Below are 115,343 nucleotides of genomic sequence, written 5' to 3' on the forward strand. Positions count from 1 at the left end.
CGACACTCCTGCGAATTATTGTTTTGCATCCTGCGCCACTCATTGCGTGCCAGCTCAATACGGTGCTCCTCGAACTTCTTCGGCGTATCAATCAGGCCGAAAATCTTGGCATACACCTCTTTACTCGCCTGCAGCTTACGCAGCATTTTCGGGCCCCATTCGTGCGGCACGTGGCAATCTGGACAGGTGGCACGCACGCCGCTGCGGTTGTTGTAGTGCACCGTCTGCATATATTCCTGATAGACGTTGTTGCGCATTTCATGGCAGCCAATACAGAACTGCTCGCGGTTGGTCATCTCCATTGCGGTATTGAAACCGCCCCAGAAAATAATCCCGCCGGCAAAACCCGCAATCAGCAGCGTGCCCAGCGCCAGACGGCTGGGACGTCGCCACCAGCGCCAAATGCGCAGAAGTTTCTCTTTCATTTATTCCTCACTTACCGAAGCCGTCAGCCGGTTTGAAGGTGTTTTCTACCACCGGTTTGGCATCGGTTTGCGGCACGTGACACTGCAGGCAGAAATAGCGACGCGGCGAGACGGTGCTGCTGACCTGGCCATCGCGATCGGTGAAGTGCGTAGGACTGACGCGCGGCGCACCGGTGGTGAGATAGCTCTGCGTACCGTGGCACTGCAGGCAGCGGTTAACGTTTTTCGTCACCTGATAGCCATCCACGCTATGCGGGATCACCGGCGGCTGGTTCACGTAGTTGAGGGGTTTACGGCTCTGCTCTTTGGGCTGATGAATGGTGCCCTGCTGCGTGGCCGTCACTTCCGGTGACTGATTAAGATCGACGCCGTTATTAGCGTAAACCGTGCCGCCCAGCATCAGGGCGGCCAACGTAACGAATGTGATTAAGGGTTTCATTGCATCCTGCCTTAAATTTTAACCAGCTTGACGGCGCATTTTTTGTAATCGGTCTGCTTCGACAGCGGATCGGTAGCGTCCAGCGTGACGTTATTTGCCAGTACGCCGGCATCGAAGAACGGCATAAACACCAGTCCTTTTGGCGGCTGATTACGACCACGCGTCTCGACGGTAGCAAGGGTTTCACCACGACGTGACATTACGCGCACTTTTTCACCGCGACGGAAATCGCGGTCTTTAGCATCCAGCGGATGCATGTAAAGCAACGCCTGCGGCACCGCACGATGCAGCTCCGGCACGCGGCGCGTCATGGTGCCGGTGTGCCAATGCTCCAACACGCGACCGGTACAGAACCACAGATCGTACTCATCGTCCGGTGATTCCGCCGGGGCTTCATATGGCAGAGCGAAAATGGTCGCTTTGCCATCCGGCTTACCGTAGAAACGCACGCCTTCGCCAGCTTTAACATAGCTGTCATAGCCTTCGCGATAGCGCCAGCGCGTCTCTTTGCCATCCACTACCGGCCAGCGCAGACCGCGCGCCTGATGGTAAGCATCGAACGGCGCGAGATCGTGGCCGTGGCCGCGACCAAAGCTGGCATACTCTTCGAACAAACCTTTCTGGATATAGAAACCGAACTCGCGCGCTTCATCATTCAGCTGGTCATCCGCCACTTCGCTCAGCGGGAACTGATTGACTTGGCCGTTGGCGTACAGCACGTCAAACAGCGTTTTATCATGCAGTTCTGGATTCTGCGCGATCAGCGCTTGCGGCCAGACTTCAGCAACCTTGAAACGTTTGGAGAAATTCACCAGCTGCCATAGGTCGGATTTCGCCTCGCCCGGCGCTTTCACCTGCTGATGCCAGAATTGCGTACGACGCTCGGCGTTGCCGTAGGCGCCCTCTTTCTCCACCCACATGGCGGTTGGCAGAATCAGATCGGCTGACAGCGCGCTCACGGTTGGATAAGGATCGGAGACCACGATAAAGTTGCGCTCATCACGCCAGCCTGGCATACGCTCCTGCGTCAGGTTTGGCCCGGCCTGCATATTATTGTTACACATCACCCAATAAGCGTTGAGCTTGCCATCTTTTAGCGCGCGATCCTGCGCTACCGCATGCAAACCGATTTTGGCCGGTACGGTGCCCTGCGGCAGCTTCCACAATTTCTCTGCCGTGGCGCGGTGTTTGTCATTGTTGACCACCATGTCAGCCGGTAAACGGTGTGAGAAGGTGCCCACCTCACGTGCCGTACCGCACGCCGACGGCTGACCGGTGAGCGAGAATGGACCGGTGCCCGGACGCGAGATTTTGCCGGTTAGCAAGTGCAGGTTGTAACACAGGTTGTTCGCCCACACGCCGCGCGTATGCTGGTTGAAGCCCATGGTCCAGTACGACACCACGTTAACTTTCGGATCGGCGTACAGCTCAGCCAGCGCGATCAGCTGATCCTGCTCAACGCCGCTCATGGCACTGGCTTTTTCTACCGCATACTCCGAGACGAATTTGGCAAACTCATCAAAGCTCATCGGCGTCGATTCGCCGCTGTCGGGATTTTTCGCCGAGGCCTGACGCGGATCGGTTGGACGTAAACCGTAACCGATATCGGTGACGCCTTTACGCAGCGTGACGTGATTCTGCAGGAAGGTCTTATCGACCTTGTTGTTCTGAATAATGTAGTTGGCAATGAAGTTGAGGATCGCCAGATCGCTCTGCGGCGTGAATACCATACCGTTATCAGCCAGCTCGAAGCTGCGATGACGATATGTCGACAAGACCGCGACTTTGACATTGTCACTGCTGAGACGGCGTGCGGTGATGCGCGACCAGAGAATCGGGTGCATCTCCGCCATGTTGGAGCCCCACAGCACGAAAGCATCGGCCTGCTCAATGTCGTCATAGCACCCCATCGGCTCGTCCATGCCGAAGGTGCGCATAAAACCCACCACCGCCGACGCCATGCAGTGACGCGCATTCGGATCGAGGTTGTTGGTGCGGAAACCGGCTTTCATCAGCTTGGACGCCGCATAGCCTTCCCATACCGTCCACTGGCCAGACCCGAACATGCCGACCGAATCTGGCCCGTTGGCTTTCAGCGCCGCTTTGAACTTCTCTTCCATAATATCGAAGGCTTGATCCCAGCTCACAGGGGTGAATTCGCCGTCTTTAGCAAATTTACCGTCGGTCATGCGCAGTAGCGGCTGAGTCAGACGATCTTTTCCGTACATGATCTTCGGCAGAAAATAGCCTTTGATGCAGTTTAATCCACGATTCACTTCTGCCTGCGGGTCGCCCTGTGAGGCCACCACACGGCCATCCTGGGTGCCAACCAGCACGCCACAGCCGGTACCGCAGAAGCGGCACGGTGCTTTTTCCCAGCGAATCGGCGATACCAGCGAGGTCGCGGCTTTAGTGACGGTGGGAATAGTGAGTCCTGCAGCCGTTGCAGCTGCAGCCGCAGCATTGGCCTTCATAAAATCACGACGACTTATGCTCATGATGCTTCCTTACAAGGTTCTTCAATTTCGTCTTGCTGGTGATAAACCAGCGATACCGCCAACACATCAGGAATGTTGCGGCTCTCTTCAATATTGCGTAGCAGGGCGGCGCTATCCGCTGCGCCCAGCGTGACAGCCAGCGTGCCGCGAGCCGCATCTTCAGCGGCAATGTCGCTATCGGCAAACGCCAGCAGCGCGTCTTTTACGGCAGGTATGGACGCAGGCCGCGCCTGAATTACCAGGCCGCAGACGTGCCAACTTTTTTCATGGTTCATGGTGTAATCCTGTGGCTGAAACCGGGCAAGGCGCAATGCAGGCGCCACAGCCGGTGCAATGCTGCGGCAGGGTTTCAGGCTGTGCGACACCGTTGGGCATCAGGTGGAAACGAATCGCTTGCTGTTCGCAGCTCTCCTGGCAACTGCGGCAGTTGACGCCAAGAAAAGTGATGCAGCGGTTATCAATGCGAATGCGCTGTGAAAAGGGCTCCGTTTCACGGGCATGGAACAGCGGCTGTGGGCAGGCTTCGGCGCAGGCGCCGCAAAAAGTACATTCGCCCTGTCGAAAATCGAGCTGGGGTATTTCTCCGCGGCTAAGCCGGACGATCTGCGTTTCGCAGGCCGTAACGCATTTGCCACAGCCATCACAACCGCGCTCTCCCCGCCACCAGGGTAAAGGGATGCCGTCAGCAGGCGCTACGCGCTGCCCGGTAAAAAGTTCGCGTCGCGACAACGCCATCGGTTCACCTTAAACGGGGAGAAAGAGATGGTGCGTAAAATAGCCTGACATTAATGAGGGCTATATCACCCGAAAGGTGTAAATCCCGACGTCGGATCAAGTGAAGAGGAATTGAAATAAAAACGGGGGCCAAAAGGCCCCCGGAGATGAGAATCGCTAACGTTAACGCGCGTTATCGTCCGCCAGCTTATGCGTTGCATCATCCTGATCGTCAGCATGATGTTCATGCTCTTTCATGGCTTCGGCATTGACGCGTTTACGCACGCCAAACCAGCCAAGGATCAGCACCACGGCAATCAGTGGAATCGAGGCAATGGTGTACGTGCCGTTGGGATAATCGAACGCCATCAGCACTAATACGCTCACAAGAAACAGCAGCGTCAGCCACGAGGTGAACGGCGCCCAGGGCAGCTTGAAGCTGACGTCCTCCGCTTTGCCCTCTTTAATCGCTTTGCGCAGACGCATCTGGCACACCACGATGAAGCCCCACGACGAGATGATGCCGAGTGATGCCACGTTCAGAACGATTTCAAATACCTGTGAAGGGACGTAATAGTTCAGCACCACGCCGATGACGTAGACGGCGATGGTCACCAGGATGCCGGCGAACGGTACCTGCTGCTTACTCATCTTCGACATAAACTGTGGCGCAGAACCGCCCATCGACATGGAGCGCAGAATACGTCCGGTGGAATAGAGGCCCGAGTTCAGGCTCGACAGTGCGGCGCTCAGCACCACAATGTTCATCACGCTTCCGATATAAGGCACACCCAGCTTGGAGAAGAACGTTACAAACGGACTTTGCCCCGCCTGGTAGGCATTCCACGGCAGCAGCAGCACCAGCAGCACGACTGAACCGACGTAGAACAGGCCGATACGCCAGATCACGCTGTTGATGGCTTTCGGCAGCATGGTTTTCGGGTCTTTACACTCTCCCGCCGCGGTCCCCACCAGCTCAATTGAGGCGAAAGCGAATACCACGCCCTGCACCAGCACCAGCGCAGGCAGCAAGCCGTGCGGGAAGAAGCCGCCGTTATCGGTGATCAAATGGAAACCGGTGGTGTTGCCATCCAGCGGTTTTCCACTGCCAAGGAACACCACGCCGACCACCAGGAAAATGACGATCGCCAGCACTTTCACCAGAGCAAACCAGAACTCCATCTCGGCAAACCACTTCACGCCGATCATGTTCATGGTACCGACAATCGCCAATGCGCCAAGGGCAAATACCCACTGCGGCACATCGCCAAACGCGCCCCAATAGTGCATATACAGCGCGACCGCGGTGATATCGACGATACCGGTCATTGCCCAGTTTACGAAGTACATCCAGCCTGCCACGTAAGACGCTTTTTCCCCAAGGAATTCACGCGCATAAGAGACAAAACTGCCGCTGGAAGGACGATGCAATACCAACTCGCCCAACGCACGGAGGATAAAGAAGGAGAAGATACCGCACACCAGATAAACCAATGCCAGTGCTGGACCAGCCATTTGCAGGCGCGCGCCAGCACCGAGGAACAGACCGGTACCGATGGCACCGCCGATGGCGATCATCTGTACCTGACGGTTACCCATTGCTTTGTGGTAACCGCTGTCGTGGGAGTTGAGCCAGCGTCTTTTCGCAGCGCGTTGTTCGGCTGCGGTTTTTTTAATTGATTTCATAGCTATCCTGTTTGTCCTGACCATCAATCACCGCCTAACCAAACGATTGCGTATGGCGGTGCGAAATGGGGTAAAACCCGGTGCCACAGCGGCGGAACGATGTCACGTGGCGGGGCGGGAATTTACGGCGATGAATCCTACCCGTTCTGCAAGAACGAAGCAAAAAATACCGCCAGGCTGCACGAGTTGAATTGTAATAATCCGTCGCGGTGCACAAAAAAACCGGCCAGAGGGCTGACCGGTAAAGGGATGGCTACAGGGATAACTACTAGAGGGAATTAACGGTAAATCTCTGCGGTACCGCTCCACAGGCTTGAATCACCTGGGGTTTGCAGGCCAATAACGCGATAGCTGCTGGCACCCTGCTCTTGCGCTTTTTGCGACAGATGGCGCGTTGCATCATCCAGCGAACCGCGCACACCGCTTATAGAAACGGTGCCTGCGCTTTGCAGGTTTTGCGCTTGCGCGGCACTTAACGGCTCAGCCGCCAGCGTCGAGAAACTGGCGGTGGCCAGCAGTGCGGCGGTCAGAATGGCATAACGTGTCTTCATGAGATGCTCCGGTTGTCTTCCATTGGTTAAGCGTTACGAAACTCATTATCACGCAGGGAATGAAAACCAGGTTGAGCATGGGGTAAAGGCGTTTAATAATTCGCCAGCTAAGCGCGGATTATCCAGGGAAAGGTAAAGAGAAATGGTTTTCTCTGCTAAAAGTAACCTGATGTGTCGAAATCAACCTCGCCGTCACTGCGCTGCTGCCCTATAATCCCCCGCTCTGAAAAGGGTTATTATTGTGATTGTGAAACGTCCCGTTACTCGCACTATTGCCCGCGCATTGGGCATGATTGTGCTGCTGTCGCTGTTGACCTCCGGACTGGCGCTGATGACGCTCTCCAGCAGCCTGCGCGATGCTGAAGCCGTAAATGTTGCCGGTTCGCTGCGTATGCAGATTTATCGTCTCGCATGGGATAGCGCGCGCGATCCGCAACAATTGGCACATCACATGGCGCTCTACCAGCAAACGCTGGAATCCCCGGCATTACAACATCTGGAACGCCCGTGGGTACCGCTGGAAGTCAGCAGTCGCTATCGTTATCTGCGGGATAGCTGGCCGATGTTGCAACAAACGCTGCAGCCTGAACGTGCACAAGTTTATCAGCAGCATGTCGCTGGCTATGTCAGCGAAATCGACCGTTTTGTGCTGGCGGTGCAGCATTACGCCGAACTGAAAATGCACCTGGTGGCGGCCAGTAGTTTGTTTGGCTTTTTAGCTATTGTCGCGCTGGCGCTATGGACGATTCGTTTTATTCGCCGCAATGTGGTGCGTCCTCTCAATACGCTAGTGACCGCCAGCCACTCTGTCGAGCAGGCGAATTTCACCTTTCCCGCCCTGCCGGTGGAACAGCCAAATGAACTTGGCGTACTGGCGCAGGCATTTACTACCATGGCGGAACGCCTGCATTCCCACTATCGCCTGCTGGAGTGCGCGGTGCGGGAGAAAACCGAAGATCTCACTCAGGCCAACCGCACGCTGTCACTGTTATATGAAAGCTCACAAATCCTCACCAGTAGCCCACCCAATCCAGAACTGTTTCAGGGGTTGCTACGGCTGGTGCAGCGCCGTGAAGCGCTGACGGTGCTGCAAATTACCAGCGAAGGTATTGAGTTTCAGGCGGGTGTGGCGGCGGACGACCTCAGCTGGCAGCGTCTCGCCTTAATGCAGGAAGATCAGACCTTAGGTGAGTTGCGCTGGCAAACTCGCCGCGCCCCCCCGGCCGACGAGTTAATGCAGAGCCTGGCGAATATGCTGGCTCGTGCGCTGTGGATCTGGCAGACGCAAAAACAGTATCAACAGATGCTATTAATAGAAGAACGCGCCACCATCGCGCGCGAATTACACGACTCGCTGGCCCAATCGCTCTCCTTCCTGCGCATCCAGCTGGCGTTGCTGCGACGTAATGTTGATGACACTCAGCCCCAGGCGCAGGCGATTATTGCCGATTTTGATCGCGCGTTGTCAGAAGCTTATCAGCAACTGCGCGAGCTGCTCACCACCTTCCGTCTGACTATTGAACAAGCGGATTTGGTTCAGGCGATGCAGGCGATGATCGCACCGCTGCAAGAGCAGTCGCAGGCGGTAATCGAGTTCGATTATCAACCCGGTCTGCAAATGCTCGATGCCCAGCAGCAGGTGCATGTGCTGCAGATTGCACGCGAAGCGCTGCTGAATGCTATTCGCCACGCACAGGCGCAGAATATTCATATTCGCTACCAGCGTGTCGCTGATGAGGACCACCTGCTGACTATTGATGACGATGGCTGCGGCATTCCTGGCCTTGAAGAGCCGCCGGGACATTACGGCCTGACCATCATGGCAGAACGCGCCGCACGGCTTTCCGGTACGCTATCGATCACCCCGCAGACGCAAGGTACGCGCGTCACGCTGCGTTTTCCGCCGCGTCCAGCGCACCGGCTGAGTTAACAATGAGCATGAGATCGCCATGCATGGCGACCCTACAAAATTTGATACTGGAGACATTATGGCCAACCCTTCCCTGACAATTATGATCGTTGACGATCATCCGCTGATGCGCCGCGGTATCCGCCAGCTTCTGGCGCTGGAGCCTCGCCTGGAAGTGGTGGCCGAGGCGAATAATGGCACCGAAGCGCTGGCAGAAGCGCGTCGGCTATCACCCGATGTCATCCTGCTGGACCTCAATATGAAAGGCATGTCCGGGCTGGATACGCTGAAAGCCCTGCGTAACGAAGGCATTGCCGCACGCATTTTGATATTAACGGTTTCCGATGCGCGCAATGATATTTACGCCATGGTGGATGCCGGCGCCGACGGTTATCTGCTGAAAGACAGTGAACCTGAGCTGTTGCTGGCGCAGATCATGCGGGGAGCCAAAGGTGAGAATGTATTTAGCGAAACGGTCGCCGACTACCTCACCACGCGCCAGCCAACCTCGAATCCGTTTAAGCAGCTCACCGAACGCGAGCTGGATGTGCTGCAGGAAGTGGCGCGCGGCTTGTCGAACAAAGAGATCGCAACAACCCTGCATATCTCCGAAGAGACGGTAAAAGTGCATATTCGCAATCTGCTGCGCAAGCTGGACGTGCGCTCGCGCGTGGCCGCCACGGTATTGTGGCTGGAGAGCCGTAATGTGTAGCAGCGCACAGAAAGCCGCGACCACATTTACACTTTCTCCTTAATTTATCCACGATTCTCTAATTTGTGCCGCGTAGAGTAGCAGCAGCAGGAGTTTTCTGAGAGAGCACTTTGCACTCCGCCAGCGTGAAGCCATCCTTACTTCGCGCTCAACATAATAAAAGTAAAAAATACGCAGCTGAGGAGTGTCGGTTCCATGTCGAATTTTTTTATCGACCGCCCCATTTTTGCCTGGGTTCTGTCTATTTTGCTCTGCCTGTGCGGCACGCTAGCGATCATCTCGCTGCCGATTGAGCAGTATCCCGATCTCGCGCCGCCTAACGTGCGTATCACCGCGAACTATCCCGGGGCATCGGCGGAGACGCTGGAAAATACCGTCACGCAGGTTATCGAACAGAACATGACCGGTATCGATAACCTGATGTACATGTCCTCGAACAGCAGCAATACCGGCCAGGCTCAAATCACTCTCACCTTTACGGCCGGTACCAATCCCGACGAAGCGCGTCAGCAGGTACAGAACCAGCTGCAAAGTGCGCTGCGCAAACTACCCGCGGCGGTACAATCACAGGGCGTGACGGTAAATAAAACCGGTGATAGCAACATCCTGATGATTGCCTTTGTCTCGACCGACGGCAGTATGGACAAGCAGGATATTTCAGATTATGTCGCCAGTAACATTCAGGATCCGCTGAGCCGCATTGACGGTGTGGGCCAGGTGGATGCCTACGGTTCGCAATATGCGATGCGTATCTGGCTCGATCCTAACAAGCTGATTGCCTATGCGCTGACGACCGAAGACGTGGTCAGCGCCATTGAATCACAGAACACTCAGGTAGCGGTGGGTCAGGTGGGCGGGTTGCCATCGGTGGACAAGCAGGCGCTTAACGCCACGGTAAATGCGCAATCGATGCTGCAAACGCCCGAGCAGTTCAAAGCGGTGACGCTGAAAACCAACAGCGATGGCTCAGTGGTAACGCTGGGCGACGTGGCGAACGTGGCGATGGGCGCGGAGAAATATGACTTCCTTAGCCGCTACAATGGCCAGGCGGCTTCCGGGCTTGGTATCAAGCTGGCATCTGGCGCCAACGAGATGAACACCGACAAGCTGGTCCGCGCGCGCATCGCGGAGCTATCACACTACTTCCCGCACGGGCTGGAAGCTAAAGTCGCCTATGAAACCACGCCGTTCGTTAAAGCCTCAATTACGGACGTGGTAAAAACCCTGCTGGAAGCCATCCTGCTGGTGTTCCTGGTGATGTATCTGTTCCTGCAAAATTTCCGCGCTACGCTGATTCCTACCATTGCGGTGCCGGTGGTGCTGCTTGGCACCTTTGCGGTGCTCTACGCCTTTGGCTACAGCATCAATACGCTCACCATGTTCGCCATGGTACTCGCCATCGGCTTGCTGGTGGATGATGCCATCGTGGTGGTGGAAAACGTTGAGCGCATCATGAGCGAAGAAGGCCTTTCACCGCGCGCGGCGACGCGCAAATCGATGGGACAGATTCAGGGTGCGCTGGTGGGCATTGCGCTGGTGCTGTCGGCGGTATTTGTACCGATGGCGTTCTTTGGCGGCACGGTGGGCGCGATCTATCGTCAATTCTCAATCACCATTGTTTCGGCAATGGTGCTGTCAGTATTGGTGGCGATGATTCTCACGCCCGCGCTCTGTTCGACGCTGCTGAAACCGCTGGCGCAGGGCCATCATCATGGCCGCAGCGGCTTCTTCGGCTGGTTCAACCGTACATTCAACGCCAGCGCGGAGCGCTATGAGCGCGGCGTGGCAAAAATTCTACTGAAAGGCGGGCGCTGGCTGTTGCTCTATCTCGCCATTATCGGCGTGATGGCGTTTCTGTTTATTCGCCTGCCAACCTCCTTCCTGCCGCTGGAAGACCGCGGCGTGTTTCTGACGCAGGTGCAATTACCCGCCGGTGCCACTCTGGAGCAAACCTCAGACGTGGTGGCAAAAGTCGAAAATTACTACATGACCAGCGAGAAAGATAACGTGCTCTCGGTGTTCTCAACCATCGGTGCCGGTCCTGGCGGCAACGGACAGAACGTAGCGCGCCTGTTTGTGCGGTTGAAAGATTGGGAAGCACGTCCAGGCAGCGATCGCACCTCTTTCGCGATCATCGAACGGGCAACGAAAGCTTTCCACAAGATTAAAGAAGCGCGCGTGATTGCCAGCAGTCCACCAGCGATTACCGGCATGGGTAGCTCATCGGGCTTCGACATGGAACTGCAGGATCACGGCGGCATCGGGCATACCCAGCTAATGGCGATGCGCGATAAATTGCTGGAGCTGGCGGACAGCAATCCGTCGCTGTCGCGCGTGCGTCACAACGGCCTTGATGACAGTCCACAGTTACAGATCGATGTCGATCAGCGTAAAGCGCAGGCGCTCGGCGTATCGCTGGACACCATCAACGACACTTTAACCACCGCGTGGGGTTCAACCTACGTTAATGACTTCCTCGATCGCGGACGCGTTAAGAAGGTTTATGTACAGGCCGCGGCAGAGTTCCGTATGCTGCCGGAAGATGTGAATAAGTGGTATGTGCGCAACAACAGCGGCGGCATGGTGCCCTTCTCGGCCTTCGCCACCAGCCATTGGGAAACCGGTTCGCCGCGTCTGGAACGTTACAACGGATACTCTTCACTGGAGATTGTTGGCGAGGCGGCAAACGGTGTCAGCAGCGGCACCGCGATGGACGTCATGGAAAAACTGGTCGGGCAGTTACCGCTGGGCGTAGGCTTCCAGTGGACTGGCGCATCCTATCAGGAACGCTTGTCCGGCTCACAGGCGCCGGCGCTCTATGCCATTTCGCTGCTGGTAGTGTTCCTGTGTCTGGCGGCCTTATATGAGAGCTGGTCGATTCCTTTCTCGGTAATGCTGGTGGTGCCGCTCGGCGTCGTGGGCGCACTGGTGGCGACATGGCTGCGCGGACTGGAGAACGACGTTTATTTTCAGGTGGGATTGCTCACCGTTATCGGCCTTTCGGCAAAGAATGCCATTCTTATTGTGGAATTTGCCAATGAGATCAACAGCAAAGGCAGGGAACTGCTGGAATCGACGCTGGAAGCCTCACGTCAACGTCTGCGCCCGATTTTGATGACCTCGCTGGCGTTTATCTTTGGCGTATTGCCGATGGCGATCAGCAGTGGCGCAGGTTCCGGCAGCCAGCACGCGGTGGGTACCGGTGTAATGGGGGGGATGATCTCGGCCACCGTATTGGCCATCTTCTTCGTGCCGCTGTTCTTCGTGGTGGTCCGCCGAAGATTCCCGCTGAAAGAGAAGCCGCACGATTAAGTTTATTAGGTCGTCATAAATGACGCCCCTACGTTCGTGCATACCCCAACCGTAGGATCGCCATTTATGGCGACCGTTTTAAAGGCCCGTGACGACGCAATAAAAAAGCCGCCATTGCATACATGGCGGCTTTATTGTTGTGTGTGGTAAGAATTACAGCAAGTTGGGAAGTGCCCTGCTTTTCTCTTCACGTGTTACTTACGTAACATCGCTTCGATAAATTCTTTCCAGTTTCCCATTTCAGTGTCGACCATAAAACCCTCTCTTATTGTAGTGGCGATTCTACGCCGATTTTTTCTACAGGTGAATACGCTTCCACCTGTTATCACTATCGGCAAAAGTAAACAAAAGCTGCAATTTTCTGAAATTGCGTACTGACGCACATTTCAGCAACCCGCTAATGCAGCTAGAAAAAAGTGAGTTTTGCATTGAGTAGCACACATTTACGCTTAAGATAATCCTTAGTGGCCTGATGATGCTGCAGGTGATTATTGAAGGCGTGAATGAAAGCGCTTACTGGATCTAAGTAATAAAATTTATCACCGTAAAATTGTCATGAAAAATCCAGCAATAAAGCGTACAGCCGCCGTCAACGCTCACGGCACTTAGAGCGCTGTGGTAAACTCGCGCTTTATTTTTATCAAAATGGGAATAAGCGATGACAGCGCAGTGGGTGATGTACGGAATTAAAAATTGCGACACGATAAAAAAAGCACGCAACTCTTTAGCATCATCCGGCATCGACTATCGTTTTCATGATTATCGCGTTGATGGCCTTGATGATGCGCTGCTGCAATCTTTTATTGATCAGTTAGGTTATGAAGCGCTACTCAACACGCGGGGCACCACCTGGCGTAAGCTGCCAGAAGCCGAGCGCGCGGCCGTTAACGATGCAGACAGCGCCAAAGCCGTGATGCTCGCCCAGCCGGCCATCATCAAGCGCCCGGTATTGGCGTCGCCGCAGGGCGATCTGCTGGTCGGCTTCAACGATTCCCTTTACCACGCGTTTATCCAGGAGAAGTCATAACATGTTTTGTCCGGTCATTGAGCTGGCTCAGCAGCTTATCCGTCGCCCCTCTCTCAGCCCGGATGATGCCGGTTGCCAGGCGTTGCTGATTGCGCGTCTGGAGGCTATCGGCTTTCGCGTTGAGCCGATGCACATTGGCGATACGCTAAACTTTTGGGCAACGCGCGGTCAGGGCGAAACGCTGGCATTTGCGGGTCATACCGATGTGGTGCCGCCAGGCGATGCCAATCGCTGGATCAGCCCGCCGTTCGAACCCAGCATCCGCGACGGCATGCTGTTTGGCCGCGGTGCAGCTGACATGAAGGGCTCACTGGCGGCGATGGTGGTGGCAGCAGAACGCTTTGTCGCCGCTCATCCTCAGCATAAAGGGCGTCTGGCTTTCCTGATTACCTCGGATGAAGAAGCCAGCGCGGTTAACGGTACGGTAAAAGTGGTTGAGCGTTTAATGGCGCGCAACGAACGCATGGATTACTGCCTGGTCGGCGAGCCGTCAAGCACCGAGATTGTTGGCGACGTGGTGAAAAACGGTCGTCGCGGATCCATGACGGCAAATCTAACCCTTCACGGCGTGCAGGGCCATGTGGCGTATCCGCATCTGGCGGATAATCCGGTACATCGCGCCATGCCCGCGTTGAATGAGTTGGTGGCGACGGTGTGGGATGAAGGTAACGAATTCTTCCCGCCCACCAGCATGCAAATTGCCAATGTACAGGCGGGTACCGGCAGCAATAACGTGATCCCCGGTGAATGCTTTGTGCAGTTTAACTTCCGCTTCAGCACGCAGCTCACCGATCAAATGATTAAAGATCGCGTGGCAGCGTTGCTGGATCGTCACCAGTTACGCTATACGCTGGAGTGGAATGTTTCCGGTCAGCCGTTCCTGACTTCACGCGGTAAGCTGGTTGATGCCGTAGTGAATGCTGTCACGCACTATAATGAGATTAAGCCGCAGTTGCTCACCACCGGCGGCACCTCCGATGGGCGCTTCATCGCCCGCATGGGAGCGCAAGTGGTAGAGCTGGGCCCGGTGAATGCCACCATTCATAAGATTAATGAGTGCGTGAAGGCGTCAGATTTGCAGATGTTGAGCCGTATGTACCAGCGCATCATGGAACAGCTGATCGCCTAAGCGCGCAGAAGGAGATAAGGGATGGAATTCTTTAAAGAGTACTGGTGGATCCTGGTGATCCTGCTAATGGTCGGTATTTTGATGAACGTTTACAAAGACCTAAAACGTATTGACCATAAAAAATTCATGGAAAACAAGCCGGATTTGCCGCCGCATCGTGATTTTAACGATAAATGGGATGATGAGGACGACTGGCCGAAAAAGAAATAACTATCGTTAAATCAGCCTCTTTACCCGTAGCGGCGCGATTTATCGCGCGTGTTTAGCAGCAGTTTCGCTGTAACAATGCGCGATAAATCGCGCCGCTACGAAGTGCGCAGATAGAAATTTAGATCATCATCACCACATCATCATCGCCAGGCTTAGCACCGCTCAACGCTTCATCGAAGTAACGACGCGGCACGGTATAGCGCAGGTGATTGAGCGCCAGTTCCATGCTGCGGTCGTCAATCGCGTGTGGCAAGTCTTCAACAATATCCAGCGTCACATCGCCGCCTAATAAAATGAGCCGCTGCTTTGCCGCCTCCGCATGCTGTAGCGGAATCTGATCGTCTTCATCGCCATGAATCAAATGGATGGTGTTGCGCGTGGTTGCACGCTGCGGCAGCGTGGCGTAGCGTCCGCTAAACACAATGGCTCGCCCTGCCAGATCCGGCTGCGCTTTTATGCCTTCCAGCACCATCATTCCACCTTGCGAAAATCCTACCAGTGCAGTGGCTTCAGCACGAACGCCGCTCTCCTGCTGCCAGTGACGCACCGAGGCGATGAATTCAGGCATTATCGCATCCACGCCCTGCTGCTCCGAACGATCGTGCGGCGGAATTTCGACAAACCATTGCCGACCCTGCGGCGCACTGCCGGCATAGGGCGCACCAACGGAAACCACCAGCGCCTGCGGAAACGCTTTGGCGAACCAGCTGCCAATCTGCGCCATCGAATCAGGGTTATCGTTTACGCCGTGATACAGCAGAAACAGCTGTGCTGCACTGCTCGGCTGCTGAACAATTACATATCGTAGTGCCATAAGATCCTCCTGCAATCACTATACGCCGCTGCTCGCACAGAGATATCGGGAAAATTTGAACGAGATAATGGATTTATTGCAACGAGCGGAGCCGCTGCTGCCAGCGATCTGCGGCTTGTGCATCGTGTTGGATCAGCACCTGCGCAACCTCGCCGCGCAGCTTATGCATCAATGCTTTACGCCCGTTAAGACCGACATGTTGCGCGACATCGTGTAGCGTTTGTTTTTGCAGCAGGATGGCATTCAATAGCGGTGAAGGAGAGTGGCGTACCAAACGCTGCAGCGCGGCATAGCTGGCTTCAAACGGTCGCAGTGCCCAGGCAAACCCTGCCAGCAGCCACTCATCATCCTCATTCAGTTGCTGATTGGCATCGCTAGCAATCACCAACGGCAGATCGATAAGATCTTGTAGCCACGGCCAATCACGGGCGAGCCGCTGTGCAGCCTGCTGCTGTAAGGCGCTTCCCGCCGGCGTGATCGCCAACATCGCCATGGCGGCATAACAACCGCTGCTGGCTTCGCGCTGCGAACCAATACGTACCAGCGTAAATCCACAGGCGCGCCAGAACTGCCACAGCGCCTCAGTGTAGCCAAAGCTCACGGAAAGGTAGTCATAATCCTGTGCCTTTTGCCGTGCGGTAGCCACCAGGGTTTTGCCGATTCCGCGCTGGCGCTTGGCCGCCTGGACCGCAATTCGGCTAATACGCAGTGAGCGCAATGTTGCTGCCGCAGCGAACCCGGCATGTGCCGCTAGCGACTGTGCCACCAGATTACCGCGCGGCCGACGGTAACCCGCCCATACTGCATCGGCAAGCGGCTGCGCTAAACCGCCCTCCTCCACCAGCCACAGCGCGCCGGTGATGTGTTCAGCTTCGCCGGCTAACCAAAAGCGCATGCCGGGCGCATCCAGCATCCGACGCAAATCCAGCGGTGAAGTACGATAGTGCGCGCTGGCAAGCAGGCGATAACCCGCTTCCAGCGCCGGTAAATTGCGTTGTGGCGTGGCTGGATAAATCGCGATTTCAGCGTTTACGCGGTTTTCCTGCGCATCTTCAAACAGCAGCGCCTGGCTGAGCCACTGCTCCAGCGGATCGTTGGGCGACCAGCGCAACGGCTCGTCGAGCTGGAAGTAGCGCACATCGGGCAACGTGGCGCAGAAACGCAGCATAAAACCGCGCCCGGTGCCTTCATAACCTTGCACGGTGGTGGTGAGCAGTACGCGTGGAAAGCGTTGCACCAGCTGCTGCAACAGCGGCGCAGGGATCGCGGCCGCTTCATCAACAATCAGCCATTGCGCCGGTGGAGGCGATTCCAGTGCGAGGATGGCATCCGGCGCCATAAAACGGAAATGCTCACCGGCAAACGCGGCTAGCACGTCGGTTGAAACTTTGGCTGGCGCGGTAACTAAGGCGTGCTGATTGTGCAGCGCCAGCATGCCGGCTAGCGCTGATTTACCACGACCGCGCGCGGCGGTAATCACCGCAACGCCTTTGGGTATTGCTGCAAGCTGTTGCAGCATCTGTGCCTGCTGCTGCGGTGCCTGACAGCGCCACGCCGGCCAATCTATCCCGGCGGCCTGGCGCACGGCCTGATGTTGACGCAGTAACATCACCTGCGGATCGCGCAGCATAAGCGATTGCAGATGCTGGATGAAATGCGGTGTGGCGATGGGCTCTGCGACATCAGCCCAGCGCAGGCTGTCAGCATCAGGTTGATTCGGCCAGCTTTCCCACGCGGGCGTCAGCAGCAACAGCCAGCTGCCCGCACGCAAGGTGCCCGCCAGCGCCGCAAAGGCTTCGGCATGGAAACCGTCACGCGCATCAAAGATTGCATGCTGGAATTCACGCCCTAACAAAGTACGCAGTGCGGTGGGCGCAACGGCGTCTGGAAACTCATGGCTGTCGCTGAGCGTGAGCCAGTCACCGGGTAGCTCTGCGCGCCAGCGGGCGGCTTGCTGCCATACCCAATCGGCATCGCCGCCGATCGCGCACAGGCGACGAATGCCCGCACGCTGCATTGCCGCCGTCACGTCAACTAAAGACATCAGTTGCTAGCGAAGGTGTTGCACTGGCCCGGATCGCCACTATCGAAACCGCGCTTCAGCCAGGTGTAACGCTGCTGCGAGGTGCCATGAGTGAAGCTATCCGGCACGACGCGGCCCTGCCCTTTCTGCTGCAGGCGATCGTCGCCAATCGCTTCAGCGGCATTCAGCGCTTCCTGCAAATCGCCCACTTCTAAGATGTTCTGCTGCTGCATGTAATGGCCCCAGACGCCGGCGAAGCAGTCAGCCTGCAACTCCATTTTCACCGACAGCTGATTTGCCTGCACCTGGCTCGCGCCCTGCTGCATCTGGCGAACTTTAGGCTCAATGCCCAACAGTTTTTGTACGTGATGGCCGACTTCATGAGCAATGACATAGCCCTGAGCAAAATCGCCGCCGGCACCCAGTTTGGTTTTCATATCATCGTAAAACGACAAGTCGATATAGACGGTTTGGTCGGCTGGACAGTAAAACGGTCCCATCGCCGATTGGCCGGTACCACAATTAGTACGCGTCGCACCGCGGTACATCACCAGCTTCGGCGGCACGTACTGTTTATTCATCTGCTGGAACAGCTTGCTCCAGGTATCCTCAGTCGTCGCCAGAATCACCGAGGTGAATTTGGCATCTTCATTACTTTGCGCCGAGTTCACCTGACGCTGCTGCGATGTGGGTGCGACACTGCCACCGCCCTCCAGCAACGCGGTAAGATCGTAACCGTAATAGCCCGCCACGGCGACTACCACCAGTAAAATCAGGCCGCCTTTGCCGCGTGGAATGCGGATTTGCCGCCCACCGCCGCTGCCAAAGCCGGGTGAGTCATTGCGTCGATCTTCTACGTTGTCGCTCTCACGACGCCCTTGCCAGCGCATGGTCTAACTCCTTTAAACATGTTTGGCATGATTTTAGTTGGCGTCAGCGGGAAGCACCAGTGTTGTAGTCACATAACACCGTAGGGTCGTCATTAATGACGACCTGTATTGCGGACATAAAAAAGGTCGTCATAAATGACGACCTTACAAGCTTGATGGATGGACTTAATCCAGCTTCACACCCAAACGCTGGGCGACTTCTTCGTAGGCTTCAACCAGCCCACCGAGGCTCTGGCGGAAACGGTCTTTATCCATTTTGTCCAGGGTGTTTTTATCCCACAGACGCGCGCCGTCTGGCGAGAACTCATCGCCGAGCACCACTTCGCCGTTGAACAGGCCAAATTCCAGCTTGAAGTCGACCAGGATTAAGCCCGCGTCATCAAACAGCTTGCTCAGCACATCGTTGGCTTTAAAGGTCAGCTCTTGCATTCGCGCCAGGTTGGCTTTGCTGACCCAGCCGAAGGTTTCGCAATAGGATTCGTTGACCATCGGGTCGTGTTTAGCGTCATCTTTCAGGAAGAGATCAAACAGCGGTGGATTGAGCACAATGCCCTCCTCCACGCCCAGACGTTTTACCAGCGATCCTGCCGCACGGTTGCGTACCACGCACTCGACCGGCACCATCTCTAGCTTTTTCACCAGCGCTTCGTTATCTGACAGCAGCGCTTCCATCTGGGTAGGAATGCCCGCTTCCTGCAATTTGGTCATGATGAAATGGTTAAACTTGTTATTGACCATTCCTTTGCGATCAAACTGCTCGATTCGTGCACCGTCTCCTGCTGACGTATCGTTGCGGAATTCAAGTACCAGCAGATCCGGATTATCGGTGCTGTATACGGTTTTCGCTTTACCGCGATACAACTCAGCTCGCTTTTGCATCTTGTTAACTCCAAACATGAAAGAACCCGTGTTCAGCGGTGCTTCACCGCGCGCCGACTGCGTGACGCAATCGTTTACTTCGCCGGGCGCTATTATACACAAAATAATTCGAGATGCAGGAAGGCGGCAAACGAATGACAAATCCAAAACAAAAAGGCCGGAGAATCTCCGGCCCTTTGGCAATTTATTTCAACGCGCCTTGAATCACTTGCACCAGCGCATCATTCTGCGTCTGGGTTAGCACATGACCTTTTGGATCGATGAACTGCAGACTGCTGCGGTTATCCAGATCGCCAACTTGCAATTTGTAATCGCCGTTCGGTAATTCCGGATCTTTGGCGCCAATTTCATCCCACACACCGCTGCCCGGCTGCTTGTAGGTGACTTTCAGGCTACCTTGCGAACGGTTGTCGTCAGTGACTTCCATCCCCACGCGTTTTAGCGCTGCAGGCAAACGCTGCCAGGTGACGTTAAACGGTGCACGCAGAATCAGCAGCGGTAAACCGGTGTCATCCGCACCGCTCTGGACATCAATCTGTCCGGTCGCGCGGTTTGCGGCCGCATCCTGGCTGGCAGAATCCACTTTATCCAGGCCGGTGCTGATGTCGTTCAACATCTGGCCGGTATAGCGTTGGATTTGCGCCGGAGACGTTACGGCCTGTCCTGACTGCTGCAGCTCAAGCAGACGTACCGTCAGCACTTGCTGGTAGCTTTGATTCTGTACGCTGATCTGGTAGCGACCGCGATACTGGTTATCTTCGTCTGCACGGTTCCACTGCACCCAATCGGTGGTCAGCTGCTGTGAAGCATCATCACGCTGGGCAATCGGGAATTTGTAAGACTGAATAACGCCAACAACCTGTGACCAGATAGAACCCCGGCTGCTTTCGATAGCCAGCACGCCGGTGTTACCGGTGAACTGCGCACGCGTACCGTTCAGCAGCGCCAGCGGCTGAGCAGGTGGACGAATATCGAGCTCTTTACCTACCGCGCCTTTTGCCACGCTATGCGGAACATCGTAATCACCATTCTGCAGCGGCAGAATCATGCCCGCCGGGGCTTTTAAATCATGCAGTTCCGGCGCCTGCAGGTAAGATTCATCACCACTGACCTGGCGCTTATAACGCTGATCGTTGGAACACGCTGTTAGCAGCATCAGGGTGGAAAGGCCCACAACCGTTGCCAGCGTCGAGCGCTTAACTGAATAACTCATTGATTCTCCCTAAATTATCGCAGACCCGCTTTAATCAGCGCTTGAGCCGTTTTTGTCTGACCGGCATCGGTCAGAGGCGTCATTGGCAAGCGCAGCGTGTCATCCGCGATTAATCCTAGCTGTTTTGCTGCCCATTTCACCGGGATTGGATTGGGTTCACAGAAAAGCGTCTGGTGCAGATGCATCAGACGCTGATTCAGGCGACGCGCTTCGGCGAATTTGCCCTGTTGCGCCAAGGCACAGAGTTCTACCATTTCACGCGCTGCAATGTTAGCCGTGACCGAAATTACGCCTTTGCCGCCCAGTTGCATTGAGTCCAGCGCCGTGGCGTCATCGCCACTGACGATGATGAACTCATCATTAACCAGCTCTTGGATCTGTGAGATACGTGATAAGTTCCCGGTGGCCTCTTTGATTCCGATAATATTTTTTATTTCGGCCAAACGCGCGACGGTTTCCGGCAGCATGTCGCAACCGGTACGCGAAGGAACGTTATACAGCATCTGCGGCAGATCGGTACTTTCGGCAATGGCTTTAAAGTGCTGGAACAGCCCTTCCTGAGTGGGACGGTTGTAGTAAGGCGTTACTGTCAAACAGCCCACCACACCGCTGCCGGTAAAGCGTTTTGTCAGAGAGATGCCTTCGGCTGTGGCATTAGCGCCGGTGCCTGCGATAACCGGAATACGGCCATCAGCCAGTTCCAGCGTTTGCATAACAACATCACCATGCTCTTCATGGCTCAGCGTGGCAGATTCGCCGGTAGTGCCAACAGAAACAATCGCCGCGGTGCCGCTGGCAACATGATAATCAATCAGTTTTTTTAGACTTTCGCGGCAGACATTACCTTTTTCATTCATTGGCGTAATGAGCGCAACAATACTTCCGGTGAACATGGGCTATCCCCTCGACAAACAAGTGCCTCATGTTACGTTTTACATTGAAAGAAAAGCAAGTGAGCCACGCCATTCCTGCCCTTGTCAGCAGTTTTTTTTATGTTTACCTTATGGTTATTAGCGAACGTACAGGAAATGCCATTTTGCCGCAGTCACAGCCTCACCATCTGGTGATCACCGCGTTGGGCGTTGATCGTCCAGGTATCGTCAATACCATCACCCGCCACGTCAGCAGCTGCGGCTGTAATATTGAAGACAGCCGCCTGGCAATGCTGGGTGATGAGTTCACCTTTATTATGCTGTTATCCGGTAGCTGGAATGCGATAACCCTGATTGAATCAACGCTGCCGATGAAAGGTGCCGAACTGGAGCTGCTGATTGTGATGAAACGCACCAATGCGCGCGCCACGCCACCGATGCCGGCAACAGTTTGGGTGCAGGTTGAAGTGCCCGATTCACCGCATATTATTGAGCGTTTCACCGATTTGTTCGATAAACACCAGATGAATATCGCCGAACTGGTTTCGCGGATTAAACCGGCACAGGACGACGTGGCGCCTACGCTCTATATTCAGATGACGGCGCACAGCCCGGCAAATCCCGTCAGCGCGCCAATTGAGCAGGCGTTTAATCAGCTGTGTGAAGAACTGCATGCACAAGGCTCAATTCGTCTTTATAGTGTCACCGACGATGCAGACAGCAGCGTTTAATCAGGCTCCGGGTTATTTCGCCACACACTCTGCCGTCATACGCAAACCGTGTAGTGAAATAACCCTGACGGTAAACCCCATCTGGCACTTTCGCTCTTGATGGTGTATTACCCACAGCATGTCGAAAAAATGGAGAGTTGTGATGAATCCACTGAAAGCCGGTGATACTGCACCGAAATTTAGCTTGCCCGATCAGGACGGCGAACAAGTAAATTTGGCCGACTTCCAGGGACAGCGTGTTCTGGTCTATTTCTATCCGAAAGCCATGACGCCGGGTTGCACCGTGCAGGCCTGCGGTCTGCGCGACAACATGGATGAGTTGAAAACGGAGGGTGTCACGGTACTGGGCATCAGCACCGATAAAGCCGAGAAACTGTCGCGCTTTGCCGATAAAGAGATGCTGAATTTCACGCTGCTATCCGATGAAGATCATCAGGTGTGCGAGCAGTTTGGCGTGTGGGGTGAGAAAACCTTTATGGGTAAAACCTATGACGGCATTCACCGCATCAGCTTCCTGATCGATGGCGAAGGCAAGGTCGAGAAAGTGTTCGACGATTTCAAAACCGCTAACCACCACGATATCGTGCTGGATTATTTGAAATCAGCCTAAAGAAAACGGGTGCGACTATCGCACCCGTTTTCTGTCATTCCGCGTGTGGCGCGTCCAGCGCTGGCGTTTCAGGCCACGCACGCACCACGGCCTTCACCAGCGTTGCCAACGGAATCGCAAAGAACACGCCCCAGAATCCCCACATTCCGCCAAAAATCACCACGGACAGAATGATCACCAGCGGATGCAAATTAACCGCTTCAGAGAATAGAATCGGCACCAGAATATTGCCATCCAGCGCCTGAATCACCAGATAGATGGCGATCATCGTCCAGAAATCGCTGCCTAATCCCCACTGGAACAAGCCGACGCCGATCACGGGAAGGGTGACGACCATCGCGCCAATATAAGGAATCAACACCGAAACGCCTACCAGCACCGCCAGCAACAGGGAATAGTTGAGTCCTAGCATCAGGAAGGCCAGCCAGGTGACAAACCCCACCGCCACCATTTCCAGAACTTTGCCGCGGATGTAGTTGGTGATTTGCTGATTCATCTCTTGCCATACCACGCCCGCCAGACCGCGATTGCGCGGCAGCACGCGACGTACCGCGTTCAGCATCTGCTCTTTATCTTTCAGCAGGAAGAACACCATTAGCGGTACCAGCACCAGATAGATCATCAGCGTCATCAATCCCACCAGCGACGCCAGCGAATACTTCACCAGCGAATCGCCCAGCCCCGTTAAACGGCTGCGCAGGTTTTCAACGATAATATCAATGATGCCGGCATCAACCAGCGCCGGATAGCGCTTCGGCAAGCCGGCAGCAAATACGTAGAGTTTATTCAGCATATTAGGTAAATCACGCGTGAGATTAATACCCTGCTGCCAGGCCACGGGGGCGACAATCAACACCATGACCAACAAAATGCCCGCAAATATCACTAACACCACGCTGGTTGCCCAGGTGCGGCTACAGCCTACCCGCTGTAAACGTACCGTTGGCCACTCAAGCAGATACGCCAGTACTAATGCCACCAGCAGCGGTGCCAGCAAGCCGCTGAAGAAGAACAAAATACAAAACGCCGCCAGCAGAATCACTAGCAGGCCAATGGCTTGCGGATCGCTGAAGCGGCGTTTGTACCATTGATAAAGCAGAACGAGCATGCAAAACATCCTTGAAAACAGAAGAGTGCACATTCTGAAGCGGCGCGATAGATCACGCAATAAATTGCGCCGCTGCACAATGTGCATGAAAGGGAGGGTTAATGGGTAATGCTACTGACCAACGCATCCTGACCGGAGATCATCACGCAGTTTCGTCCGGCGTTTTTTGCTTGATAGAGCGCGGCATCGGCCTGCTTCAGGCTCTGCTCCTGCGTTCCCTCATCAGGCTGCCAATCGGCAATGCCCACCGACAGCGTGACATTGCCCACATCGTCAATCCAGTTTTCCGCGATACTGGTGCGCACACGTTCGGCCAGTATACGTGCATCCTCCACTGATGTGGCCGGCAGCAGCATCAGGAATTCCTCCCCGCCGTTGCGACACACCACATCGGTTTGACGGGCACTGTTACGCAGAGTTCGCGCGACATGCTTGATGACCTCATCACCGACATCATGGCCAAAGGTATCGTTAACCCGCTTGAAGTGATCGATATCCAGCGCCAGCACCGAAAAAGGCTGGCGCATGGTGGCGAAGTAGTCGAGTACCGCGCTCAGGCCACGTCGATTAAGCAGATTAGTCATGGGATCGGTTTGCACTTCGGATTTCAGTCGGCCAATCTTGTCCTGCACTAAGCCAATGCCGGTGAGCAGCGCGCGTTTCACCTGCGCCGCTTCAAAATACCAGGCGCGAATGCCACGAATCTCGCTCGATACGCCCTGTGAATCCATTTGGCTGGCTTTCCGCGCCAATTGCCAAAGCGGCAGCGCAATCAATCGCGCCAGAATCACCGCCACCAACAGGGTCAGCAGCGCAAATGGCACCGAGTTTTTCAATACTTTCAATAACAAACCCGAGAGCGGCGCCAGCGTAACATGGGTCGGCTTCAATGCCACCACCATCCAACCGGTCGTGGGGACGATGGCGTAGCCGGCAAGTTTGGGCACATCCCCTTCGGTCAGCTGCACTTCCCCGTTGGTGTGCTCCTGACGCTGGCGATCGCTAATGATGCCAGGCACACTTTTGCCAATCAGCTGGCTATTCTGGTGATAGAGCACCTGATTATTGCGATCCAACACGTAAACATGGGTGCCATCACGATAGTACTGCTCGCCGAGCAGCGCGTTCAGAATGCTTTTCTTTTTCAGATAAATGGTGCCACCAACATAGCCTCGATAGCGGCCGTCTTTGCTGATGATCGGCCAGGAGACAAAGACAATTAGGTTATTGGCGGCAGAGATGCTGGGCTTACTTACCATCGGCTGACGCTTTGCCAGCGCTTCATGCGATGACTGGCTGGTCAATTGCATGCCTTTCAGCATCAGTGATTCCGGCGAAATCGCTTTCACAATCCCATTACTGTCCACTACCGCAACCGAGTTAAAGCTGTTGGTTTGCTCACGCAGGCGGTTCACTTCCTGCTGCGCCAGATCGGCATTATCAAAATCATTGCCCAACTGCGTCGCGCTGTAGTGCAGCTGCGACTGAGCCAGCTGAAAGAAGACTTCGGTCGTGGCTGCCAGTTTAGCGGCGTAAGCGCGATTGGCTTCCAAAGTACTTTCGATTAGGACCATACGCTGCACGCGCCAGGTGGCGTACAAGGTGTTGGCCAGCGTGATCACGATGCTGGTAATCGCTAAGAGCGCGATCAGGGTTCGCAGGTCTGTTTTTGGCCGGAGACGCGCTAACATAACGCCCCCGCTCTAATGAGTAGATTCATAAATTCGAGTGCCTGACAGTCTTGTTATTGTTGGAATACTTTGTCCTGGTGAAGGAACGGACAATTGTACACCGACAAGCCAGATTGAGCACGACGCATCCTGGCAGACCCACGCAATTCTTTCTCTAGGCTGGAACTAATCAATCAGGCCATTCGCATCGTAAAACGGCCATGGTCCCGGATAATCCCCAATGGCACACAGATGCGTACTCATGCCCTGCGTTGCATGCCAGCGATGTAACAAGAATCCGGGCGGCTCCAGCACAAAGTTTGCCGGGCCATTTTCCGCGAGATCAAATGCCACCTGATGCGATACGCCAGGCGCAACGCACGCCAGCGTCCCGGCAAAACGCGCCTGTACCGAACGATGCAAATGGCCGCTGAGCACGCGCTCCACCTGTGGATGGCGTTGGATAATCGCCGCCAGTGCATCGGGATTGCGCAGCGGCTGTTTATCCATATGCTCAATACCACAGGCAAAGGGCGGATGATGCAACAGCACCAGCGTCGGCAGCTGCGGCGCACGCTGCAGCTGCTCATCCAGCCACTGCAGCTGCGTTTCATCGACATAGCCCCACGGCTGCTGCGGCACGCTGGAATCCAGCGCCAGCAGCTGCACGCCTTTTACTTGCCCTTGCCAGTTCAGCGTTTCACCGCGTTGCAGATAGTGATGATCGGGAAACGCCGCCCGCAGGCCCTGGCGATCGTCGTGATTGCCGGGCATCAACCGATACGGCAACCGCAGCTGCCCCAGCGCCAGACGCAGGGTTTGATACTCTTCCGCCGTGCCAAAATCGACCAAATCACCGGTAATCACCACCATATCAGGGCGCGGCGCCAGGCGATTCAGTGTCTCAATCACGCGCAGCAGCGCGGCCTGGGTATCCACTTTTTTGTACGACAGGCGACCGTTCGCCTTAATGTGTAAATCGCTGATTTGCGCGATCAACGTCATGGCTTCAGACACAACTCTTTTCCTCTGGATATGTAAGCGCCTGTTGGTCGCCATTAATGGCGTAATGCCGCTCACTTAAGAAAAAAAATGCCTGTTTATGCAGGTGCGCATGAATGCGCACCCTACGAAAACCCGGCGATATCCACGTAGGGTCACCATTCATGGTGACCGATTCACGCTTAACTGACGAGCATTACGCCATTAATGGCGATCCTACAAAACCGCATCCGTTCACGGTGGGATGCGCATTTATGCGCATCGGGCAGCTGAAAACCTGTCAAGCAAATTGCAGCGCGGCGTCCTGCGCCAGCATCCAGCTCACCGGCTGTCCGGCATGCCAGGCTTCACGCGCGTGGCGATCCACCTGAATCGGTGTCGCCAGCCCAATGTCGATCATCAACCGCTGCGAGGCACCTAAAAAGGTACTGGCCAGGATAAATCCCTGTCGCCTATAGCGATTGTCGCTGGCCAGCAGCACATCTTCAGGACGGCAGAAACGCAGCGGATTGCCGCGCGCATCCACATCCACGCAGTTAATTGCCCCAACGAAATCGGCGACAAACTTCGAAGCCGGCTGCTGGTAGATATTCTGCGGCGTATCGATTTGCACCAAACGGCCCCGCTCCATCACCGCAATACGATCGCCGAGCGCCATCGCCTCCTGCTGATCGTGAGTGACGTAAACGGCGGTGATCGCCAGTTTTTTCAACAGTGCGCCAATTTCCAGCCGCAGACGATCGCGCAGGCGCGCATCCAGCGCTGCCAGCGGCTCATCAAACAGCAGCACTTTGGGTCGTGCGGCTAACGCACGCGCCAGCGCCACACGCTGCTTTTGCCCGCCGGAAAGTTTGTCGATACTGCGCTGTGCAAGCGCGCTGAGATCCACCAGTTCAAGCATCTCCTGCACGCGCGCTTCCCGTTCGGCGCGCGCCACGCCTTGCACTTTCAGCCCATATGCCACGTTCTCCGCCACATTCAGATTTGGAAACAAGGCGTAGTTCTGGAACACCATGCCGACGTTGCGTTTTTCAATCGGCAAGGCGGTGACGTTGCGATCGTCAAACCACACTTCCCCCCCTGCATCGCAGCTCTCCAGTCCGCTGATAATGCGCAGCGTGGTGGTTTTGCCACAGCCGGAAGGCCCCAGCAGCACCAGCGTTTCGCCGGGATGGACGGTGAGATCGAGCGGTTGCAGAGCCTGATGGTGGTGAAAATGACGCGCGCAGCGGCGCAGCGTTACGGTAACGGCCAAAGGATTCATGCCGCCTCCTTGTATTGGCGCGAGACCGCGCGGTTAAGCCAGTGATTCACGGCATTGAGCATCAGCAGCAGCGGCAGAATCATCAGAATAAAAATTAACGTGTAGGCAGATCCCACTTCCAGCCGCATCGAGGCGTAGCTGTCGGCAAGGCCAACCGGCAAGGTTTTGGTCAGCGGCGTGTGCAGCATCCAGGTAATGTTGAATTCGCCCACCGAGAGCGTAATCACCATAAAAGCCCCGGCGAGAATACCGTTGCGGCAGTTCGGCACCACCACGGTAAAGAAGCGCTGCCACAGCGTGGCGCCAAGACTGGCCGAGGCCTCCTCCAGCCGCGGCATATCCACCGCCTGCATGACTGCCAATACCGGCCGCATCATAAACGGCAAGGTGAACAGCACGTGACCAATCAGGATGAACAGCCAGCTATCACGCAGGCCGGAAAACTGGCCGTAGAGCAGAATAATACCCAGCGCAGTGGCCAACCCCGGCAGCGCCACCGGCAGCATCAAACACGCTTCAATGCGTGCCGCCCAGCGTCCCGGCGCTTTCAGCAAGCCCCACGCCGCCGGCACGCCAATCACTAAGGTCACCAGCAGGCAGAACAGCGCGATGAGCAGCGAGAGCCAGAAGGTATCAGCGTACATTTGCCACACCTGCTCAACCCACTTCAGCGTCAGGCCGCTGCGCAGGCCGATAAAATAGTTATTGGTCACGCCTGCCAGCATCGACAGCACCACCGGCACGATCATAAACAGCGCGGTAAAGGTGGTAATTAGCAGTTGCAGACTAAACATGCCGCGACGTCTCATTGCGCCCCCTTAGCCTGCGCCAGACGACGCGCCAGCATCAGCGCCAGCCAGGCGAATCCGCCCATCACCACCGATAGCGCGGCAGCCGTCGCAAAGTTGGCATAGTTGGTGAATTCGCCGTAGATAGTTAGCGGCAGCACCGCCAAATCGGTGCCGAGAGTAAAAGCCGTGCCAAACGCGCCCATGCTGGTGGCAAAACAGAGTGCGCCGGTCGAGAGCAGCGCGGGCTGCAGGCCGGGAACAATCACATCCCAGGTGATATTCCACTGGCTGGCACCGAGCGAACGTGCCGCCTCTTCCAGCGAGCGATCGAGTTTTTCACTGGCTGCCACCAGCGTGACGATGGCGCGCGGCAGCGAGAAATAGAGATAGCCGATAAACAGACCGGCCAGCGAATAGGCCAGCGTCCAGCGTTCATGCACCAGGTGCAGGCTAATTTGCGCTAGCAATCCCTGACGTCCAGCGAGCATCACCACCAGAAAGCCCACCACCACGCCGGGAAACGCCAGCGGAAACGTCAGCAGTGCCAGCAAGATACCGCGTCCAGCAAAACGCTGGCGCGCGAGGAAGCAGCCAACGATGGCGGCAATCATTAACGTCACCAGCGTCACCGCCAGCGACAGCAGTACCGTGTTTAGCAAACTCACCAGGTAATGCGGCTGGCTGAGTACCGTCCAGTAACCGCTGTGTTGGGTGCTGCGGTCTTCTTGCATCCCCATTTGCAGCAACCGGGCAAACGGCAACAGCCAGAAGGCGCAGAAGAATAACAGCGCGGGCAGCGTCAGCCACAGCCAGCGGCTGCCCGGCTGTGTGCGAATCTGGCGACGCGTGGTCGCCAGGGTGTCAGACATCGACATTAACGAATCTCACTCAGGTATTTTGCCGAGAAGGCTTTCTGCGCATCCGCCATCTGCTGGTAGTCCACGGTTTGCGCACGTGCATAATCGCTATCTGGCAGGAAGAATTTCTTCGCGTCGGCCGACATCGCTGAAGGACGCACCGGACGCAGGAAGGCATTGGCCCAAATTGCCTGACCTTTATCCGACAGCACGTAGTCGATCACTTTTTTGCCGTTGGCTGGGTGCGGTGCGTTCTTCACCAGGCTGATGACGTACGGCACCGTTACCGTGCCCTCTTTGGGAATAACAAAGGCCACGTTGGCGTGATCTTTATATTTGGCGCGATAGGCGTTGAAGTCGTAATCGAGCAGGATGGGGATCTCACCGGAAATCAGGCGCGCATAGGCAGTCTGCTTCGGTACGATCGGCTGGTTGGCCTGCAATTTTTTGAACCAGTTGAGCGCAGGCGTGAAGTCCTGCATGTTGCCGCCCTTCGCCTGATTCACCGCCACCGCCGCCACATAGCCCACAAAGGCGCTGGCCGGATCGAGGTAGCCGATCATGCCTTTATATTCTGGCTTCAGCAGGTCGTCCCAGGATTGCGGTACCGGTGCGCCGCCAAGGGCATCAACGTTAACCATAAAGCCCATGGTGCCAGAGTGCAGCGCCACCCATTTGCCGTCCGGATCTTTCATGCCGGCTGGGATCTCGTCCCAATGGGCGGGCTGGTAACCGGTGATAACGCCGGCGCTGTCGGCCTGGATGCCAAAACTGACGCCGTAATAAACCACATCTGCCACCGGATTACCTTTCTCCGCCACCATCTGCGCCAGCGCCTGACCGGAGTTTTTGTTGTCCTGCGGCACCTGAATACCGGTGTCTTTGGCGATAGCTTTAAGCTGGGTTCCCCAGTCAGCCCATTCGGGCGGACAGTTGTAGCAAATCGCGGTATCGGCGGCGTGAGAGGTCATGCTGAACAGCGAACCGGCACTGATTACAAGCGCACCGGCAACGATTTTTACTTTTTTATGCAGCGTCATGATGGTTCCCTGGAGTTAGCGATCAAAGATAAAGCGGGGGCGGCGATGCTGGCGCCGAGCCGTATTTGATGTGGCAGCACGCGCGTACCGCGGCTGGCCTGTTGTAACAACATGTCGATAGCGCCAGCGCCAAGCAGATCGACTGGCTGTGTGACACTCGCCAGCGAGGGCGCCATGTGCTCGCCAATATCAATGCCATCAAAGCCCATTACCGACAGCTGCTTTGGAATGCGCACGCCAGCGCGTGCCGCGGCACCAATCAGGCTGATGGCGAGCAAATCATTGGTACAAATTACGGCGCTGAGCGGCGTATCGCCTTGCAGCTGAGGCTGCAACCGCGCGAAATCAGATTGCGTGTGGCTGGCCATTTCGATCACCGGCAGCGGAAGCAATCCCGCCCGCTGCATCGCATCGCCATAGCCTTGATAGCGCAGACGCGCGCGGTCCGATTGCAGCATTGGCCCTGCCACCATGCCGATGTGGCGATGCCCAAGCGCCAGCAGATGGTCAGTGGCTTCCTGCATCGCCTGACGGTTATCGACGCAAATCGCTGGCCAATGACTCTCCTGAGGCACGTTATGCGTCAGCACAAACGGCATTTCCGCCTGCTGTAAGGTTTGCAGCACCGCGCTGTGGTCGGCATCGGCCACGGTCAGAACCAAACCGGCGACGCGCTGGCGCAGCATGTGTTCAACAATGGCCGCTTCACGCTCGGGCTGATAATCGCTGGTCGCCACCAGCAAGCCATAACCGGCCACGCGTGCCTGGCGCTCCATCGCCTGCAGCTGGCGGGCGAAGATGGGATTGAGCAGTGACGGCAGCAGCACGCCGAGCGTGGTGGAGTGCTGGGTACGCAGCTGGCGGGCAATATGATTGGGGCGAAAGCCGAGCTGTTCGGATGCCATCAACACCTTCTGCAAGGTGTCAGTGCGCAACAGATGCGGATCGGAAAAAGCGCGTGCGGCGGTGGCGCGAGAAACGCCAGCCAGTTTGGCCACACTGATCAAATCGGACATATTCGCCTCGTAAAGTACCAATGAGATCGATCTCATTGGCGCTTAAACTAGCGGCGAACTGTGACAGCAACATCGCGGAAAAATGACGGGAAGATGACAGCAGCGCCAACTGCTGTCAGTCAGAAATTACAACATCAGGAAGGCATAACCTTCGTTTTGCAGCGAGGCGACGGTGGTACCACTCGACAACGTATGCGTGACGCGGGTATCAATCCAGTTACGTTCCAGCTGATGGAAAGCCACCGACTGATCGCAAATAGTCACTTTCACGCCCGCCTTTTTAAGCTCATCAATCAGCTTAAGGTTTGGGTTATCGGTGCCATACGCTTTGCGGAACTGGTCGTTATTCAGCGCCGCTGGCACCGCATCGCTGTTAATCGATACCACAAACTTCAGCTGATCCAGCGGTACGCCCGCCGCGTAATAGAGGTTTGTCACACGCGCCACACGCTCCAGCCCAAGGTTGGGCTGACGAATATCGCCTTCGCTGCGGTTAATCTGGAAGACAACTTTATTGCTCAAACCCGGCGTGGCGGCGGGATTGTAGTCTGGTACGCTGACAAAGTGGATCTTGCCATAACCCGCGATGGCAGGTGTGCTCCAGAAATCGGCGGGTTCACTTTTCTTGTCCGCAAACTTGCCGCTGACTTTATCTACCCATTCCGGAAGCTGTAACACATTACCGCCGACAAAACCTGCCAGTGCGGCGATGACAATATAGGATGCTGGACGCATTTCACTTCTCCTGTAGCTGAAATTTACATCTGTAAAAGGGCATAACCCTGATTTTCCAGCGTCGACACGGTGGTCGGACTGGAGAGAGCATGAATCACGGAAGCGTCGATCCACGCTTTGGGGAAGTGATGGAACGCCACGGACTGATCGCACACCGACACCTTCACACCCAACTTATTCAGTGCGCCAATCAGCGCTAAGTTCGGGTTATCGGCTTTGTAAAACTGCTGAAAATGCGCGTTATCCAGCATCGCGGGTGTGGCATCACCGGTTACCGAAACGACAAAATGCAGATCCTCGGCTGGTACGCCTGAAGCGATATAGAGATTGACCACGCGCGCCACGCGCTCCAGTCCAAGATTTGGCCGCTTCATATCCCCTTCGCTTTTGGTGATCTGAAACACCACTTTGTTGCTCAGGCCCACAACCGGCTTAAATGCCGCGTCAGCTTCATAATGGATTTTGCCGTAGCCATCGACGGCGGGAGTGCTCCAGAAACCATCCGGATCGGTCGGTTCGGAGGAAAAATGACTTACCACGCGCTGATACAGGTCATCACCTTTACTCACGGTGGCGCCCACAAAACCACCCACAATGGCAATCAGGGCATATGAAACAACAGAACGCATAAAGATTCTCCGGCATGCACTGCGCGTCAATTCACAGTCCGTTTGAATAAAGTGCCTTATCTATACCACAGCGCACGCTGGGCAAAAGTCCTGTACTGACGGGGTGTCCGGTATATTCATTGCGCGAAAAATAATTAGCAGGGTTAATTGAAAAAGCCTTTCGATTGTTACGGCGGGGAAAGCGCAGAAATGGCTGGCCGTGAAATGGTGAGCACAATCCAGAGGAAATAAGTTTACGTGCGTTTAAAATCTATCCGTTAATAACTGTATAGCGCGTAACGCGCGTCTCAATCACGATTAAATTAATTGATGGATAAAATGGGCCAATACCTCAGATTGTCCACTGCTTTTCAGAGTAAACCTGGAAAAGTTCATGCCAAATTCAGTAATTTTGAGCAACTTTACTTAACTTTAAGTTTTGATGTTAAGCAACGCCTATTTATAAGCGCACAGCTATTCAATTTTTTGCTGCAATTTTTCATTATCACAACCATTTTTTCATTTCACCTTCATTTAGCGACACGCTTTGCTTGTCGCGGCAGGCTGGTTAAGATAGAGCGCGCTGCACAAATGGATGAGAGCGCAGAACATTTGAACCTCTTACCTGTCCAAAATCAGGTGACTTTTACAGGATCAAGGCATGTTTAACCGGTTGAAAAAATCAGTGCTGGCAGCCCTTATTCCTACGCTGCTGCTTACGCCCGCACTCAGTGCGCGTGCCGACCTGAGTGATACGCTGCCTGATATGGGCACCACGGCAGGTTCAACGCTGTCGATTAATCAGGAATTGCAGATGGGCGACTTCTACGTGCGCCAGCTGCGTGCCAGTGCGCCACTGATTAACGATCCGCTACTAAATCAATACATTAATGAACTTGGCCAGCGTCTGGTGGCGCACGCCAATTCGGTACGCACGCCGTTTCACTTCTTTCTGATTCAAAACGATGAGCTTAACGCTTTTGCCTTCTTTGGCGGCAATGTAGTGCTGCACTCCTCGCTGTTCCGCTACACCGATAATGAAAGCCAGCTCGCCTCGGTCATGGCGCATGAAATCTCGCACGTGACTCAGCGCCATTTGGCGCGCGCCATGGAAGAGCAGAAACGTAACGCGCCCCTTACCTGGGTGGGTGCGTTGGGTTCCATTCTGCTGGCGATGGCCAGTCCACAAGCAGGCATGGCAGCGTTGACCGGTACGCTGGCGGGCACGCAGCAAGGCATCATCAGCTTTACGCAAGGCAATGAACAGGAAGCGGACCGCATCGGCATCCAGGTGCTGCAACGGGCCGGCTTCGATCCGCAAGCGATGCCAAATTTCCTGCAAAAGCTGGCCGATCAAAGCCGCTTCTCCTCCAAGCCGCCGGAAATTTTGCTAACGCATCCGTTGCCCGACAGCCGCCTGGCCGATGCGCGCAACCGTGCCAACCAGATGCGTCCAGTGGTGGTGCAATCCTCACAGGATTTTTATATGGCTAAGGTGCGCTCGCTGGGCATGTATTCTACTGGCCGTAATCAGCTGACCGATGATTTGTTAAATGAGTACAGCAAAGGCAACGTGCGTGAACAGCAAGCGGCGCAGTACGGTAAAGCAGTGCAGTTCCTGCAGGCGAAAAGCTTTGATAGCGCGAAGCGTGTGATTGCGCCGCTGCTGGCGAAGCAGCCGGACAACGTTTGGTTTCTCGATATCATGACCGATATCGACATCGGACTGAACCAGCCACAGCAGGCAATCACCATGCTGAGTAGCGCCAAAGGCAGCAGCACCAATCCGGTGCTGCAACTGAACCTCGCCAACGCCTATGTTGAAGCGAAACAGCCGGCGAACGCCAGCCGCATTCTCAACCGCTACACTTTCGCGCATCCGGACGATCTCAACGCCTGGGATCTGCTGGCGCAGGCTTCGGCCGCACAGGGCTTGCGTGATGAAGAACTCTCGGCGCGTGCCGAAGGTTTAGCGCTAAATGGGCAACTCGATCAGGCCATAAGCACCTTGAGCAGCGCCAGTGCGCAGGTACCGCTCGGCAGCCTGAAGCAGGCGCGCTATGACGCGCGCATCGATCAGTTCCGTGAACTGCAAAAGCGCTTCAAGGTGTATCAGAAGGGATAATGTCCAGGTGCGCATAAATGCGCACCCTACGTAAACCGCGCACGTAGGGTCGCCATTCATGGCTTAATGCCGATCGCTTAAGCGTGAATAAATCATCGCACGTTCCGTAGCGGCGCGATTTATCGCGCAATGAATTGCGCCGCTACGGCATGTGGCGCGGTTAATTCAGCTTAAAGCCATTCGTTACAATGCGTTAAAGATCCAGCGCTTCCTTAACAAAGGGAATGGTGAGTTTACGCTGCGCGCTAATGGAGGCGCGATCGAGGCGATCCAGCGTATCAAACAGCGTGCGCATTTCGCGATCGAGTCGTTTCAGCAGGAAGCGCCCAACATCTTCCGGCAGCTCAAAGCCACGTAATCCCGCACGCAACTGCATCGCCTGCAATTTGTCTTCATCCGACAGCGGCTGCAAACGGTAGATCTGCCCCCAATCAAGACGCGAAGCCAGATCCGGTAAGCCGAGATTCAGCTGGCGCGGCGGTCGATCGCCCGTAATCAGTAAACGCGTTTTACCGATTTCCAGGATGCGATTGTAGAGATCGAAGATCGCCATTTCCCATTCGGGATCGCCCGCAATACATTCGATATTATCGATGCATACCAGCGCCAGATTCTCCATGCCTTCCAGCACTTCCGGTACGAACCACGTACGTTTATCCAGCGGCACATAACCCACCGCTTCGCCGCGCGCCGAGAGTTCGGCGCAGGCTGCGTGCAGCAAATGACTGCGGCCGCCGCCTTCGCGTGACCAGAAATAGAGATAGCTGCCGTGTTGCTGTGAAAGTGCGCCTTGCAGCGCCGCCAGCAGAGACGTGTTTTCCCCCGGCCAGAAACTGGCGAAGGTTTCATCATCGGGTAAATAGAGTGGCAGTGAGAGCTGTGCCGGCGTGTTCAGAAGTACCTCAACGGATGAGCGGGCAGAAAACCGCGCAAGTTTATCACGATCTTTGTCGGAGATGAACCGGGCTTCCCTGCCCGGCTTGCAGCCTTAGCTTTCGCGCTTCTCTTCCGCATCCAGCACCACTTCTTCAGGACGTAACAGGCTGATTAAACGGAAAATCAGTGCCAGGCCCACGCCAACAATCGTCGCCAGCGCCATGCCTTTTAACTCGGCGGCGCCAATGTGCACTTTGGCACCGCTCACGCCGATAATCAGGATCACCGACGTCAGGATCAGGTTCTGCGCCTTGTTGTAATCCACTTTGGATTCGATCAGCACACGAATACCCGATGCGCCGATCACGCCGTACAGCAGCAGCGATACGCCGCCCATGACCGGCACCGGAATCGCTTGGATTGCCGCCGCCAGCTTGCCAACGCAAGAGAGCAGGATAGCGAAGATTGCCGCGCCACCGATCACCCAAGTGCTGTAAACGCGGGTAATCGCCATTACCCCGATGTTCTCGCCGTAAGTGGTGTTTGGCGTTGAGCCGAAGAAGCCGGAGATCATGGTGGATAAACCGTTGGCAAACATGGAGCGATGCAGCCCAGGATCGCGAATCAGATCTTTCTTCACGATGTTGGCCGTCACCACTAAGTGGCCGACATGCTCGGCAATCACCACCAGCGCGGCAGGCAGAATGGTCAGCATAGCCACCCACTCAAAGCGTGGCGTGTAGAAGGTTGGCAGCGCAAACCAGGGCGCATTCTCTACCGTGCTCCAGTCAACAATGCCCATCGCAGACGAGAGCGCATAACCCACCAGTACGCCGATCAGGATCGGGATGATGGCGAGGAAGCCGCGGAACAGCACCGAACCAAATACGGTGACCGCTAGCGTCACCATCGAGATGATCACGGTTTTGCTGTCTGGCGAGGTACCGTCAGCCGGCAACAAACCAGCCATATTCGCCGCCACACCCGCCAGTTCCAGGCCGATAACCGCCACAATCGCGCCCATCGCCGCCGGCGGGAACATCACATCAAGCCAGCCGGTACCGGCTTTCTTCACGATCAATGCCACCACACAGAACAAGAAACCACAGAGGATAAAGCCACCAAGCGCCACTTCATAACCGAGCGGCAACAGCAGCAGCACCGGCGAAATAAAGGCAAAGCTTGAGCCGAGATAGGCCGGAATTTTGCCTTTACAGATAAACAGATAGAGCAGCGTACCGACGCCATTGAACAGCAACACCGTCGCCGGGTTGATGTGGAACAGAATTGGCACCAGCACGGTTGCGCCAAACATGGCGAACAGATGCTGCAGGCTGAGTGGAATGGTTTGCAGTAGCGGTGGGCGTTCGCTAACGCCAATAGCGCGACGAGTCATTATTATCCCCTATCCTCTGCGTTCTTCACGCTATGGCTGCGTTGCCCTGGCGTGAATAACTCAAGGATGACATTGTTGTGTTTTTAGACAAAAAAAAGCCGACTCTCTGGCCGGCTGGTTGCTTTATTTGGTTCCGAAAATCTTGTCCCCGGCATCGCCGAGTCCCGGGATGATGTATCCCTTTTCGTTCAATCCCTGATCGACAGATGCGGTGTACAGCTCCACATCCGGATGCGCTTTTTCTAAAGCCGCAATGCCTTCCGGCGCGGCCACTAGCACCAGCACTTTAATGCTGGTACAACCGGCTTTCTTCAGCAGGTCGATAGTCGCAATCATGGAACCACCGGTTGCCAGCATCGGATCGACCACCAGCGCCAGGCGCTCTTCAATATTCGATACCAGCTTCTGGAAGTACGGTACTGGCTCCAGCGTCTCTTCATCACGATAGACGCCAACCACGCTGATACGCGCGCTCGGTACGTGCTCGAGCACCCCTTCCATCATGCCCAGGCCCGCACGCAGAATCGGAACGACGGTGATTTTTTTACCTTTGATCTGATCGATTTCGACCGGACCGTTCCAGCCTTCGATAGTTACGCGCTCGGTTTCCAGATCGGCAGTAGCTTCATAGGTCAGCAGGCTGCCCACTTCCGAGGCCAGCTCGCGGAAACGCTTGGTGCTGATATCATGCTCACGCATCAGGCCCAGTTTATGTTTGACCAGCGGGTGTTTGACTTCCACGATCTTCATGATTGTTCTCCCGGAATTGAGTTGAGCTAAAAAAAATCGCCGGATTATACCGCCTTTTCGCCGCCGCGCCACTTGTCATCGGTCAATGGCTTGCCTTAATCAGCTCAAGAGTAAGGATTGGCGAAAATCTGACGCTGTGCAAAGGCAGCGTGAGATGGGACTCGCAAACGTTTGCCTGCGCTGTTAGAATTGCCGCGCTTAATTTTTGCCACCAACCGCAACTCGCGTGGGGATTCCGCAGTGACCGACAAAACCTCTCTCAGCTACAAAGACGCCGGTGTCGATATCGATGCTGGTAACGATCTGGTTGACCGTATTAAAGGCGTAGTGAAAAAAACCCGCCGCCCGGAAGTGATGGGTGGATTGGGCGGATTCGGTGCGCTCTGTGCGCTGCCGCAAAAGTACCGCGAGCCGGTGCTGGTCTCCGGAACTGATGGCGTCGGCACCAAGCTGCGTCTGGCGATGGATCTCAAACGCCACGATAGCATCGGCATCGATCTGGTTGCGATGTGTGTCAACGACCTGATCGTGCAAGGTGCAGAGCCGCTGTTCTTCCTCGATTATTACGCGACCGGCAAGCTGGATGTAGAAACCGCGTCATCGGTCATCACCGGCATCGCCGAAGGCTGCTTGCAGTCGGGCTGTGCGCTGGTGGGCGGCGAAACCGCTGAAATGCCAGGCATGTATCACGGCGAAGATTACGACGTGGCCGGTTTCTGCGTTGGCGTGGTGGAAAAATCAGAAATCATTGACGGTTCGAAAGTGCAGGACGGCGACGTGCTGATTGCGCTGGGTTCCAGCGGCCCGCATTCGAACGGTTACTCGCTGGTGCGCAAAATTCTGGAAGTCAGCCAGACCGATCCAGAAACCAAGCAGCTGGACGGCAAATCACTGGCCGATCACCTGCTGGCACCTACCCGCATTTACGTGAAAAACATCCTTAGCCTGATTGAACAGGTTGATGTGCATGCGATTTCACATCTGACCGGCGGCGGCTTCTGGGAAAATATCCCACGCGTGTTGCCAGACAACACCCAAGCCGTGCTGGAAGAGAGCAGCTGGCAGTGGCCGTCAGTATTTACCTGGATGCAGCAGGCCGGCAACGTCAGCCGTCACGAAATGTACCGCACCTTTAACTGCGGCGTGGGCATGGTGATTGCGCTGAGCCCAGCGGATGCGGATAAAGCGGTACAGCTAATGACCGACGCTGGCGAAAAAGCGTGGAAAATTGGTGTGATTAAAGCCTCTGATGCTGAAGAGCGTGTGGTTATTAACCCATGAAAAAACTGGTTGTGCTGATCTCCGGCAACGGAAGCAATCTTCAGTCCATCCTCGATGCCTGCGCAAGCGGGCGGATTAACGGCAGCGTTGCTGCCGTTTTCAGTAATAAAGCCAGCGCCTATGGTTTGACGCGCGCGCGGGAAGCCCATGTTCCCGGCCACGCGTTAGCCGCCAGCGAGTTTGCCGACCGTGATGCTTTTGATCGCCAGCTGATGCAGGAGATTGATGCTTACGCGCCCGATCTGGTGGTGCTCGCCGGCTATATGCGTATCCTCAGTCCGGCGTTCGTCTCGCACTATCACGATCGTTTGGTGAATATCCATCCGTCGCTATTGCCGAAGTATCCGGGTTTGCATACTCATCGTCAGGCGCTGGAAAACGGCGACGAGGAGCATGGCACCTCAGTGCATTTTGTGACTGACGAGCTGGATGGCGGACCGATCGTTTTGCAGGCGCGCGTGCCGGTGTTTGCGGGCGATAGCGAAGATGACATCAGCGCGCGCGTGCAGCATCAGGAACACGCAATTTATCCACTGGTCATCAGCTGGTTTGTTGATGGGCGTTTGCAGATGCGTGCGGGTAAAGCGTGGTTGGATGGTGAACCATTGCCGCCGCAGGGTTACGCCCACGACTGATTTCTCTGGTGCGCATAAATGCGCACCCTACGATGTAGGGTCGCCATTCATGGCGACCGTCATTAACCAAACCTTCCCGTAATGTAATCTTCGGTGCGTCGCGCTTTTGGCGAGGTAAAGATGCGATCGGTTTCATCAAATTCCACCAGCTGACCGTTATGCATAAACGCGGTGTAATCCGACACCCGCGCCGCCTGCTGCATGTTGTGCGTCACCAGCACCAGCGTGAAATGCTGCTTCAGCGTGGTCATCAGCTCTTCGATCACCAGAGTTGAAATCGGATCGAGCGCCGACGTCGGCTCATCCAGCAGCAACACCTCGGGTTCAATCGCAATGGCGCGCGCAATCACTAAACGCTGCTGCTGACCGGTCGAGAGCGTTAACGCATTCTGCCCCAGCTGATCCTTCACTTCGCCCCACAGCGCCGCGGCACGCAGCGCACGTTCGCAGGCTTCATTCAGCACGCGTCGATCGCGCACGCCCTGCAAGCGCAGGCCGTACACCACGTTTTCGTAGATCGATTTCGGGAACGGATTCGGTCGCTGAAACACCATGCCTACGCGGCGACGCAGGGCGGGAAGATCCTGATTCGCCTGCATCACGGCGTAACGATCGAGTAAAATTTCGCCCTCAATGCGACAGCGATCAATCACATCATTCATACGATTAAAACAGCGCAGCAGCGTGGATTTGCCACAGCCGGAAGGACCAATCAGCGCCGTGATACGGTTTTTGGGGATCTGCAGATCAATATTATTTAACGCCTGGCGCTCGCCGTACCACAGCGATAGCTGATTAACGGTAAGAGCAATGTCGTGATCGCGCGTCATCAGAAAACCTTTTTAGTGCGTCATGAGCCGGTAACGCTCACGCAGCCGATGACGCAGCGCCATGGCCAGCAGATTGAGCGACAGAATGATCACCACCAGCAGCAATGCAGTGGCGTAAACCAGCGGTCGATCAGCGTCAATATTTGGGCTTTGGAACGCCAAATCGTAGATCTGAAAACCGAGGTGCATGAATTTGCGATCGAGGTGCAGATAGGGGAATACCGCATCCACCGGCAGCTCTGGCACCATTTTCACCACGCCCACCAGCATCAGCGGCGCGGTTTCTCCGGCTGCGCGCGCCACGGCCAGAATCAGGCCAGTCAGCATTGCCGGTACCGCCAGCGGCAGCACCACGCGCCACAGCGTTTCCGCCTGGGTTGCGCCCAGCGCCAGCGATCCCTGACGCAGATTATCCGGGATACGCGACAATCCTTCTTCGGTCGCGACGATAACCACTGGCAGCGTCAGCAGCGCCAGCGTTAGCGCGGCCCACAGTAAACCTGGCGTGCCAAAGGTGGGATTAGGTAACGCGCTGGCGAAGAACAGCTGATCAATCGTGCCGCCGATTAGCCAGACAAAGAAGCCGAGACCAAACACGCCGTAAACAATGGATGGCACGCCCGCCAGGTTAACCACCGCGATGCGCACCAGGCGCGTCAATGCGTTGCGCCCGGCATACTCATGCAACCAAAGCGCGGCAATAACGCCTAGCGGCATCACAATTATCGACATCAGCAGCACCATCAGCACGGTACCGAAGATCGCCGGAAACGCGCCACTTTCGCCGCCGCCGGAGATCGGTGAATCGCTGACAAATTGCCAAATCTGACTGAAAAAGTGCAGCATTTTGTTGGTTAATGTCATGGCATTCGGGTACCACGCATCAACAACCTGCGCCAGCGGAAGGGTATGATCAACGCCCTGCACATCACGCAGCACCAGCGTATCGCGCTGACTTTCCTGCTGCAGATGCGTTAACTGCTGCGCCAGCGCGTTAAAGCGGCGCTGTAACGCCGTGCGATTAGCATCAAACTCGGACTGCACTTCGAGGTTGAAAGTGCCGTTGCGCTGCTGCTCATCGGCCTGCTGTTGCAGGCTCTCCAGCTGCGCGTTAAGACGCGCCATATCAATGCGGCGAATTTGGCTCGCCTGGCGCAGTTGCTCATGCACCTGCTGCAAACGCTGATGCAGCAAGGCATCGCGGCTGCGTGCGGTCATCACTTCATTATCCTGACGCAGCTCCACCAGCCAGCCGTACGCATTGCCGCCATTACGGCGCTGCAGCACTATCACATCAGCAGGTCGACGGGTTTTCGCTGCGCCCTGGCTATACAGCACGCGAAAATCCGGCGCAGCAAAATCGCGGTTGCCGGTTTTCACCACGTAACGCCACTGCGCGCCCTGCTGCTGTTTTTGCAGCGTTTCACCCAGCACCATCACCGCGCTGCCTTCCGGCGGCTGGAACTGATATTGATCGACTGGTTGTGGCCAGAAGGCGCGTACGCCCTGCCAACCCAGGAGACCAATCAGCAAGGTAAACGCCAGTAGACACACCGCGACAGCCCCGGCCGTCAGCCAGCGCCAGCGATCGTTCTGTTGCATCGCTTTCATCCCTGGCCCTCATGCTGGCTGTAACGTTGGCGCAGGCGCTGACGAATCAATTCGGCAATGGTGTTGATCACTAAAGTGAAGATCAGCAGAAGCAAGGCACTGAGGAAAAGAATGCGGTAATGCGCGCTGCCGGCCGCCGCTTCGGGCATTTCAATGGCGATATTGGCGGAGAGCGCACGCAGGCCAGTAAACAGGCCACCTTCGCTCACTGGCGTATTACCGGTGGCCATCAGCACAATCATCGTCTCGCCGACGGCTCGGCCAAAACCAATCATTAAGGCGGCAAAGATACCCGCGGAGGCGCCCGGCAGCACGACGCGCGTCAGGGTTTGCCACGGCGTGGCGCCCAGCGCCAGCGAACCCTGCCCCAGCGCACCCGGTACGCTGAATAACGCATCTTCAGATAAGGTGAATATTAGCGGCACCAGCGCAAAACCCATCGCCAGCGCGGCTACCAGCAGGTTGCGCTGTTCGTAATGCGCTAAGCGTTCACCCATTTCCGGCCAAAACAGCGTTGGCAGCCACAGCGTGAGTAACGTCATGACGAACAGCACCGGCAGCAGCAGAATCACTTCAAAACCCGGACGTCGCCAACTTGCAGGCAAACGCGGACTGAGCACGCCGCATAATAATAACGTGGCGGCGAGTACCAGCGGCAGCAGCAAAACGCCGACCAGCGCGGTGCTGATATGCGGCGCCAGCCAGACGCCGGCGATTAAACCAATCACCACGCTCGGCAGCGCCCCCATCATTTCAATGCCAGGTTTCACCCAACGGCGTAAAGCGGGCGACATGAACCACGCGGTATACATTGCCGCAGCCAACGCCAGCGGCGTAGCAAACAGCAGCGCCAGGCTGGCGGCTTTCAGCGTGCCCAGCACCAGCGGCATCAGGCTGAACTTGGCCTGATAGCTATCTCCCGCCGCCGTGGATTGCCATACCCAGTCGGGCTGCGGATAGTTTTCATACCAGATTTTTTGCCATAGGTTGCGCCAGGTGAAGTCTGGCCACGGATTATCCAGCGCAAACTGTTGCCATTGCCCGGCTCGCTCAATGATTAAGCCATCACCACGCGGCGAGAACGCCAGCGCCTGAATGCCCGGTGCCAGCTGACGCGTTAATATCGCGCCCAGCTGCTTGCTGGCGAACAGCTGAATGTTGCCCTGTGCGTCATAAGTGGCAAAGACACGACGCTGCGCTTCAGGCGCAACGCCGAGCGCATTCTGGCTGCCGTTGAAAGTATGAATCGCCTGCAGGCGCGGCCCTTTATCACCCGCAATCGCAAACCATTGTTGCACGCCACGCGCATCCTGAATCAGCAAGCTACGACCGCCCGCCAGCATATGCAGGCTCTGCGGCGGCAGATTGAGGGTTTGGGTTTCGCGCAGCTGCGCAGCCTGCGCGGTGATTTGCCAAACGCGCAGCAAACGTCCGCTGCTGGCGTACAGCAGCGTGCCATCTGGCGATAGCAGCAGATGCTCAGCCTGCTGCTGCGGCAAAAGAATCTGTTGTACTGGTTTTTGATTTTCCAGCGTTAACAGAGTGATGCCCGCGGCGGTTTGCGCGGCAATAAGCCAGCGATCATCGCTGAGCGACGTCAACGCCATGTTGCTGACCGGCCCCTGAGGGAGATGCAGCGGCCGATCGCCAAGTGGGAAACGCCATTCGCCGCTGTCATTGTTGATAACCGGTTGCATTAACAGCAGTTCGCCCTGCATATTGAGCAGCACGCTGCGGTTATCGCTGCTGGTGACCGCCGCATTAGGCGTGCCATTAAGTGCCAGCGCCGGTCCGGCCGGCTGGCCATCGAGCGGAATAAAACGTGCTTCGTTGCGGCTAATGCGCCAGCCCAGATGGCCATCGCTGCCCATCGCCAGCGTCGGGGCTTTATCCCAGAGCTGGATGTTGGTGGTGGCGTGCATGCCCGGCGCGCTGAACAACGGCACTACCACCCAGATCAACCAAAAGAATAGCAGCAGCATCAGCAGCAAAATTCCCACGCCACAGGCAGTGACTACGCGGCGCACAAAAGTATCAGTGGCGCGTCGACGACGGTCGCTAAAGTGGACAGGAATACGATTTATGCTCATGCAGGCCAGGTTACCGGTGGAAACAAGTCGCTATGTTGCCCGTAGCTGATTGATAAGACAACCTTTGACGTTGGACAAGCCTGCCATACTCTCGCCATAATGGTGACGGACACTGAGCGGTACCGCATTTTTGCGCTTTTTCCGCCGGACATTCCGTCCAGCATCAGCATCTCGGAGTCAGAATGGGTCAGGATAAGCTGTATATAGAAAAAGAATTAAGCTGGTTAAGCTTTAATGAACGCGTATTGCAGGAAGCCTCGGACAAAAGTAATCCGCTGATTGAGCGGATGCGCTTCCTGGGAATCTATTCCAATAACCTTGAAGAGTTCTACAAAGTTCGCTTTGCCGATCTCAAGCGGCGAATTTTGATCAGTGAAGAGCAAGGCAAGCCCACTTCCCTGCGTCATTTATTAAAAAAAATTCAGCTGCGCGTGCAGAAATCGGATCAAGAGTTTGATGCACTCTATAACGATTTGCTACTGGAGATGGCGCGTAATCAGATCTTCCTGATCAACGAACGCCAGCTGTCACCGAATCAGCAAGAGTGGCTGCGCTACTACTTCAAACATCAATTACGCCAGCACGTTACGCCAATTCTGATCAACCATGACACCGACCTGATCGAATTCCTGAAAGACGATTACACTTATCTGGCGGTCGAGATCATTCGCGGCGACGATGTGCGTTATGCGCTGCTGGAGATCCCGTCGGATAAAGTGCCGCGCTTTATTAACTTGCCGGCTGAATCGCCACGCCGTCGCAAACCGATGATTCTGCTGGATAACATTCTGCGCTATTGCCTGGATGAAATTTTTAAAGGCTTCTTCGATTACGATACGCTGAATGCCTATTCAATGAAGATGACGCGCGATGCCGAGTACGATCTGGTGACGGAGATGGAATCAAGCCTGCTGGAGCTGATGTCATCGAGCCTGAAGCAGCGTCTTAATGCCGAGCCAGTGCGCTTCGTTTATCAGCGCGATATGCCGGATGCGATGGTAGAAATGCTGCGCCATAAGCTGTCGATTTCAAACTATGATTCGATTGTGCCCGGCGGCCGTTATCATAACTTCAAAGATTTCATCGGCTTCCCGAACGTCGGTAAAAGTAATCTGGAAAACCGCCCGCTGCCGCAGATTCGTCACATTGGCTTTGATGGCTTCCGCAACGGCTTCGATGCCATCCGCAATCGCGATGTGCTGCTCTATTATCCGTATCACACCTTTGAGCACGTGCTGGAGCTGCTGCGCCAGGCTTCGTTCGATCCGAACGTGCTGGCCATTAAGATCAACATTTACCGCGTGGCGAAGAACTCGCGCATCATGGATGCGATGATTCACGCCGCCTACAACGGCAAGAAAGTGACAGTGGTGGTTGAACTGCAGGCGCGCTTCGATGAAGAAGCCAATATTCGCTGGGCAAAACGCCTCACCGAAGCCGGCGTGCACGTCATTTTCTCTGCGCCGGGTCTGAAAATTCACGCCAAGCTGTTCCTGATATCGCGCCGCGAAGGGGAAGAGGTGGTGCGTTACGCGCATATCGGCACCGGGAATTTCAACGAAAAGACCGCACGCATTTATACTGACTATTCATTGCTGACCGCCGATGCGCGCATTACCAATGAAGTACGTCGCGTATTTAACTTTATTGAAAACCCGTATCGCCCGGTCACCTTCGAGCACCTGCTGGTGTCGCCGCAGAACTCGCGTGACGTGCTGTATAAGCTGATTGACGCGGAAATCGCCAATGCGCAGCAGGGGAATCCTTCGGGCATTACGCTGAAAATCAATAACCTGGTAGATAATGGTTTGGTTGATCGGCTATATGCAGCATCATCAGCGGGTGTAAAAGTGAATCTGCTGGTGCGCGGCATGTGTTCCCTGATTCCGGATTTACCGGGCATCAGTGAAAATATTCGTATTACCAGTATTGTTGACCGCTATCTCGAGCACGACCGCGTCTATATTTTTGAGAATGGCGGCGAGAAAAAGGTGTTCCTCTCTTCCGCAGACTGGATGACGCGTAACATTGATCACCGCATTGAAGTGGCTGTGGCGATTCTTGATCCACGCGTGAAGCAGCGCATACTGGACATCATTGCCATTCTGTTTAGCGATACGGTGAAAGCCCGCATCGTCGATAAAGAGCTGAGTAACCGTTATGTGCCGCGTGGCAACCGTAAAAAAGTCCGCTCGCAGCTGGCCATTTACGACTACATCAAGAAACTGGAACAACCCGAATAACGCCTATGCCAATCTCACATAAAAGTACGCCGAAACCTCAGGAGTTCGCGGCAATCGACCTCGGCTCGAACAGCTTCCACATGGTCATTGCCCGCGTGGTGGATGGCGCTTTGCAAGTGCTGGGCCGCCTGAAACAGCGCGTACATCTGGCCGATGGGCTGGATGCACAAAATCGCCTAAGCGAAGAGGCGATTGAACGCGGGCTGAGCTGTCTGGCGTTGTTCGCTGAACGTTTGCAGGGCTTCAGCCCGGCCAACGTCACCATCGTCGGCACGCACACGCTACGTATCGCCAGCAACGCAGAAGAGTTCTTGCAGCGCGCTGCCGAAGTGATCCCCTACCCTATCGAGGTCATTTCCGGCAATGAAGAAGCACGTTTGATTTTCATGGGCGTGGAGCATACGCAGCCGGAAAAAGGCCGCAAGCTGGTGATTGATATCGGCGGCGGCTCAACGGAACTGGTCATTGGTGAAGATTTTGAGCCACAGCTGGTGGAAAGCCGCCGCATGGGCTGCGTCAGCTTCGCCAATCTCTATTTTCCAAAAGGAGAAATCTCAGCGGAGAACTTCCGCCGTGCGCGCCTGTCCGCTGCGCAGAAGCTGGAAACCATGGCGTGGCAATATCGTCTGCATGGCTGGCAATACGCGCTGGGCGCGTCGGGCTCGATTAAAGCCGCCTGTGAAGTGCTGCTGGCGATGGGCGAAAAAGAGAAGCTGATTACCCCGGAAACGCTGGAGCTGCTCACCAGCGAAGTGCTGAAGCATAAATCTTTTAACGCCCTGAGCCTGCCGGGATTATCGGAAGAGCGTAAAGCGGTGTTCGTGCCGGGTTTAGCAATTTTGTGTGGCGTGTTTGATGCGTTAGCGATTCGCGAGCTGCGTCTCTCCGATGGCGCGTTGCGCGAAGGCGTGCTGTATGAGATGGAAGGACGTTTCCGCCATCAGGATATTCGTAGTCGCACTGCGCAGAGCCTGGCAAATCACTATGCGATTGATAGCGACCAGGCGCGTCGCGTGCTGGAAACCACCGAACAGCTCTATCTGCAGTGGCAGGAACAGAATCCTAAGCATGCTAATCCGCAGCTGTCAGCGCTGCTGAAATGGGCGGCGCTGCTGCACGAAGTGGGATTGACCATCAATCACAGCGGCATGCAGCGCCATTCGGCCTATATCCTGCAAAACTCAAATATGCCGGGTTTTAATCAGGATCAACAGATGCTGCTGGCCACGCTGGTACGCTTCCATCGCAAAGCGGTGAAGCAGGATGAGATGCCACGCTTCACCTTGTTTAAAAAGAAACAGTTTCTACCGATGGTCTTCCTGCTGCGCCTCGGCACGCTGCTGAATAACCAGCGCCAGGCGACCACCAAACCGGATTCGCTCAAATTGAGCACGGACGATGGTCATTGGACGCTCACCTTCCCGGCGGGCTTCATGAGCCAGAACACGCTGGTGCAGCTGGATCTGGAGCGTGAGCAAGCCTACTGGAATGATGTCACCGGTTGGAAACTGATGCTGGAAGAGGAGTAAAACGGGCTGCTGGCCCGTCGTATCACTATGACAACACGCCCCGATAACTATTTCGCTGAAAAGTACGGTCTGACGCCGACGCATTCTGAAGTCCTGGCGGCCCTTCCCCACCTTGAGGTGGGGAAAGCGCTGGATTTAGGCTGTGGCCAGGGCCGAAATAGCCTTTTCCTCAATCAGCATGGCTTTGAAGTCACAGCCTGGGACAGCAATCCGACGAGCCTGGATCGCCTGAACAGCATCATCGCTGAAGAGAATCTGCAGAATATTCACACCGAATTGTGCGACCTCAATAGCGTACGCTTTAACGGTGACTATCAGTTTGTACTTTCGACTGTGGTGATGATGTTCCTGCAGCCGTCCACCATCCCACAGCTGATTGCCGATATGCAGGCCAGCACGCGCAAGTACGGCTACAACCTGATTGTGGCGGCGATGAACACCGATGATTATCCTAATACGCAGAACTTTCCGTTCGCCTTTAAATCCGGCGAGCTGAGCCATTACTACCGTAACTGGCACATCGTGAAGTACAACGAAGATGTTGGTGAACTGCATCGGCGTGATGAAAACGGTAATCGCATTAAAACCCGTTTTGCCACCTTGCTGGCGCAGAAAGCCAGCTACTGATACAACGGCCGCCGCGCGCGGCCGTTTTTTGTCTGACTTCGATCAACACTTTGCCCCTTTCTTGCTCATTTTTCACACAGCGATTGATTTAGCGATGAAGGTATGACTAAATGTTGCCTCCGCCCTGATGGGTAATTACAGGAACCACCCCGCGTGAATAGCGCTATATCTCCACGAAGACGTCCCAAAACCAGCACCATGAGCCGCATTATTTTGCTGATCAGCTTCTTTATTTTGATTGGCCGCCTGCTTTTCATCATTCCCGGTGCCATTGAGCATCATCAGCAAAAGAAAGCCATTCCTGAGCCGGCCACGCTAAGCACCAGCGATTCCCGTTAAATTCGCTGCGGGTGCCGATCGCTTCTCGACATTGTTCTTTGAGACAATGCTGCTTTTTACGCTCTGTTACCCGCAACGCGCTACACTGTGAGCTGACTTTACAGACACAAGGAACGCGTTATGTCTGCTGTGCATTCGCAAAAATTAGCTGAAACCCGCCACCATATTCTTACTCTGCTGCTTAATGAGCATGATCTAGTCGATGTGCTGCTGGATAAATCCGTCGATCTTAATGCTGCCGAGCTGCGCAACATCACCGATTGGCGCCAGCAGCTAGAAGATGAACTTCAGCAGCTGCACGCTGCGGATTTAGCAGATATCCTTGAAGCCTTACCTGAAGAGGAACGTCAGGCGCTATGGCGCTTAGTTCCCACAGAACAGCGCGGCCGCGTGCTGGTTGAAGCTTCGGAAACCGTTTGGGCCAGCCTGACGGAAGAAATGTCTGATCGCGATATTCTGCATGCCATTGAGCCGCTGGATATCGACGATCAGGTATATCTGGCGCGCTATTTGCCACGTGATTTAACCGGCCGTCTGCTTACTACGCTGGAACCGAGTTTGCGTGCGCGTCTGCTGAGCGTGATAGAGCTGGATCGCGATCGCGTTGGCCAGATCATGGATTTCAACATCCTGACGGTGCGATCGGACGTCACTCTGGCCACGGTGCAGCGCTATCTGCGTAAAGGCAAAAAGATGCCGGACGGCACAGATAAGATCTTCATTACTGATGAAAAAAACCAACTGCTGGGTGAGTTAACCCTCACCGATATTCTCCTGAACAAACCAAAGATGTTAGTTGCCGAGGTGATGAACTCACATCCCACTACCTTCCAGCTCAATGATAAAGCCGAAGACGCTGCCAGTGCGTTCGAACGTTATAACCTGATCTCCGCCGCCGTTACCGATGCGCAAGGCAAGCTTATTGGTCGTATCACCATCGAAGACGTGGTTGATTTGGTCAATGAAGAGAATGAAAGCAACATTCGTAAAATGGGCGGTATCAGCCAGGGCGAAGATGTGTTTGCGCCGGTGCGTAAAGCGGTTGGTAAACGGTGGGCCTGGCTGGCGGTAAACCTGTGCACCGCGTTTGTTGCGTCCCGCGTGATTGGCCTGTTTGAAGCGACGATTTCACAGCTGGTGGCCTTGGCCGCACTGATGCCGATTGTTGCGGGCATCGGCGGCAATACCGGCAATCAAACCATCACCATGATTGTGCGTGCGCTAGCGCTGCACCAGGTGGAACCGGGTAACTTCTCGTTTCTGATTATGCGTGAACTCGGCGTGGCGCTAATTAATGGCCTGTTCTGGGGCGGTATTATGGGCGGCGTCACCTGGCTGATGTACGACAATCTGCAATTGGGCGGCGTGATGATGCTGGCGATGGTGCTCAATCTGCTGCTGGCCGCGCTGATGGGCGTGCTGATTCCGTTAATCATGACTAAGATGAAACGCGATCCTGCCGTTGGCTCCAGCGTACTGATTACGGCAATCACCGACACCGGCGGGTTCTTTATTTTCCTCGGTCTGGCGACGGTGTTTTTGCTGCATCACTAAGGCACAAAATCAAGCGCACAGCCAGTGAAGTACATATAAACTCTGTAAATATCACTGACCTGATGGAGAAAAAGCATGTTTAAGGTAGATGATTTTGTACAGTCGAAGACCGGTGGCCCAAAGATGCAGGTGCTGCGCGTGGAAGGCGATATGCTGTGGTGCGCACGCGTTGACGATCACATTAAGCGAGAAATTGAACTCAAAGCCGATACCGTGAATCTGTATCACGAAGACGGCGATTTCGGCGTCTGCTAAAAAATGGCCCCATTTCGGGGCCATTTTTACGGATTGTCGCGCTGAACATTATTCTGCCCGATACCGCCGATAAACGGCAGACGCAGCCTGAATGGGGTGAAATCCAGTCCCATATTCAGACCCAGCACATTCACCTCTAATCCCTCTTCCGCTCCCACCGTTACGCCAAGCACACCGAGTACAGAGAGCTGTACGCCGCGTCCTGAAGGCGGTAACCCCACCGGATTCAACAGTGAGCGATAATCCTTGCCGAGCGCATTGGCTGGCAGATCTAGTTTCAGCGCGGGCACTTCACGGCCAATATGCGCCATGAAGGTATTGCTGTTGGGCCCCGGCCAGGCGTGATAGGTAGTTGGCCATGGATACGATTTAATCGCCGCTTCGATCTGCGGAATCATCGCCTGTGCCGCGCTGCCGCGATGATCTACCAGCAGACGTGGCTTGGCACCGTACCAATAGCCATCCGGCAGATTACTGTTACGCCGCACTTTATCGCCGCTGCCCCAGCTGATGACTTCATAGCGATTGTAGTGGGTCTCCCCGGCGCGCTTGAAGATAATCCACGGATGCACCGCCACTGCGCCTTTCCAGCCATACGTTGGCGCGGCATAGACCTGTACGATAGCTTCGGATGCGTAACGCTGGGGATCGGGTGCGATACCGGCAGAATCGCGTCGGGCGGACGCCCAGCCGCCGCGTTCCGACGTTAACTCACCACCACGCGTTGCCTGCGCCAGGCTGGCGCCTAATGAGAGCAAGATGATGCATAGAAAAGAGATCAATACGGCTTTGAAAGGCAACATCGACGGCATCCTGATGAGTAATAATCACGCGCTATAGTGCAACGAAAGGGGCGAGTTTGTATTCACGAACTATGCGATTGAACTTTATTGAATGAACGCCCTATTACTAACCAAAATACAAATATAAAAAAGCCCGCAATTAAGCGGGCTTCGTTTTTACGCATGCCTCAAAGCAGGATTTATTCCCACTCAATCGTCGCAGGTGGTTTACCCGAAATATCATAAACCACGCGGGAGATGCCGTTCACTTCGTTGATGATGCGGTTGGAGACGCGGCCGAGGAAATCGTACGGCAGGTGCGCCCAGTGCGCGGTCATGAAGTCGATGGTCTCCACTGCGCGCAGGGATACCACCCAATCATATTTACGACCGTCGCCCATCACGCCCACAGAACGTACCGGCAGGAATACGGTGAAGGCCTGGCTGACCTTGTTGTACAGATCGGCTTTGTGCAGCTCTTCAATGAAGATAGCATCGGCACGGCGCAGCAGGTCGCAATACTCTTTCTTCACTTCACCCAACACGCGTACGCCTAAACCTGGGCCCGGGAACGGGTGGCGATACAGCATGTCGTACGGCAGGCCGAGTTCCAGACCAATTTTGCGCACTTCGTCTTTGAACAGCTCTTTCAGCGGCTCAACCAGCCCCATCTTCATCTCTTTCGGCAGACCGCCCACGTTGTGGTGCGACTTGATCACGTGCGCTTTGCCGGTCGCTGAAGCGGCAGATTCAATCACGTCAGGATAGATGGTGCCCTGCGCCAGCCACTTCACGTCTTCCAGACGCAGTGCTTGCTCGTCGAAAACTTCAACGAAGACACGGCCGATGATTTTACGTTTGGCTTCCGGATCGTTCTCGCCAGCCAGCGCATCAAGGAAACGCGCCTCAGCCGCAACGTGTACGATGTTCAAACCAAAGTGGTCGCCAAACATCTCCAGAACCTGCTCAGCTTCATTCAGACGCAGCAGACCGTTGTCCACGAACACGCAGGTCAGACGATCGCCGATGGCGCGGTGCAGCAGCATCGCGGTCACCGAAGAGTCAACGCCGCCAGATAGGCCAAGGATTACTTTATCGTTACCCACCTGCTGACGAATACGCTCAACCGCATCTTCGATGATTTTGGCAGGCGTCCACAGCGCTTCACAGCCGCAGATGTCACGAATGAAACGCTCCAGCATACGCAAGCCCTGACGCGTGTGCGTCACTTCCGGGTGGAACTGCACGCCGTAGAATTTCTTTTCTTCATTCGCCATGATGGCGAACGGACAAGTTTCGGTGCTGGCAACGGTTTCGAAACCGGCGGGAATAGCGGTAACTTTATCGCCATGGCTCATCCACACGTCCAGCAGCGGTTTACCTGCCGCGCTAATCGCATCTTCGATGTCACGCACCAGCGCGCTCTGGGTCAGCACTTCTACCTGCGCATAACCAAATTCACGCTCGTTGGAGCCTTCAACCTTGCCGCCCAACTGCATCGCCATGGTCTGCATGCCATAGCAAACCCCCAGCACTGGAACGCCAGCGTTGAACACATATTCCGGCGCACGCGGGCTATTCTGCTCGGTGGTGCTTTCCGGACCGCCAGAAAGAATGATGCCGTTTGGGTTGAACTGGCGAATTTGCTCTTCGGTGACATCCCACGCCCAGAGCTCGCAGTAGACGCCCAGCTCGCGCACGCGGCGCGCAACCAGTTGCGTGTACTGAGAACCAAAATCGAGGATCAAAATACGATGTTTATGAATATTTTCAGTCGTCATTGAGGCGTTTCCATTGGGATGGACTTAATAATAAAAGCGCCCGGCTGGTGCCGGGCGCTAAATTTTACGGGATTATGAACCCATGCGGTAGTTTGGTGACTCTTTGGTGATGGTCACGTCATGCACGTGGCTTTCGTTGATGCCCGCGCCGCTGATACGCACGAACTCTGCCTTGGTGCGCAGGTCGTCAATGGTGCCGCAGCCGGTCAGACCCATGCAAGAGCGCAGGCCGCCCATTTGCTGGTGCACGATCTCTTTCAGGCGGCCTTTGTAGGCAACGCGCCCTTCGATACCTTCTGGTACCAGTTTGTCTGCCGCGTTATCGCTCTGGAAGTAACGATCTGAGGAACCTTTTGACATTGCGCCCAGTGAACCCATGCCGCGATAAGATTTGAACGAGCGGCCTTGATAAAGCTCGATTTCGCCCGGGGATTCTTCGGTACCGGCCAGCATTGAGCCCACCATAACGGCTGCTGCACCGGCTGCGATCGCTTTAGCGATATCGCCAGAGAAGCGGATACCGCCATCTGCAATCACCGGAATACCGGTGCCTTCCAGCGCGGCAACCGCGTCAGAAACGGCTGTGATTTGTGGCACGCCAACGCCAGTGACGATACGCGTGGTACAGATTGAGCCCGGGCCGATACCCACTTTTACCGCGCTCACGCCGGCTTCCGCCAGCGCCAATGCGCCTGCGCCGGTCGCTACGTTGCCGCCGATAATTTCGAGGTTTGGATATTTTGCGCGGGTTTCACGAATACGCTGCAATACGCCTTCTGAGTGGCCGTGTGAAGAGTCAATCAGCAGCACGTCAACACCGGCAGCCACCAGCGCATCAACACGCTCTTCGTTGCCCGCGCCTGCGCCAACCGCTGCACCGACGCGCAGACGGCCTTCCGCATCTTTACAGGCGTTAGGTTTACGTTCGGCTTTCTGGAAATCTTTAACGGTAATCATACCCAGCAGGTGGAAGCTGTCATCAACAACCAGCGCCTTCTCAACACGCTTTTCGTGCATTTTGTGCAACACGACTTCACGTGCTTCACCCTCTTTCACCGTCACTAAGCGCTCTTTCGGCGTCATCACTGCAGAAACCGGCAAGGTCAGGTCAGTCACAAAACGCACGTCACGACCGGTGATGATGCCCACCAGTTCGTTGTCGGTGTTCACCACGGGATAACCGGCAAAACCGTTACGCTCGGTCAGCTCTTTAACCGCCGCCAGCGCGGTGGTCGGCAATACGGTTTGTGGATCGGTTACCACGCCGCTTTCGTGTTTTTTCACCTTGCGAACTTCATCCGCCTGGCGCTCAATTGACATATTTTTGTGGATAAAGCCCAATCCCCCTTCCTGCGCCAGCGCAATAGCCAGACCCGCTTCAGTTACGGTGTCCATTGCCGCCGAGAGCATTGGGATGTTCAGACGAATGTTTTTTGTCAGTTGCGTGCTGAGATCAGCGGTGTTGGGTAAAACAGTGGAGTGAGCGGGAACGAGCAGAACGTCGTCAAATGTGAGGGCTTCTTTCGCGATTCTTAACATTGCAATATCTCCACCTGGGGGCGATTAAAACAGATAAAATATTGCCGCGGCATTATACAGGCCGAAACCGATTGCCTCCAGTGTTTTTTCAGAAAAAGTCTTGATCCTCAGGGTGAGCAATGTAGTATCAGTTGATTAACCCTCTGATTTAAAATTTGATCTACATCACATGTCGCTACCGCCAACCGCCAATATTTTTACTGTCAGCCGCCTGAACACCACGGTGCGTCAACTGCTGGAAAATGAGATGGGTCTGGTGTGGCTCAGCGCTGAGATTTCAAATTTTACCCAGCCCGCTTCCGGCCACTGGTACTTCACATTGAAGGATGATGGTGCGCAAGTGCGCTGCGCGATGTTCCGCAACAGCAATCGTCGCGTCACTTTCCGTCCTCAACACGGCCAGCAAGTTTTAGTGCGTGCCAGCATTACGCTGTATGAACCGCGTGGTGACTATCAGCTGATTATCGAAAGCATGCATCCGGCAGGCGAAGGCTTGCTGCAACAGCAGTTCGAACAGCTGAAGGCGCGTTTGGCGGCAGAAGGTTTATTTGATCAACAGTTCAAACAGCCGCTGCCGGATCCAGCCCGTCAGGTGGGCGTGATTACCTCCGCCACCGGTGCGGCGCTGCACGATGTGCTGCGCGTGCTGCATCGTCGCGATCCCTCCTTGCCCGTCATCATCTATCCCACGGCGGTGCAAGGCGTGGATGCGCCGGCCGGGATTGTGCGCGCCATTGAGCTGGCCAACCAGCGTGATGAGTGTGATGTGCTGATTGTGGGACGTGGCGGCGGTTCACTGGAAGATTTGTGGAGCTTCAATGACGAACGCGTGGCGCGGGCGATTTTTGCCAGTCGCCTGCCCATCGTCAGCGCCGTCGGGCACGAAACCGATGTCACCATCGCCGACTTCGTTGCAGATTTACGCGCGCCAACGCCTTCTGCGGCGGCAGAACTGGTGAGCCGGAACCAGCTGGAGCTCTTACGCCGTTTGCAATCGCAGCAGCAGCGTATGGAGATGGCGATGGATTTCTATCTGGCACAGCAGCAGCGCCGCTTCACCCGTATCCAGCATCGTTTACAGCAGCAGCATCCGCAGCTGCGTCTGGCTCGCCAGCAAACCGCGCTGTTTCAGCTGCAGCGCCGTCTGGGCGAAGCAATGGACCAGCGCATGCGTGTGGCGAATCGTCAGCAGGACCGCCTGCTGCAACGCCTGAACGCACAGCAGCCGCAGGGACGTATTCTGCGCGCTCAGCAGCAGCTGCAGCAGTGGCACTATCGTTTACAGCAGGGCATGGAAAAGCAGCTCAATCATAATCGTCAGCGCTTTGGCAACCTGGCCGCGCAGCTGGAAGGTGTGAGCCCTTTGGCGACGCTGGCGCGTGGCTTCAGCGTCACCACTGACACGCAAGGTCAGGTGGTGAAGAAAACCCAGCAGCTGAGTAAAGGCGATCTCCTACGCACCCGGCTGGATGATGGCTGGGTGGAAAGCCAGGTTACCGCGCTGGAACCGCAGAAATCCCGCAGCCGTAAAGCGCGTTGATAGGTTAAAAACTATACTTTTGACATATTCATTTATGATCAGGAGTTAGTATGCCTTTTAGCGTTATTCCTCCCTACATGCTGCGCAATATCATTGATAACTGCACCGGTGCGCAGCAAGACTACGCGCGCCGCACTCTAACGCACGTGCAACAACTGATGGGTGAACATAACCATCAAGCCCCCAGCGTCGCCACTGCCAAACCAGGCATCGTACAGCGCGCGATTTACGACGCCGAAGGCACGCAAAATCTACCGGGTACGTTAATCCGCGCAGAGGGTCAGCCGGAAAACGGTGATGTCGCTGTCCAGGAAGCCTGGGATTATCTTGGCATTACCTACGATTTCTTCTGGCAAACCTACCAACGCAATTCACTGGACAATAAAGGCCTGAAGCTTGATGGCACCGTGCATTACGGTAAGGAGTACCAGAACGCCTTTTGGAACGGTCAACAGATGGTATTTGGCGACGGTGATGGCCAGATATTTAATCGCTTCACCATCGCACTGGATGTGGTGGCCCACGAGCTTACGCACGGCGTAACGGAAACCGAAGCCGGACTGATTTACTTCCAGCAGGCTGGCGCCCTGAATGAATCAATGTCGGATGTGTTTGGCTCGCTGGTGAAGCAGTTCCATCTCAAGCAGAGCGCCGATCAAGCTGACTGGATTATCGGCGAAGGATTGCTGGCACAGGGCGTTAATGGTCGCGGGCTACGCTCGATGTCATCACCTGGCACCGCTTATGACGACCCGGTGTTAGGCAAAGATCCGCAGCCGGCCGATATGCAACACTACATCGAAACGCGCGACGACAACGGTGGCGTGCATTTGAATTCCGGTATTCCCAATCGGGCATTTTATCTGGCGGCAAAAGCGCTGGGTGGCTTTGCGTGGGAAATCGCCGGGCAGGCCTGGTACGACACGTTGTGCGATAAAACCCTGCCGCAGGATGCTGATTTCAGCACCTTTGCGCGCTTTACCGTGCAGCACGCCAATCAACAGTTTAATCAATCAGTGGCGGAAAAAATTCAATCCGCCTGGCAGCAGGTGGGCGTAACGTGGACATCCAACTGACCGACGACGCCATCATCGAGCTGGCACGTGAAGGCGGTATCGCCTTTATTCCCAAGCTGCGCGGTGAGCGGCGCTTTGCGTTGTCAGAATTGCCTGAACCGCAAAAGCAGCGCGTCTGCCAGGTATTGGAACAGGCCATGCCGCTCGGCGAACCAGAGGATCAGGCTGCCAATCTGGGGCACGGAGACCAGCGTTACTATCGCATTCAAATCACCTATGCCACCCACCGTGAGGCCAGAACATTAGTGATGTTAATTCCCGAGCAGCTGGCGCCACCCGAGCTGCAATCGCTGTGGCGCGACGGCGAATAAGTTATAAGATATCTCTCAAGGAAAGACATAACTTATTGACTATACTCATTATGTGGCTAGCTAGTCCACGTCGAAGAAAACACCCTTAGATGAGGTCTCTGCTATGACACAAAAAAAGCAACGAGGTGGTGCCGGGAACTTTGCAGAGGACCCGGAGCGCGCCAGGGAAGCAGGTAGCGCTGGCGGCAAAGTCAGCGGGGGTAATTTCAGAAACGATCCTGAAAGAGCCAGGGAAGCTGGAAGAAAAGGAGGTCAAAAAAGCCGCCGCCCTTCTAAGCAGCAGTGAATAAGGTACCTTGAGGGATAAAGTGCGCTAAGGATGGTAAAAAAAAGGCCGGCATCATGATGTCGGCCTTTCTCATAGTAGAACTTATTTGCTGTCTGGCAGCGCGTAAGCAATCACGTAATCACCACGATCTGGCGATTGACGTGCGCCACCTGCGGAGATCAGGATGTACTGTTTGCCGGTTTTTGGCGAAACATAGCTGATTGGACCGCCCTGGCTGCCCACTGGCAGACGTGCTTTCCACACTTCTTTACCGGTTGAGCTATCGAAAGCGCGCAGATAGTAATCCTGTGTACCGGCGATAAATATCAGGCCGCCCTGCGTGGCCAGCGTGCCGCCTAAGGTCGGCATACCAATTGGCATTTTCGCGCGCATTTTGATGCCGAACGGACCGGTATCTTCTACGGTACCAACTGGCACCTGCCAAACGATTTGGCGCGTTTTCATGTCAATCGCCGACAGCGTACCGAACGGCGGTGCTTGGCAAGGAATACCCAGCGGAGACATAAAGCGGTTTTTATTCACCGCGTAAGGCGTGCCTTTCAGCGGAACCGCACCCATACCGGTGTTGATCGCTTCACCACCGTTGCTGGCAGCCGTTTTGCTGGTGTCCTGCGGGATCATCTGTACCCACAGGCCCAAACGCATATCGTTGACGAACATGTACTGATTGTTCGGATCAAACGAAATACCGCCCCAGTTCATACCGCCCAGGGAACCAGGGAAGCTGAGGGATTTATCGGTATCCGGCACGGTGAACAGCCCATCGTAACGCATGCCTTTAAAAGCAATACGGCACACCAGCTGGTCGAACGGCGTTGCGCCCCACATGTCAGACTCGGTCAGCTTCTGGTTACCAATGCCCGGCATCTCCACTGAGTGCGGCTGGGTTTTGGTGTACTGCTCGTTCGGGATATGGCCCTGCGGCATCGGTTGCTCTTCAACTTTCGTTAAAGGCTTGCCGGTCAGGCGATCCAGCACCCAAATCATGCCGGTTTTGGCGCCGATGACCACGGCTGGCTTATTGGTGCCATCCTTCATCGGGAAGTCGACCAGGCTCGGCTGCATTGGCAGATCGAAATCCCACAGATCGTTATGTACGGTCTGATAAACCCACTTCTGCTTACCGGTGGTTGCATCCAGCGCCAGGATGGATGCGCCGTAAGTGTGATCCAGTTTGGTACGGTTCGCACCCCACAGATCCACTGACGAACTACCCATCGGCAGGAACACGGTGTTCATCGCCGGATCGTAAGACATCGGCGCCCACGAGTTTGGTGTGCTGCGGGTGTAATCTTTGCCCGGCATCAGGACCGCATTAGGATCGTCGTTGCCTGGGTCAAATGCCCAACGCATCTGGCCAGTAATCACGTCAAAACCACGCAGCACGCCGCCAGGCATGTCGGTTTGGACATTATCCGCGACGCGACCACCCACTACTACCGTGGTTCCGGCCATCGCAGGAGGCGACGTCAGCTGATATTGCGGATCGGGCGCGTTGCCCAGACCGATTTTCAAATCAACCACACCGTGCGTACCAAAGCTGTCACACAGCTCACCGTTGTCGGCGTTGATAGCAATCAGGCGCGCATCAATGGTATTCATCAGAATACGACGCTGGCAGGTATCGCCTGCGGGCAGCACGGCGGCCGTGACCGGCGTTGAACCCGGCTGGCTTGGCTGCTGCAAGGGTTTAGTCGCATCGAAGTAGGCTAAACCACGGCAGCGGTTCCACACTTCAGCCTGCGCGTTGATTTCACGTTTCCAAATTTGCTTACCGCTATCAGCGGCTACCGCAATCACGTTGTTATGTGGAGTGCAAAGATACAGCGTGTTGCCAATCTGCAGCGGAGTTTGCTGATCTTCCGCACCGTTGCCCGTTGGGCTGATCGGCGTATCGCCCGTATGGAACGTCCAGGCAACCTGCAGATCTTTCACATTATCGCGGGTAATCTGATCGATGGCTGCGAAACGGTCGCCACCCGGCGTACGGCCGTAGCTGCTCCAGTCCTGTTGCGGTTTTGATTTATCCACCGGAATCAGCGGCAGCTCTTTGCCATCAAACGCCACGGTAGGATGCGGCTGGAACATCTGCACGAAAGTCACCACCATGCCAACCGCGATAACCGCGGACAGTACATAGGAGACTTTCGCCAGAGAGTTTTTGCCTTCACGCTTACGCAGGGCTGGCCAGGTGATGAATGCCAGCAGCATCAAGCCAGCCGGAACCATCAGACGTGATACCAGCGGCCAGAAATGCCAACCAGCATCAAACAGTGACCAAATCAACGTACCGGCAAACACCAGAATAAACAGCGTGACGGCGGATGATTTGCGACGGAAGAACTGGACGGCCGACAGCAGCATCACAATACCGGCGATGAGGAAGTACCAGCTGCCGCCCAGCGCCACCAACTTGCCACCGCCGATAGCGAAGAACAAGCCGATTGCAACCAGGACCAGGCCTAACAGTACAGACCAGATGCTCAGCCCTTTGCCGGGACGAGCGGAATTTTCTGCCATAACAAAAACTCTCCTGAAAAAATAACGCGCTGGTGCCGGTAAGCCTGTGGCAGCCGGTATTGGCTCCTGCCGAGGCGGGAGACAAGAACATACCTTTACGCTTTATTTTATATCTATTGGTACGGGAGCAAGGCCCGTGATTCGTCGCTTGTGAGCGAGGACACAACGCAGATGAGAGTGATTCTCGCCCCAAGGCGGCAGGATTGTACCACCTGGTACATTAAAAAGTGAACATCCATAACGCGGTAGTTACTGGTTAATAGCATTTTTGCTACAAACCGGGTCGTAACCTATTAATAAATAGACCGGCGTTGAAAGACATTTCTCAGGAGGCAGGCAGATCAGGCACAAACTCCACGCGTTTTTTCGAGATTAAACCGTCGCCATGCTGACAAAAATAGTCCACGGCGCCGCAGGCTTTCAGCACCTGTAAGGGTTGATGGCAATCAGGACATAAGGCGATGTGTTCGAAATGACGTTCACAGCTGGAGCAGTTAAATCCGGTTTCATCGTGAGTCAGCGGCTGCTGGCAGATTGGGCATGGAGAATTCATAGATCATCCTCTGTATTTGGCGGTTGGTCACCATAAATGGCGCCCTACGTTTAAAGCACTCGGTTTTCGTAGGGTTCGCATTCATGCGCACCTGCATAAAAAAAGGGCCCTGCTGGGCCCTTCTCATTTTAACGCTTGTTTTTCTTCAGATGCGACATCAAACGCTGACGTTTACGCTGCTGCGTTGGCGTCAACAGGTTGCGTTTGCCCGCGTACGGGTTATCGCCTTCTTTGAACTGAATGCGAATTGGCGTGCCCATCACGTTGAGTGAACGACGGAAGTAGTTCATCAGGTAACGCTTATAAGAATCCGCGAGATCCTTCACCTGGTTACCGTGGATCACCACGATTGGCGGGTTATAACCCCCGGCGTGCGCATATTTCAGCTTCACGCGGCGGCCTCGCACCAGCGGTGGCTGATGATCGTCGGCTGCCATGGTCATGATGCGCGTCAACATTGCCGTGCCCACACGCTTGGTGGAGCAGTCGTAGGCTTCGGTCACGGATTCGAACAGGTTACCCACGCCGCTGCCGTGGAGAGCTGAAATAAAGTGGATGCGCGCAAAATCGATAAAGCCCAGACGGAAGTCCAGCTGCTCTTTGACTTCATCTCGCGCTTCCTGCGTCATGCCGTCCCACTTGTTGACCACAATCACCAGTGAGCGCCCACTATTCAGGATGAAGCCAAGCAGCGACAGATCCTGATCGGAAATTCCGGCACGCGCATCAATTACCAGCATCACCACGTTAGCATCTTCAATTGCTTGCAGCGTTTTGATCACAGAGAATTTTTCTACCGTCTCGGTAATCTTACCGCGCTTACGGACGCCAGCCGTATCAATCAGAACATACTCGCGCTCGTCACGTTCCATCGGAATGTAGATGCTGTCGCGCGTGGTGCCCGGCATGTCGTAGACCACAACGCGATCCTCACCAAGAATACGGTTGGTGAGCGTTGACTTACCTACGTTTGGACGACCAACGATAGCCAGTTTGATCGGCAGTGTAGTTGGGTCGAAATCTTCTTCTTCCTCTTCCTCCAGCGCCTTCTCGCCATCTTCTTCTAATGCGGCCCAATAGGCGGCGTTCTCTTCTTCTTCCGTGAGTTCCACTTCTGGAACGATTTCGTCCATCCACGGCAGCAAGGCGGTTTCCAGCAGGCTATTCACGCCGCGGCCATGCGACGCTGCAATCGGGTGAATTTCACCTAAGCCCAGCGCATAGAAATCCAGCACTGCCGCTTCAGGATCAATTCCATCCGTTTTGTTGGCGACGACAAAGGTCGCTTTCTCGCGTGCACGCAGATGATTGGCGATTTGCTGATCCGCCGGCATGACGCCCGCGCGCGCATCAACCATAAACAGCACCACATCGGCTTCTTCAATCGCCAGCAGCGACTGTTCCGCCATGCGGTTTTCAACGCCTTCCTCGGTGCCATCAATACCGCCGGTATCAATAACAATGAATTCGCGCCCTTCCACTTCGGCGCGACCATATTTGCGATCGCGAGTCAGTCCAGGAAAATCCGCTACCAGCGCATCACGTGTGCGTGTTAAACGGTTAAATAGCGTAGATTTTCCCACATTGGGACGCCCAACCAGCGCGACCACAGGTACCATAAGACTTGCCTCAGTTTTTTAAATAATTCGCCCGAATGGCGTGATTATAACGATATTTGACGCCAGACGTCAGGCTGAAGGCGCAAAGAATACCATGCCTGACTAAAAACGAAACGGCCCCTGACGAATCAGGAGCCGTTTAAGCGAGCGGAAAATGGATTCCCGCAGAGCCAAATCCTTAACGGGTAATGGCGTAAACCTCACCGCCTTTCGCCTGGATTAGCAGCTTGTCACCGGCAACAACCGGTTCAGTCTGGAAGCCATCGCTATCCAGTTTCTGCTGCGCCACGAAGCGTCCGTCAAGCGTGTTGATCCAGTGCAGATAACCTTCGCTGTCACCCACCACCAGATAACCGTTGAACAGCACGGGCGAAGTCAGGTTGCGATGCAACAGGTCGCTTTGACGCCAGATAGCCACGCCACCGTCAGCATTAAGCGCAATCACACGGTCATCTTGATCGACCAGATAGATACGTCCCGCATCGACCACCATGTCTTTCACACCACCAATCTCACGTTTCCACAAGATCTGACCGGAACGCAGTTCCAGCGCGGTAAGGTTGCCATTATAGGCCAGCGCATATACCACACCGTTAACCACGACAGGTGTGGTATCGACATCACTCAGACGATCGATTTCAGTGGCGCCACTTGGCTGAGAAATACGTTGCTGCCAGATCAGTTGGCCCTGATTGAGAATGACTGCACTCACACGGCCGTTATCACCGCCAACGATCGCGCCGCCGAAGGCAACAGTAGGTGCAGATTCACCGCGCAGCGACAGCGCAGGCATATCGAGGTTTACGCTCCACTTGATCGCGCCAGTGCTCTGATCAAGTCCCTGCAACATACCGTTGCTGGTGTGAATCAGAATCAGACCATCGCTCACAACCGGACGCGACAATGCTTCACCGGCCACTTTGGTCTGCCAGGCAATACCACCGTCGCTGGTATTCAGCGCAAATACCTGACCACGTTCGCTACCGATATAGATGCGGTCGCCGTTGGCGGTTACGCCACCCGAGAGCAGTGCAGAGATGTTTTTAGAGAAGAAGCCGGTTTTCTCAGAGAGATTAACCTTCCATTTCTCTTTGCCATTGCTGGCATCAAGCGCTTTAACCACGCCAAAACGATCCGCGGCATACACGGTGCCATCTAGCCAGGCTGGATGCAGATTGGAATAGAAATCACCCACGCCATCGCCAACAGACGTGCTCCACGCCGTTTGCGGCGTAAACTGGTTTTCTACCTTTGGCAGCGGGGCCATTTTCACTACATCTTCTTCGCCGCTGAACAGCGAGCAACCGCTGAGCAGAGTGACTGAAATCAGCCCTGGCAGCAGGTATTTACGTAATTCCATGTGCGCTCTCTTGACTGGCTTAACTTAAGTTATTCATCTTCATCTGCAGCATTTGCTTCAGCGCAGGAGAGGCCTGCGATTCAGCACCTTTGCTCCAGGCATCACGTGCGCCCTGCTTATCGCCTTTGCTCAGCAGTGCTTCTCCGCGAATATCCGCCACAATGGCTGTCCAGCCATCACCCTTGACATTGTTAAGGGTAGAAAGGGCGGCATCGGCCTGACTTTGCTGCAATTGAATGCGTGCCAGACGCAGGTTAATTACCGCCTGCAGGTTGGCATCTTTGGTATCTTTCAGCCCACTCTGTAACAGAGCGATTGCTTTGTCTAACTGATTGGCTTCAACGTACTGCTTAGCCAGATCCAGCGATGCCAGCGCACCATAGGTGTTGTTATTTTCGCTGGCGAATTTGGCTACCGCGTCCAGCGTTTGCGGCTTGTCAGCCTGCATCGCGCTGGTCAACTGCTGGTACTCTGCTGATGCCGCTTTATCGGTTCCTTCCTGATGGCTGGACCAAAAACGCCAGCCACCCAGCGCAGCGATACCGATGATCACGCCAACGGCCAGGAATTTGCCATTGTTGGCAAAGAACTGACGCAGCGCGTCAACTTGTTCGTTTTCGTTGCTGTAAACTTCCACGCAATCCCTCTCTTTAAAATGGCTGTTGCAGTGCTGCGGTTACTGCAGCAGCGTGCGCAACGTCGCAGCGGCGTCGCTCTGAGCCAGCGTCTGTTGATCGCCGGTACGCAAGTCTTTAACTACCACCTGGCCCGCTTTCACTTCATCTTCGCCCAGCACCAGTGCAATGCGTGCGCCCCACTTGTCTGCACGGGCAAACTGCTTCTTGAAGTTACCGCCACCAAAGTTGGTCATCAACTTCAGCGCCGGCTCGGCATCACGCAGTTTTTCCGCCAGTTGCATCGCGGCGGACTGAACGCCCTGCCCCGAAGCGATAACATAGACATCAACAATGCGCGTCGGTTCAAATTCTGGATTAACCGCCTGCACCAACAACACCAAACGTTCCAGGCCCATGGCAAATCCGACGGCTGGCGTGGCTCGGCCACCCAACTGTTCGACCAGGCCATCATAACGTCCACCAGCGCATACGGTACCTTGCGAGCCAAGACTGCTGGTGACCCACTCGAATACCGTACGGTTGTAGTAATCGAGGCCGCGCACTAAACGCTGATTGACGCGATATTTGATGCCGGCGTCGTCCAGCAGCGCGCACAGGCCGCTGAAGTGCTCACGTGAGTCTTGATCAAGGAATTCACCGAGCGTCGGTGCATCGTTGAGCAGTGTCTGAATATCAGGATTCTTACTGTCGAGTACGCGCAGCGGATTGGTATACATGCGGCGCTTACAATCTTCGTCCAGTGCTTCTTTATGCTGCTCAAGGAACGCTACCAGCGCATTACGGTAGTCAGCGCGCGCCTCCAGCGAACCGATAGAGTTCAGTTCCAGCTCAACGTGATCGGCTATTCCCAGCGCTTTCCACCAGCGAGCGGTCATCATGATCAGTTCGGCATCGATATCCGGGCCCTGCAGACCAAAAACTTCCGCACCAATTTGATGGAACTGGCGATAGCGACCTTTCTGCGGGCGTTCATAGCGGAACATAGGGCCAACGTACCACAGGCGTTGTTCCTGATTGTACAGCAGACCGTGCTCGATACCGGCGCGCACGCAACCTGCGGTGCCTTCCGGACGCAGCGTCAGGCTTTCACCGTTGCGGTCTTCAAAGGTGTACATCTCTTTCTCAACCACGTCGGTGACTTCACCGATTGCACGGCTGAACAACGGGGTGTGCTCAACGATTGGCAGACGGATTTCACTGAAACCATAGCTGGCCAGCACCTGCTTCAGGGTGCCTTCAATACGCTGCCAAATCGCGGTATCCGCCGGCAGGTAATCGTTCATCCCGCGAATCGCTTGAATATTCTTCGCCACGTTAGAATCTCTTTAAGACAAAAAAACCTGAGCGGCATCATACCTTATGAGGATGAAACCGCACAGGTTCAATCACAAACTGGTACGCGATGCGCGCGTACCTTGGTTATTTTTCCAGCTGCTGTACGTTGATACGACGGCTTTCATCCAGCATGGAAGCTTTAGCACGAATACGCGCTTCCAGCTGATCGATCATGTCATCGTTATCGAGGCGATCGCGCTGTCGCACGCCATCTTCGTAGAAGCCACTTTTCTTGGCTCCGCCGGTTACGCCGAGGGTAGAAACCGTGGCTTCGCCCGGACCATTCACCACACAACCGATGATCGAAATATCCATTGGCGTGATGATGTCCTCCAAACGTTCTTCCAGCGCATTCACTGTGCCAATAACATCAAACTCCTGACGTGAACAGGTTGGGCAGGCGATAAAGTTGATGCCGCGCGAGCGGATACGCAGGGATTTGAGGATGTCATAGCCCACTTTTACTTCTTCAACTGGATCGGCTGCCAGTGATATACGCAGCGTATCACCGATGCCTTCGGCCAGCAGTAGGCCTAAGCCAATCGCCGACTTCACCGAACCGGCGCGTGCGCCACCCGCTTCGGTAATACCGAGGTGCAGCGGCTGATCGATGGCTTTCGCCAGCAGGCGGTAGGATTCAACGGCGAGGAAGACGTCCGAGGCTTTGACGCTCACTTTAAACTGATCAAAGTTGAGGCGATCGAGATGATCCACATGGCGCATAGCGGATTCGAGCAGCGCCTGCGGCGTTGGCTCACCGTACTTTTCCTGCAGATCTTTTTCCAGCGAACCGGCATTAACGCCGATACGAATGGGGATGTTGTAATGCCGCGCACAATCCACCACCTGGCGGATACGCTCATTGTTACCAATGTTGCCCGGGTTGATACGCAGGCAATCCACGCCATACTCGGCGACTTTAAGCGCAATGCGATAGTCAAAGTGAATGTCCGCTACCAGCGGCACGTTGACCTGTTGCTTAATCAGTTTGAAGGCTTCAGCCGCATCCATGGTCGGAACGGAAACGCGGACAATATCCACCCCGACGCGCTCAAGCTGGCGAATCTGGTTGACGGTCGCGTCCACATCGGTGGTGCGGGTGTTGGTCATTGACTGAACGGCGATGGGCGCACCATCGCCAACTGGCACCTTGCCGACGTAAATCCGTGTTGATTTGCGACGGATAATGGGTGCTTCGTTATGCATATTCTCTCTCCACAATTCCCCGGAAAGCGCGCTGCGCGTTATTGCGCACCCAGCGTCAGACGGGCAACCTGGTTATTACGGATAAAACGACTTAAATCAACGGGCTGATTCTGATATTGCACGTCAACCGCACTCGGTGCGCCAATTTTCAGACGATACGGAGCCGTACCAGACAAACTCAGTTTACCGCCGCTACGTTGTAAACCGCTGAACAATTTCTTGCCGGTTGCATCGCTCACTTCCAGCCAGCAATCTGCCTTGAAGTTCATCACTACGGTATTTGGATCGCCTGCCGGCTGGCTGACTGCCGCGTTAGCGGTAGGCATTTGGCCGGCCGGAACGCTGTTAGCAGGAGCCGGAGACGTGGCCGCTGGCGGCGCATTATCAATCGGTGCCTGGCTTGGTGAAACCACGGCGTTATCGCTACCGTTGGTTTGCGCAGTATTGCTCGCAGCAGGCGCGCTGCTCGCGGTGTTGCTTTCAGGCGTTGCGACGGCACCCGCACCGTTATCGACTGGCGTACCGGCTGCATTTGTATCCGCATCGGTATTGCTGTCGGTGCTGTTATCACCCAGTGGAATGGATTGGCTATTGTCACCGCTACCGTTTTGGTCGGCCATCGACACCAGATCCGCCTGTGACGCTTTATGGTTCTGCCACCACCACGCACCGGTTAAACCCACTACGACAAAAATCACCAACCAGGTGAAGATCATCAGCCAGCCATCGCGCTTTTTACGACGCTTACCCAATGAGAAGCTCTGCATCGGCTCGATCTTAGCGGCACGCACCGGAGCCTGTTTTGCCATCATCGGCAGCAGGTCATCTTCCGGCACATGCACCAATCGGGCATAGGAGCGAATGTAGCCGCGCAGGAAGGTAGAAGCTAAATCAGCGGGTGATTTATCCTCTTCAATATCACGCACGGTAGTAAGTTTCAGGCACAGGCGTTCAGCGACGTTTTGCTGGGTCAGCCCCATCTGCTCACGGGCCAGACGCAGGCGTTCACCTGTGGAATGTACTGCAGAATTCTCTTGAGTGGCTTCAGTATTCATTAGCTAAATAACGCTGGTACTGTATCGATTGTGGAAAACTTCGCGCCAACCGGTCGCCATAACGTGTAACGTCAGCAGCGTTTCCCTGTTGCGCGGCGAAACGTATCTGTAACCATGTGCTCTCTGCCGTTGCAGGCAAATGCTGATGGTACACTTCTAAAAGCAGCGGAACCGACGTATGTTCCGGCTGTTCAAGCCGCCTTTCCACTTCCCTTAGCAGTTGATTGCCCTGCTCCGGTGCGGCATCCAGCGCGTAACCTAACTGCTCGCGCGCTGCGGCACTCTCATCAGCTTGCAGGAAACAATAGCCCGAAAACAGAAAAGCATCCTGACGAGCGTCGATCTCCTGCGCGGTAATCGCCAGCTTAAACTGTTGATGCGCTTCGTCATACTGCCTTAAACCGCAGAGAAACGCACCGTAATTGTTAGCCACATAACCATTCAGCGGCGCTAATTGCTGCGCCCGTTGATAGTGCCAACGTGTTTGCGCGCTATTCTGCTGCGCCTGCGCCACGCGAGCCAGGGCCAGCGAGACACGATAATCATCCGGTGCTGCCTGCTGAGCACGCAATAAATTGCGCTGTGCTGCGGCATAATCCTTCACCGCCAGGTAGTGCAATCCGAGCTGCAGGCGGATATCCGCTGCACTCTGCTGTACAGGATGATTGACACAACCGGTTACAACAAAACCAGCCAGAATCGCTGCGGGTAATCCGTTACGCATTTCAGTCTCTCCCTAAAAAGTGTGCGGAGAGACTGACACGAGTTACGCCCGGTGAGTATCACCAGGCGCTGGCTTTCAGAGCGCCTTCACAGAGATGGCTTCACCCGCCATTTTCTTACGCAATGTCCGCTTGGTGCGGTCAATCACATCGCCCGCCAGCTGACCGCAGGCGGCATCGATATCATCACCACGGGTTTTACGCACGATAGTGGTGAAACCGTAATCCATCAGCACTTTAGAGAAGCGATCGATACGGCTGTTAGAGCTGCGGCCATAGGGCGCGCCTGGGAACGGGTTCCAGGGAATCAGGTTGATTTTGCACGGCGTCTCTTTCAATAACGCTGCCAGCTCATGGGCATTGTCGGTGCTGTCGTTAACGTGATCCAACATCACATACTCGATCGTCACACGGCCCTGATTGGCGTTAGACTTGCCGATGTAGCGTTTTACCGCCGCGAGGAAAGTCTCGATGTTGTACTTTTTGTTGATCGGCACGATTTCATCACGAATGGCATCATTCGGCGCGTGCAGTGAGATTGCCAGCGCTACGTCGATCATATCGCCCAGCTTATCCAGCGCCGGCACCACGCCTGACGTTGACAGCGTCACGCGACGTTTTGACAAACCGAAACCGAAGTCATCCAGCATGATATCCATCGCCGGTACCACGTTGTTCAGATTGAGCAGCGGTTCGCCCATGCCCATCATTACCACGTTGGTAATGGGGCGCTGACCGGTGATTTTCGCCGCACCGATAATTTTGGCGGCGCGCCACACCTGGCCGATAATCTCAGACACGCGCAGATTGCGGTTAAAGCCCTGCTGCGCCGTCGAACAGAATTTGCACTCTAGCGCACATCCCACCTGCGAGGAGACGCACAAAGTGGCGCGGTCAGCTTCCGGGATATACACGGTTTCCACCAGCTGATCGCCTACGCGAATCGCCCATTTAATGGTGCCATCGCTGGAACGCATCTCTTCCGCCACTTCCGGCGCACGAATTTCAGCGCGCTGCATCAGTTTGCCACGCAGCACTTTGTTGATGTCGGTCATCTGCTCGAAATCATCGCAGCAGTAGTGGTACATCCACTTCATAACCTGATCGGCACGGAATGGCTTTTCGCCCATTTCAAGAAAGAATTCGCGCATCTGCTGACGGTTAAGATCCAGCAGGTTAATTTTTTCGTTTTTTGGGGAAACTACCACGGGGGAAGCGGACGACGGCGTCACAATCTGTTCGGACATAATGTTCTCTGGCCTCGTTGTTACACGTTACGGCTCTGGTTAATAGTAGGAAAAAAACAGCGCCCTCGCTGAGTCGGACTCAACAAGGGCGCATAATTGTACTACATCTGCTGCATGATGCCAGGGGAACCGTTTCACAGATGTTGAACAGCTGTAAACACGCGTGTCCGCTTAGGCATCAACGCGACTTAGCGAGTGCGTGGGCAGACTTCGTTTTCTGCGAAGAAGTACGCGATTTCGCGTGCTGCAGATTCAGCAGAGTCAGAACCGTGGGTTGCGTTCTCGGTGAAGCTGTCTGCGTAGTCAGCACGCAGAGTGCCTGCCAGCGCGTTGTCTGGGTTAGTTGCACCCATCAGATCGCGGTGACGCTGAACGGCGTTTTCGCCTTCCAGCACAGAAACCACAACTGGACCAGAAGTCATAAATTCAACCAGACCATCAAAGAATGGACGACCTTTGTGCTCAGCGTAGAAGCCTTCAGCCTGCTCTTTGGTCAGGTGCAGCATTTTTGCGCCAACGATTTTGAAGCCCGCGCTTTCAAAACGGTTATAAATTGCACCAATCACGTTCTTAGCGACGGCGTTTGGTTTCACGATTGAGAAAGTACGTTCGATTGCCATGTTGACCTCTAGTTAGCATCCTGAAGAATCCGGGAGTCCGCTCCCGGTAAGAAAACGCGCCGATTATAGGGATATCGTTGGGCGTTGCCTATTGGCGATTGGTGGAATTATTGAAAATAATTGATTTTTGTCGGGGCGCGCAGGCAAAAAATATGCCATATCGCTCTACTTAACCGCGAGTGAATACCACTGATGACAGCTGCCCGGCTTCATCCATCACCACTAATTGATAGTTGCCCGGTTGGTCCAGCACTAACCCCGCACTATTTTTCCCGGCATCCCGCTCCAGCGGCTCTCCATTCAAAAACCACCAGCGCTCGGTACCTTGCCCGCCCTGAACGGCGACCGGCATTACCAGCACTACTTTGCCCGGCAGCGGCTGCACGCGCTGGCCGCTGATGACACCAGTGATCACCAGCGGCGGCGCATTGCCCTGATTGAGCGGCGGACAGGCGGGATCGATGGGCGGTAAACGCTGCGTTCGCCGCTCTGCAATCGGCAGCCATGGCTCAAGCGGCAATGGCCACATCACACGTTCGCGGCTTTGCGCGTCAGGACAATCGGCCGCCACCCGCAAACCGTGGCTATTCTGCCAGTAGCGCTGGCGCAAGCCATTGACGCTTTCCTGGCCCGGCGCCAGCAGCGTCGGCGGCACGGTTTGATTCAGTACCCAACTTTGACGGCGCTGACGGCAATTTTCGTCGCCTAATGGCAACGGCTGTCCGCCGGGCCAGCAAATGCTCATTGCGCTGACAGAAGCTGGACGAGGATCGCGTGGCACGCTCACCGCCCCGTGTCCGGCCAGCAGATGATTGACCTGATTCATCACTGGCACTGCCGAAGCAAATCCAAACTGTCCGGCGACCGGCGTGGCATCCGGCCGTCCCACCCACACGCCAATCAAATAGCGCGGCGTGATACCTATGGTCCACGCATCGCGATAGCCGTAACTGGTGCCGGTTTTCCACGCCAGCGGCGCAACATCGGCGACTGCGCCACTGGCCGGCGGTTGCGCTGCACCTGCCAGAATTCGCCGTACAATCCATGCGGCACCTGGCGACAACAGCCGCCTTTCTTGCAACGGCTGTGTCGTCAGCCAGCGAAGCTGCGCCGCGTTACCGTGTCGGGCAAAAGCGCTGTAGGCCGCCACAATGTCATCCATCCGCGCACCGGTACCGCCAAGGATCAGCGACAGATTAGGTTCTGCTCCCGCCGGGAAGCGTAGGTTTAGCCCCACATTACGCAGTCGTGCAGCGACCGTTTTCGGCCCCAGGGCATCCAAAAGCTGCACCGCTGGCAGATTCAGCGATCGCTCCAGCGCTTCACTGGCGCTTACTGGCCCATGGAAGCCCGAATCAAAGTTGCCAGGACGATAGTCGCCAAAGCGGCGCGGTACATCCTGCAACAGTGATTCGCCATGAATCAGCCCCTCATCCAGCGCCATGCCATAAACAAAGGGTTTTAGCACCGAGCCCGGCGATCGCACGCTGGCTATCATGTCCACATGACCAAAGCGGCTGTCGTCAGTGAAATCCGCCGATCCCACATAGCCCCGCACCTTCATGCTCTGGTGATCCACCACCAGCAGCGCCAGCGAGGTGCGCGACGGCAGGTTGCTTTTTAGCGACGCCGCCAGATTTTCCAGCTCGCGCTGGAGCGACAGATCAATTGTGGAGGTAATTTTGTTGTCGGGTGATAGCGACAATAAGCGCCGGGCCAGCAGCGGCGCACGTTGTGGCATCTGGCGCGGCGCTAGCCAAACGGCTTCTTGTTTGATTTCGGCGACATCTTGCAGCGACCAGACGTGATACTCAGCCAATCGATCCAGCACTTTATTGCGTGCCGCTGCGGCGCGCTGCGGCCAGCGGTCCGGACGTAAGCGGCTCGGCGCCTGTGGCAGCACCGCAAGCAGCGCGGCTTCACCTTTGGTGAGCTGTGACGGCGGCTTTCCCAGCCAAATCCAGCTCGCCGCGCCAACGCCTTCCACCGTGCCGCCAAAAGGCGCGCGATTAAGATAGAGCGTGAGAATATCGCGTTTGGAGAGATGATATTCCAGCTGCAGCGCACGCCACGCCTGCACCACTTTACCGCGCACGGTGCGCGGCTGTGGATCGATAAGTCGTGCTACCTGCATGGTGATGGTGCTGCCACCGGAAACCACCCCGCGATGCAACACGTTTTGCCCAACGGCGCGAACAATCGCCAGTGGGTTAATGCCGGGATGGCGCCAGAACCAGCGATCTTCGTAGGTGAGCAGCGCCTCGATATAGGCGGGTGACACCTCATCAAGAGTGACCGGGTAGCGCCATATGCCTTGCGGGTCTGCAAAGCGCCACAGCGGCGTGCCATCTTCTGCCACCACCACGCGCGCCGGTTGTACTTCACGCAGCGGCAATGGCATGAGGCGATCCAGCAGCCACAGCGCAGCCACCAGCAGCAGTAAACAAAGCGGCAGCCAGCGCCACCGCTTTGAGCGGTTCCTCCTACCCATCAACACTTATCGCACATTGATTTTTTCAGGCGTCGTACCAATCGCGCGCCACTCAGGCACATACATCGATTCCACCTGCGGCGGCGGCAGGCGATAGCTGCCCGGCGTGACCGCACGCGCCAGATACAGCAGCGTGCCCGGCGTGTAGCCGTCGAGCGCCAGCGCGGCGACAAAGCGATCGTCACGGAACTCAATATGTTTAATATTGGCCTGCTGCATATCCATCATGCTCTCTTTCAGCGCATCGGCGCTGTCGCCCAAGCTGGCGCTGCTGTCGCTCAGGTTCTGGTTTTCCAGCTCGAGTCCGGCAGGCAGCAGATCCACCACCAGCGCATCGCTGACCCGCTCGCTGGCCGCAATCTTCAATCGTACCACCAGCAGTTCGCCACTTTTCAGGTTGGTGAGGTCGGCGGGCTTACCGTCCAGTGAAAAGTATTCCCGGCTGATCTTCAGCACATTACTCATTGGCGCCGGTGCGTTGCGCGGATAGCCCACCACATTCAGCGTGCCATAAAGTGGCGACGCGTTGTCGCTTTTTACCGACACGCCTTGTCGCAGCTGATCTTCAGTCATGCCGATATTCAGTGGCTGATTGCTACTCAGCGGCTGCGCGTTGCCTTGCAGTGTCGCCTGCCAGTTTTCACCTTTGTGCTGCTGCAAGGTGCGAGCGGCAAGGAACAACGCATTGTTTTCCTGGGTGGAGAACCAACGTTGCCCATGAACAGCTTTCGCTAGCTCGATCAGCAGCGGACCTTGCATCTCCGGCAGCAGTTGGTTTTCGGTGAGTAGCGACAGAATCAGCGCGCGATCGCGCACCGGGCTGCCGTAATCGCCAAGCCAGCTGTTCGGCTTACGTTCAAGACCAATACCTTGCGCCAGCGCCAGCTGTGCGCGTTGCTGATCGCCCATCATTTTCAACGCCACGCCAAGCTGCACCATTGCCAGCCCGGATTTGGCCTGCTCACGCTTTTCATACAGTGCGCGCAATGCGCCAAGTGGAGCCTGTTGCTGGCGGGCCAGCACCAATCCAGCATAGGCCTGCACGCTGAAACGTAAACCATCGGCATCGCTGCTCCAGCTGGTTTCGATCTGCGCCGGGTCCTGCAGGTAGCGCAGCAAGCGTTCATCGGCGCGGCTGATCACGCCATCCGGCACGCTGTAGCCCGCTTCGCTGGCGCGCAATAAGAAATCGGTGACGTAAGCGGTGAGCCAAAACTCTTCCTGACTCTCTTTGCTCCACAGGCCAAAGCTCCCGTTGCCACGCTGCATGCCAGCCAGACGCGCGATGCCGGTATCAATTGACGCGCGGCGCGCCTCATCGCTACTGGTTTTAATGCCCATCGCCGTCAGCTGCGCATGATTGGTGAACACCGAGGGCCAAATGCCGCTGGCGGTCTGCTCCAGACAGCCGTAGGGATAGGCATACAGCGAGCTGATGAAGCTGGCGATATTCAGCGGTGGACGGTTGCTGAGTGACAGTTGTCCACTCAGGGTATCCTGCTGTAGTCCATTGAAAGCACTCGCCATCACCTGCCAGTTCTGGCCGGTTTGCATCACGTTATCGAAGCTCAGCGTTTGCGCCGGATAAGCCGGGCGTACGCCAATTTTCCAACTGCGCTCACTCGCTGCCAGGGTTTCGCCCGGCAAACTCATGCCGGATACGTTGACCTGCATATTGCCTTCGCCAAAGCCGCCCTGCGCTTTCACCGGGATCTGCAGCGTGGTGCGTGCGCCTTTCGCTAGCTGCACGCTGGCGGGGATCTGGCCGTTAAGTGCAATCAGGCCGCTGGCGCTGACGTTAATTTTTAGCGTTTGCGCTTGATCGGTGAGATTGGTGAGATCCAGTGCCAGCGTGGATTGATCGCCGCTGGCAAGGAAGCGCGGCGTCGCCAGTTCGCTGATCAACGGTGCGGCAACCACCAGCTTGCGATCGGCAGCGCCAAAGCTATCGTCGCTCCAGGCCTGTGCCATTAAACGCAGCTCACCATTAAAAGCCGGGATCGGCAGTTCCAGCGTGCCTTCACCGTTGGCATCCAGCGTCACCGGCTGCAGCTGTTGTGCGATGATCTGCACGTCGGTAACCGGCTTTTTACCGCCGCGCGAAAGCGCATCCGCCTCGTCGCCGTCACCGCCAAAGCGCAGCGCGGCCAGCTTGCCGCCGCCTTCAATTAGCTGACCAAATACATCGTATTGATCGGCGTTATAGCGCTTACGACCAAAGAAGGCGTCCCATGGATTGGGGGTTTTGTAATCGGTGATGTTAAGCACGCCGCTATCTACAGCAGACAGCAATACCTGAACCTGCTTCGGCAATGCGCCACCTTCACGGCTGGCTTTTACCTTCACTTTTAAGGTCTGCTCAGGGCGGATTTTATCCGGCGCGTCTAACGCTAAGCTGAGGCGGCGCGCTTCAGTGGCCATCGGCAGATGCAACAAGCCGACCGCGCGTTTCGGCGTAACGCCGCTAGCTTTGTCGCCGTCACGTACTACGATGGCGCTGAGATAGAGATCGTGTCGCTGCCAGCTGTCGCTAATCGGCACATCAATGGTTGCGCCGCCCGCCGGAACATCCAACGGTTGCCACCACAGCGTGCCGCTGCTGGATTCCACCATCAGATAGCCTTTACCGGCGGCGGGTGATTCAACCTGCACATGCGCGGTGTCGCCCCCTTGATAGGCGGTTTTATCAATCTTCAGTTTGACCTGATCCGGACGCAGCGCGCCGGTGCCGTTGGTGTTGTCCTGCCAGCCATATCCGGCCTGGAACCGTACGCTGCTGATGATGTTGTCACCGGCATGTACCTCCAGACGATAGCTGCCCCACTCCACCGGGAAACTCACTTTCTGACTGCCGCCAGCGGGAAGAGTGATGCGCTGCTGCTCTTCCTGCAGATCTTTTTGATCGTAGCGCGATTGCCAACCTTCGCTGTCGGAAAAGCTCCAGTAATAGTCGCGGCGTTCGTGGATCAAGCGTACATCCAGATCCTGCGCCGCCAGTTTTTCACCCTGCGCATTTGCGTATACCACATCGAACTCGGCGAGGCTGTTTTCCGCCACCGTGGGCTCATCGTGATAGCGATCGGTACGATAGTCATATACCGATTCACTGTTAAACAGCGGACGAATCCCCGGCAGCGCAGGCGCGGGCCAGATTGCCTGGGTAGCGCGACGCGTCACCGGACGGCCGCCGGTTTCCAGCAGGCTGGCTTGCAGAATCAGGTTGAGCGGCGAATGGCTCTCCTTCCAGCTGCTCTCAACCTTAAGCTGCAGCTTTCCGCTCTCATCCAACTTCTCGTCTACGTCATCCAGCGTACGTTTCACATCTTCGGTGATGTCACCAAACTGATAACCCGGCAGCGCCGCAACCGCGTCACGCGCTAGGCGCAGGAACAGTTGCCCTTGTAATTCATTGCCAGCAGCAGGCGCACCGTATAGATAGCGCCCGTCCACATCAAAGGTAACGTCTGCAGCCGGATTGAGCGGCTGTGCGTTGTTACTCAGCGCCAGCGCCATGCGCTCGGGTAGGAAATCTTCGACGTGGAACGGCCAGCTACGCGGCTGGTTGTCACCGCTGTTAATGCGCAGTGTCCATTCACCGGTCATGGCTGAGGGAGGTAACGCGAAGCGATGTTGATAAACGCCGTTGTCCGCTTGCCAGACGAAGGTTTGCGATACTTCACCATTCGGCTGCACCACTTCGGCTTTCACCGGCTGCGGCGGCAAAGGTTTACCATCAGCATCACGCAGTAGCGCATTGACGATCACCGTTTCACCGGGACGATAGAGATCGCGCGGGCCAAAGATGAAGAACTGTTTGTCATAGCCTTGCGGGCCATCAATCGGGAACTCCGCCAGATCCAGCGCGGGTCGAGCGAGATCGATCAGCGAAGTTTGGCCTTTTTGTGTTGCCAGTAGCAACTTGCCTTTGGCATGCGCGGGTAAACGCAAATGGCCGTTACGGTCGCTGGTACCGCTCGCCAGCTGCTTGCCCTTTTCATCCAGCAACTGCACGCTGACGTCATCAAGCGGTGCGCCATTGACCAGACTTTGGGCAAACAGCTCCAACTGATCAGGGAATTGGTGCAGCGACAGGCCGATGTCGCTCAGGGTAAACAGTGTAGCCGGTTGCGTGTAGCTGTAAGTTCCAGCCTGTTTCATCACCGCCAGATACACGCCCGGCTGTTTTAGCGCCTCGACATCGCCCAACGGCAGCTGCATTTTTTCGCGCGTGTTACGCGCCGGATTAAGATCGAAACGCCCGCTGTAGACCAGATCGGCGTTTTTGAGCAGATCGCGTGATTCCCAGTACGAGATATTATTGCCGTAATTCCACTGAGCGAGGAAATCCGCCAGCGTGGCCTTCTTCACGCGGAAGAAATCCACGTCGACGTTGTTCACATTCAGCGCCAGCACCGGTAATCCCTGTGTCAGGCGCAGCGGCAGCAGCGAACCGCGGCTGGCAAAACCCACCATCGGCTGGATATCACGCGTGGTCAGGGTCTGGCTAAAGGGCGCAGATAACGTGCTGCCATCGATCGCTTTGAGGCCAGCATCGACATTGACGGTCAATTTGCGAGAGGGTTCAGGATGGCGAAAACGTAGCACTTTACCGTTTTGCGCCAGCTCCCAGCCGCCATCAACTTTGCCACTTTTGTCATCGATAATTTGCACGCGTGCCGCGAAATCCTGCTGGCTATCGAGCGGCGCGTTAAAGGTCAACACCAGCGCTGCGGCACCGTCGAGTTGCAGTTCGGAGAGATCGATAACGGAGAGTGATTTCTGCGTTGCTGTTGCGGCTGCAGTTTCCGCCGCGTAGAGCGTCGATGCTGTGCCGCCCAGTAGTACACCACCGATCAGCATGCTGAGCAGCAGCCGGTTAGAAGGTTTTGCCATGGTAAATCCCTCACCACTCTCAAGTTAAGAAAACGTAATGTTGCGCAATTTCACATCAACCCGCCAACTTTAGCAATCATGCCCTTGAGATAGCGTTCACATTCCCGGAGACTGGTCTTTTCCCGTTTGCTGAGAAGAGGTTGCTATGACAGCCATATTTGTGTCCGCCGATTGGTTGAAAGAACATTACAACGAGGAAACGTTGCAGGTTATTGACGCCCGCATGTTGCCACCCGGCCAGGAAGCCGTAAGGGATCTGAAGGCTGAATATCTTGCCGGCCATTTGCCGAATGCACCGTTCTTCGATATCGAAGCGCTTTCAGATCATACCAGCCCCTATCCGCATATGATGCCGCGCGCCGAAGCCTTTGCGGTAGCAATGCGCGAGCTGGGCATCAGCCGGGATAAACATCTGGTGGTGTATGACGAAGGCAACCTGTTCTCCGCGCCGCGCGCGTGGTGGATGCTGCGCGCCTTCGGTTGTGAAAACGTGTCAATTCTCGCCGCGGGATTACAGGGCTGGAAGGCCGCCGGTTTCGAATTAGCCAGCGGGCCGGTTACTCTGCCAGAAGCGGAATTTGAGGCGACCTATGACAGTACGCAGGTAAAACGTCTGACCGACGTGCTGCTGATTAGCCATGAAGGCGGCGCACAGATTGTGGATGCGCGCGCGGCTAACCGTTTTAACGCCGAAGTAGATGAGCCGCGTCCAGGGCTGCTGCGCGGTCATATACCTCATAGCCTCAACGTGCCGTGGAACAGTTTGGTGGCGAACGGTGAACTGAAACCGGCGGCAGAACTGCGCGATTTGTTTGAAAAAGCAGGCGTGAAGCTGGATCAGCCGGTGATTGCCAGCTGTGGTTCCGGTGTGACGGCGGTGGTGGTGATTTTGGCGCTGACCTCACTTGGCGTACGCGATGTGACGCTGTACGACGGTTCGTGGGGGGAATGGGGCAGCCGCGACGATTTACCGATTGAGAAGTGATGATCAGGTCGCCATGAATGGCGACCCTACATCAAAGGTGCGCATTCATGCGCACCAGGCAATACATCAAATAATCCGCTGGCTGCCTTTGAAATCGCGCAGGAAACTGCCCCAGCGACGCTCGTAAAAAGGCGTAATGTGGGCAGTAAAGAAATGGCTGACGCCGCGATCTTCACTCACCACTTCACAGATATCAATCGGTGCATCATCGGCGAGCGTATCGGTTGCCACCCCGCCCGCTGCCTGAATAATCTCATCAATATCGCTATCCGCTTCGATGCCAATCAAAAGATTCGGCTCTTCCGCTGCGCTTTCACGAATGCTGGCAACGTAAGCACGGCGCACCTGCTTATACTTGGCAAACAGCTGCGTCAGCGAGTCAATCATCTGCGCCGGTGGCTCAGCCACTTCGGAGAGCAGCAGCGCTTGTCCGCCTTCCAGCACGGTTTGCTGACTCAGCGCACTGCCCTCTTCACTCAGCAAATGAGCAATTTCGCCCGGCGAAAACTCTTTGCCGGCAGGCAGTTTCGCATTGAGAAACAGCGTTTCGCCCTGTGTAATCTCAAACAGCGTACGCACCGGCATGCGCAGATACGGCTGTTCACCTTTGATCGCCTCGCCCATCGCTTCTTCGGAAGTGAAGAACGGGATTACGCTGCCGCCGCCCTCTTTTTCCCAGTGCTGTAACTCAACCGGTGAGGTGGCATCAAACTGTTCGTCAGGGCTTTCGCCAGGTACCCAAACATCGGCTTCCAGCAGCAGTTGGAAAAATTCCGGACGGTGCGCAGGCTCAGTGGCGGCCAGCTTCAGCACCTCTTCAAGACGGTTACTCATGTAGTCATTTCCAAAAAAAGCAGGCCTGCGCCTGCCGTGATGGGGATTATTTCAGCAATAGATTGGCGACGGTACGCACACCCAAACCGGTTGCACCGGCGGACCACTGATCCACCGCACCTTTGCGATAGGTGGCAGAGCAGTCAATATGCAGCCAGCCCTGCTGGTATTTGCTGACGAAATGCGACAGGAACGCGGCCGCGCTGCTGGCACCCGCCGCGTGTGACGGGCTGGCGATGTTATTCAAGTCGGCAAAGTTCGAAGGCAGATGGCTGCGATGGAATTCCGCCAGCGGCAGACGCCAGAAGGCTTCGTTCTCACCGGTTGCGCTGCCGAGCAGCGATTCGGCCAGCACATCGTCAAAGGTAAATAGCGCGTGGTAATCGTTGCCCAAGGCCGTTTTCGCTGCGCCCGTCAGCGTGGCGGCATCAATCAGCAGCTCTGGATTTTGCTCGCTGGCATCGATCAGGCCATCGGCCAGCACCAGACGGCCTTCCGCATCGGTGTTCATTACTTCAACGGTTTTACCGTTGCGATAGCGGATGATGTCACCCAGACGGAACGCGTTGCCGCTCACCATGTTGTCTGCGCAGCACAGGAACAGTTTCACGCGCTTGTTCAGACCACGCGAAATCGCTAACGCCAGTGCGCCGGTCAGCGTTGCCGCGCCGCCCATGTCGGACTTCATTGAATCCATAAAAGCGCTCTGCTTGAGGCTGTAACCGCCGGTATCAAAAGTAATACCTTTACCCACCAGACACGCATAAACCGGTGCAGCTTCATCGCCGGTTGGGTTGAAATCAAGCGCCAGCAGTACCGGTACGCGCGAGGAACCACGCCCAACGGTGTGGATGCCGGCATATCCCTGCTCGCGCAGATCGTCACCTTTGGTAATGCGATAGCTCACCGCTTTGCCGCCGACTTCGCTGATCAAATCAACCGCGTTATGCGCCAGCTGCTCGGGGCTGAGATCTTCCGCCGGCAGGTTGATGGTGTCGCGAACCCAATCAACGATCTTCAAACGACGCTCAAATTCAGCTTGATCGACTTCATTGAATTCCGGCCACTCGACCTGGCGCTTGCCTTTCGGGCTACGATAGCCTTGCCAGAATGCCCAGCATTTTTCCAAATCCCAGCCTTCGCCGTGCAGCGCAACGTGGCGAATGCCCTGACCGTCCAGCTTGCGCCCGGCGCGCTGGATGCTCATCAGCGCGTCGGCGCCAGTCAGGTGAACGGTCATGCCACTTTCGTTGCTGCTCAGCAATGCTTTGTCACCCCAGCGCGCGTCGGCGGCCTGGGAGCTGAGCGTAATTATCATCGGTTGTGTTGTCATCGCGTGGCTCCGTTTGCGTTAGGTGTCACCTTGCGCCAGAACCGGCGCAAGGGGTGCATGAATTAGCGGGAGGTTGCCGCAGGCGATACTGCCCGCAGGCGCGTTACCGCTTTATTAACCAGCTCGACAGCGTACTCAATTTCTTCTGCGCTTGTGAAACGTCCGAGCGAAAAACGCAGCGAGCTGTGTGCCAGCTCCTGCTCAACGCCCATTGCGCGCAGTACATATGAGGGTTCGAGACTGGCCGAGGTACAGGCGGAACCGGATGAGAGCGCCAGATCTTTCAGCGCCATAATCAGCGATTCGCCATCAACGTGGGCAAAACTGATATTGAGGATGTTTGGTGCGCCCTGTTCGAGCGAACCGTTGAGGTTCACATTACCCAGTTTACTGATGCCGCTCCACAGACGCTGGCGCAGCTCAGCCAGACGCGCCATTTCGCTGCTCATCTCTTCACGCGCAATGCGATAGGCTTCGCCCATGCCAACAATCTGGTGCACCGGCAAAGTGCCTGATCGCATACCACGCTCGTGTCCACCACCGTGCATCTGCGCATCGATTTGCAGACGCGGTTTACGTCGCACCCACAGCGCACCGATGCCTTTGGGTCCATATAGCTTGTGCGCCGAGAACGACATCATATCCACCGGCAGTTCACTGACGTCAATCGGTAACTTGCCGACGCTTTGGGTGGCATCAACGTGGAACAGCACATCTCGCGCATGGCACAGCGCGCCGAGGGCAGCGATATCCTGAATCACACCGGTTTCATTATTAACGTGCATCAGCGACACCAGCACCGTATCGTCGCGCAGTGCAGATTCAAGCATCTGCGGCGTGACAATGCCGTCGCTGCCCGGCTGTAAGAACGTGACATCAAAGCCTTCATGCGCCAGCTGCAAACAACTGTCGAGCACCGCTTTGTGTTCGGTTTGGCTGGTAATGATGTGTTTGCCGCGCGCCTGATGGAATTGTGCTGCCCCCTTAATTGCCAGGTTATCAGCTTCTGTTGCGCCAGAGGTAAAAACGATTTCACGCGGATCGGCATTGACCAGCTCAGCAATCTGATTGCGAGCAACATCAACGGCCTCTTCAGCCTGCCAGCCAAAACGGTGAGAACGGGAAGCGGGGTTACCGAAGGTGCCATCCATGGTGAGGAACTGCATCATTTTGGTGGCAACACGTGGATCGGCAGGCGTGGTGGCTGCGTAATCCAGGTAAATCGGTAATTTCATTGCGCTAAAACTCCGTATAAAAAATCATACGTCTTTATAGCATGCTTCGGCCTAACCTACCTTAGCAGGAAAGGCCGAAGTGAGATCAATTACGCGCGGAGATTAACGTTGATGGTTTCTTGCACACGATGCTGCTGGAAGCGGCGATTATCGATCGCGTTCTGACGATCGGCAACATCGAGGATTTCCTGATTATTCACCAGTTCCGCCAGCGTGATGTTGTTAAGGAAGTCGCTGATGCGCTCACTCAGATCGCGCCACAGAACGTGCGTCAGGCAACGCTCGCCGCCCTGGCAGCCTTCTTTACCCTGGCATTTGGTGGCGTCGACAGATTCATCAACGGCGGTGATTACCGCACCCACGGCAATGGCGCCAGAGTCTTTACCTAACAGATAACCGCCGCCCGGACCACGAACGCTGGCCACTAAGCCATGCTTACGTAAGCGTGAGAATAACTGCTCCAGATAGGATAGCGAAATGCCCTGACGCTCAGAAATGTCAGCTAGCGGCACTGGGCCTTCGTGTGAGTGCAGTGCAACGTCCAGCATAGCGGTTACGGCATAACGTCCTTTGGATGTCAGTCTCATAGCATACAACCTCGTAAGCGTCCGTCCGGTTATCGGCGGGTTATCTGATGAATTGACGCCAGTCTGACATTCCCGAGTAAAACGGTCAACTATTTAACCAAGTAATTTACTCAACTATTTAACCAACTGTTTAACTCAACTATTATCCCCATTACCTTTGCGCTTTTCGAATGAGGCCATCATGCCGCGCAGGATATTTAGCTCATCGCGTTCCGGACGTGCGCGCGTGTATAAACGACGCAGCTTGCTCATCACCTGGCTTGGCGTGCCTTCACGAATAAAGCCGCTGTTCAACATCATCTTCTCAATGTGCTGATAGAAGCGCTCCAGATCGTCGACCAATGGATACGGCGATTCTTCAGGCTCGGCAACCGGCGCCGCTTTATCTTGCGCGTCCAGCCACGCCATCCGCACTTCGTAAGCGATGATCTGCACTGCCATCGCCAGATTTAGCGAGCTGTATTCCGGATTGGCCTGAATCGCCACATGGTAATGACACTTCTGCAACTCTTCGTTGGTCAACCCCACCCGCTCACGGCCAAATACCAGCGCAACCGGTGCCTGCTGGCCCTCTTCCACGCTTTTAATGCCGCACTCACGCGAGTCAAGCATAGGCCACGGCAGGGAACGCGAACGGGCGCTGGTGCCGACGACTAAACTACAACCGGCAATGGCTTCATCCATGGTATCGACAATGCGCGCATTGCCAATGACATCGCTGGCGCCGGCGGCGAGGGAAATGGCCTGAGAATCAGGTTTTACCAACGGGTTGACCAGATAAAGGTTGGTTAAACCCATGGTTTTCATGGCGCGTGCGACAGAGCCCATGTTGCCGGTGTGAGACGTTTCTACCAGTACGATTCGGATATTTTGCAGCATAATTAGAGGCGATCAGGGAAATGATGGCGCGCATCCTAACATAAAAGTAGGACATTTGCTGAACACACTGATATACTCCGCGCCGTTTTCCCCGTTCTTTAACATCCAGCGAGAGATACCGATGCATCCGATGCTCAACATCGCCGTGCGCGCAGCGCGCAAGGCCGGAAATTTAATTGCCAAGAATTACGAAACCCCGGACGCTGTCGAAGCCAGCCAAAAAGGCAGCAACGACTTCGTTACCAATGTTGACCGCGACGCAGAACGTCTGATTATCGAAGTAATTCGTAAATCGTACCCGAAACACACCATCATCACCGAAGAAAGCGGTGAACTGGCGGGCGAAGATCAAGACATTCAATGGGTAATCGATCCGCTGGATGGCACCACCAACTTCATTAAACGTTTACCCCACTTCTCAGTATCTATCGCTGTGCGCATCAAAGGCCGCACCGAAGTGGCTGTGGTTTACGATCCCATGCGCAACGAACTGTTCACCGCCGTACGCGGTCAGGGCGCACAGCTGAACGGTTATCGTCTGCGCGGCAGCACCGCTCGCGATCTGGACGGCACCATTTTGGCTACCGGCTTCCCGTTCAAGCTGAAGCAGCATGCCACTCCTTACATTAATATCGTAGGCAAACTGTTCACCCAGTGTGCGGATTTTCGTCGCACCGGTTCGGCTGCGTTGGATCTGGCTTACACGGCGGCTGGACGCGTGGATGGTTTCTTTGAAATTGGCCTGAAGCCGTGGGATTTTGCGGCGGGCGAACTGCTGGTACGCGAAGCGGGAGGCCTGGTGACTGACTTTACCGGCAACCACGGTTACCTGATGTCAGGTAACATTGTCGCCGGTAACCCACGCGTGGTTAAAGCGATGCTGGCCACCATGCGTGAAGAATTAAGTGAAGCGCTGAAGCGCTAAGTAAGAGAAGGCGGCTGAATCAGCCGCCTTTTTTATTACCGACGTTCGTGACTTAATACCTGATGCGGCTGTGTCTTACGACCAATCCGCCCCAAAACGCCCGCCAGAACCGCTTCGATGATCAGCATAAAGAAGGTAAACCAGCTTGCTTTTGCCGTTGCCGCAGCCGCTTTCTCAGCAACTTCACGTGCTTTCTGCTCCGCTTGCTGTTTCAACTGCTGATACTGCTGTACGGCTTTTTGGTAACTTTGCTCGGTCTGCGTAACAATTTGATCAACTTCCTGATCGCTTTTACCGGTACGAGCTTTAATAATATTTTTCAATGCGTCGCGATCGGCCGCTTGTAAGGTATCGGAATGACGACTCATTACCCCTTTCAGCCAATTTGCCAGATCGGTATCCGCATTTTGTGGATTTTGCGCGCTTTGTTTCGCCTGATCCTGCGCATTATTTGCTTCGCTATTTACCTCTTTTTGTAAATTCTCAGGTTGTAATTCCGGCTTACCCGTCTGACGAAGGGTCGTTTGCAGTTCATTCTTTAAATCATCCAGATTAATGTTATTTTCCTGAAGCTGTTGTTTTGCCATATTGGTTACCGATGGCGCAACGGCTGAAATTCCACTGCCTACGGCATTAACACCCGCACCTAAAATATTAAAAGCGCCGCCAATAATACCGGTTGCTAAGGTTATCGCCAGCCACAGGGTTAAAATGGTACTCACACCAAACATCAATAACCCATGTAGTGCGCCCTCCCGTTGCGCCAGCCGTCCAGCGACATAGCTACCTACACCAATCGCCAACAGCATACTTACGCCGGTCCAAATTAACGCCCCCGTGCCCAGATGTTGCAGCGGATTTTGTTCCTGTTGCGGATCGATGGATGTCGCGCCAATGGCTGTACCTAAAATACCTAATAATATATGGATGATTAGCGCAGCGATAACGCCGGCAAATACTGCGCTCCAGGAAATACGTTTCAACGGTAAACCGACATGGGCTTCATGCACAGTTTCCACGCTGCCATTATTAATCCGAGATTCAGGCATCGTTCTCTCCTCGCAAAATATCACGATAATTTTTTATTATTGCTAAATGGACCAGAAGTCTCACTGGTGTAAATGAGCTTAGTAAGAGAACGCTATTTTCACCAGATAACAACGAATGAGATATTTAATTATATGAAGTAGAGAACAAAAATAAACGCAGCGGAAGGATGTTCCCGCCGCGCTTATTATTTTTTTACTTAAATGAAAGGACGAATTCCGCCGCCAATACCCGGCGAAGCACTTTGCCACAAAGCAACGCCTGCAGCGATTAATAGCACGCTTCCCAATAAAGCGAGCAGCGGCATCAGCAGCTTTGCTGACTGGCCGGTGCCACGTGAATTTCCTAAACGTAGCGCCAGTGTACGTGAACGCTGCACCAATAAACCCAGTGCCGAAACGGTTAATGCCGTGCCCGCCGCCATCGCCACGGCTGATGCCACACCCCAGACATAAACACCAATTACTTTAGAAAACAGCAGCATCATAATGGCACCGGAACAGGGCCGCAGCCCCATGGAGAGCACCACCAGCGCCTGCGTTTTAGCGCTCACTGCCTTGTCCATCTGCGCCGCCGTTGGCAGATGCGCGTGGCCGCAACCGCAGTGTTCATCATGCTGATGCTGCAGTTGAATCGCTCGAATCTGCATTCTCTGCGCAGGACGTAAATATTGGCTCAGCAAACGTAGTGCACGCCAGCCTACCCACACGCCAAGCGCAATCACCAGCAGATAACTGCCCTTCTCCAGCCAGTAGCTGCCGAGATGCAGCTGCCGTGATGAGGTCTGCAGCACCACCAGCATCATCGTGACTAAACCGATCGCCACGCCGCCCTGTAACAATGCCGCCAATAGCGTCAGCTTCAGGCTGGTTTTGAGCTTCGCGGGATGCGTTGCGAGAAACGTACTGATCACCACTTTGCCATGCCCCGGGCCAAGCGCGTGAAGCACGCCGTACGCCAGGCTAAACAGCATCAGCGTTCCCCCCGCCTGCTGCGGTTTTTCAGCCACCTGTTGCAAGAGTTGCGTCATCTCGCGATTGAGAACTTTTTGCCACAGCACGCTTTGCAGCAAAATTTGCGTCCAATGCTGCCAAAGCAGCACGCCAGCCAGCAGCAGCAACACCGCCATTAGCCACAGCGGCCATAGACGACGTGAAGGAGAAGAAATCAATGACATGTCAGGGTTACCGTTTGGGCAAATTGCTGGCCGAGATCCATATCTTCCGGCGGCGCATCGGCCTTATCCAGCGACAGCGCATACTGCTTGAGCGAGTCATCGGGTTTAGGCGTATGCAAATCGATTTGGCAGTGTGATTTAACGGTGTCGTCCATGGTTAATGCCTGCGGATTGTCGTAATACATATCCACGAAATAGCTCGGATCAAACGTCTGAATGCGATACTGCTTCGCGCTCAATGACTGCGGCTCACCCAGCGGCACAATAAACTCCAGCACCGCTTTGTTACCCGCGCGCGACAAGTTGTACTCTTTCGGCAAGTTGAGGAATTTAACCCGATTTTTGTCTTGCCACACTTCGGTGAAGTAGTGCTGACCCAGCACGTTAGCCATCACCTGCGCCGCCAGCTTTTTCCACACCACATCGCCGGGCTTCGCTTTTCCTGCGTCGTAGAGCAGGTCAGCCGAGGTGATTTCATCCATGGTCCAGACCATTTTCATACCACTTAAACGATCGTTTTCACTGATGAACTGGGTTTTCATATCAATAAAGCTATGCGGATGAGACCAGGCTAGCGTGCTGAATAACAGCGTAAACGTAATGAGAGCAATTTTCATGTGTTATAACGTAACAATTTTAAAGTGAAGTGGAGAGTGGTCCAGAAAAATTGTGACCCGCCCTAAAGCTCTGAACAAAAGTCACGACAAAGTGCAGGGCTACCACGTGGAGTTAGCTATTCTTAGCTCAAAAATGACCTGCGGATTAACCCTTGATGAGTTCTGCACCTTCTTCTGCACCACTCTTCAGCCGTTCCCAGCGTCGTTGTCATCTGCTACTGCTGCTATTTCTGCCCGCTCCCGCGTTGACGCTTGAAAAGCTCTGCCAGTTAAATGGCGTGGCGCCTGTTGTCGCCAGACAGGATATCGCGGATGTGGGAGAGGAGATACAGCGTTACCATCAACTGGAGCTACACCAGATGGTAGATGGCAGCTTCCGCATTCATGGGACGGAACTGGACAGGCGACTCTGCCTGATCCACTGGCTGCGACGCGCGCTGCGTTTGTCGCAGGATTTCGTCTGCGAGCATTTTGCCCCGGTTCTGCGCCAGCGCCTGAAAGTATTGAAAATTGAGAAAGCGCTCTGGGATGAAACCAATCTGCAGGCGTTAATTCAGCACTGTAGCCTGCGACTCGCGCGTGAGTTTAGCCCACGCGATCGTCTGTTTTTGCAGATCTTTATGAAATATTCCCTGTGCCAGCGCCAAAACGCCATCTTTAGCGAGGCGCAGCGCGCGTGGCTGGCAGAGAAGATAGAACGAAGCGCCGCTGATGATGTTATCCACCATTGGCAGAAACGCTGCCATATAGCGCCTGATGTGAGCGAAACCGATTTCTGGACGCTGCTGTTTAGCCTGATTCACGCGCCTGATGGTGCACAGCTCCGCGATCCTCAGGCGGTGAAACTGATGGGTGCGGTACACGCGCTCATCGCACGCTTTGAACAATTGGCGCAGACACAGTTCAGGAATCAGCCTGAGCTCACCCTGCAACTCTTTACCCATCTGGCGCAGGCGCTGGACCGCAGCCATTTCGCTATCGGTATCGATAACAGCGTGGCGCTGGATGTGGCACGGCTTTACCCACGCCTGCTGCGCACTACGGAGCGCGCACTGCAGCATTTCAGCAGTGATTTTGGCACGCGTTTTAGCGCTGAGGAAGTGAGCCTGGTGGCGGTGTTATTTGGTGCCTGGCTGATGCAGGAAAGTGCGCTGCAGGAAAAACAGGTCCTGCTGCTGACCGGCGCAGATTCGGCGCTGGAAGAGCTGCTGGAGCAGCAGCTACGTGAGATGACGCTGTTGCCGATCAACATCACTTATCAAGACGTGATGCACTTTCAGCGTGAAGGGGCATCACGTGATATTGCGCTGGTCATCACGCCCTATGCTATCTCGTTACCGCTTTTTTCACCGCCGCTGATTCATGCCGAGCTGCCGCTGAGTAGCCATCAGCAGCAGCGCATTCGCCAGCTGCTGGAGACTTAAGCCACGCGCGGGCGCAGGAACAGTGCCGGAAGCGCCACGAGGGCCATCACCCAAAACAGGTGTCCTTGCAGATGGGTGAAAAGTACGCCGCAAATCATCGTCATTACCGCAATACCGCCGCCCATCGCCAGCGCGGAGTACAGCGACTGCAAACGAATCACTTCTGCGCCTTTGCGTGCGGCAATAAAGCGCATCGCAGCCAGGTGGCAAACGGTAAAGCTACCACAGTGCAGAATCTGCGCCACGATCAGCAGCGGCAACGCCGTGCTGGAACCGAGCAACGTCCAGCGCACAATGGCGCATACGCCAGATAGCAGTAGCAGATCGCGCGCGGTCCAGCGGCGGAACAGCTTGCTGCTGAGGGCAAAAACAACGATTTCGGCCACCACGCCCAGCGACCACAAATAACCGACAATTGACGCTGAATAGCCACTCTCTTGCCACCAGATAGCGCTAAAACTGTAATAGGCTGCATGCGCGCCCTGCAATAACGTTACGCACAGCATGAAACGCCATACGGCATTTTCACGCAGCAGCTCACGCCATGCTTGCCAGCCTCCGTCGGTCGTTGCCTGACGTTCATTGCCTTGTGGTTTCGTCGCTGGCGTTAACATCATGCCGCCTAACATGCTCATCGCCCCCAATGACAGCAGCACGAGAATCGCCTGTGATGAAAAGGCGCTGACTAACATGCCGGTCAAGGCGGAACTGATGACAAATGCCAGCGATCCCCAAAGGCGAACCGGGCCGTAAGCCAGGCCGATTTGCTGGGTCCAGGTTGCGGCTAATGCGTCGCTGAGGGGCACCAAAGGCGAGAAAAACAGGTTAAAGCCCACCATGACTAACAGCAGCCACATCCACTGCTGTCCAATCCAATAGCCGATCGCAAACAGACATGTCATTAACGCCAGCAGGCGTAGCGCGGTGATGAGCTGCGAGGGATTTTTCACCTGGGAAGCAATCAGCAAACTCCCCACAAAACGAGCCACCATGCCGCAACCAATGAGCAGGCCAATTTTTTCGGCATCCAGACCGGTGCCTTTTAGCCAGACGCTCCAGAAAGGCAGGTAAATACCGTAGCAAAAGAAGTAAGTAAAGTAGCCTAATCCGAGCCATTTGGCCGAGCCGATTGCCATATTCCCTCCAGCAAAAAATGCTGCTCAGCAGCATGAGTGGCCGCTACTTTGTCAGAGCCCCGCGGCCACGGCAATAAAAAAAGGATGGCTTACGCCATCCTTTTTATACCGCATCGGCAAGCGTAAAACTTACGCGTATACCGGCAGACGGGTGCAGATATCCAACACTTTCTGCTTAGTGTGTTCGATAGTTGCTTCGTCGTTAATGTTGTCCAACACGTCGGCGATCCAGCCCGCTAATTCACGGACTTCAGCTTCTTTGAAGCCGCGACGGGTAACGGCTGGAGTACCAATACGGACGCCAGACGTCACGAATGGGCTTTTCGGATCGTTTGGTACGCTATTTTTGTTTACGGTAATGTTGGCGCGGCCCAGAGCAGCATCCGCTTCTTTACCGGTCAGATTTTTGCTTACCAAATCGATCAGGAACAAGTGGTTGTGCGTGCCACCCGAAACGATGTTGTAGCCGCGCTCAAGCAGTACTTCCACCATCGCTTTGGCATTCTTAGCAACCTGCTGCTGATAAGTTTTGAACTCTGGCTCCATCGCTTCTTTGAACGCCACCGCTTTGCCAGCAATCACGTGCATCAAAGGACCACCCTGACCGCCCGGGAACACCGCGGAGTTCAGTTTTTTGTACAGCTCTTCGTCACCGTTTTTCGCCAGGATCAGGCCGCCACGTGGACCCGCCAGGGTTTTATGAGTGGTCGAAGTAACGATGTGTGCATGTGGAACAGGGTTTGGATAGACATCTGCCGCGATCAGACCCGCAACGTGTGCCATGTCAACGAACAGGTACGCGCCAACGCTGTCAGCGATTTCACGCATTTTGGCCCAGTCGCAAATGCCAGAGTAGGCAGAGAATCCGCCTACGATCATTTTCGGCTTGTGGGTTTGCGCCAGCTCAGCCAGTTCGTCGTAATTGATTTTGCCGGTTTCATCGATGCCGTAAGGGATAACGTTATACAGCTTGCCAGACAAGTTAACCGGAGAACCGTGCGTCAGGTGACCACCGTGCGCCAGATTCATACCCAGAATGGTGTCGCCCGGCTGCAGCAGCGCGGTATATACCGCGAAGTTGGCCTGTGAACCCGAGTGCGGCTGCACGTTAGCGTAATCTGCGCCGAACAGCGCTTTAGCACGATCAATTGCCAGCTGCTCAACGATATCAACGTATTCGCAGCCGCCGTAGTAGCGCTTGCCCGGGTAGCCTTCAGCATATTTGTTGGTGAGCTGTGAACCTTGTGCCTGCATTACGCGTGGGCTGGTGTAGTTTTCAGAAGCAATCAGTTCAATGTGCTCTTCCTGACGCACTTTCTCTTGCTCCATCGCCTGCCACAACGCGGCATCATAATCGGCAATGTTCATATCACGCTTTAACATCCGGACTCTCCTGACTCAGCTTACTTTTTAACGGCAGTTTAGGCCCCGGCAAAGGGGCGAAGGCGAACAGTGTAAACGGTTTTGCCAGGTGACGGTAGCGCCAACACCCTCTTTTTGCGCAATCGATTGGCATGGCGTTGGAACGGGTTTTTTACGCTTTTTTTGCAGCCAGTAAATCATGATATTTCCTCACTCTAATCCCGATAAAATTTCAGGTTTGCGGCCCAGCCCGCACCTTTTTTGCTTAATCCTTAAGCATTACGAGGGATTTACAGGCGCTTAGATTGAACTTAAGATGCATTTAAAATACATGTTTAAATTCACCCTAAGGATTTCACCATGCTTGATGCCCAAACTATCGCCATTATCAAATCGACATTGCCTGCTATAGCGCAAATCGGCCCCCAGCTTACCGGCCATTTTTATCAGCGCCTGCTAACGCAGCATCCCGAATTGAAAAATGTGTTCAACATGAACAATCAACGCAGTGGTAATCAACGGGAAGCGCTGTTCAATGCGATCGTCGCTTATGGCAGCAATCTGGAAAATCTGGCCGTACTGCTGCCTGCAGTAGAAAAAATTGCCCAGAAGCATGCCAGCTTAAATATTCAGCCCGATCAGTACGCCATCGTCGGAGAAAATTTGCTGGCAACCATTGATGAGCTGCTGCATCCGGGTGAAGAGGTGCTAACCGCGTGGGGTAAAGCTTATGGCGTGCTGGCGGATGTGTTTATTCAGCGAGAAGAAGCCATTTATCGTGAATCCGAAGAGAAAATAGGCGGCTGGCGCGGCGCGCGTGATTTCCGTATTCGCGCCATCAAACAGGAAAGCTCCGTGATCAAAAGCTTTGAGCTGGTGCCAAATGATGGCATGCCGGTGGCGGCCTTTCTGCCCGGCCAATATCTGGCCATTAGCCTGCATCCAGCGGGCAGTGAAAATATCCAGCACCGCCAGTATTCTTTAACGCATCAGCCTAACGGCAAATTTTATCGAATTGCCGTGAAGCGCGAAGCCTTAGGCAGCGTCTCGGGCTGGCTGCACGATAACGCGCGGGTCGGAGATATCGTGCAGTGCGCTGCGCCAGCTGGCGATTTCTTCCTGCAGGCGCACCCTACGACGCCCGTTACGCTGATTTCGGCTGGCGTTGGTCAAACGCCCATGCTGGCGATGCTGGCAAATCTTGCCGAGCAACAACACCCTGCCGCAGTCAACTGGCTGCACGCGGCTGAAGCGGGTTCACAACATGCCTTTGCTGAAGAAGTGCAGGCACTCGGTGCACGTCTGCCAAACTTCACGCCACACATCTGGTATCGCCAGCCGGCAGCCACCGATGCCGGGCGCTTTGATGCGCAAGGCTTGATGGATCTGGCGAGTATCTCTTCCGCACTCAATCAGGCCGATCGTCAATTCTGGATCTGCGGCCCGCTGTCGTTCATGCAGTTTGTCGCACGTCAGTTAATTGATGCGGGTGTAAACGCCGATCGCATTCACTACGAAGTGTTTGGCCCACACAAAGTGTTGTAAAACAAAAAGCCTGCGCAAGGCAGGCTTTTTCAGGTAATGCGCGGAGGGGCTTAAATTGCCTCTTCGTCCTCTTCACCGGTACGAATACGTACCACGCGCGCCACGTCGAAGACAAAGATTTTGCCATCACCAATTTTGCCGGTTTGCGCGGTTTTCATAATGGTTTCTACGCAGGTGTCGACGATGTCGTCACCCACCACCATTTCGATTTTCACCTTTGGCAGAAAATCGACCATGTACTCGGCACCGCGATACAGTTCAGTATGGCCCTTCTGACGCCCAAAACCTTTCACTTCACTGACGGTCATCCCGGTGATGCCTACCTCGGCTAAAGCTTCACGTACATCATCGAGTTTGAATGGTTTGATAATTGCATCGATCTTTTTCATGACAGATCCTATTTAACTCCCTCCATGATGGACGGATACCGTTAGTATAATTGTTCCTGACGCTGCCGCAGCAAGCTACTCTTTAAATTCGCTGGCGTCCAATTCATGGCGCGACAGCAGCTTATAGAATTCAGTACGGTTACGTCCAGCCAGACGCGCGGCGTTAGTCACATTTCCTTTGGTCATCTGCAGCAGCTTGCGCAGATAGTTCAGCTCAAATTGATTGCGTGCCTCAACGAAAGTAGGCAACGCAGTATTTTCTCCGGCCAGCGCCTGCTCCACTAGCGCATCCCCGATCACCGGTGCGGTACTTAGCGCTACGCACTGCTCAATCACATTCACCAGCTGGCGTACATTACCCGGCCACGACGCGCCCACCAGCCGTTTCATGGCATCGACAGAGAAACTGCGCACAAAGGGTTTATGGCGATCGGCGGACTGACGCAGCAGATGATTGGCCAAGAGCGGGATATCTTCCGCGCGCTCATGCAGCGCGGGAATTCTGAGATTTACCACATTGAGGCGATAGTAAAGATCCTCGCGGAAACTTTTTTTCTCCATCGCTTTCGGCAAGTCGCGATGCGTCGCCGAAATAATACGCACATTAATAGTTAAATCGCGGTTGCTGCCTAGCGGGCGCACTTTGCGCTCCTGCAGAACACGCAGCAGTTTCACCTGTAGCGCCTGCGGCATATCACCAATTTCATCAAGGAATAGCGTGCCGCCTTCCGCAGCCTGGAACAAGCCTTCGCGTGCGCTAACGGCACCGGTAAACGCGCCTTTGGCGTGGCCAAACAGCTCAGATTCCAGCAGTTGCTCCGGCAGCGCGCCGCAGTTAATCGCAATAAACGGTTTTGTCGCGCGCGGGCTGGCCGCATGAATCGCCTGCGCCAATACCTCTTTACCGGTGCCGCTTTGACCATTGATCAAAATACTGACGTCGGATTGCGCCACCATATGTGACTGCTCCAGCAGGCGCAGCATTTGCGGATTACGCGTCACAATCGCTTCACGCCATCCCTCATCGCCGATGGGCGCACGCTGCGCCAGCGCTTCATCAATCGCTTTGTAGAGCGCATCACGGTCCACCGGTTTTGTCAGAAAGCTAAACACGCCTTGCTGGGTCGCCGAGACGGCTTCCGGAATCGAACCGTGGGCGGTGAGGATGATGACCGGTAATCCCGCGTGACGTTTCTGGACTTCGCCGAACAGAGCCAGACCGTCCATCTCATCCATGCGCAGGTCGCTTATCACTAAATCGACCTTCTCTTTTTGCAGATGACGCAACGCTTCCGGGCCACTGGCCGCCGTCGCCACCTGATAACCTTCACTGCTCAGACGCATACCAAGCAATTTCAGTAAGCCCGGATCGTCATCCACCAGCAGTAAGCGTGCGGCTTGTTTCATGATTACTGATCCTCACTTTGCACATCGCTACCGTGCGATGTGTCGCTGCTGTCTGCGGCTTTGCGCGATGACAACTGGCGTTCAATATCCGTTAAACGCTCGAGTTTGCGTTGGGTATCCACCAGCGACTGACGCATTTTGGTTTGCTGCTGGCGCAGGTTATCCATTTCAGCATCATTACTCTGCTGCAGGGCAGCGTAACGTCCACGCGCTTCACTCAGCTGCAGCTGGGCCGCTTGATTACTGCGCCACAGCTGCAGCAACGGCCGAACTGACGCCGGATAAAAGGTGCCGTAACTATCTAAGGTATCGACATAAGTGCGGCGCTCAACCGGCGTTACGTTGCCGTTCGACAGTAAGATGCCTTGCTTAAAGGCGCGCGCCCATCCCTGTACCGGCCAGCGACGCGCTTCGGCGCGCGCTTCAGCAGGTGATAAGCGCTCTGCACAATCAATGGCACGCTGCCAGTAAAGCGGGTTACTTACAGCGGCTGGCGTTTCGATTTGCCACAGGTTTTGGCAATCGGTCGCCAGATAATCGGGCAGACGCACGTCCGGCTCAGGCAAGCTGGCGCCATTATGCTGCGCAGGATCGCGTGAGGGGGCCTGGCAGGCGCTAAGGCCCAACGCCAGCAATGCACAGCTCACAAATTTGCATAGGGTTAATTTCATTAATCAGGCATTCCCGGCGCTGGTCGTCAAAATTATACGAAAACAGACATCCGCATCCTTGCGCGTTACCAACTGCAAATCACCTTGCATCCTGCGCAGGCAATCTTTGGCAATGCTTAAACCTAGCCCACTGCCTTTAACCGGCCCTTTACGCTGTTGGCTGCCCTGATAAAAGGGCTCGAAAATCATCGCCTGCTCTTCAGCCGGAATTGGTGTGCCGGTGTTTGCCACCTCAATCCACACCTGGTTGCCTTTCTGCTGGCTCTGCAGCCAGATGTTACCGGATTCACTGCCGTAGTTCACGGCGTTCGAATAGAGGTTATCAATGACGCGCTGCAGCAGCGTGGCTTCCGCCAAGCAGTGATGAACTTGCAAATCTACGTGCGTTGTCAGTGCTCGCGCGTTAGCCGGCAGTGAATGTACTTTCAGCACCGCAGCGATGATGTCATTTAACGCAACCGGTTCCAGCGTCAGGGGGCCATCGGCCAGCTTGCGGTTGTAATCCAGCAATTGTTCAATCAGCCGCTGTAAATGACGGCTGCTGGTATCGAGTATCGCCACCACTTCCTGCTGCTCGGCATTCAGCGGTCCAGCGACCTGATCGGCCAGGAGTTCTGTCCCTTCGCGCAGGCTGGCGAGCGGCGTTTTCAGTTCATGGGAGAGATGGCGCAAAAATTCATGGCGCTGCGCTTCCAGCCAGCTCAGACGCTCACTCAACCAGACAATGCGTTGTCCCAGCGAGCGAATCTCGCGCGGGCCACGAAAACTGCCGCTATCACCCAGCGATCTGCCCTCGCCCAGACGATTAATCATGCGCTCAACACGTTTTACTGGGCCAATGATCATGCCGGTAAACAGCAAAACCAGCACCAGGCTAATCAGGAAGAGAATCAGTGCCTGCCAGCCAAAGAACTGACCGCGATCGGCAATTTCACGCTGCAGTTGGAGGCCGCGCGAAAACACCACTTCACGCGTCGCCTGAACCATTTGCGTGTTGGCGTTGGAAAATCGTTCCAGCGCACTACCAGCCTGAGCTTCGGGATTCCCGTTATCGCATTGCATCTGCTGCAACTGCGGCAAAGTGGTTTGCAGCACTTTAAAAGAGGGAAGATCGGGCAAACTGGCGGCGTGGCTGCTCAGCATCTGGCCGTAGCGCGTCCACTGCGTTTGATATAGCTTCGCCAGTGACACATCACCTAATACGCAATATTGGCGATAGCTACGCTCCAGCTCAAGGGCGGTACGCGCCATTGCCTCGCTACGACGAACGTCGGTGAAGGTATTGCGGTTGGTATCCGCCGCCTGATTGCTCAGCGCCGAGAGGCTTTCCCACGCTTGCCATGCCAGCACCAGCAATGGTAGTAGTACCAGCAGAAAGGCCATCAACACCAACTGCCGCAGGGATCGGGGGAACAAACGCCATTTCTTCACAACCGCGCTTCCTTAAATGTGAGCTGCAGGCATGCTAGCGAAGTATCAAAACGGAAGAAAGGCCGGATATGAAAACGGCAGGCCTTTTGGCCTGCCGTGAGAGCGACGCCGCAGCATCGCTTGCAAAATAGGTGGAGCCTAACTCAACGTTGCGTCCGATGTTTGATAACGTTGCAAAGCAAGCGATTATCGGTGAGGTGGACGACAGGCTCCGTTTGGTGCGTCATTCAGTTTTTATGAGCTCAACCGCCGAAGCGGGGCAATCATAAACAGGAGAATGAGCCACGATGTGAGTATAGCAAGTATCGTGCCAGAAAATAAATAGTGTTGATTATCAGAGGAGTGCCAACAAGGCAGCGAGAATTGTCGGTAAAGCGGACCGATTGGTCAGATACAAGTGTCGCCAATTAGCAACGCGTTAAGAGCCCTCATTTTTCAACATTATAAATCAATGGGTTAAATGTCACCTTTTGACGACACTGACATGGCGGGATTGTCGCCTTTTTCCGACAGCTTGCATACTTGTGCGGTTTTTAGCCAGGTCACCATTAATGGCGACCCTACAAAAAAATAAAGGCCGCGGTTAGGCGGCCTTGTAAGGTGCGCATTGGTGCGCACCAGCATAACAACTCAAGATTAACGCTTAGCCCAATTGCTTACGTGCGTTGCGGAAGATACGCATCCACGGGCTGTCTTCGCCCCACTCTGCCGGGTGCCATGAGTTGCTCACGGTGCGGAACACGCGCTCAGGATGCGGCATCATAATGGTCACACGACCGCTTTCGTTGGTGACTGCGGTGATGCCGTTTGGAGAGCCATTCGGGTTCGCCGGATAGCGCTCCGTCACTTTGCCAAAGTTATCGACGAAGCGCAGCGCCACCAGACCTTTGCTCTCCAGCTGTGCCAGATGCGCACCGTCACGCACTTCGACAAAACCTTCGCCGTGTGATACGGCGATGGGCATGTGCGATCCTACCATGCCGTCCAGCAGCAGCGATGGGCTCGCCGCCACTTCGACCAGGCTGAAACGCGCTTCGAAACGCTCGGACTGGTTACGTACAAAGCGTGGCCACAGTTCGCTGCCTGGAATCAGTTCACGCAGGTTCGACATCATCTGGCAGCCGTTACACACGCCCAACGCCAGCGTTTGTGGACGATGGAAGAAGTTCTCAAACTCATCACGTACGCGGCCGTTGAACAGGATGGATTTGGCCCAACCTTCCCCCGCACCCAGCACGTCACCGTAAGAGAAACCACCGCACGCAACCAGCGCCTGGAACTCTTCCAGGCCGCGACGACCGGCCAGCAGATCGCTCATGTGCACGTCAACCGCAGTAAAGCCAGCGCGATGGAAGGCCGCCGCCATCTCCACGTGGGAGTTGACGCCCTGCTCACGCAGCACCGCCACACGCGGACGCGCGCCGGTGGCGATCATCGGTGCCGCAACGTCCTCTTCTGGCTTAAAGGTTAGATGCACGTTCAGACCTGGGTCCTTGTCATCTTTCTTCGCTTCATGCTCCTGATCGGCACAGGCTGGGTTATCACGCAGACGCTGCATCTGCCAGGTGGTTTCTGCCCACCAGGTACGCAGCGTGGTGCGGCTTTCGCTGTACACCGCACTGTCGCCAGAACGGATCACGAAGCGGTCGCCCGGCAGCGCTTTACCCATCACGTGCACGTTAGCGCTCAGGCCGTGGTCAGCGAACACCTGCTCCACTGCCGCGCGATCAGCGGCGTTGATTTGCAGTACCGCGCCCAGCTCTTCGGTGAACAGCGCTGCCAAAGCATCGCTGCCCAACGCGGCGATATCAACGTCGATACCGCAGTGTCCGGTGAAGGCCATTTCTGCCAGCGTCACCAGCAGGCCGCCGTCGGAACGATCGTGGTAGGCCAGCAGTTTCTGCTCGGCCACCAGCGCCTGAATAGCATTGAAGAAGCCAGCCAGCTGAGTGGCATCACGCACATCGGCTGGCTTGTCGCCAAGTTGGCGATAAACCTGCGACAGCGCGGTTGCGCCCAAGGTATTAGCGCCGTTACCCAGATCCACCAGCAGCAGCAGATTGTCTTGATCGGCCTGCAGCTGCGGCGTGACGGTGCGACGCACATCTTCAACGCGCGCAAACGCGGTGATCACTAATGACAACGGCGAGGTCATTTCACGCTGCTCGGTGCCTTGCTGCCAGCGGGTTTTCATCGACATCGAATCTTTGCCTACTGGGATAGTGATACCCAGCGCCGGACACAGCTCTTCGCCAACCGCTTTCACTGCGGCATATAAACCAGCATCTTCTCCCGGGTGGCCGGCTGCGGCCATCCAGTTCGCAGATAGCTTGACGCGTTGCAGTGAACCAATTGAGGTGGCTGCGATGTTGGTCAGCGCTTCGCCTACCGCCAGGCGACCGGAAGCCGCGAAGTCGAGCAGCGCGACCGGTGCACGTTCACCAAGGGAGAATGCTTCACCATGATAGCTATCGAGGCTGGCGGTGGTGACGGCGCAGTTGGCAACGGGGATCTGCCATGGACCCACCATCTGATCGCGCGCGACCATGCCGGTTACGCTGCGATCGCCGATGGTGATCAGGAAGGTTTTTTCCGCCACGGTTGGCAAATGCAGCACACGATGCACCGCATCAGCAATCGTAATACCCTCACGCTGCAGCGCATCGCCTTTGGCTTGCTGGCTGGCAACATCGCGCGTCATCTTCGGCGTTTTGCCCAGCAGCACGTCGAGCGGCATGTCGATTGGCTTATTGTCGAAATGGCTGTCAGCGAGGTTCAGATGCAGCTCTTCGGTGGCTTCACCGATCACCGCATACGGCGCGCGCTCACGCTGGCACAGCTCATCGAACAGCGCCAGCTTCTCTGGCGCCACCGCCAGCACATAACGCTCCTGCGATTCGTTACACCACACTTCCAGCGGGCTCATGCCTGGCTCATCACTGAGGATGTCGCGCAGGTTAAAGTTGCCGCCGCGGTTACCATCGCTGACCAGCTCTGGCATCGCGTTCGAGAGACCGCCCGCGCCGACGTCGTGGATAAACAGAATCGGGTTGGCTTCCCCTAGCTGCCAACAACGGTCAATGACTTCCTGGCAGCGGCGCTCCATTTCCGGGTTGTCGCGCTGTACCGAAGCAAAATCAAGATCGGCATCTGACTGGCCTGAAGCCATCGAAGAAGCCGCACCGCCGCCCAAACCGATGTTCATGGCCGGACCGCCCAGCACGATCAGCTTGGCGCCCACCACAATCTCGCCCTTCTGTACGTGATCGGCACGGATGTTACCGATACCGCCCGCCAGCATGATTGGCTTGTGGTAGCCGCGCAGTTCTACGCCATTGTGGCTGTTAACGCGCTCTTCATAGGTACGGAAGTAGCCGTTAAGGGCCGGACGACCAAATTCGTTGTTGAATGCCGCGCCGCCCAGCGGGCCTTCGGTCATGATGTCCAGCGCAGTGACAATGCGATCCGGCTTACCGAAATCCTCTTCCCACGGCTGTTCGAAGCCTGGAATGCGCAGGTTCGAAACCGAAAAACCGACCAGTCCGGCTTTTGGTTTCGCGCCACGGCCGGTTGCGCCTTCATCGCGGATTTCGCCACCGGAACCGGTCGCGGCACCCGGCCATGGCGAAATGGCAGTTGGATGATTATGGGTTTCGACTTTCATCAGGATGTGCGCTTCTTCCTGATGGAATTGATATTCGCCCTGCTGCGCATCCGCGTAGAAGCGACCAACCTCAGAACCTTCCATCACCGCGGCATTGTCTTTATAGGCCGACAGCACGTGCTCAGGGTTATGTTCAAAGGTGTTTTTGATCATTTTAAACAGCGATTTCGGCTGCTTTTCGCCATCAATAATCCAGTCGGCGTTGAAGATCTTGTGACGGCAGTGTTCGGAGTTTGCCTGCGCAAACATGTAGAGCTCAATGTCGTTAGGATTACGCCCCAGCTTAGTAAAGGCATCAAGCAGGTAATCGATCTCATCATCGGCCAGCGCCAGGCCCAGCGTGGTATTGGCCTGTTCAAGCGCGCGGCGGCCTGCGCCCAGCACGTCGATGCTTTTCAGCGGCTGCGGCTGATGATGGGCAAACAGCTGCTGCGCATCGCTGAGGTCAGCGAATACGGTTTCCATCATGCGGTCATGCAGCAGGCTGGCAAGCTGCTGCCACTGCGCTTCCGTCAGCTCGGGGGCCTGCACATAGAAAGCCATACCGCGCTCAAGGCGTAACACCTGGGGCAGATCGCAGTTGTGTGCGATGTCGGTGGCTTTCGATGACCACGGCGAGATGGTGCCGGGACGCGGCGTAACCAGCAACAGACGCCCTTGTGGCGCATGTTCGGCGAGAGAAGGACCGTATTTCAGCAGGCGTTGCAGGCGGGCGTGTTCATCCGCGCTGAGCGGTGCGCTGACATCGGCAAAATGGACGTACTCGGCGTAAATATCACTCACTGGAAGGTGAGCGTCCTGAAAGCGGGTCAGCAGTTTGTTTACACGAAATGCCGACAGAGCGGGCGAACCACGCAGAATTTCCATCATTAAAGATCTCTCGTCTTTGAAGTGCCGGGCGACGCTTCATTGGGCGCAACAGGGGAAAACGGGCGGTATTATAGAGAAACAGCACAGGATACGAAACCGTTTGCGCATAAATTCTGGCACCTGGCGTTTGGCTGAATTTTGCACAATTCTTGCTATAAAAGTTGCCCTGCCTCTTTTTGTTGCGCAAAATGCCCGTCGCTCTGGGAGTTAAAACAACATAAATACTGCCTTTTAAAAGACAGAGGCCTGTGAGCCATTACGAGACAACTATTTGAAACGCCTAAAAATAAACTATCTGTTTATCGGTCTGATCACCGTGCTGCTTGCGCTAGCACTGTGGCCCTCCATCCCGTGGTACGGGGGAGGAAAAGACGCGCTATCACAGATCAAATCACGCGGAGTGCTGCGCATCAGCACGGTGAACTCTCCGCTGACTTACTACACCATTAACAATGCACCAGCCGGAATGGATTACGAGCTGGCGAAGCGCTTCGCCGATTATCTTGGCGTGAAACTGGAAGTTGAGGTGCGTCCTAACCTTGGCGATCTGTTTGACGATTTGGATGATGGTAAAGCGGATTTGCTTGCCGCCGGTTTGATCTATAACAGCGAACGCCTTGCGCACTATCAAAGTGGCCCGAGCTACTATTCAGTGTCGCAGCAGCTGGTGTACCGCATTGATAAGCCTCGCCCGAAAAATCTCGGCGATCTTAAAGGCCGCCTGATTGTGCAGTCCGGTTCGGCATATCTGTCAACTTTACGTTCCGCCAAAGCTGACAGCTATCCCGATCTCGACTGGGCGATCTCCACCGATCAAGGGCAGAAAGCGCTGCTTGAAGCCGTCGCCGACGGTAAGCTGGATTATACCGTGGGTGATTCGGTCACCATTGGCTTGCTGCAACGCATTCATCCGCAGCTGGCGGTGGCATTTGATGTGACGGATGAAGAGCCGGTGACATGGTATCTGCCGCGTAACGATGATGACAGTCTGAATGCGGCCATGCTCGACTTCTATAGCCAAATGGGTGAAGAAGGCGCGATGGCGCGGCTGGAAGAGAAGTATCTTGGTCACGTCGGCACTTTCGATTACGTAGATACGCGTACTTTCCTGCGCGCCATTGATAATACGCTGCCCGATATCAAACCGCTGTTTGAGAAATATTCCGCCACCATGGATTGGCGCTTGTTAGCGGCGATCTCTTATCAGGAGTCGCACTGGAATCCGCAGGCCACCTCGCCCACCGGCGTGCGCGGCATGATGATGTTGACGCGCAATACTGCGGACAGCCTTGACGTGAACGATCGGCTCGATCCCGAGCAGAGTATTCGCGGCGGCAGTGAATATCTCAAGCGCATGATGGAAAAGGTGCCGGAAACGATTCCTGAAGATGAGCGCATTTGGTTCGCGCTGGCGGCCTACAACATGGGCTACGCGCACATGCTGGACGTGCGTAAGCTGACGGCGAGACAGGGCGGCAACCCGGATAGCTGGGCAGATGTGAAGCTGCGCTTGCCAATGCTGAGCCAGAAACGTTACTACACGCAAACCACTTACGGTTACGCACGCGGCCACGAAGCTTATAACTACGTGGAGAATATTCGTAAGTATCAGATCAGTTTGGTGGGATATTTGCAGGAGCAAGAGAAGCGCATCGCACAACAGTCGGCGCTGGAAGCGGAATTAGGCGCCGGTTACCCGGCAGTCGAACCGAAAATTGCGATGAATTAACCGCTGCGCTGCGCCTGTCGCAGCGCTTTCTTTTGCTCGCGACGCATGCGGAAGAAGTCACTCAGCATCCCGGCACACTCGTCTGCCAACACACCGCAATCAATCTGGATTTGATGATTCATGCCGGGATGACCAATAACGTCCAGTAAAGAACCCGCCGCACCGGTTTTCTCATCTTTGGCGCCAAACACTAATCGCGTGATGCGACTGTGCACCATCGCACCGGCGCACATCACGCAAGGCTCCAGCGTTACATACAGCGTCGTATCCAGTAAACGATAGTTTTCCAGCACTTTGCCGCCCTGACGCAGCGCCATGATCTCCGCATGCGCGGTAGGATCGTGCTGACCAATCGGACGATTCCAGCCCTCTCCAATCACGTTATCGCCCTGCACCAGCACCGCACCCACTGGAACCTCGCCCTGCTCCCACGCACGACGCGCCAACTCCAGCGCATAACGCATCCAATATTCATCTGTTTGTGGGTTCACCGGGCAACTCCTGCGGGCATCAAAGGCGGCGCATTATAGCGATGCTACTGCCGGAATCGAAGCGTTATTCCAGCTGTTGCAGCTCGCCGCGCGGCGTAACGCGCCAGCGATGCTGACAGAAGAACAGCAGCGGGTTGTCCTGCTTGCTGTCGCTGTAGCCGCTATACAGCTGAAGAGGCGTGCCGATTTTCTCCTCCAGCTGCGCCACCTTTTCGTGCCCCAGGCAACGCATGGCCAACAAACGTCCACCGCGGCCCGGTTTCATCTGGCTGGCGATAAGTTGCACGCGCGGCAGGAACGCTGAATCAAAATAAACTTTTTCTACCAGCGACTGCGGAGAACCGGTAATCAGCCAGACATCGGCATCATTGCTGCTGAGATAATCGGTAAGTCGCTGTTGCACCACCGGAAAGGCGGTCACGCGTTCGCGGAACCAGTCAGCAAATTCGGCTTCACGCTGACGCAGGCGCGTTTCACTGTGGCCAAAAGTAATCGCCCATAGCAGTAAACTCATCGGCCAGCGCGCCGCGCGACCTTTGATCAGCATACCGAGCCCAATCACCGGTAACAACGGCACCACCAACAGCACATTGATCGGCTGACGTCGCAGCAGGTAGCGCATAAAGGTGCCAAACATATCTTGCTGATGCAGCGTGCCGTCCAGATCGAAGAACACCACGCGTCGTTGCGTACCTTTTGTCAAACAACACTCCTTTTCTATCCTTCGCGGTTTCTGCACTACAGTGTAGCCAGCTTCAGCGTTCGGGGCGAAAACTGCTATTTTTAATTCCAATGACTACAATGCCAGCTGAATAGTTTATTCTCTTTGCCCGCGCGTTGTTATCTGGCCGAAGCCTGCCAGCACCATAAGTGCAAAGCGCTCCGCGCTATCTGGAAAGCTGAATTAAGGATCTAACCATGAGTTCATTGCTGCGAATTCGCCAACTTTATCCTCGACTGGCGCTAAATGAGCGTCGATTGGCGGATTTTTTGCTGTCGCAGCCGGATCGGGCACGGCATCTGAGTTCGCAAAAGCTGGCGGAAGAAGCCGGCGTTAGCCAGTCCAGCGTGGTGAAATTTGCGCAAAAGCTGGGCTATAAAGGATTTCCGGCGCTGAAGCTGGCGCTGAGCGAATCGATGGCCGACCGTGATGCGATTACGGTACACAATCATATTCTTAGCGACGATCCGCTTAAAGTGGTGGGCGAGAAACTGCTCACCGAGAAGATCTCCGCGATCCGCGCCACGCTGGATATCAACAGCGAAGAGAAGCTGATGCAAACGTTGCAGCTGTTGAAAAATGCCAATCGTATTTTACTGGTTGGTATTGGCGCATCCGGGTTGGTGGCAAAAGATTTCTCGTGGAAGCTGATGAAAATCGGCATCAATGCGGTGGCTGAACAGGATATGCATGCGCTGCTGGCCAGCGTGCAGGCAATGGCACCCGGCGATGTGTTATTGGCAATTTCCTATACCGGCGAACGGCGTGAAATCAATTTGGCGGCGCAGGAAGCGGCACAGGTAGGCGCCGATGTGCTGGCCTTCACCGGCTTCACTCCAAATGCGTTACAGCAGTGTGCAACCATTTGTCTGTATACCGTGGCCGAAGAGCAAAGTACGCGTAGCGCGGCGATATCATCCACCAGCGCACAACTGGCGCTGACCGATCTGCTGTTTATGGCGCTAGTACAAAACGATCCCGAACGCGCGTCCAGCCATATTCGTCACAGCGAAGCGTTGGTGAAAAAGCTGGTCTGATGAGATGAGCCGCGTATAATACCCGCGCCTTTTCTGCTGTTATTGGATTTTTGCTATGGCCCTACTCATCACCACAAAATGCATCAACTGCGATATGTGCGAACCTGAATGCCCAAATCAGGCAATCAGCTTAGGCGACGCGATCTATGAGATTGATGTTGACCGCTGCACCGAATGCGTGGGCCATTATGATGTGCCGACCTGCCAAAGCGTCTGCCCGATTGATAACACCATTATTGCGGATCCACAGCACCCGGAAAGTCGTGAGATGCTGTGGGAGAAGTTTGTGGTGTTGCACCCTTAGTTCTCGATAATTACCGTCGCGCAAGCGTAATGGCGTTCATCCGCTAACGTCACATGCACGTGCTGTACGCCGAGCTGGCTGGCAATCACTTTAGCCTGTTCAAAGAAACGTAACCCCGGCTTGCCCAGCGCGTCGTTGTACACTTCAAACTGATTGAACGCCAGGCCACCGCGAATGCCGGTACCGAACGCTTTCGCGGCCGCTTCTTTTACCGCAAAACGCTTGGCAAGAAAGCGCACCGGCTGCTGGTGCGCCTGATATTGCTGCCACTCGGCTTCGCTCAATACGCGGCGCGCCAGGCGATCGCCGGATCGCTCAATCACGCCCGCGATACGCTCGATCTCTACGATGTCGCTGCCAAGTCCGAGAATCGCCATTAGCGACGCGCTTCCCGCATCAGTTGTTTCATCTCAGTAACCGCATCCGCCAAACCGCTAAACAGCGCGCGACCAATGATTGCGTGACCGATATTCAGCTCATGCATCTCAGGCAGTTCAGCAATCGGCTGTACGTTATGGTAGGTCAAACCGTGGCCGGCATTCACTTTCAGGCCAAGGCTGGCCGCGAAGGTAGCGGCTTTTCGGATACGCGACAGCTCAGCCTGGCGCTCGAGACCTTCTGGCGCTTCGGCGTACGCGCCGGTGTGAATTTCAATATAGGGCGCGCCACTGGCAACGGCGGCTTCAATCTGGCGATGATCGGCATCGATAAACAGCGACACCAAAATCCCCGCTTCACTTAGCAAACGCACCGCCGCATTGATTTTATCCTGCTGGCCAGCCACATCCAGCCCACCTTCGGTGGTGACTTCCTGACGCTTTTCCGGCACCAGGCAAACGAAGTGTGGTTTGATTTCGCAGGCGATGTCGATCATCTCGTCCGTGACCGCCATCTCCAGATTCATGCGCGTCTGAATGGTATCACGCAGAATGCGCACGTCGCGGTCGGTAATGTGGCGACGATCTTCACGCAGATGCACGGTAATGCCGTCGGCACCGGCCTGCTCGGCAACAAACGCGGCCTGCACCGGATCGGGATAGTTTGTGCCACGCGCATTGCGCACGGTAGCAATGTGGTCAATGTTGACGCCTAACAGCAACTCAGCCATGACAATCCTTAAATGTGTTCAGTGTGTTTGCAGTGTACCGTGCTGAATATATCAGGCGGTAGAACCAGCGCTAGTCGTTTGCCACATCGGGTTTCTTTTTTGGCACAAACTGGCGAAACAGCTCCTGACTCTTCAGCGGTTTACCACCAAGATAGGGCTTCAGTGCCATGCGCGTAAAGCGTTTAGCAGCGCGCAGGCTATCAGCATCCGGAAAATCACGTTCCCATATTGCCCGCAGCTGACGGCCGGTAAAGCTACGCTGGTTCACCACCAAACTGGCAATAAACCCTTTCTCTTCACGATAGCTGTAGGTCATCTCATCGGCGATCTCTTCGCCGCTGCCGGCGCAGTGCAGGAAATCCACGCCGTAACCAAGATGTCCCAGTAGCGCCAGCTCAAAGCGGCGTAGCGCCGGTTCAGGCGAGCCGTTGCCTGCCGCCAGCGTTTGGATGCAATGCAGATAATCGAAGAACATGTCAGAGAAGGGAATTTGCTGCTCCAGCACGCGTGAAAGCAGTTCATTAACGTACAGCCCGCAGTAGAGCGTGATGCCGCTCAGCGGTAATGCCAGTGAAACGGCTTCGGCGTTGCGCAGCGTTTTGACGTCGCCGCGGCCGCCCCAGCGCACCAGCAGTGGCGTGAAGGGTTGCAGCGCGCCTTTTAATTGAGAGCGGCGCGAACGGGCGCCTTTGGCAAGGACGCGGACGCGCCCTTCGCTTTCGCTGAACAGATCGAGGAGCAGGCTGGTTTCGCTATAAGGGCGACTATGCAGCACAAAGGCGCGTTGCCAGCCTTCCATCGATTAACCTTCGTCAGAGTAACCTAAGCTGCGCAGCGCACGTTCATCGTCCGCCCAGCCAGATTTCACTTTAACCCACAGTTCAAGATGCACTTTCGCCTCAAACATCTCTTCCATGTCTTTACGCGATTCAATGCCGATGGTTTTGATCTTGGCGCCTTTATTGCCGATCACCATCTTCTTCTGGCCTTCGCGCTCAACGAGAATCAGGCCATTGATGTCATAGCCGCCGCGATCGTTAGAGACAAACTGCTCAATTTCTACGGTGACGGAATAAGGCAGCTCAGCGCCAAGGAAGCGCATTAATTTTTCACGGATGATCTCAGATGCCATAAAACGCTGCGATCGGTCGGTGACGTAATCTTCCGGGAAATGATGCTCAGATTTTGGCAGGCATTTGCGCGCAATCGCTGCAATAGCGTCAACGTTTTTGCCGCTTTCCGCAGAGATCGGTACGATTTCAAGGAAGTTCATCTGCTGGCTGAGGAACTGCAGATGGGGCAATAGAATGCTCTTATCCTGAATGTTATCGACTTTATTGATCGCCAATACCACAGGAATTTTGTTATCACGCAGCTTGTTAAGCACCATCTCGTCATCTGGCGTCCAGCGCGTGCCTTCAACCACAAAGATCACCAGCTCAACATCTCCGATGGAGCTGCTGGCTGCACGGTTCATCAAGCGGTTGATCGCCCGCTTCTCTTCCATGTGCAGCCCTGGCGTATCCACGTAGATCGCCTGATAAGCGCCTTCGGTGTGGATGCCCATAATACGGTGACGCGTGGTTTGCGGCTTGCGTGAAGTGATCGACACCTTCTGCCCCAGCAACTGGTTCAGCAAAGTGGATTTACCGACGTTTGGTCGGCCTACAATCGCGACAAAGCCGCTATATGTTTCGAGTTCGCTCATTCGAGTCCTGACTTGGGCAGCGCCGCTTTCGACGCTGCGATGTGACTTATTTATTCGAGGCCAAGCTTAATTAATGCCTGTTCGGCGGCAGCTTGCTCGGCTTTACGGCGGCTGGAACCAATGCCCACCACCGGTTCTGCCATACCACTCACCTGACAGTGAATGGTGAATTCCTGATCGTGGGCTTCGCCACGCACCTGTACCACCAGATACGAGGGCAGCGGCAGGTGACGCCCTTGCAAATACTCTTGCAGGCGCGTTTTCGGATCTTTTTGCTTATCGCCTGGGCTGATCTGCTCCAGACGCGAGTGATACCAATCAAGAATCAGCTTTTCGACGGTCTGAATGCTGCTATCAAGGAAAATGCCGCCAATCAGCGCCTCAACCGTATCCGCGAGAATCGATTCCCGACGGAAACCGCCGCTTTTCAGCTCGCCCGGACCAAGACGTAAACATTCGCCGAGGTCAAATTCACGCGCCATCTCTGCCAACGTATTGCCGCGCACCAGCGTGGCACGCATGCGGCTCATATCGCCTTCATCGACGCGCGGGAAGCGGTGATAAAGCGCATTAGCGATCACGTAGCTGAGAATAGAATCGCCAAGGAATTCAAGACGTTCATTGTGTTTACTGCTGGCACTACGGTGCGTCAATGCCTGCTGCAATAAATCCGGATGAGTAAAAGTGTAGCCCAGTTTGCGCTGCAGCTTGTTAATGACAATGGGGTTCATGCGATTCCAGTTGTTCTGTGCGTCTGTCACTCTGCATACGAAACAGGGCTGCGTACCAACCTGTTCTGTTTCGTGTGCACTGGCCTCCCTTACGGAAGGCCAACCTTTTTTTAAAGCTAATTAGTGAATCCCACCAATGCGGCTAAAGCGCACGCCGGTCGGCCACTGTCCTTCTTGTTTCTCGAAGCTCATCCAGATAGCAACCGCTTTGCCGACCAGATTCTTCTCGGGCACAAAGCCCCAGTAGCGGCTGTCGGCGCTGTTATCACGGTTATCACCCATCATGAAATACTGCCCTTCCGGCACAATCCAGGTCGATTGCGGCTGACCCGGCTGCTGATAATACATGCTTGCCTGACTCTGCGCTTCGTTTACTAACAAGATATCGTGCGTTACGTTGCCCAATGTCTCTTTACGCGTGCCGAGACGCAGGCCGCCCTTCATGGTTTCGCCCTGCGGTGCTTCGAAGAAGCCGTTGCCGGTTTCATTACCATCGAAACCGCTGAAGGTCTGAATGAAGTTGCTTGGCTCAACGTTAGTGTACGTCACCGGCAGTGCCGTGTCGCAATTGCCGCTGCTGCAACCCGGATTGATAGTCAGGGTTTTGCTGTACGGATCAAACACCACTTTGTCGCCCGGCAAACCAATCACGCGCTTGATGTAATCGACGCTTGGATCTTTCGGGTATTTGAAGACCGCGACATCACCACGCTGCGGATGACCGGTAGGGATCAGCGTATTTTGCGCAATCGGATCTTTAATACCGTAGGCAAACTTCTCTACGAGGATGAAGTCGCCAATCAGCAGCGTTGGCATCATTGAACCTGATGGAATCTGGAACGGCTCAAAAATAAATGAACGCACGATCAACACCACCGCCAGCACCGGGAATACCGATGCCGTAGTTTCAACCCAACCCGGTTGCGCTGCGACTTTCGCCAACGTTTTACTGTCGAGCGCGTTGCCTGCCTGCGCCTGTGCCGCAGCTTGTTTAGCACGACGAGCCGGAGCCCATTTAAAGCGATCGATACACCAGATAATGCCAGTGACCAGCGTGGCGATCACTAAAACCAGGGCGAACATGTTAGCCATTAAAAATCCTTATTTGCTGTCTTTACCGACATGCAGAATGGCAAGGAATGCTTCCTGCGGCAGCTCAACGTTGCCGACCTGCTTCATTCGCTTCTTACCGTCTTTCTGCTTCTGCAACAGTTTCTTCTTACGGCTAACGTCACCGCCATAGCATTTCGCCAGGACGTTTTTACGCAGCTGCTTGACCGTTGAGCGAGCGATAATGTGGTTGCCGATTGCCGCCTGAATCGCAATATCAAACTGCTGACGAGGGATCAGATCTTTCATCTTCTCCACCAGATCGCGGCCACGATATTGCGAGTTATCACGGTGAGTAATCAGCGCCAGCGCATCAACACGTTCTGAGTTAATCATCACGTCGACACGCACCATGTCAGAGGTTTGGAAACGTTTGAAGTTATAATCCAGCGACGCATAACCGCGAGACGTTGATTTCAGACGGTCGAAGAAATCGAGTACCACTTCAGCCATCGGAATTTCGTACGTCAGCGCGACCTGCTTGCCGTGGTAAACCATGTTGGTTTGCACGCCACGTTTTTCGATACACAGCGTAATGACGTTGCCGAGGAACTCCTGCGGCAGCAGCATATGACACTCAGCGATCGGCTCGCGCAGTTCGGCGATGTTATTCAGCGGTGGCAATTTCGACGGGCTGTCGACGTAAATCGTTTGACCGTCGGTGGTTTCCACTTCATACACTACGGTTGGCGCGGTGGTGATCAGATCGAGATCGTACTCGCGCTCCAGACGTTCCTGAATGATCTCCATGTGCAACAGACCGAGGAAGCCGATGCGGAAACCGAAGCCCAGCGCGGTTGAGCTCTCTGGCTCGTAGAACAGTGACGCATCGTTCAGACTCAGTTTGCCCAGCGCATCACGGAATGCTTCATAGTCGTCGGAACTGATTGGGAACAGGCCAGCGTAAACCTGTGGCTTCACTTTTTTGAAGCCCGGCAACACTTTTTCCGCCGGATTGCGCTGCAAGGTCAGCGTATCGCCCACTGGCGCGCCGAGGATGTCTTTAATCGCGCACACCAACCAGCCTACTTCACCGCAGTTCAACTCGTTGCGATCAACGCGTTTTGGCGTGAAGATACCTAAGCGGTCAGCGTTATAGCTTTGGCCAGAGCTCATGACCTTCACTTTGTCGCCTTTGCGCAGCGTGCCGTTCTTAATGCGAATCAGCGACACCACACCAAGATAGTTATCGAACCATGAGTCGATGATCAGCGCCTGTAAAGGACCTTCTGGATCGCCTTCTGGCGGCGGAATATCACGCACCAAACGTTCCAACACATCGGGCACGCCGATGCCGGTTTTCGCCGAGCAGCGTACCGCATCGGTCGCATCGATGCCGACGATATCTTCAATCTCTTCCGCCACACGCTCAGGATCGGCCGCAGGCAGGTCGATTTTGTTCAGTACCGGTACCACTTCCAGATCCATTTCCATTGCGGTGTAGCAGTTTGCCAGCGTCTGTGCTTCAACGCCCTGTCCTGCATCGACCACCAGCAATGCTCCTTCACACGCCGCCAGCGAACGGGATACTTCATAGGAGAAGTCAACGTGACCCGGAGTATCGATAAAATTGAGCTGGTAAGTTTCACCGTTCAGCGCTTTGTAATCGAGCGTTACGCTCTGCGCTTTAATGGTAATGCCGCGCTCACGTTCCAAATCCATTGAGTCAAGAACTTGCGCAGCCATCTCACGATCGCTCAGGCCACCACAAATTTGAATCAAACGGTCAGAGAGCGTTGATTTGCCGTGGTCGATGTGAGCGATGATGGAGAAATTTCGTATGTGCTTCATTTATATGAATATCTTCACGTAAAAAATCAGTGGAAAACTTGAGCACAGACACTTTCAGGAAAGGGAGCTTTCCCCGAAACCTTGTCGGCCTCATTAATGACGACGCATATTACACTGTTAACGTCGCGCGTTAAAGAATGGAACTGTGGGGAATCGCAACAGAATTCAGAGATTAAGCAGAACGAAAAAGGCCGCACTAGACGCGGCCTGATGGGGATCAAGCTTCGTTTTCCACACGCAGTGCATCAGGAGGTAACGCAACGCTGAGAATCACGGGCTGAAAAGCCTCGCGATCGCCAAATAAGTTAGAAACACCTTTAGCGACAATAAAGCCACCGATTCCGCCCAACAGCGCGCCACAGGCCGCCGCTAAATCGCTGTGGAACAGCATCTGAAAAATCCCTGCAACTAAAAACAGGCCAAACAGCGGCGTCATGTAAACCAGCAACGCTGAACCCAAAAGGCTACTTTCACGGATGCCCAACTCAATACGCTGACCCGGTTGGAGCGGCTCAGCGCTGGCGATTGTCATCACGTGTGCGTTTTTAGGGCCCAGCTGATTAAGTGCGTGGCTGCCACAGCCTTTGCGTGCTGAGCAGCTATTACACGAGGTTTTTGCTTCCGTGTGCAGCGTGGCAACACCTTCTTTCCACGCCACAACGGTGGCCCATTCTCTCATCATTTTTGTGCACCCGAATCTATACTGTCCGCAATACGTTTGGCAGTGGCGGGCGGTAATTCACCCACCACCGTAATTTCACGATTATCGCGCACTTCTGTCTGCACCGTACGACGCCCAGTGCGCAATGCTTGCACGCTACTGCTTTTATCGGCAGGGGTGATATTGATGGCAAAACTAAATAAGCCATCGCTATACAGACGAGATTCAACGGTTTTGTTCATCGACGGAATATCACGTCGGCTTTGTGAAATCAGCTTCATGCCCGCCGGAAGCCAGTTTGGCTGCCAACTGAGTTCAACTTTGTCACCAGCCGGTAACGATAGCGAAGGCGGCAAGTTGGCCTTTTCCAGCCCCTGCATCAAATTACGTACGCCTTCATCGACGGCAAAACTGATCACGCGGAACTGCTCCAGCGTTTCGCCATCACGATCCAGCAGATCGATCCGCAGCGGCAATTTGGTATCGACATCCAGCCACACCACATAGCTGTAGCGCGTACCATCACGTGACACGATGCGTACCACTTCACACAGCTGATCGGCCATGCGCGAGCGCCCCACCGGGATGAAATCGTAGGCCTCACCCAAACGGGAGAAGTCCGCGAACATTAACCCAGGTAGCGCATCAATAATGTGATTGCCCGGCAGCGAGAAAGGATCCAATCCTGGCTCGAAATAGCTGATGTCATTACCACGCTGGATGACTTCACGGCGCGGCCCATCCATCTGCAAGAGTTGGGCGAAGATACGATTGTCGATAACCGCGTGACGATAACGCAGAGATTCAATGCCAAGGCGCGAGACATTGATGTAGGCAAATTCGTAGTTGAGGTTCTGGCTTGCCTGCTCCATCTGTTGCAACAACGCCCCGGACGCAGAGGTCTGCGCCGAGGCGATAGATGAGCAAAACAGGCTGCCTGCCAGCAGGCTAACGGCACACCAAAGCTGCTTCATTACTGCTGCTGAGTTCCTAACGACTGATTTCCGGGAACATTAGCCTGAGCCTGTTGCGGATCGTTCTTTTCAAACTGAACCTGATCGGCATGCAGACGACGTTGCAACTCATAATCCTGCAGCATGGCATTCACGCGACGACGCTGTTCCTGCACCTGCTGGTTAGAGCTGTTGGTATCAAATGCTTCTGAAGGCACGCCCAAGCTAACTGGCGATGCTTTACCCATCATCGGCAGCGTATTAAATGCTGGTGAATCAGAGGCTTCAGTAGCACTGCCCGTTGGAGAACTGTTGAAATGCTGAACACCAACGATGACTGCCAGTGATACGCAAGCCGCCACACCAACCTGAGTCAGTTGAGCAGCCCAGCTCCCACCGCGGCGCCAAAACGGCATTTTCTCATAACGAGACGGCTCAGGCTGCGCTTCAGGGATCAGCGGAGTCACTTTGCGCGCTGGCTCATTTTCGATGGCCGCAGCCACGCGTGCGGAGATATCAAAATGCAGCACTTCTCCGATATCACCTCGCAAGGTGTCGCGGATGAGGTGGTAGCTTTCCCAGCTTTGCTGAAGATCCGTATCCCTGGACAACGATGCCAACACTTCGTTATCTAAAGTTTCACCATCCATTAAAGCGGAAAGTTTTTCTTTCTGCATGCTTTGGTACCCTTCCAGTAGCCGTTATCACTGACGTTGGATAAGCGGTTGAACTTTATTATCAATAGCCTCTCGTGCACGGAAGATACGCGAACGTACGGTACCAACCGGACAATCCATGATGACGGCAATCTCTTCGTAACTTAGGCCATCCAATTCCCTGAGGGTAATAGCCATACGAAGATCTTCGGGAAGCGCCTCAATGGTGCGAAAGACGATTTGTTTCAGTTCCTCAGACAACATTAAGTTCTCAGGGTTCGAAATTTCTTTCAGTGCGCCTGCACTTTCAAAATTTTCCGCGTCAATCGCATCCACATCGCTGGATGGTGGACGTCGCCCCTGAGCAACCAG

At 55.2% G+C, this 115,343-nt stretch carries 103 protein-coding genes (2 of these 103 cut by a window edge); 29 read left to right on the forward strand and 74 right to left on the reverse strand.

Features of this window, described 5'->3' with window-relative positions:
* The 7 genes from napC to AC07WB_RS13980 all read right to left on the reverse strand — a co-directional run.
* Positions 1-425: the 5' portion of a cytochrome c-type protein NapC gene (gene napC / locus AC07WB_RS13950; protein WP_097096483.1), read on the reverse strand. Its footprint begins 160 nt before the window's first position; only the first 425 of its 585 coding nucleotides appear in the window; it begins with the start codon at positions 423-425; the stop codon falls past the left edge of the window.
* 7 nt (positions 426-432) lie between these two features.
* Complete coding sequence (gene napB / locus AC07WB_RS13955; RefSeq protein ID WP_097096482.1) at positions 433-864, reverse strand: nitrate reductase cytochrome c-type subunit; 432 nt, start codon at positions 862-864, stop codon at positions 433-435.
* An 11-nt stretch (positions 865-875) separates the two neighbouring features.
* Entirely contained in the window at positions 876-3,362 is a 2,487-nt protein-coding gene (gene napA / locus AC07WB_RS13960) for a nitrate reductase catalytic subunit NapA (protein ID WP_494940686.1), read from the reverse strand.
* Entirely contained in the window at positions 3,359-3,637 is a 279-nt protein-coding gene (locus AC07WB_RS13965; protein WP_345828777.1) for a chaperone NapD, read from the reverse strand. The genes napA and AC07WB_RS13965 overlap by 4 nt, the downstream gene beginning before the upstream one ends.
* A complete protein-coding gene (gene napF / locus AC07WB_RS13970) occupies positions 3,627-4,097 on the reverse strand; it encodes a ferredoxin-type protein NapF (RefSeq protein ID WP_345828775.1) in 471 nt (156 codons plus the stop codon). The genes AC07WB_RS13965 and napF overlap by 11 nt, the downstream gene beginning before the upstream one ends.
* 162 nt (positions 4,098-4,259) lie before the next feature.
* Positions 4,260-5,762, reverse strand: a complete 1,503-nt coding sequence (ansP, locus tag AC07WB_RS13975; RefSeq protein WP_494940687.1) for an L-asparagine permease — start codon at positions 5,760-5,762, stop codon at positions 4,260-4,262.
* Positions 5,763-6,040: 278 nt separating this feature from the next.
* Positions 6,041-6,313, reverse strand: a complete 273-nt coding sequence (locus AC07WB_RS13980; protein ID WP_097096477.1) for a YdgH/BhsA/McbA-like domain containing protein — start codon at positions 6,311-6,313, stop codon at positions 6,041-6,043.
* 241 nt (positions 6,314-6,554) lie between these two features.
* On the opposite strand from AC07WB_RS13980, the gene narQ reads away from it, so the two are divergent.
* From narQ to acrD, 3 genes are all read left to right on the forward strand, one after another.
* Positions 6,555-8,243, forward strand: a complete 1,689-nt coding sequence (gene narQ, locus AC07WB_RS13985) for a nitrate/nitrite two-component system sensor histidine kinase NarQ (RefSeq protein ID WP_494940688.1) — start codon at positions 6,555-6,557, stop codon at positions 8,241-8,243.
* A 58-nt stretch (positions 8,244-8,301) separates the two neighbouring features.
* A complete protein-coding gene (locus tag AC07WB_RS13990) occupies positions 8,302-8,934 on the forward strand; it encodes a response regulator (RefSeq protein ID WP_097096475.1) in 633 nt (210 codons plus the stop codon).
* Positions 8,935-9,129: 195 nt separating this feature from the next.
* Positions 9,130-12,246, forward strand: coding sequence for a multidrug efflux RND transporter permease AcrD (gene acrD / locus AC07WB_RS13995; protein ID WP_097096474.1), 3,117 nt, complete (start codon positions 9,130-9,132; stop codon positions 12,244-12,246).
* Between the two features lie 194 nt (positions 12,247-12,440).
* Here the strand turns inward: acrD and ypfM are convergent, their stop codons facing one another.
* Positions 12,441-12,500, reverse strand: coding sequence for a protein YpfM (gene ypfM, locus AC07WB_RS14000; RefSeq protein ID WP_137386901.1), 60 nt, complete (start codon positions 12,498-12,500; stop codon positions 12,441-12,443).
* 404 nt (positions 12,501-12,904) lie between these two features.
* On the opposite strand from ypfM, the gene AC07WB_RS14005 reads away from it, so the two are divergent.
* Genes AC07WB_RS14005 through AC07WB_RS14015 form a run of 3 tightly spaced genes read left to right on the forward strand, consistent with a single transcriptional unit; the run spans position 12,905 to position 14,612 of the window.
* A complete protein-coding gene (locus tag AC07WB_RS14005; protein ID WP_097096473.1) occupies positions 12,905-13,273 on the forward strand; it encodes an ArsC family reductase in 369 nt (122 codons plus the stop codon).
* Position 13,274: 1 nt separating this feature from the next.
* Positions 13,275-14,402, forward strand: coding sequence for a succinyl-diaminopimelate desuccinylase (gene dapE / locus AC07WB_RS14010; protein WP_345828771.1), 1,128 nt, complete (start codon positions 13,275-13,277; stop codon positions 14,400-14,402).
* 21 nt (positions 14,403-14,423) lie between these two features.
* On the forward strand, positions 14,424-14,612 hold the full coding sequence (locus tag AC07WB_RS14015) for a YpfN family protein (protein WP_097096471.1): 189 nt from the start codon (positions 14,424-14,426) through the stop codon (positions 14,610-14,612).
* Between the two features lie 118 nt (positions 14,613-14,730).
* Here the strand turns inward: AC07WB_RS14015 and ypfH are convergent, their stop codons facing one another.
* The 6 genes from ypfH to dapA all read right to left on the reverse strand — a co-directional run bounded on the left by ypfH (position 14,731) and on the right by dapA (position 21,324).
* Entirely contained in the window at positions 14,731-15,426 is a 696-nt protein-coding gene (gene ypfH, locus AC07WB_RS14020; RefSeq protein WP_097096470.1) for an esterase, read from the reverse strand.
* Positions 15,427-15,499: 73 nt separating this feature from the next.
* Positions 15,500-17,470, reverse strand: coding sequence for a tRNA(Met) cytidine acetyltransferase TmcA (locus AC07WB_RS14025; RefSeq protein ID WP_494940689.1), 1,971 nt, complete (start codon positions 17,468-17,470; stop codon positions 15,500-15,502).
* A complete protein-coding gene (ypfJ, locus tag AC07WB_RS14030; RefSeq protein WP_097096468.1) occupies positions 17,470-18,339 on the reverse strand; it encodes a KPN_02809 family neutral zinc metallopeptidase in 870 nt (289 codons plus the stop codon). The genes AC07WB_RS14025 and ypfJ overlap by 1 nt, the downstream gene beginning before the upstream one ends.
* Positions 18,340-18,504: 165 nt before the next feature.
* A complete protein-coding gene (gene purC / locus AC07WB_RS14035) occupies positions 18,505-19,218 on the reverse strand; it encodes a phosphoribosylaminoimidazolesuccinocarboxamide synthase (protein WP_097097668.1) in 714 nt (237 codons plus the stop codon).
* Positions 19,219-19,402: 184 nt separating this feature from the next.
* The gene (bamC, locus tag AC07WB_RS14040) at positions 19,403-20,431 is read right to left on the reverse strand and encodes an outer membrane protein assembly factor BamC (protein WP_097096467.1); all 1,029 of its coding nucleotides are present in this window, start codon (positions 20,429-20,431) and stop codon (positions 19,403-19,405) included.
* A gap of 14 nt (positions 20,432-20,445) precedes the next feature.
* Positions 20,446-21,324 carry a 4-hydroxy-tetrahydrodipicolinate synthase gene (dapA, locus tag AC07WB_RS14045; RefSeq protein ID WP_345828766.1) on the reverse strand — a complete coding sequence of 293 codons (879 nt, stop codon included), beginning with the start codon at positions 21,322-21,324 and terminating at the stop codon, positions 20,446-20,448.
* Between the two features lie 143 nt (positions 21,325-21,467).
* On the opposite strand from dapA, the gene AC07WB_RS14050 reads away from it, so the two are divergent.
* Both AC07WB_RS14050 and bcp read left to right on the forward strand, forming a co-directional pair.
* The gene (locus tag AC07WB_RS14050; protein ID WP_097097667.1) at positions 21,468-22,034 is read left to right on the forward strand and encodes a glycine cleavage system transcriptional repressor; all 567 of its coding nucleotides are present in this window, start codon (positions 21,468-21,470) and stop codon (positions 22,032-22,034) included.
* Positions 22,035-22,176: 142 nt separating this feature from the next.
* Complete coding sequence (gene bcp / locus AC07WB_RS14055) at positions 22,177-22,644, forward strand: thioredoxin-dependent thiol peroxidase (RefSeq protein ID WP_097096465.1); 468 nt, start codon at positions 22,177-22,179, stop codon at positions 22,642-22,644.
* 34 nt (positions 22,645-22,678) lie between these two features.
* Here bcp and AC07WB_RS14060 read toward each other — a convergent pair whose 3' ends face one another.
* The 10 genes from AC07WB_RS14060 to AC07WB_RS14105 form a co-directional block, all read right to left on the reverse strand.
* Positions 22,679-23,752, reverse strand: coding sequence for an AI-2E family transporter (locus AC07WB_RS14060; RefSeq protein WP_494940690.1), 1,074 nt, complete (start codon positions 23,750-23,752; stop codon positions 22,679-22,681).
* Positions 23,753-23,850: 98 nt separating this feature from the next.
* Positions 23,851-25,443 (reverse strand): sensor domain-containing diguanylate cyclase, encoded by a 1,593-nt coding sequence (locus tag AC07WB_RS14065; protein ID WP_494940691.1) that lies wholly within the window; start codon positions 25,441-25,443, stop codon positions 23,851-23,853.
* Positions 25,444-25,608: 165 nt separating this feature from the next.
* The gene (locus tag AC07WB_RS14070; RefSeq protein ID WP_494941075.1) at positions 25,609-26,427 is read right to left on the reverse strand and encodes a phosphodiesterase; all 819 of its coding nucleotides are present in this window, start codon (positions 26,425-26,427) and stop codon (positions 25,609-25,611) included.
* A 277-nt stretch (positions 26,428-26,704) separates the two neighbouring features.
* On the reverse strand, positions 26,705-27,688 hold the full coding sequence (locus AC07WB_RS14075; RefSeq protein ID WP_097096461.1) for an ABC transporter ATP-binding protein: 984 nt from the start codon (positions 27,686-27,688) through the stop codon (positions 26,705-26,707).
* Positions 27,685-28,497, reverse strand: a complete 813-nt coding sequence (locus tag AC07WB_RS14080; RefSeq protein WP_400456778.1) for an ABC transporter permease — start codon at positions 28,495-28,497, stop codon at positions 27,685-27,687. Before AC07WB_RS14080 ends, AC07WB_RS14075 begins: the two co-directional genes overlap by 4 nt.
* Entirely contained in the window at positions 28,494-29,354 is an 861-nt protein-coding gene (locus AC07WB_RS14085; protein WP_494940692.1) for an ABC transporter permease, read from the reverse strand. Before AC07WB_RS14085 ends, AC07WB_RS14080 begins: the two co-directional genes overlap by 4 nt.
* On the reverse strand, positions 29,354-30,376 hold the full coding sequence (locus tag AC07WB_RS14090; protein ID WP_097096458.1) for an ABC transporter substrate-binding protein: 1,023 nt from the start codon (positions 30,374-30,376) through the stop codon (positions 29,354-29,356). The genes AC07WB_RS14085 and AC07WB_RS14090 overlap by 1 nt, the downstream gene beginning before the upstream one ends.
* On the reverse strand, positions 30,373-31,392 hold the full coding sequence (locus tag AC07WB_RS14095) for a substrate-binding domain-containing protein (protein WP_494940693.1): 1,020 nt from the start codon (positions 31,390-31,392) through the stop codon (positions 30,373-30,375). The genes AC07WB_RS14090 and AC07WB_RS14095 overlap by 4 nt, the downstream gene beginning before the upstream one ends.
* 126 nt (positions 31,393-31,518) lie before the next feature.
* Positions 31,519-32,127: a DsrE family protein gene (locus AC07WB_RS14100; protein ID WP_097096456.1), complete on the reverse strand. Its 609-nt coding sequence runs from the start codon at positions 32,125-32,127 to the stop codon at positions 31,519-31,521.
* A 23-nt stretch (positions 32,128-32,150) separates the two neighbouring features.
* Positions 32,151-32,756, reverse strand: coding sequence for a DsrE family protein (locus AC07WB_RS14105; RefSeq protein WP_097096455.1), 606 nt, complete (start codon positions 32,754-32,756; stop codon positions 32,151-32,153).
* 309 nt (positions 32,757-33,065) lie between these two features.
* Here AC07WB_RS14105 and AC07WB_RS14110 point away from each other — a divergent pair, with 309 nt between their 5' ends.
* Both AC07WB_RS14110 and bepA read left to right on the forward strand, forming a co-directional pair.
* Positions 33,066-33,404: a hypothetical protein gene (locus AC07WB_RS14110; protein ID WP_494940694.1), complete on the forward strand. Its 339-nt coding sequence runs from the start codon at positions 33,066-33,068 to the stop codon at positions 33,402-33,404.
* The gene (gene bepA, locus AC07WB_RS14115; protein ID WP_400456785.1) at positions 33,397-34,860 is read left to right on the forward strand and encodes a beta-barrel assembly-enhancing protease; all 1,464 of its coding nucleotides are present in this window, start codon (positions 33,397-33,399) and stop codon (positions 34,858-34,860) included. The genes AC07WB_RS14110 and bepA overlap by 8 nt, the downstream gene beginning before the upstream one ends.
* 193 nt (positions 34,861-35,053) lie before the next feature.
* Here bepA and hda read toward each other — a convergent pair whose 3' ends face one another.
* The 3 genes from hda to upp form a co-directional block, all read right to left on the reverse strand.
* On the reverse strand, positions 35,054-35,755 hold the full coding sequence (gene hda / locus AC07WB_RS14120; RefSeq protein ID WP_400457125.1) for a DnaA inactivator Hda: 702 nt from the start codon (positions 35,753-35,755) through the stop codon (positions 35,054-35,056).
* Between the two features lie 93 nt (positions 35,756-35,848).
* Positions 35,849-37,132 carry a uracil permease gene (gene uraA / locus AC07WB_RS14125; RefSeq protein ID WP_097096451.1) on the reverse strand — a complete coding sequence of 428 codons (1,284 nt, stop codon included), beginning with the start codon at positions 37,130-37,132 and terminating at the stop codon, positions 35,849-35,851.
* A gap of 123 nt (positions 37,133-37,255) precedes the next feature.
* Positions 37,256-37,882, reverse strand: coding sequence for a uracil phosphoribosyltransferase (gene upp / locus AC07WB_RS14130; RefSeq protein ID WP_007884850.1), 627 nt, complete (start codon positions 37,880-37,882; stop codon positions 37,256-37,258).
* Positions 37,883-38,122: 240 nt separating this feature from the next.
* Here upp and purM point away from each other — a divergent pair, with 240 nt between their 5' ends.
* Positions 38,123-39,163 carry a phosphoribosylformylglycinamidine cyclo-ligase gene (gene purM, locus AC07WB_RS14135; protein ID WP_345828754.1) on the forward strand — a complete coding sequence of 347 codons (1,041 nt, stop codon included), beginning with the start codon at positions 38,123-38,125 and terminating at the stop codon, positions 39,161-39,163.
* A complete protein-coding gene (gene purN, locus AC07WB_RS14140; RefSeq protein ID WP_494940695.1) occupies positions 39,160-39,798 on the forward strand; it encodes a phosphoribosylglycinamide formyltransferase in 639 nt (212 codons plus the stop codon). Before purM ends, purN begins: the two co-directional genes overlap by 4 nt.
* A 62-nt stretch (positions 39,799-39,860) precedes the next feature.
* Here the strand turns inward: purN and pstB are convergent, their stop codons facing one another.
* From pstB to AC07WB_RS14155, 3 genes are read right to left on the reverse strand one after another with little or no spacing between them, the layout of a single operon-like run.
* The gene (gene pstB / locus AC07WB_RS14145) at positions 39,861-40,628 is read right to left on the reverse strand and encodes a phosphate ABC transporter ATP-binding protein PstB (RefSeq protein ID WP_494940696.1); all 768 of its coding nucleotides are present in this window, start codon (positions 40,626-40,628) and stop codon (positions 39,861-39,863) included.
* Between the two features lie 12 nt (positions 40,629-40,640).
* The gene (gene pstA / locus AC07WB_RS14150; RefSeq protein WP_494940697.1) at positions 40,641-42,239 is read right to left on the reverse strand and encodes a phosphate ABC transporter permease PstA; all 1,599 of its coding nucleotides are present in this window, start codon (positions 42,237-42,239) and stop codon (positions 40,641-40,643) included.
* Entirely contained in the window at positions 42,236-44,329 is a 2,094-nt protein-coding gene (locus tag AC07WB_RS14155) for an ABC transporter permease subunit (protein WP_494940698.1), read from the reverse strand. The genes pstA and AC07WB_RS14155 overlap by 4 nt, the downstream gene beginning before the upstream one ends.
* Before the next feature lie 182 nt (positions 44,330-44,511).
* Between AC07WB_RS14155 and ppk1 the strand changes: the two genes are divergently transcribed.
* The 6 genes from ppk1 to AC07WB_RS14185 all read left to right on the forward strand — a co-directional run bounded on the left by ppk1 (position 44,512) and on the right by AC07WB_RS14185 (position 50,876).
* Positions 44,512-46,572, forward strand: a complete 2,061-nt coding sequence (gene ppk1, locus AC07WB_RS14160) for a polyphosphate kinase 1 (RefSeq protein WP_097096446.1) — start codon at positions 44,512-44,514, stop codon at positions 46,570-46,572.
* 5 nt (positions 46,573-46,577) lie between these two features.
* Positions 46,578-48,101, forward strand: a complete 1,524-nt coding sequence (gene ppx / locus AC07WB_RS14165; RefSeq protein ID WP_097096445.1) for an exopolyphosphatase — start codon at positions 46,578-46,580, stop codon at positions 48,099-48,101.
* A gap of 27 nt (positions 48,102-48,128) precedes the next feature.
* On the forward strand, positions 48,129-48,728 hold the full coding sequence (tehB, locus tag AC07WB_RS14170) for a tellurite resistance methyltransferase TehB (protein WP_097096444.1): 600 nt from the start codon (positions 48,129-48,131) through the stop codon (positions 48,726-48,728).
* Between the two features lie 153 nt (positions 48,729-48,881).
* Entirely contained in the window at positions 48,882-49,067 is a 186-nt protein-coding gene (locus AC07WB_RS14175; protein ID WP_494940699.1) for a YfgG family protein, read from the forward strand.
* A gap of 120 nt (positions 49,068-49,187) precedes the next feature.
* Positions 49,188-50,621, forward strand: coding sequence for a magnesium transporter (gene mgtE / locus AC07WB_RS14180; RefSeq protein WP_345828748.1), 1,434 nt, complete (start codon positions 49,188-49,190; stop codon positions 50,619-50,621).
* 75 nt (positions 50,622-50,696) lie between these two features.
* Positions 50,697-50,876 (forward strand): GDFGVC terminal motif YodC-like protein, encoded by a 180-nt coding sequence (locus AC07WB_RS14185; RefSeq protein WP_097096441.1) that lies wholly within the window; start codon positions 50,697-50,699, stop codon positions 50,874-50,876.
* A 26-nt stretch (positions 50,877-50,902) separates the two neighbouring features.
* Here AC07WB_RS14185 and AC07WB_RS14190 read toward each other — a convergent pair whose 3' ends face one another.
* From AC07WB_RS14190 to guaB, 3 genes are all read right to left on the reverse strand, one after another.
* Positions 50,903-51,679: a DUF3750 domain-containing protein gene (locus tag AC07WB_RS14190; protein WP_400456800.1), complete on the reverse strand. Its 777-nt coding sequence runs from the start codon at positions 51,677-51,679 to the stop codon at positions 50,903-50,905.
* Positions 51,680-51,858: 179 nt separating this feature from the next.
* Positions 51,859-53,439 (reverse strand): glutamine-hydrolyzing GMP synthase, encoded by a 1,581-nt coding sequence (gene guaA / locus AC07WB_RS14195; RefSeq protein ID WP_097096439.1) that lies wholly within the window; start codon positions 53,437-53,439, stop codon positions 51,859-51,861.
* Positions 53,440-53,511: 72 nt separating this feature from the next.
* On the reverse strand, positions 53,512-54,978 hold the full coding sequence (gene guaB / locus AC07WB_RS14200; RefSeq protein WP_097096438.1) for an IMP dehydrogenase: 1,467 nt from the start codon (positions 54,976-54,978) through the stop codon (positions 53,512-53,514).
* 169 nt (positions 54,979-55,147) lie between these two features.
* On the opposite strand from guaB, the gene xseA reads away from it, so the two are divergent.
* The 4 genes from xseA to AC07WB_RS14220 all read left to right on the forward strand — a co-directional run bounded on the left by xseA (position 55,148) and on the right by AC07WB_RS14220 (position 58,191).
* Positions 55,148-56,518: an exodeoxyribonuclease VII large subunit gene (gene xseA / locus AC07WB_RS14205; protein ID WP_097096437.1), complete on the forward strand. Its 1,371-nt coding sequence runs from the start codon at positions 55,148-55,150 to the stop codon at positions 56,516-56,518.
* 50 nt (positions 56,519-56,568) lie between these two features.
* Positions 56,569-57,594, forward strand: a complete 1,026-nt coding sequence (locus AC07WB_RS14210; RefSeq protein WP_494940700.1) for a M4 family metallopeptidase — start codon at positions 56,569-56,571, stop codon at positions 57,592-57,594.
* Entirely contained in the window at positions 57,579-57,905 is a 327-nt protein-coding gene (locus tag AC07WB_RS14215; protein ID WP_097096435.1) for a protealysin inhibitor emfourin, read from the forward strand. Before AC07WB_RS14210 ends, AC07WB_RS14215 begins: the two co-directional genes overlap by 16 nt.
* A 103-nt stretch (positions 57,906-58,008) precedes the next feature.
* Positions 58,009-58,191, forward strand: a complete 183-nt coding sequence (locus AC07WB_RS14220) for a con-10 family general stress protein (protein ID WP_045814915.1) — start codon at positions 58,009-58,011, stop codon at positions 58,189-58,191.
* 84 nt (positions 58,192-58,275) lie between these two features.
* On the opposite strand, the gene AC07WB_RS14225 is transcribed toward AC07WB_RS14220, so the two are convergent.
* The 13 genes from AC07WB_RS14225 to AC07WB_RS14285 form a co-directional block, all read right to left on the reverse strand.
* Positions 58,276-60,714 carry a glucose/quinate/shikimate family membrane-bound PQQ-dependent dehydrogenase gene (locus AC07WB_RS14225; RefSeq protein WP_494940701.1) on the reverse strand — a complete coding sequence of 813 codons (2,439 nt, stop codon included), beginning with the start codon at positions 60,712-60,714 and terminating at the stop codon, positions 58,276-58,278.
* Between the two features lie 325 nt (positions 60,715-61,039).
* Positions 61,040-61,267: a zinc ribbon domain-containing protein gene (locus tag AC07WB_RS14230; protein ID WP_097096433.1), complete on the reverse strand. Its 228-nt coding sequence runs from the start codon at positions 61,265-61,267 to the stop codon at positions 61,040-61,042.
* Positions 61,268-61,395: 128 nt separating this feature from the next.
* On the reverse strand, positions 61,396-62,886 hold the full coding sequence (gene der, locus AC07WB_RS14235) for a ribosome biogenesis GTPase Der (protein WP_097096432.1): 1,491 nt from the start codon (positions 62,884-62,886) through the stop codon (positions 61,396-61,398).
* 178 nt (positions 62,887-63,064) lie between these two features.
* Positions 63,065-64,246 carry an outer membrane protein assembly factor BamB gene (gene bamB / locus AC07WB_RS14240; protein ID WP_097096431.1) on the reverse strand — a complete coding sequence of 394 codons (1,182 nt, stop codon included), beginning with the start codon at positions 64,244-64,246 and terminating at the stop codon, positions 63,065-63,067.
* Positions 64,247-64,265: 19 nt separating this feature from the next.
* Positions 64,266-64,883, reverse strand: coding sequence for a YfgM family protein (locus AC07WB_RS14245; protein WP_097096430.1), 618 nt, complete (start codon positions 64,881-64,883; stop codon positions 64,266-64,268).
* A 39-nt stretch (positions 64,884-64,922) separates the two neighbouring features.
* Positions 64,923-66,197: a histidine--tRNA ligase gene (gene hisS, locus AC07WB_RS14250; protein ID WP_097096429.1), complete on the reverse strand. Its 1,275-nt coding sequence runs from the start codon at positions 66,195-66,197 to the stop codon at positions 64,923-64,925.
* Positions 66,198-66,303: 106 nt separating this feature from the next.
* Complete coding sequence (gene ispG, locus AC07WB_RS14255; RefSeq protein ID WP_097096428.1) at positions 66,304-67,425, reverse strand: flavodoxin-dependent (E)-4-hydroxy-3-methylbut-2-enyl-diphosphate synthase; 1,122 nt, start codon at positions 67,423-67,425, stop codon at positions 66,304-66,306.
* A gap of 38 nt (positions 67,426-67,463) precedes the next feature.
* Positions 67,464-68,480: a cytoskeleton protein RodZ gene (gene rodZ / locus AC07WB_RS14260; RefSeq protein ID WP_097096427.1), complete on the reverse strand. Its 1,017-nt coding sequence runs from the start codon at positions 68,478-68,480 to the stop codon at positions 67,464-67,466.
* Positions 68,470-69,204, reverse strand: coding sequence for a type IV pilus biogenesis/stability protein PilW (gene pilW / locus AC07WB_RS14265; RefSeq protein WP_494940702.1), 735 nt, complete (start codon positions 69,202-69,204; stop codon positions 68,470-68,472). Before pilW ends, rodZ begins: the two co-directional genes overlap by 11 nt.
* A gap of 75 nt (positions 69,205-69,279) precedes the next feature.
* Positions 69,280-70,449, reverse strand: coding sequence for a dual-specificity RNA methyltransferase RlmN (rlmN, locus tag AC07WB_RS14270; RefSeq protein WP_097096425.1), 1,170 nt, complete (start codon positions 70,447-70,449; stop codon positions 69,280-69,282).
* A 188-nt stretch (positions 70,450-70,637) separates the two neighbouring features.
* A complete protein-coding gene (ndk, locus tag AC07WB_RS14275) occupies positions 70,638-71,069 on the reverse strand; it encodes a nucleoside-diphosphate kinase (RefSeq protein WP_007884899.1) in 432 nt (143 codons plus the stop codon).
* 169 nt (positions 71,070-71,238) lie between these two features.
* Positions 71,239-73,560 carry a peptidoglycan glycosyltransferase PbpC gene (pbpC, locus tag AC07WB_RS14280; protein WP_494940703.1) on the reverse strand — a complete coding sequence of 774 codons (2,322 nt, stop codon included), beginning with the start codon at positions 73,558-73,560 and terminating at the stop codon, positions 71,239-71,241.
* Between the two features lie 6 nt (positions 73,561-73,566).
* Positions 73,567-78,453, reverse strand: coding sequence for an alpha-2-macroglobulin family protein (locus tag AC07WB_RS14285; protein WP_494940704.1), 4,887 nt, complete (start codon positions 78,451-78,453; stop codon positions 73,567-73,569).
* A 145-nt stretch (positions 78,454-78,598) separates the two neighbouring features.
* On the opposite strand from AC07WB_RS14285, the gene sseA reads away from it, so the two are divergent.
* Positions 78,599-79,438, forward strand: a complete 840-nt coding sequence (gene sseA / locus AC07WB_RS14290; RefSeq protein WP_097096423.1) for a 3-mercaptopyruvate sulfurtransferase — start codon at positions 78,599-78,601, stop codon at positions 79,436-79,438.
* A gap of 66 nt (positions 79,439-79,504) precedes the next feature.
* Here sseA and sseB read toward each other — a convergent pair whose 3' ends face one another.
* The 5 genes from sseB to trmJ all read right to left on the reverse strand — a co-directional run bounded on the left by sseB (position 79,505) and on the right by trmJ (position 84,306).
* On the reverse strand, positions 79,505-80,272 hold the full coding sequence (gene sseB / locus AC07WB_RS14295; protein ID WP_494940705.1) for an enhanced serine sensitivity protein SseB: 768 nt from the start codon (positions 80,270-80,272) through the stop codon (positions 79,505-79,507).
* 46 nt (positions 80,273-80,318) lie between these two features.
* Positions 80,319-81,605: an aminopeptidase PepB gene (pepB, locus tag AC07WB_RS14300; protein WP_494940706.1), complete on the reverse strand. Its 1,287-nt coding sequence runs from the start codon at positions 81,603-81,605 to the stop codon at positions 80,319-80,321.
* A gap of 62 nt (positions 81,606-81,667) precedes the next feature.
* On the reverse strand, positions 81,668-82,840 hold the full coding sequence (locus AC07WB_RS14305) for an IscS subfamily cysteine desulfurase (RefSeq protein WP_494940707.1): 1,173 nt from the start codon (positions 82,838-82,840) through the stop codon (positions 81,668-81,670).
* A gap of 89 nt (positions 82,841-82,929) precedes the next feature.
* The gene (iscR, locus tag AC07WB_RS14310) at positions 82,930-83,427 is read right to left on the reverse strand and encodes a Fe-S cluster assembly transcriptional regulator IscR (protein WP_097096419.1); all 498 of its coding nucleotides are present in this window, start codon (positions 83,425-83,427) and stop codon (positions 82,930-82,932) included.
* Positions 83,428-83,562: 135 nt separating this feature from the next.
* Entirely contained in the window at positions 83,563-84,306 is a 744-nt protein-coding gene (trmJ, locus tag AC07WB_RS14315) for a tRNA (cytosine(32)/uridine(32)-2'-O)-methyltransferase TrmJ (RefSeq protein ID WP_097096418.1), read from the reverse strand.
* Between the two features lie 121 nt (positions 84,307-84,427).
* Here trmJ and suhB point away from each other — a divergent pair, with 121 nt between their 5' ends.
* Positions 84,428-85,231 (forward strand): inositol-1-monophosphatase, encoded by an 804-nt coding sequence (gene suhB, locus AC07WB_RS14320; RefSeq protein WP_345829858.1) that lies wholly within the window; start codon positions 84,428-84,430, stop codon positions 85,229-85,231.
* A gap of 35 nt (positions 85,232-85,266) precedes the next feature.
* Here the strand turns inward: suhB and AC07WB_RS14325 are convergent, their stop codons facing one another.
* The 3 genes from AC07WB_RS14325 to AC07WB_RS14335 form a co-directional block, all read right to left on the reverse strand.
* Positions 85,267-86,280 (reverse strand): MFS transporter, encoded by a 1,014-nt coding sequence (locus AC07WB_RS14325; protein WP_097096417.1) that lies wholly within the window; start codon positions 86,278-86,280, stop codon positions 85,267-85,269.
* Positions 86,281-86,477: 197 nt separating this feature from the next.
* Complete coding sequence (locus AC07WB_RS14330; RefSeq protein ID WP_494940708.1) at positions 86,478-87,455, reverse strand: nickel/cobalt transporter; 978 nt, start codon at positions 87,453-87,455, stop codon at positions 86,478-86,480.
* Positions 87,446-88,072 (reverse strand): DUF1007 family protein, encoded by a 627-nt coding sequence (locus tag AC07WB_RS14335; protein WP_097096415.1) that lies wholly within the window; start codon positions 88,070-88,072, stop codon positions 87,446-87,448. The genes AC07WB_RS14330 and AC07WB_RS14335 overlap by 10 nt, the downstream gene beginning before the upstream one ends.
* 155 nt (positions 88,073-88,227) lie before the next feature.
* On the opposite strand from AC07WB_RS14335, the gene csiE reads away from it, so the two are divergent.
* The gene (gene csiE, locus AC07WB_RS14340) at positions 88,228-89,496 is read left to right on the forward strand and encodes a stationary phase inducible protein CsiE (protein WP_400456831.1); all 1,269 of its coding nucleotides are present in this window, start codon (positions 88,228-88,230) and stop codon (positions 89,494-89,496) included.
* Here csiE and AC07WB_RS14345 read toward each other — a convergent pair.
* Together AC07WB_RS14345 and glyA are read right to left on the reverse strand one after the other, a co-directional pair.
* The gene (locus AC07WB_RS14345; protein ID WP_400456833.1) at positions 89,493-90,632 is read right to left on the reverse strand and encodes a 3-phenylpropionate MFS transporter; all 1,140 of its coding nucleotides are present in this window, start codon (positions 90,630-90,632) and stop codon (positions 89,493-89,495) included. The two genes, csiE and AC07WB_RS14345, sit on opposite strands and share 4 nt — an antisense overlap.
* 129 nt (positions 90,633-90,761) lie before the next feature.
* Positions 90,762-92,015 (reverse strand): serine hydroxymethyltransferase, encoded by a 1,254-nt coding sequence (glyA, locus tag AC07WB_RS14350; RefSeq protein ID WP_494940709.1) that lies wholly within the window; start codon positions 92,013-92,015, stop codon positions 90,762-90,764.
* A 339-nt stretch (positions 92,016-92,354) separates the two neighbouring features.
* Between glyA and hmpA the strand changes: the two genes are divergently transcribed.
* Complete coding sequence (hmpA, locus tag AC07WB_RS14355; protein WP_494940710.1) at positions 92,355-93,539, forward strand: NO-inducible flavohemoprotein; 1,185 nt, start codon at positions 92,355-92,357, stop codon at positions 93,537-93,539.
* A gap of 50 nt (positions 93,540-93,589) precedes the next feature.
* On the opposite strand, the gene glnB is transcribed toward hmpA, so the two are convergent.
* The 5 genes from glnB to purL form a co-directional block, all read right to left on the reverse strand.
* The gene (gene glnB, locus AC07WB_RS14360) at positions 93,590-93,928 is read right to left on the reverse strand and encodes a nitrogen regulatory protein P-II (protein WP_007886217.1); all 339 of its coding nucleotides are present in this window, start codon (positions 93,926-93,928) and stop codon (positions 93,590-93,592) included.
* Between the two features lie 75 nt (positions 93,929-94,003).
* Entirely contained in the window at positions 94,004-95,335 is a 1,332-nt protein-coding gene (glrR, locus tag AC07WB_RS14365) for a two-component system response regulator GlrR (RefSeq protein WP_097096410.1), read from the reverse strand.
* Between the two features lie 2 nt (positions 95,336-95,337).
* A complete protein-coding gene (gene qseG / locus AC07WB_RS14370) occupies positions 95,338-96,006 on the reverse strand; it encodes a two-component system QseEF-associated lipoprotein QseG (protein ID WP_345828713.1) in 669 nt (222 codons plus the stop codon).
* 3 nt (positions 96,007-96,009) lie between these two features.
* Positions 96,010-97,437: a sensor histidine kinase gene (locus tag AC07WB_RS14375; protein WP_494940711.1), complete on the reverse strand. Its 1,428-nt coding sequence runs from the start codon at positions 97,435-97,437 to the stop codon at positions 96,010-96,012.
* Positions 97,438-98,080: 643 nt separating this feature from the next.
* A complete protein-coding gene (gene purL, locus AC07WB_RS14380; protein ID WP_345828709.1) occupies positions 98,081-101,971 on the reverse strand; it encodes a phosphoribosylformylglycinamidine synthase in 3,891 nt (1,296 codons plus the stop codon).
* A 271-nt stretch (positions 101,972-102,242) separates the two neighbouring features.
* Between purL and mltF the strand changes: the two genes are divergently transcribed.
* The gene (gene mltF / locus AC07WB_RS14385) at positions 102,243-103,700 is read left to right on the forward strand and encodes a membrane-bound lytic murein transglycosylase MltF (RefSeq protein WP_494940712.1); all 1,458 of its coding nucleotides are present in this window, start codon (positions 102,243-102,245) and stop codon (positions 103,698-103,700) included.
* On the opposite strand, the gene tadA is transcribed toward mltF, so the two are convergent.
* Both tadA and yfhb read right to left on the reverse strand, forming a co-directional pair.
* Positions 103,697-104,191, reverse strand: a complete 495-nt coding sequence (gene tadA, locus AC07WB_RS14390; RefSeq protein ID WP_097096405.1) for a tRNA adenosine(34) deaminase TadA — start codon at positions 104,189-104,191, stop codon at positions 103,697-103,699. The genes mltF and tadA overlap by 4 nt on opposite strands.
* Before the next feature lie 64 nt (positions 104,192-104,255).
* The gene (yfhb, locus tag AC07WB_RS14395) at positions 104,256-104,894 is read right to left on the reverse strand and encodes a phosphatidylglycerophosphatase C (protein ID WP_097096404.1); all 639 of its coding nucleotides are present in this window, start codon (positions 104,892-104,894) and stop codon (positions 104,256-104,258) included.
* 215 nt (positions 104,895-105,109) lie between these two features.
* On the opposite strand from yfhb, the gene AC07WB_RS14400 reads away from it, so the two are divergent.
* Positions 105,110-105,949 carry a MurR/RpiR family transcriptional regulator gene (locus tag AC07WB_RS14400; protein ID WP_097096403.1) on the forward strand — a complete coding sequence of 280 codons (840 nt, stop codon included), beginning with the start codon at positions 105,110-105,112 and terminating at the stop codon, positions 105,947-105,949.
* A 55-nt stretch (positions 105,950-106,004) separates the two neighbouring features.
* Entirely contained in the window at positions 106,005-106,253 is a 249-nt protein-coding gene (locus AC07WB_RS14405; RefSeq protein WP_345828705.1) for a YfhL family 4Fe-4S dicluster ferredoxin, read from the forward strand.
* Here the strand turns inward: AC07WB_RS14405 and acpS are convergent.
* The 11 genes from acpS to rpoE form a co-directional block, all read right to left on the reverse strand.
* Entirely contained in the window at positions 106,250-106,630 is a 381-nt protein-coding gene (gene acpS / locus AC07WB_RS14410) for a holo-ACP synthase (protein ID WP_007886180.1), read from the reverse strand. The two genes, AC07WB_RS14405 and acpS, sit on opposite strands and share 4 nt — an antisense overlap.
* A complete protein-coding gene (gene pdxJ / locus AC07WB_RS14415; protein WP_097096401.1) occupies positions 106,630-107,361 on the reverse strand; it encodes a pyridoxine 5'-phosphate synthase in 732 nt (243 codons plus the stop codon). Before pdxJ ends, acpS begins: the two co-directional genes overlap by 1 nt.
* 70 nt (positions 107,362-107,431) lie before the next feature.
* Complete coding sequence (gene recO, locus AC07WB_RS14420; RefSeq protein WP_097096400.1) at positions 107,432-108,160, reverse strand: DNA repair protein RecO; 729 nt, start codon at positions 108,158-108,160, stop codon at positions 107,432-107,434.
* A 3-nt stretch (positions 108,161-108,163) separates the two neighbouring features.
* Complete coding sequence (gene era / locus AC07WB_RS14425) at positions 108,164-109,069, reverse strand: GTPase Era (protein ID WP_494940713.1); 906 nt, start codon at positions 109,067-109,069, stop codon at positions 108,164-108,166.
* Positions 109,070-109,119: 50 nt separating this feature from the next.
* Positions 109,120-109,800, reverse strand: coding sequence for a ribonuclease III (gene rnc / locus AC07WB_RS14430; RefSeq protein ID WP_036620136.1), 681 nt, complete (start codon positions 109,798-109,800; stop codon positions 109,120-109,122).
* 120 nt (positions 109,801-109,920) lie between these two features.
* Positions 109,921-110,892, reverse strand: a complete 972-nt coding sequence (gene lepB, locus AC07WB_RS14435) for a signal peptidase I (protein ID WP_097096399.1) — start codon at positions 110,890-110,892, stop codon at positions 109,921-109,923.
* 9 nt (positions 110,893-110,901) lie between these two features.
* A complete protein-coding gene (lepA, locus tag AC07WB_RS14440; RefSeq protein ID WP_097096398.1) occupies positions 110,902-112,701 on the reverse strand; it encodes a translation elongation factor 4 in 1,800 nt (599 codons plus the stop codon).
* 217 nt (positions 112,702-112,918) lie between these two features.
* Positions 112,919-113,383 (reverse strand): SoxR-reducing system protein RseC, encoded by a 465-nt coding sequence (gene rseC, locus AC07WB_RS14445; RefSeq protein WP_097096397.1) that lies wholly within the window; start codon positions 113,381-113,383, stop codon positions 112,919-112,921.
* Positions 113,380-114,336 carry a sigma-E factor regulatory protein RseB gene (gene rseB / locus AC07WB_RS14450; RefSeq protein ID WP_097096396.1) on the reverse strand — a complete coding sequence of 319 codons (957 nt, stop codon included), beginning with the start codon at positions 114,334-114,336 and terminating at the stop codon, positions 113,380-113,382. Before rseB ends, rseC begins: the two co-directional genes overlap by 4 nt.
* Complete coding sequence (gene rseA, locus AC07WB_RS14455) at positions 114,336-114,992, reverse strand: anti-sigma-E factor RseA (protein WP_400456851.1); 657 nt, start codon at positions 114,990-114,992, stop codon at positions 114,336-114,338. The genes rseB and rseA overlap by 1 nt, the downstream gene beginning before the upstream one ends.
* A gap of 27 nt (positions 114,993-115,019) precedes the next feature.
* Positions 115,020-115,343: the 3' portion of an RNA polymerase sigma factor RpoE gene (rpoE, locus tag AC07WB_RS14460; protein WP_007886161.1), read on the reverse strand. Its footprint extends 255 nt past the window's final position; the window shows 324 of its 579 coding nt (coding positions 256-579); its start codon lies off the right edge, out of view — the gene reads right to left on this strand; it ends in the stop codon at positions 115,020-115,022.

This window comes from Pantoea sp. GW821-FHT03E06, from assembly GCF_059420725.1.

Bases quoted from the DNA above. Each gene is read 5' to 3' on its own strand.
- ypfH (WP_097096470.1), bottom strand. From the start codon at position 15,426: ATGGCACTACGATATGTAATTGTTCAGCAGCCGAGCAGTGCAGCACAG.
- AC07WB_RS14305 (WP_494940707.1), bottom strand. From the start codon at position 82,840: ATGAAATTACCGATTTACCTGGATTACGCAGCCACCACGCCTGCCGAT.
- pbpC (WP_494940703.1), bottom strand. From the start codon at position 73,560: ATGGGTAGGAGGAACCGCTCAAAGCGGTGGCGCTGGCTGCCGCTTTGT.
- purL (WP_345828709.1), bottom strand. From the start codon at position 101,971: ATGATGGAAATTCTGCGTGGTTCGCCCGCTCTGTCGGCATTTCGTGTA.
- pdxJ (WP_097096401.1), bottom strand. From the start codon at position 107,361: ATGGCTGAGTTGCTGTTAGGCGTCAACATTGACCACATTGCTACCGTG.
- AC07WB_RS14075 (WP_097096461.1), bottom strand. From the start codon at position 27,688: ATGAATCCTTTGGCCGTTACCGTAACGCTGCGCCGCTGCGCGCGTCAT.
- xseA (WP_097096437.1), top strand. From the start codon at position 55,148: ATGTCGCTACCGCCAACCGCCAATATTTTTACTGTCAGCCGCCTGAAC.
- qseG (WP_345828713.1), bottom strand. From the start codon at position 96,006: ATGAAATTAACCCTATGCAAATTTGTGAGCTGTGCATTGCTGGCGTTG.
- AC07WB_RS14060 (WP_494940690.1), bottom strand. From the start codon at position 23,752: ATGCTCGTTCTGCTTTATCAATGGTACAAACGCCGCTTCAGCGATCCG.
- bepA (WP_400456785.1), top strand. From the start codon at position 33,397: ATGTTTAACCGGTTGAAAAAATCAGTGCTGGCAGCCCTTATTCCTACG.
- AC07WB_RS14330 (WP_494940708.1), bottom strand. From the start codon at position 87,455: ATGTCATTGATTTCTTCTCCTTCACGTCGTCTATGGCCGCTGTGGCTA.
- glyA (WP_494940709.1), bottom strand. From the start codon at position 92,015: ATGTTAAAGCGTGATATGAACATTGCCGATTATGATGCCGCGTTGTGG.
- rnc (WP_036620136.1), bottom strand. From the start codon at position 109,800: ATGAACCCCATTGTCATTAACAAGCTGCAGCGCAAACTGGGCTACACT.
- purN (WP_494940695.1), top strand. From the start codon at position 39,160: ATGAAAAAACTGGTTGTGCTGATCTCCGGCAACGGAAGCAATCTTCAG.
- AC07WB_RS14230 (WP_097096433.1), bottom strand. From the start codon at position 61,267: ATGAATTCTCCATGCCCAATCTGCCAGCAGCCGCTGACTCACGATGAA.
- sseA (WP_097096423.1), top strand. From the start codon at position 78,599: ATGACAGCCATATTTGTGTCCGCCGATTGGTTGAAAGAACATTACAAC.
- AC07WB_RS14220 (WP_045814915.1), top strand. From the start codon at position 58,009: ATGACACAAAAAAAGCAACGAGGTGGTGCCGGGAACTTTGCAGAGGAC.
- recO (WP_097096400.1), bottom strand. From the start codon at position 108,160: ATGGAAGGCTGGCAACGCGCCTTTGTGCTGCATAGTCGCCCTTATAGC.
- purC (WP_097097668.1), bottom strand. From the start codon at position 19,218: ATGCAAAAGCGAGCTGAGTTGTATCGCGGTAAAGCGAAAACCGTATAC.
- tehB (WP_097096444.1), top strand. From the start codon at position 48,129: ATGACAACACGCCCCGATAACTATTTCGCTGAAAAGTACGGTCTGACG.
- ansP (WP_494940687.1), bottom strand. From the start codon at position 5,762: ATGAAATCAATTAAAAAAACCGCAGCCGAACAACGCGCTGCGAAAAGA.
- napF (WP_345828775.1), bottom strand. From the start codon at position 4,097: ATGGCGTTGTCGCGACGCGAACTTTTTACCGGGCAGCGCGTAGCGCCT.
- AC07WB_RS14225 (WP_494940701.1), bottom strand. From the start codon at position 60,714: ATGGCAGAAAATTCCGCTCGTCCCGGCAAAGGGCTGAGCATCTGGTCT.
- sseB (WP_494940705.1), bottom strand. From the start codon at position 80,272: ATGAGTAACCGTCTTGAAGAGGTGCTGAAGCTGGCCGCCACTGAGCCT.
- AC07WB_RS14400 (WP_097096403.1), top strand. From the start codon at position 105,110: ATGAGTTCATTGCTGCGAATTCGCCAACTTTATCCTCGACTGGCGCTA.
- AC07WB_RS14080 (WP_400456778.1), bottom strand. From the start codon at position 28,497: ATGAGACGTCGCGGCATGTTTAGTCTGCAACTGCTAATTACCACCTTT.
- suhB (WP_345829858.1), top strand. From the start codon at position 84,428: ATGCATCCGATGCTCAACATCGCCGTGCGCGCAGCGCGCAAGGCCGGA.
- pstB (WP_494940696.1), bottom strand. From the start codon at position 40,628: ATGACGCGCGATCACGACATTGCTCTTACCGTTAATCAGCTATCGCTG.
- AC07WB_RS14110 (WP_494940694.1), top strand. From the start codon at position 33,066: ATGGATAAAATGGGCCAATACCTCAGATTGTCCACTGCTTTTCAGAGT.
- AC07WB_RS14345 (WP_400456833.1), bottom strand. From the start codon at position 90,632: ATGGCAATCGGCTCGGCCAAATGGCTCGGATTAGGCTACTTTACTTAC.
- AC07WB_RS14285 (WP_494940704.1), bottom strand. From the start codon at position 78,453: ATGGCAAAACCTTCTAACCGGCTGCTGCTCAGCATGCTGATCGGTGGT.
- hmpA (WP_494940710.1), top strand. From the start codon at position 92,355: ATGCTTGATGCCCAAACTATCGCCATTATCAAATCGACATTGCCTGCT.
- mgtE (WP_345828748.1), top strand. From the start codon at position 49,188: ATGTCTGCTGTGCATTCGCAAAAATTAGCTGAAACCCGCCACCATATT.
- AC07WB_RS14090 (WP_097096458.1), bottom strand. From the start codon at position 30,376: ATGACGCTGCATAAAAAAGTAAAAATCGTTGCCGGTGCGCTTGTAATC.
- dapA (WP_345828766.1), bottom strand. From the start codon at position 21,324: ATGTTCACCGGAAGTATTGTTGCGCTCATTACGCCAATGAATGAAAAA.
- ispG (WP_097096428.1), bottom strand. From the start codon at position 67,425: ATGCATAACGAAGCACCCATTATCCGTCGCAAATCAACACGGATTTAC.
- trmJ (WP_097096418.1), bottom strand. From the start codon at position 84,306: ATGCTGCAAAATATCCGAATCGTACTGGTAGAAACGTCTCACACCGGC.
- ndk (WP_007884899.1), bottom strand. From the start codon at position 71,069: ATGGCAATCGAACGTACTTTCTCAATCGTGAAACCAAACGCCGTCGCT.
- AC07WB_RS14335 (WP_097096415.1), bottom strand. From the start codon at position 88,072: ATGAAAATTGCTCTCATTACGTTTACGCTGTTATTCAGCACGCTAGCC.
- AC07WB_RS14210 (WP_494940700.1), top strand. From the start codon at position 56,569: ATGCCTTTTAGCGTTATTCCTCCCTACATGCTGCGCAATATCATTGAT.
- AC07WB_RS14105 (WP_097096455.1), bottom strand. From the start codon at position 32,756: ATGCGTTCTGTTGTTTCATATGCCCTGATTGCCATTGTGGGTGGTTTT.
- bamC (WP_097096467.1), bottom strand. From the start codon at position 20,431: ATGAGTTATTCAGTTAAGCGCTCGACGCTGGCAACGGTTGTGGGCCTT.
- bcp (WP_097096465.1), top strand. From the start codon at position 22,177: ATGAATCCACTGAAAGCCGGTGATACTGCACCGAAATTTAGCTTGCCC.
- AC07WB_RS14015 (WP_097096471.1), top strand. From the start codon at position 14,424: ATGGAATTCTTTAAAGAGTACTGGTGGATCCTGGTGATCCTGCTAATG.
- acrD (WP_097096474.1), top strand. From the start codon at position 9,130: ATGTCGAATTTTTTTATCGACCGCCCCATTTTTGCCTGGGTTCTGTCT.
- bamB (WP_097096431.1), bottom strand. From the start codon at position 64,246: ATGGAATTACGTAAATACCTGCTGCCAGGGCTGATTTCAGTCACTCTG.
- csiE (WP_400456831.1), top strand. From the start codon at position 88,228: ATGAGTTCTGCACCTTCTTCTGCACCACTCTTCAGCCGTTCCCAGCGT.
- AC07WB_RS14190 (WP_400456800.1), bottom strand. From the start codon at position 51,679: ATGTTGCCTTTCAAAGCCGTATTGATCTCTTTTCTATGCATCATCTTG.
- uraA (WP_097096451.1), bottom strand. From the start codon at position 37,132: ATGACTCGTCGCGCTATTGGCGTTAGCGAACGCCCACCGCTACTGCAA.
- rseC (WP_097096397.1), bottom strand. From the start codon at position 113,383: ATGATGAGAGAATGGGCCACCGTTGTGGCGTGGAAAGAAGGTGTTGCC.
- dapE (WP_345828771.1), top strand. From the start codon at position 13,275: ATGTTTTGTCCGGTCATTGAGCTGGCTCAGCAGCTTATCCGTCGCCCC.
- napA (WP_494940686.1), bottom strand. From the start codon at position 3,362: ATGAGCATAAGTCGTCGTGATTTTATGAAGGCCAATGCTGCGGCTGCA.
- glrR (WP_097096410.1), bottom strand. From the start codon at position 95,335: ATGAAACAAGCCGCACGCTTACTGCTGGTGGATGACGATCCGGGCTTA.
- rodZ (WP_097096427.1), bottom strand. From the start codon at position 68,480: ATGAATACTGAAGCCACTCAAGAGAATTCTGCAGTACATTCCACAGGT.
- era (WP_494940713.1), bottom strand. From the start codon at position 109,069: ATGAGCGAACTCGAAACATATAGCGGCTTTGTCGCGATTGTAGGCCGA.
- pstA (WP_494940697.1), bottom strand. From the start codon at position 42,239: ATGAAAGCGATGCAACAGAACGATCGCTGGCGCTGGCTGACGGCCGGG.
- lepA (WP_097096398.1), bottom strand. From the start codon at position 112,701: ATGAAGCACATACGAAATTTCTCCATCATCGCTCACATCGACCACGGC.
- iscR (WP_097096419.1), bottom strand. From the start codon at position 83,427: ATGAGACTGACATCCAAAGGACGTTATGCCGTAACCGCTATGCTGGAC.
- AC07WB_RS13965 (WP_345828777.1), bottom strand. From the start codon at position 3,637: ATGAACCATGAAAAAAGTTGGCACGTCTGCGGCCTGGTAATTCAGGCG.
- rseA (WP_400456851.1), bottom strand. From the start codon at position 114,992: ATGCAGAAAGAAAAACTTTCCGCTTTAATGGATGGTGAAACTTTAGAT.
- rlmN (WP_097096425.1), bottom strand. From the start codon at position 70,449: ATGTCCGAACAGATTGTGACGCCGTCGTCCGCTTCCCCCGTGGTAGTT.
- AC07WB_RS14095 (WP_494940693.1), bottom strand. From the start codon at position 31,392: ATGTCCGATTTGATCAGTGTGGCCAAACTGGCTGGCGTTTCTCGCGCC.
- AC07WB_RS13980 (WP_097096477.1), bottom strand. From the start codon at position 6,313: ATGAAGACACGTTATGCCATTCTGACCGCCGCACTGCTGGCCACCGCC.
- AC07WB_RS14405 (WP_345828705.1), top strand. From the start codon at position 106,005: ATGGCCCTACTCATCACCACAAAATGCATCAACTGCGATATGTGCGAA.
- der (WP_097096432.1), bottom strand. From the start codon at position 62,886: ATGGTACCTGTGGTCGCGCTGGTTGGGCGTCCCAATGTGGGAAAATCT.
- pilW (WP_494940702.1), bottom strand. From the start codon at position 69,204: ATGCGTAACGGATTACCCGCAGCGATTCTGGCTGGTTTTGTTGTAACC.
- rseB (WP_097096396.1), bottom strand. From the start codon at position 114,336: ATGAAGCAGCTTTGGTGTGCCGTTAGCCTGCTGGCAGGCAGCCTGTTT.
- AC07WB_RS14065 (WP_494940691.1), bottom strand. From the start codon at position 25,443: ATGTTAGCGCGTCTCCGGCCAAAAACAGACCTGCGAACCCTGATCGCG.
- AC07WB_RS14025 (WP_494940689.1), bottom strand. From the start codon at position 17,470: ATGTCTTTAGTTGACGTGACGGCGGCAATGCAGCGTGCGGGCATTCGT.
- AC07WB_RS14100 (WP_097096456.1), bottom strand. From the start codon at position 32,127: ATGCGTCCAGCATCCTATATTGTCATCGCCGCACTGGCAGGTTTTGTC.
- AC07WB_RS13990 (WP_097096475.1), top strand. From the start codon at position 8,302: ATGGCCAACCCTTCCCTGACAATTATGATCGTTGACGATCATCCGCTG.
- AC07WB_RS14185 (WP_097096441.1), top strand. From the start codon at position 50,697: ATGTTTAAGGTAGATGATTTTGTACAGTCGAAGACCGGTGGCCCAAAG.
- pepB (WP_494940706.1), bottom strand. From the start codon at position 81,605: ATGACAACACAACCGATGATAATTACGCTCAGCTCCCAGGCCGCCGAC.
- AC07WB_RS14085 (WP_494940692.1), bottom strand. From the start codon at position 29,354: ATGTCGATGTCTGACACCCTGGCGACCACGCGTCGCCAGATTCGCACA.
- ypfJ (WP_097096468.1), bottom strand. From the start codon at position 18,339: ATGCGCTGGCAAGGGCGTCGTGAGAGCGACAACGTAGAAGATCGACGC.
- ppx (WP_097096445.1), top strand. From the start codon at position 46,578: ATGCCAATCTCACATAAAAGTACGCCGAAACCTCAGGAGTTCGCGGCA.
- AC07WB_RS14325 (WP_097096417.1), bottom strand. From the start codon at position 86,280: ATGCCTGAATCTCGGATTAATAATGGCAGCGTGGAAACTGTGCATGAA.
- AC07WB_RS14005 (WP_097096473.1), top strand. From the start codon at position 12,905: ATGACAGCGCAGTGGGTGATGTACGGAATTAAAAATTGCGACACGATA.
- AC07WB_RS14155 (WP_494940698.1), bottom strand. From the start codon at position 44,329: ATGAGCATAAATCGTATTCCTGTCCACTTTAGCGACCGTCGTCGACGC.
- glnB (WP_007886217.1), bottom strand. From the start codon at position 93,928: ATGAAAAAGATCGATGCAATTATCAAACCATTCAAACTCGATGATGTA.
- lepB (WP_097096399.1), bottom strand. From the start codon at position 110,892: ATGGCTAACATGTTCGCCCTGGTTTTAGTGATCGCCACGCTGGTCACT.
- AC07WB_RS14070 (WP_494941075.1), bottom strand. From the start codon at position 26,427: ATGACGTTGATCGCGCAAATCAGCGATTTACACATTAAGGCGAACGGT.
- ppk1 (WP_097096446.1), top strand. From the start codon at position 44,512: ATGGGTCAGGATAAGCTGTATATAGAAAAAGAATTAAGCTGGTTAAGC.
- acpS (WP_007886180.1), bottom strand. From the start codon at position 106,630: ATGGCGATTCTCGGACTTGGCAGCGACATCGTAGAGATCGAGCGTATC.
- napB (WP_097096482.1), bottom strand. From the start codon at position 864: ATGAAACCCTTAATCACATTCGTTACGTTGGCCGCCCTGATGCTGGGC.
- upp (WP_007884850.1), bottom strand. From the start codon at position 37,882: ATGAAGATCGTGGAAGTCAAACACCCGCTGGTCAAACATAAACTGGGC.
- guaB (WP_097096438.1), bottom strand. From the start codon at position 54,978: ATGTTAAGAATCGCGAAAGAAGCCCTCACATTTGACGACGTTCTGCTC.
- guaA (WP_097096439.1), bottom strand. From the start codon at position 53,439: ATGACGACTGAAAATATTCATAAACATCGTATTTTGATCCTCGATTTT.